Origin of the sequence: Paenibacillus sp. FSL L8-0644 (assembly GCF_038008165.1) — a bacterium.
Lineage (GTDB): Bacteria > Bacillota > Bacilli > Paenibacillales > Paenibacillaceae > Paenibacillus > Paenibacillus polymyxa_D.
In genome coordinates this window covers 5,432,875-5,547,474 of record NZ_JBBOYN010000001.1, presented here as the reverse complement: position 1 = coordinate 5,547,474, position 114,600 = coordinate 5,432,875, and the positions used below count along the sequence as shown (strand labels likewise).

Sequence of the window (114,600 nt, the reverse complement as noted above, 5' to 3'; positions counted from 1 at the left end):
AGACGTCACTCCTTTTAAATCCTGACATTTTACCGAATTAAGCTGCAGAGAGCTGCTCTCGGCGCTTCGGCAAAACGCCTAAAATCACAAAAATGTTGTTGAAGGCCATAAAAAGACATACCGCCGCCTAAAACATGCGGCAGTGTGGTGAGAGAACGCAGCACAAAATGACCCTGAAAAATAGCTAATGGAAATTCCGCTGCTGACCAGCAGAAGAAAGGCGATATTTCTCAGGAGGGAATGTGCGGCACGATCCGTTCTCTTGATCCCGCAGGCCAAAACGGGACTGCAATATGTCGAAATCAAATGAAAAATGTAGAATATATCCCCAGAATCCCGAATCCGCACAAAAATAAAAAGATGGATAAATTGAACTTGTTCACAACTTTATCCACAGGGTGTTGATAATATGGAGGGTAAAACAACATATTCACATTCAAAAGTAATATCATCATAGCAAAAGAAGCCTTGTATTTCAATGACTCGTGGTTATTTATCCACAAATTCAATCTGTTGTGTACAATTTTTATTCACAACACAAGATATTGTTTATAATTTGTTCAGTTTTCGACAATAACTCTTTTTCGCTCTAAAATGTTATGCACAGGTTATGACCATTTAAATCACAATTCAGTTCTTTTTGTGAATCTGTGTATAATTGCTGTTGCCTTTTGGTCACAGAGGCTTATTTTTCTGTTGAAAATTTCCGGTAACGTTTCCGACAATATTTTTGAACGAACCTGATAACGTCGATCTGAAAATAGGATGGATTCAAGTTACAGAATGAATAAATGTAAAAAGGACAGTTTTGGAGGAGTGAAAACTACAATAGAATGCTGATAATGGAGGAAAGACGAAAGGAATTTTATGAAATAAGGGAATAAAAGAGTGAAGTGAGTCAGCGGGGTAAAGAGGAGGAGGCTTCCTGAAGGGGAAAAAGAGGAAGAGGGTTTATAAGTACATTGACTTTGACCGCTATTTGTGGTTAAATGTACAAAGGTGTTTTTTGTGGAGATTGCTATGTTAGGTATATTCCATATAAAACGTATTCCTTGTAAGGAGGTGCAGCACAATGAGACCGACTTTCAGACCGAATGTCAGCAAACGTAAAAAAGTTCACGGCTTCCGTAAAAGAATGAGCACGAAGAATGGCCGTAAAGTTTTGGCAGCTCGTCGCCAAAAAGGTAGAAAAGTATTGAGTGCGTAATGCGTGCATAAAGACCACTACGGTGGTCTTTTTTTTCATAATTGAGGTATTCAGGGATGCGATCCCTTCTTCTTTTGTTGTAAAAATGTAGTGAAAGAAGAGGGAGAAGCCCAGCATCCTGTCCTATATTAGATGAAGCTTTTGAAAACGGATATAAAATAAGCGAGATTACCATGTTGGAATGTTGTCCATACTTCTTACTATATAAAAGGTAAAGGTTAGCTTACCGACATGTGTAAAAGAGATGAGCAAGGAGAAGCGCCGTGCAAAAAAAATTGCGTCTACGAAACCGGGCGGACTTTGGGCGCGTATACCGCCATGGCAAATCTTTTGCCAACCATCAGTTTGTGGTGTACTGGTTCCGCCGCAGAGAGGTAGAGCAGTTCCGCGTCGGAATTTCGGCCAGCAAGAAGATCGGCAATGCAGTAGTTCGCAACCGGATGCGCAGAATCGTTAAGGAAATTGTGCGCCATCATGAGCATGAATTGGTGGAGCAGATTGATCTGATTTTTATCGTTCGTAAGGGTGCAGTTACTAAGTCGTATCAAGAGCTGGAGAAAAGCGTGCTGCACGTTCTACGCAAAGCCTCGCTGCTCAAGTCTTCACGCCGATAGTCAGTATCTTTGTCCTACAGGATATGGTATGATTTACGTTGGAATGGATTGGTTAAGAAAGGGGTTATGAAGTGTCGCGTTTGAAGACTCAACGGGGAAAATGGTTCCTCCTGATTGCCTTATTGGCACTTGTTGCTGTGCTGTCCGGATGTGCCCAGACGGCCCACAATTCTTACACGACGGCAGACTTGGCCAATGGATCAGTTTGGCAAAGATATGTCGTTTACTGGTTTTCGTATGCGCTAGATACATTTGCCCAATGGTTCTCTGGAGAGTATGGCCTGGCCGTACTGGTTCTGGTGATTATCGTGCGAACCATTATTTTGCCGCTTACACTCAAGCAAGTACGTAGTTCCAAAGCTATGCAGGCCATTCAGCCGCAATTAAAAGAAATTCAAGCGAAGTACAAGGATACGCCTGAGAAAGTCCAGCAAGAGACGATGAAGTTGTTCCAGGAAAACAAGGTCAACCCGATGGCTGGCTGTCTTCCTTTGGTAGTACAGATGCCCATTTTCATCGCGCTTTATAATGCCATTTATTATAACTCGGCATTGCGGGATCATGACTTCTTGTGGCTCCAGTTAGGTAAACCGGATCACTTGTTTATCTTGCCGATTTTGGCGGCGATTACGACATTTGTCCAAACTTGGATGATGATGAAAATGAATCCGACGCCGCAGCAAGGACCGATGCAATTTTTGCTGTACGTCTATCCGGTGCTGATTCTGTTCATGTCGTACAACTTCCCATCCGCTTTGCCGTTATACTGGTTCTACAGTAATATTTACACGATCATTCAAAACTATTTCCTTTATCGGAATAAGGATAAAGAAGCAGCACTGGCAAATGTGAAAACAGCCAGTCTCGCGAAAACGGGTTCCTCCAATAGTAAGAAAAAAGGCGGCAAAAACACGAAGGGGGCTAAAAAGTCGAGATGACCAAAGTCGTGACATCAGGAAAAACCGTTGAAGATGCTGTAAGACAAGGACTCTCCCAACTGGGAGTAAGCCGTGAACGGGTAACCGTAAGCGTGTTGGAACAGCCGTCAAAAGGATTCCTGGGGTGGCTCGGGGTCAAGAAGGCGAAGGTGGAGCTTACGTTGCTCTCTGAGCCGTCTCCTGAAACCACACACGCGGCTGAATTTCATGTATCGGCTCAAGCACCTTCTAGCGTGGGACAGGCTTTATCAGAAGAAACTGGGCCTGTTGCACAGGAAGCACAGATGAACACAGAAGCACCTTCGGGACATGTAGATCCTTATGAAGAGGCGGTGCGTTTCATCCGTGAAACAGCAGCAGGAATGGGATTGGACGTTAAAGTTGATGTCCGCCACCGCAAGGATGAAAGTACACTGGATATCTCCGGTCCGTCGCTCGGTATGTTGATCGGCCGCAGAGGACAGACATTGGATGCATTGCAGTACCTGACGAATATCGTTGCCAACCGTCATTCTGACAAATTCATCCGAATTGTGCTGGATGCCGAGCAATTTCGTGCACGTCGGCAAAAAACGCTGGAGGATTTGGCAGATCGGTTGGCGAACCAGGCTATTCGTTATGGCAAGGAAGTGGTGCTGGAGCCAATGCCGTCACAGGAGCGGAAGCTGATTCACGCCAAGCTCCAACAGCATGCGCTGGTTAGAACATACAGCAAGGGGGACGAGCCCAATCGGCGCGTCGTCATTGCTAAAAAATAATCCGACGCAATGGCTCTCTGCAAGATGCAGAAGCCATTGCTTTTTTTCTTATATTTCTCGCTGAAACGGCTGCCGTCCTTGATGAAGGACGGCAATGTCGTTTCTACTTGATAGGAGGTAGAAACTTTATGCTGAGCGATACTATAGCTGCCATTGCAACGGCTGTCGGCGAGGGCGGTATTGCGGTTGTACGGGTCAGCGGGCCAGATGCGGTCACGGAAGTGGAGGCTTTGTTTCGTAGTAAAACGCCTCTAAGCAAAGCTCAAACTCACACGGTACATTATGGACATATTATAGATCCCCAAAGCCAGGAAAAGGTGGAGGAAGTTTTAGTTACAGTAATGCGGGCGCCACGCTCTTTTACGACAGAAGATGTCGTAGAAATCAGCACTCATGGCGGGGTCGTAGCCGTCAAACGGGTGATGGATTTACTATTGCTGCAAAATATACGTCTGGCTGAGCCAGGGGAATTTACGAAACGTGCTTTTCTGAATGGTCGTATTGACCTAAGTCAGGCGGAGGGTGTCATTGACTTAATTCGCTCCAAATCAGATAAAGCTTTTTCGGTGGCTTTGAAGCAGGTAGATGGACAGCTGTCCCAGAATATTCGTCGCTTGCGTCATGTTTTGGTGGAGACACTTGCTCATATTGAAGTGAACATTGATTATCCTGAGCATGATGTTGAATCTTTTACATCTGATTTAATCAAGGATAAAAGCAGTCAGGTCATGATGGAAATTGATCGGCTGCTGCATATGGCGGAGCAGGGAAAGATTTTGCGTGAAGGGTTGACCACAGCGATTGTTGGAAGACCAAATGTGGGGAAATCATCACTGCTGAACACATTGGCTCAGGGCGAGCGGGCCATTGTGACCGATATTCCGGGCACAACCCGTGACGTTATTGAGGAATATGTGACGATTAATAATATTCCACTCAAGTTGCTGGATACAGCTGGGATTCGTGAAACGATGGATGTTGTGGAACGGATTGGAGTAGAACGTTCGAGAACGGCGGTTAGTGAAGCAGATCTGCTACTCATCGTCATTAACGCCAACGAACCACTGCATGAGGATGAAATGGCATTAATGGAACAAATCCGCGGTAGACAAGCGATTGTCATTATGAATAAAATGGACTTACCGGCCCAGGTAGACCGGGATTTGTTGCTGCGTTATGTTCCTGAAGAGCTTATCGTACCGATGTCTGTGAAGGAAAATGAGGGAGCGGACCGACTGGAGCAGGCTATATCCAAGTTATTCTTTAGCGGCAAGCTGGAATCAGCGGATATGACATATGTCAGCAACGTACGGCATATTGCTTTGTTGAAGAAGGCGCGCCAATCGCTGGTAGATGCCTATGAAGCTGCTGATCAGTTTGTTCCGATCGACATGATCCAGATTGATGTAAGGCTGGCATGGGAGCATTTGGGTGAGATTGTAGGCGATACTGCGCATGATGCGCTAATAGACCAAATATTTTCACAATTTTGTCTAGGCAAATAGAACATTTAAGCATGGCTGATATAAGCCTGCTATCGTTATAGATATACAAGAGCATATTCGGCGTGAAGACCGAAATGTATAAGGAGGTAAGAAAGGTATGGGTTACCAAGGAGGCGACTATGACGTGATTGTCGTAGGCGCGGGCCATGCAGGTGTAGAATCGGCCTTGGCAGCAGCACGGATGGGCTGTCGCACGTTGATGATCACAATTAACCTGGATATGGTCGCGTTCATGCCCTGCAACCCGTCTATTGGCGGTCCTGCAAAAGGGCATGTGGTGCGAGAAATTGATGCACTGGGCGGCGAAATGGGTCGGAATATAGACAAGACATTTATCCAAATGAGAATGTTAAATACTGGTAAAGGTCCGGCGGTTCATGCATTGCGTGCACAAGCAGACAAGTTCTCTTATCAGCATGCGATGAAGGAAACGATGGAAAAGGAACCAAATTTGACCTTACGCCAAGGTATGGTTGAAGAACTGATTATGGAAGATGGTCATTGCGTAGGTGTAATCACGAAGACGGGCACAGAGTATCGAAGTAAAGCAGTTGTCCTGACCACAGGCACTTATCTGCGCGGGAAAATCATTATGGGCGAGCTAATGTATGAGAGTGGTCCGAACAATCAACAGCCTTCGTTGAGATTGTCTGAGCATTTGAGAGAGCTGGGTTTTGATCTGGTTCGATTTAAGACAGGAACGCCACCACGTGTGCATAAGGACACGATTGATTTTAGCAAAACGGAAATACAACCGGGTGATGATCAACCGAAGTTCTTTTCCTATGAAACGAAGTCTTCGGATAATGAACAGCTTCCTTGCTGGCTGACATATACTTCAGTAGAAACACATCAGATTATTAATGATAATTTGCACCGTGCGCCTATGTTCTCTGGTCTGATTGAAGGAACGGGACCACGATATTGCCCATCTATTGAAGATAAAGTGGTACGCTTCAGTGATAAGCCTAAGCACCAAATCTTTTTGGAGCCTGAAGGTAAAAACACATCTGAATACTATGTTCAGGGCTTGTCGACCAGCTTGCCAGAGGATGTACAATTAGCTGTACTGCGTTCGATTCCGGGGATGGAAAAGGTAGAGATGATGCGTAACGGCTATGCTATTGAATATGATGCAATGGTACCTACGCAGTTATGGCCTACTTTGGAAACGAAGAAAGTCCCAGGCTTGTTCACAGCAGGTCAGATTAACGGTACTTCCGGTTACGAAGAAGCTGCGGGTCAAGGAATTATGGCAGGGATTAACGCAGCTCGTAAGGTGCAGGGCAAAGAGCCTGTCGTATTGGACCGTTCGCAAGGCTACATCGGGGTCCTGATTGACGATCTGGTGACGAAGGGGACGAATGAGCCATACCGCTTGCTGACGTCACGTGCAGAATATCGTCTGTTGTTGCGTCATGATAACGCTGATCTGCGATTGACTCCGATTGGGCATGATATTGGCCTAATTACGGATGAACGATACGAGCGCTTTTTGGATAAAAAGCAAAAGGTAGATCAAGAGATTGAACGCTTGCGCTTGGCGAAGGTTCGTCCAGTTGATATCAATGAGATGCTGGAGCAAGGCGGATCTGCACCGATACAGGATGGCAGTAATTTGTTAACGGTGCTACGTCGACCAGAGATCAGTTATGCGCAAGTAGCACAAATCTCACCTTCACCTATAGCTCTTACTGAGGAAGAACAGGAGCAGGTGGAAATCCAAATTAAGTATGCGGGCTACATTGAAAAGCAATTGATGCATGTGGAGCGTCTGCAAAAGATGGAGAAGAAGAAGCTTCCAGAGGATATTGTATACAATGAAGTTCAAGGACTGGCCATTGAAGCCAAGCAGAAACTTGAAAAGATCCGTCCGATGTCGATTGGTCAGGCATCCCGTATTTCGGGTGTAACCCCTGCGGATATTTCCATTTTGCTGGTTTATCTGGAGCATTATAACCGCGTAACAGCAGCAAGGGGATCATAATGGACGCGATACAACAGCAATTTAAGCAGCGGCTGGCAGAGCATAGTATTGTGATTAATGACAGTCAGTTAGAGCAGTTTGAAGCATATTACCGTGTGCTGGTTGAGTGGAATGAAAAAATGAACCTGACGGGTATTACTGAGCGCGATGCAGTGTACACCAAGCATTTTTATGATTCTCTTTCCCTGGCTTTTTATGTTCCGTTAAAAGATGTGGAAAGCCTGGCCGATATTGGGTCAGGTGCAGGTTTTCCAGGTATTCCTTTGAAAATATGCTTTCCGCAGATTCAGTTGACTATTGTAGATTCGTTGAACAAACGTATACAGTTCTTGGCCCATGTAGTAGAGCAGTTGGGTTTGGAAAATGTTGAACTGGTTCACAGCAGGGCAGAGGAATTGGGGCGTAAACCAGGATACCGTGATAGCTATGATCTAGTGACAGCCAGAGCGGTTGCTCGTCTCGCCGTATTGAATGAATTTTGTTTGCCGTTTGTCCGTGAAGGAGGACACTTTGCCGCGATGAAGGGCAATGATCCTACCGAGGAAATCAAGGAAGCTTCTTACAGTTTGAAAGAGCTAAAGGGAAAAATCAAACATGTTCAGGCCTTCCAGTTACCTGTTGAAGATGCAGCCAGACATATGATTATTATTGAGAAAAGAGCGGCGACACCACGGAAATATCCGCGTAAGCCGGGTACTCCTTTGAAGGCGCCGTTAGTGTAAATGTTTGAAAGAAAGTGAATGTTTCACGTGAAACATTCACTTTTTTTATGGCTGATAGACTCTTTACATAAAAGCCTCTTTGCTAACATGCGTTCTTGTTTACATTTGGGGATCAAAGAGGATGCATAATTTATTCTCTGATCCTTCCGAAAAGCTGGTAGAGACGATAGGATTATGGCTGGAAAAGTGATAGAATAGAGATAATCGTTTTAATGTAAGTTGACTGCTCCTATACCCATGAATTCAGATATACATATAGGGGAGTGGGACAACAAATGTCGGGTGAGTACGTGGAGTGTACCCGCTTACGGCGCTGTTTCATATAGAAGGGTCTACGATCCGCGTAAGGAACTGTTTTTCACGAAGCGCTGTTAGTATGGTGCTATTATGAAATTAGGTGGTATTATACGGAATGAAAGAACAATTTTCCAAGCTATTTGGTTTGACGGAGCGATCTACTGGGGACGAAATAAAACAAATTCCAGTTCGGGATATTGTCAGCAGTCCTTATCAGCCCCGTACCATATTTGACGACGAGAAGATTGATGAGCTATGCCAGACCATTAAGACGCATGGTGTAATTCAACCGATTGTCGTTCGTTTCCGTAATGGGCAATATGAGATTATAGCAGGGGAACGTCGTTGGAGAGCTGTCACCAAGCTGGGTATGGAATCTATTCCAGCTATTGTTCGTGAGTTTAATGATTCACAAGCTGCATCCATCGCGTTGATTGAAAATCTTCAACGGGAAGGGTTAACTGCGATTGAAGAGGCTGTAGCTTACCAAAAGCTGATTGATCTACATCAGCTCACCCAGGAAAGCCTCGCTCAACGACTTGGCAAAAGCCAATCCACTATTGCTAACAAGATACGGCTGCTTCATCTACCGGAGAGAGTGAAAGAGGCTCTAATGGAACGGAAGGTATCCGAGCGTCATGCTCGTGCATTATTGTCATTAGAGACTGAAGAACTACAGTACAAGGTTTTAGATGAAGTCATTGCCAAGGAACTCAATGTGAAGCAGACAGAGGCACGAGTTGCCTTTTATAAACAAGTATCCACTAATAAGAAATCGAAGCGGATTTCCTTTACCAAGGATGTCCGGCTTGCGCTGAATACAATTCGTCAATCCATTGATATGGTGTCTGGCTCAGGCTTGGATATCAAGACCAAGGAATCTGATCATGAGGATCACTATGAGATTGTCATTCAAATTCCCAAACGTAAGTAAGGGATGAAGCGTACAGGCGGCAGCAATTGCCGCTTTTTCTGTCTAACGCCGAATAAAACCGCAGCATACTCAATTCTATTCTGAAATTGCCGTTATCCCTAAGATAAGGACTAAGTAACGTCTCCATAGAGCGTTTTGCAGGTATGGAGTGTAGCAGGATTCCGATTAAATTATGAGGTGAATGAAGTGTCAAAAATAATAGCCGTAGCCAATCAAAAGGGCGGAGTAGGCAAAACAACTACTTCCGTTAATTTGGGCGCCGGACTTGCTTCCCTCGGCAAAAGGGTATTGCTCGTGGATATCGACCCGCAAGGTAATACAACCAGCGGTGTGGGTATCAATAAGGCGGATGTGGCAAATTGTATTTATGATGTACTCATTAACGAGGTTGATCCTAGCGAAGCTATTGTCAGTACACAGGTTGAGGGATTAGATATAATTCCGGCAACCATTCAGTTAGCAGGCGCGGAAATTGAACTGGTGCCGACTATTTCTCGTGAGTTGAGATTAAAAAGATCGCTTCAACTCGTTAAGCATAATTATGATTATATACTAATTGATTGCCCACCATCGCTGGGTATTTTGACGCTCAATTCATTGACGGCTTCCGATTCAGTCATTATCCCAATCCAGTGTGAATATTACGCATTGGAAGGATTAAGTCAATTGTTGAATACCGTGCGATTAGTGCAAAAACATCTGAACACCTCATTGCAAATTGAAGGTGTGTTGTTAACCATGTTTGATGCTCGCACGAACTTGGGTATACAGGTGATTGAAGAAGTGAAAAAATATTTTCAAAGCAAGGTTTATCAGACGATTATTCCACGCAATGTGAGACTCAGCGAAGCACCTTCACATGGCCAGTCCATTATTACGTATGATCCCCGTTCCCGTGGGGCAGAGGTATATATTGAGTTGGCAAAGGAAGTGGTATCTTATGAGTAAACGGTTGGGAAAAGGACTTGATGCACTCATTCCCTCCCTTACGGTCAATGAAGAGGATAAGGTTGTTGACATTCCGCTGAGCCAGTTGCGTGCGAACCCGTACCAGCCTCGCAAAACGTTTGATGAAGAGTCCATTAAGGAATTAGCCGAGTCCATTCGTCAGCACGGTGTTATCCAACCTATTATTGCACGTAGTGTATTGCGAGGATATGAAATCATAGCCGGGGAAAGACGATTTCGGGCATCTCAATTTTGTGGGAATCCGACGATACCTGTGGTTGTTCGTAATTTTACGGATCAGCAGGTGATGGAGATTGCTCTGATTGAGAATTTGCAGCGTGAGAATTTGAATGCTATGGAAGTAGCAGTAGCTTATCAGGGATTAATGGATCAGTTTTCTTTAACTCAGGAAGAGTTGTCCATGAAAGTGGGGAAATCACGCTCTCATATTGCCAATTTCCTTCGCTTGCTCGCATTACCTGAAGAAGTTAAAGATCATGTTTCACGTGGAACATTGTCTATGGGACATGCTAGAGCTATTGTTGGCCTCAAAGATCCAGACATGGTGAAACAGTTAGCACAACAATGTATTGAACAGCAGTGGAGTGTTCGCGAGCTGGAGGAAGCCGTACAGCAGTTGGATCATAAGCCTGGTGAGGCGAAAGCCAAAGCAAAGGTACGAAAAAAGGACCCCTATATTGACCATATGGAAGAGTCCTTGCGTGAACGCTTTAAAACAACTGTGAAGATCAAGCACAATAAAGATAAAGGCAAAATTGAATTGAATTATTACAGTCAGCAGGATTTGGAAAGATTACTGGAGCTATTACAGTAGTTTGTTGAAATATGGACATGTCTCCTTGAGCAAAATGGAAAGTGAGATATGTCTTTGCTTTGTCTGGAATTGCAGGAATTAGAATGGTTTTGATGGATAAACTAATAGCCTTGTGTTATTTGTTTCGCTGTTCTCAAACGTATAAAATATAAGTATGCAGTAATATGATTTTTGGGGTAGAGGAGTAGAAGCAAGCATATGGCTGAATTGAATGGACTAATCATGGAACAGCTTGCCGGAATCGTTGCAGGGATCGTGCTTATTTTGCTCATCCTGTTGATTGTTATTATTGTGCAGGGTGCAAAGCTAAAGAAGATGCGGCGAAAGTATGAAACCATGATGGCAGGCAGTGGTGTCGAGAATTTGGAAACACTGTTGATTGATTTGAAGGTACAGATGGATACGATTGAGGATGAGCAGGAAACCCATCGTGCAAGTATGAAATCACTACGTAGTAAACTGACAGGCTTGAAGGGACATATAGGCATCAAACGCTATAATGCCTTTGGTGAGAGAGGAAGCGATTTAAGCTTCTCTCTGGCTATTGTAGACGACAATCAGGATGGTATGGTATTAACCGGCATTTATAACCGAGATGGCTCATATGTGTATGCCAAGCCTCTAGAAGCGGGACAATCCACCTATTCCTTATCACCTGAAGAAAAAGAAGCCGTCACTCTTGCGCAGCAAGCAGGACAGAACGGTAGTGCCACTCCTTAATCGCGGAGTATAGGCTGCCAGCAATGATATCTGATAATTTCATTACCAAATTTAGTCTTGTATTTTGCAGCACGAAGTATTCCATGAAACCGCCGACGTTAACGATACCAGTCAAATGGATATCGCCGACCGGCGGTAATTCTTTATTTACACCTGCTCCAGGCTTGAGAGGACCATCTGAAACCTGAATGCATCCAACGCTGGAGGTTTGTCCAAGACATGCATCTATACCAATGATATAAGGCTGTTCATATCGGGCTTGTATGCCGTTCAGTGTCGTTTGCAGGTTCATGGCATGTACAGGCTCTTCTAATGTACCGTATAGGTTAAACAGAGGGCTTTTGTAGCGTGATAAATGCGTACCTACGAGCGGACCCAGACAATCTCCAGTAGAACGGTCAGTGCCGATGCAAATAATGACGATATTTTGCAGACTCGGTGCCTGATGGAGATGGAACAGTAGACGATGGATGATGGCTGATTGGATCCCGGGATCTGTGTGTGGTATTTTTAAACTTAGGGGTTCTTGCCCCGGAATGAAGTCAGATGGATGAGTCATGGAATCTTCCTTTCGCTCTGTAGTGGAGTGTGAAGGTTGCGCTCGCAGTACCTTGAGATAACAATTAGCCTGCGGGTAACATTTATGCTCAAGATAGTAGCTAGTATATGGATAAACTTATGCTTTTATACTCACAGGAAGTAGAATATTCATAGCCATATGTTTGAAGTCGGTAGATAAGCTTATATAGTGAGGATTTTGCAAAATAGAATTCGGGAAGCAGGAAGAGTAGTTCCCTTGTTTAAGGAGGAGTACAGCATGACTTTTATACATTGGTTAGCCGGTAATGTAGGTACGGATGACGTAGTGAAAGATGCGATTCACTGGAAGGATGCTGTATGGAAATGGCTTACCGATAGTACGATGTGGTCGACCCTTTTGTTTGTGATTTTGAAAATCGCGATTATTTTTATCATCACACGTATCTTTATTCGAGTTATTAATAAAATTATAGATAAGTCGATGCAACAAAAAGGAGACAACGGCAGGTTTCGATTGAACACAAGGCGGTTAACCACTGTTGGGGAATTGCTGAAAAACGTAACCAATATTGTATTTAATTTCATTTTAATTATGCTGGTACTATCGCAAATGGGCATTAATCTCGGCCCTCTGATTGCTGGAGCTGGAGTGCTTGGATTGGCTGTTGGTTTTGGGGCACAGAGTTTGGTTAAGGATGTAATTACCGGATTTTTCATTATTTTTGAGGATCAATTTGCCGTAGGAGACGTCATTCAGACAGGTACTTTCAAGGGTACAGTGGAAATGATCGGGCTGCGTACAACCAGACTGGTGAGCTGGAAAGGTGAGGTGTATATTTTACCGAATGGCTCAATTACAACGGTAACAAACTTCTCCATGTCCAACGCGTTGGCGGTAGTGGATGTGCCAATGAAGGCCGAGCGTAGCCTGGAGGAAGCAGTTGGCTTGGTAAAACAGGCAATCCAAGGCATTGAAGAATCCAATGTACAGATACTTAATATACCGGATGTGTTAGGGGTTCAGTCCATGACCACCTCAGAGTATATTGTGCGTGTTGTGGCAGAATGTATGCCGAATACAGGGGCAGTGGTAGAGCGTGATATTCAGAATAACATCAAGAAGGCTCTGGAGGATGAGGAACATCGTCAGGCAGCATTGGAGACGGCGGTAACCCTAGAAAAAGAAGACGAACAAGGAAGAAAAGGGGGAGAGAAGGGTGGAGCGTAAGTCATTTGAACTAGGGGACATTGTACAGATGAAGAAGCCCCATCCGTGTGGAACGAATGAAATGGAAATTATCCGCATGGGGATGGATATTCGAATCAAATGTGTCGGTTGCCAGCATAGTGTGCTGATTCCGCGTGCCAAGTTCGAAAAAAACATGAAGAAAGTGCTGCGATCAAAGGCTAACGCCGACGAGCAAAACACAGAAGCAAATTGAGCCAAGAAAGATGAATGGCGATGAACCAGAATCAGCTTGCGTCACAGTTGCAATGATGATATAATTATCCTTGCTGCGGAAAGGTACCCAAGAGGTCTAAGGGGGCTGACTCGAAATCAGTTAGGCGTCGCAAGGCGTGCGTGGGTTCGACTCCCACTCTTTCCGCCACTAACTTCATTAAATAAACCAATCTCTTACGTCTGTGACGTAGGGGATTTTTTGTTTGTGGAATAAAAGGTCAACAGATTGTGATAAAGTGAAAAGCACTAAGATAAACCATGAGGGTAAAGGAAGAAACGATTACAAATCTATTGGGATGAATAAGGCGTTATAACAAAAAAATGCTCCTGACAGCGGAGAAATTATTGCCGTTAGGAGCACTCTTTTGTTATAGCTGGTTAGGCGGGTAATGATAACGTTTTGTTTTTTTTGAGCCAGAGATCATCAGAAGGATCGCCGCAATCAAATGGAGAGCCCAGCCCACAAAGGGTATCCAGGCCAGCAAAGAAGTGAGTACTCCCCATACAGAGCCGTAGATCGCCTCCTGATTGCGTAACGATAGGATAAGTGTTACTGCATGCAGGATAAGCATAAATCCCAGAGCCGAGTAGCCGGTCCCCATGACAATAGCTCCCCCCACAATTGGTACGGCAAGCACCAATTCGAATATACCTGATATCCACTTTAATATTCGAGAATAGCTCATCTTTAAACCTCCGTAGATAGTAGGTCTTTGTACTTGGATATATTCTAGCAGAAGGAGCTCAATTAATCTGCATTTTACCAGGATATGCAAAAAGTCCGATAATGCAACAAAGGAGGACCACAAAGGTCCTCCATCGTAGGCGATACATTTTTAACAGGATACGATCTGTCCAATCACATCATGAAACTCGGTGTACTGACCAGCAATACCGTGTCGAAAAGACAGTGTCCTTTTACACAAACCTAACGCTTCTAATGCCCGGAATGGATCTCCTAACAGTTTGTCCGGCTACGTCGTCCAACGGAACCACACCTCTCTGTTGTATCGCCTAATCATAATATGGCCAGAACTCCTAAGAAATATACATTAGTGGACACGAGCTTTCGTTTTTTTCTTCCATTTGCGATTATGGTTGGTGGTCTCCGGAAAAGAGTCGCCTCTTTCCAGCGTTACTTGTTGCGGGTTTTGAATTTCAGTATGGAAGCTTTTTTCTCCGACCTCCATATATACGCCGTCGTTTGGGACGTTATCCCCTGGTTCGAACTCAGTCTTTTCACCCATATGGTGGCACCTCCTTAGATAAATGAATTTGGACTGCAACGGTTATTGTGCGCTGTCTTGAACAGAAACATGCGAAACCGGGTATACAGATAGTGAGTGAATCAAATGATTTCCTTTATATATGCGAAATTTTTGATGTTATATAAAATTGTATAAAGCTAATGATATGCAGTATATTTAGCTGTTTTAGGCTTATGTTTCGAATTTGTAGGTTGCATTCAGTTGTTGGATTTGGTAAACTGTTTTAGTGCGAGTTTAGGCTCGTTCCTTGCTCTCAACTGAGATTGAGGGCCTTATGTCCATAAGGAGGTGTAAAGAATGCGCAAATATGAAGCGATGTATATTATTCGTCCTGACATTGAACAAGAAGCTGTTCAAGCGACAGTCGATAAATTCCAAGGTATCATCTCTAACGGCGGTGGCGAAATTACGAGTCACGATGTAACTAAACGCCGTCTTGCGTATGAGATCAAGAAATTCCGTGATGGTTCTTTCGTTCTGGTAAACTTCACAGCAGAACCTGCTGTTGTTACTGAGCTTGAGCGTATCATGAAAATTTCTGACGAAGTAATTCGTTATCTCATTACGAACGACGTAGCTTAATTATTGTACGTGATTATGTAATGAACAACGCTCAAAGGAGGGGATTGGATTGTTGAACCGTGTCATTCTGATCGGTCGTTTGACCAAAGATCCAGAGCTGCGCTATACACCGTCTGGTGTAGCAGTAACCCAGTTCACCCTGGCTGTAGACCGTCCGTTTACGAGTCAAGGCGGCGAACGGGAAGCGGATTTCTTGCCGATCGTAACCTGGCGTCAGCTTGCTGAAACATGCGCTAACTATCTTCGCAAAGGTCGTTTAACGGCTGTTGAAGGCCGTGTTCAGGTGCGTAATTATGAGAACAATGAAGGAAAACGTGTATACGTGACTGAAATTGTAGCTGATAATGTGCGTTTCTTGGAATCTAACCGCGATGGCGGTAACGGTGGCGGCAATAGCGGTGGAGCTGCGCGTGAGGAGTCTCCTTTCGGAGGCGGTAACAGCAATAGTGGACGCGGGAATAATAACTCGCGAAACAATCAGGATCCTTTTTCCGATGACGGAAAACCGATCGATATTTCGGATGATGATTTACCATTTTAACTGGGAAAGGACTGACAAAGAATGGGCTTCAGACAAAGAGAAGGCGGAGACGATAACAAAAGACCAGCTCGTCGTGGTGGTCGCAACAAACGTCGTAAAGTATGTTTCTTCACTGTGAACAAAATTACTCACATTGACTATAAAGATACAGACCTGCTTAAAAAATTCATCAGCGAACGTGGAAAAATTCTTCCTCGTCGTGTGACTGGAACAAGTGCGAAATATCAACGTATGTTGACAATCGCTGTTAAACGTTCCCGTCAAATCGCATTGCTTCCTTACACTACTGAATAGTAGTGGGTGGAAAAAAAGACGTTCCCGATCCCGGGAGCGTCTTTTTTCGTGATTTTTTATATTGACAACAAGTCCCATCTATTGTAACTTACTAATAATACAATCCATGTTTACCCATAAACGATAGTATACCTTTTAATGGCTTGTGAAATTGCAAGCTCCCCAACTCGCCAGAGTAAATATTTCGGCATTCTGAAATGTTATTTTATATTACATAGAGTCCTGTTTTTTGTCATTTTCCACAAGTAAAATTCATAAACTTTACATAAATAGATGTTTTGCATTTGTATATTACATAAAAAAAGATATTGACGTGATATTATTTTACACTTAAGATAAACCTTAATAAAAATGTAATGGTTGTTAGTACACAAAATTGACCAGAGGTCTAAAACACGCGTTTACGTTATTAGGACAGTAAGGAGGATGTGCAACTTCATTTTCAAACCTCAAGCTTTAACGAATCACCGCAGGAATGAGACAGGCTGTTAAATAAAGAACCGACTAAGGGGGATTAACAGGATGATGCAGACGAAGAAATGGGTTTCTTTGCTTATGATGCTTACGATCGTTGGTGTTCTGTTTGCAGGATGTAGCGGAGGTGCCAATGAGGCACAGCCACAGGAAGGCAATGCGGGCAATAAAACAGAGGGAAATGAAGCAAGTGCACCTGTTACAGAGGGCGTTATTAAAGCAACTGATCTGTCGCAAAATCCTCCGGGAGCGACGAATCGGAAAGATAACATTGTAGTAGGTATGACATCACCTAAAGGGGTATTCAACCCGCTATTCTGGCAAACAACTTATGATTTATATGTGGTCAGAACAGTATTTGATTCCTTCTTACAGGTGAAGGCAGATGGTACATATGAAAATAGTTTGGCTGACAAGGTTGATGTATCGCCGGATGGTCTAAAATATACATTCCATCTGAAACCAGGTGTGAAGTATAGTGATGGCACGCCAGTAACCGTGAAGGATTATGCTTTTGTCCTCAAGGTACTGCATGATCCGAATTATGATGGAGAAACGGATGTTTTATCTTTTAAGATTAAAGGCGGTAAAGAATATCACGATGGCAAGGCGAATGATATCTCGGGTATCAAGGTCATTGATGATAACACGGTAGAGGTAACGGTTACAGAAGCAACAGCGTATACAAAGGATTTTCTGGGTGAGCAATACTTTATGCCAGAAGCTTATTATGGAAAAGGATTCAAAAAGGGTAACCTGGACAGCATCAAGGCGCTTAATAATAAACCAATCGGTTCCGGGCAGTATGTGCTGAAAAGCTTCTCTCCGGGTCAGCAAGTCGTTCTTGAAGCGAATCCAAACTACTTCAAGGGCGCACCAAAGGTGAAATCAGTTATTTTTAAAACAACAACAGAAGAAACGAACCTGTCTATGCTGCAAACGGGCGAAACGGACATGGACAACATCACAGTTACGGAAGACAATGTAGAGGAATTAAAGGCTCTAGGCTTCTTGGACGTGAATATTATGCCGACAAATGGCTATGGATATATAGCGTTTAATCACAAGGAAAAGAAATTTCAGGACCCTAAAGTACGTCAAGCTCTAACGATTGGTTTGAACCGCAAAGAGATTGTGCAGGGTGTGTATGGTCCATATGCGAATGTTATTAACATTCCACAATCTACAGAATCTTGGTCTTATACGGATGAAGGTATCAACAAATATGAATTTGATACAGCTAAGGCGAAGGCTTTGCTGGATGAGGCAGGCTGGAAGGTTGGTGCTGACGGAATTCGCGAAAAGGGCGGAGAAAAGCTGACCATTAACTTCTCTGCGACTGCTGATAATCCAGTTGTAGAGGCCTTGCTACCGATAATGTCCAATAACTATAAGGAGCTAGGCATCAAGCTGACTTCCGAAACTTTAGATTTTAACGCCATTATGGATAAGAAGGATACGGGCAAGTTCGATATGTTCTTCGCGGCTTGGGGCTTAACTCCAGACCCGGATACAACAACTTTTATTACGAATGGTGCACAAAATGATATCGGCTATTCCAATAAGAAGGTCGATGAACTAACGCTTGCTGGTAAGCATGAGCTGGATCAAGAGAAACGGAAACAGATTTACAAACAGCTCTATCAAGAATTGAACAAAGATTTGCCAACTATTTTTATGTACCAACGCAGAGATATGTGGCCAGTTAATGGACGTGTATCTGGCTTAGAAATTACGCCATACAAAGATTTTGAGTTCACTCTGCATAACGCTCAGATCGCTCAATAAGGGTTGCCAAACGTATGCTCAGCTCTCACGAGCTGGGCATATCACTTTATTCGTCTGGAGGAATGAATATGAAGCAGTACATTATTCGAAGACTGCTGCAACTCATCCCCACACTTATTGGCATATCTATTATCGTATTTGCGATTTCAGCCATGGTGCCGGGTGATTATATTACAGCCAAGCAGAACCCAAATATGACCGCCGAAAAGGCGCAGCAGCTACGACATATCTACGGGCTGGATAAACCGGAATACCAACGCTATTTTATATGGGCCGGTAATATGTTAAAGGGGAATATGGGGGATTCATTACAGCATAAGCAGCCGGTAACGAAGGTCATTGGCAATTATGTATGGAACTCATTTATTATCGCTTTTTTTAGTCTTATTTTTAGCTGGTTGATTGCGGTTATTGCAGGGGTATTTTCAGCCAAGTTCCAATATTCGTTATTCGATAAGTTTGTCACATTATTCATTTTCTTGTGTATGTCGCTGCCTTCATTTTTTATTGGTCTATTGGTCATCAAAATATTTGCCCTGGAGTGGGGAATTCTCCCGGTTGGGGGCATGACCACAGCAGGGATGGAGCCAGGCTCATGGGCTTATATGGTGGATGTTCTCAAGCATATGTTCCTGCCGACACTCGTACTTACGATGCTGAGCACAGGAAGCCTGACCCGGTATTTCCGTACAGGCATGTTGGAGGTCATTCGTCAGGATTATATTCGTACCGCACGCGCCAAAGGCTTGAAGGAACGGACAGTTATTTTCAAGCACGCACTGCGCAATGCACTGATTCCAGCCATCACACTACTCGGCTTCGAGCTTCCGGCCTTATTTGGTGGAGCGATGATTCTGGAGAAGGTATTTGTGTGGCCGGGTGTGGGTCAGGTTTATCTGGAGTCGATTAGTATGCGGGATTATCCGTTTATGTTGGGCTTCACGATTTTCTTAGCGTTACTTACGCTTATCGGTAATTTGCTCTCTGATGTATTGTATGGCATGGCAGATCCAAGAATTCGCTTGAAGTAGGAGGGATACTATTGTCCGCAGAAACAGTCACGATTGAAACGAATCAAAAGGCGGCGATCCGTCCTGAAGCGTCTCCATGGAGAATCGCCGTTCGCCGTTTTAACCAAAACCGTCTGGCTTTGGCTGGTCTCGTTATATTAATTCTGATGGTTGTCATTTGTAGTTTTGGACCGATGATTTCACCTTATCATTTAGATGATTACAGGCTAGCTGACAAAAACTTATCGCCTAATGCTAAGTACTGGCTCGGTACGGATAAGTTTGGTAGAGATATTTTGCTGCGAACAATGCTGGCTGGCCGTATTTCCTTGACGGTAGGGCTGGTCGCCACGTTTATTTCGGTCATGATCGGCGCAACGCTGGGTGCGCTGGCAGGGTTTTATCGTAAAGGCGTGGATACGGTTATTATGCGGATTGCCGATATTTTCATGGCACTCCCTACATTACCGCTGCTTATTATTTTAGGTGCTGTTCTGTCGGATTTGAAGGTCGATCCGTCGAATCGCATTTATTTTCTGATGCTCATTATCGGGGTCCTGAGCTGGACTAGCTTGTCCCGTCTGGTCAGAGGGCAGATTCTTACGCTGCGTGAACAGGAGTTCATGCAGGCGACGGAAGCGCTAGGCTTGAGAGACCGTCGCAAAATATTCCGGCATTTGCTGCCGAACACGATTCCTACCATTATTGTTACGGCTACGCTTGGAGTAGCGGGTGCGATTATTACAGAATCTGCGCTCAGCTACTTGGGAATCGGTGTTGTGCCGCCCACACCTTCGTGGGGGAATATGATATCGGCTGCGAATAACCTAATTGACTTCCGCAAACGGCCTTGGATATGGGTTCCACCGGGAATGTGTATTCTCATTACAGTTGTAGCGATTAACCTGATTGGCGACGGTTTGCGTGACGCACTGGACCCTAAAATGAAGAAGTAGGAGACGAACGTTTATGAAAAATGCTTTGATTGAATTTCGTAACCTGAAAACCCACTTTCATACCTCTAGCGGAACTGTCAAAGCGGTCAATGACGTCAGTTTTAAAATTCGTGAGGGTGAAACGCTCTGTGTGGTAGGGGAATCTGGCTGCGGTAAGAGTGTAACAGCGATGACGATGATGCGGTTGATTGATTCTCCCCACACCTCAGACGGACAAATCTGGTTTGAGGGCAAGGACCTCCTAAAACTCAATAAAGGTCAAATGCAGCAGATTCGCGGTAATGACATCTCGATTATTTTTCAGGAGCCCATGTCTTCTCTGAATCCCGTACTTACGATTGGGGAACAGATCACGGAGCCGTTGCTGATGCATACATTAATGAGTAAAAAAGAAGCACATGCTCGGGCAATTGAGCTGATTAACCTGGTGGGGATTTCACGTTCGAAGGAAATATTTCATTCCTATCCTCATGAGTTGAGTGGCGGTATGCGCCAGCGGATCATGATTGCCATCGCATTAAGCTGTAATCCGAAGCTATTGATTGCCGATGAACCGACAACGGCACTGGATGTTACGATTCAGGCTCAGATTCTGGATTTAATGCGGGATTTGAAGGATAAGCTTAAAACGTCCATTATGCTCATCACGCACGACTTGGGCGTCGTGGCAGAAATGGCTGATTATGTGGTTGTTATGTATGCTGGAAACGTTATTGAAGAGGCTCCTGTTATTGAGCTATTTAAAAATCCACAACATCCATATACTCAAGGCTTATTAAAAGCGAAGCCCGTCATTAATCAGAAAATGGATCGACTGTATTCCATTCCAGGACAGGTTCCAAACCCGATTGAGCTGGGAGAAAATTGTCATTTTCATGATCGGTGCTCCCATTGTATGCAAATTTGCAAGGATCAGGCTCCTCCTTTGAATGAAAAGGAGAATGGTCATAAGGTTGCCTGCTGGCTATATGAGAAAGAAGGAGGGCAACGGATATGAGCGAGCCTTTGATTCAAGTGGAAGGGCTGAAAAAGTATTTCCCGATCACAGGCGGGATTTTTCAGCGTACTGTCGGACATGTGAAAGCGGTCGATGATGTATCCTTTAACATTCATAAGGGTGAATCCTTCGGTCTGGTAGGAGAATCGGGTTGCGGCAAAAGTACGATTGGACGAACAATTCTCAGATTGATGGATAAGACAGAGGGATCGGTACGATATAAAGGCGAAGACTTGCATGCGTTAAACAAAGAGCAGATTCGTGTACTTCGTCCGAAGCTGCAAATCGTCTTTCAGGACCCTTTTAGCTCACTGAATCCGAGAATTAAGGTCGGTGAAGCCATTGGAGAGGCGTTGCTGGATCACGGGTTGATTGATCGTAGTGAGCTGCGGAAGAAGGTCAATGAAACGCTGAACATTTGCGGGCTGTCCTCGTATCACTATGATCGGTATCCGCATGAGTTCTCTGGCGGTCAGCGTCAGCGGATCGGGATTGCACGGGCTTTGATTTTGAATCCTGATTTTATTGTGGCTGACGAGCCGGTATCTGCTCTGGATGTGTCTATTCAGGCCCAGATCATTAACTTGTTAAGTGATTTGCAGCAGGAACGCCAATTGACCTATCTGTTCATCTCGCATGATCTAAGTGTAGTCGAGCATCTGTGTAGCCGGATTGGTGTGATGTATCTGGGTTCAATGGTAGAGCTTTCCTCCAAGGAGGAACTGTTCAGTAATCCGCTGCATCCGTACACGAAGGCACTGCTATCGGCAGTACCAATTCCTGATCCCACAATTAAGAGACAACGGATTGTGTTGAAAGGAGACATCCCATCTCCGGCCAATCCGCCTTCAGGATGCAAGTTTCATACACGTTGTCCTATGGCAGAAGCGCGTTGTAAAACAGAGACTCCAGTATATCGAGATGCGGGCGATCACCATTTCGTAGCCTGTCACTTTGCCTAAAATATATAATTAGGAGGCAAAATATCCGTCATCCTGAAAGCAGGATTGACGGATATTTTGGCGTGGAATAAAAAAGGTAAAAAAATTGTATCTTTTTTTCGAAAAATTGCAGACAAAATGGATTTTTCATCGTCTAATAGAGTATGGAGGTTATTACGATGATGAAAAAACACTGGATACGTTGGGCTATTGTCGTCCCGTTACTTATTATATTGATTTTTATTACGCTTGGACCCCGCCTGTTGATCGGAAAGCCGAATGTGGATGCAGAGGCCGCGGTGCTGATGGACATGCATACTGGGGAATTACTGATGGATGTGAACGGTGATACGCCTATGCCTTCCGCAAATATGTCCAAGCTCATGACTGAGCTATTGGTGCTGGAGGATATTCGGGCCGGACGGTTAGGCTGGAATGATGAAGTGCGAATTAGCCGTTACGCGAGTACGGTGGGCGGTGTGAATTTGTCCCTCCGGTATGGTGAAAGGATGACCGTATCCGAATTGTTCCAGAGTATGGTTGTGTATTCAGCGAATGATGCCGCTGTCGCGTTAGCGGAGCGTTCAGCAGGGAATGAATCAGCTTTTGTGAAGCGTATGAATGGAAAAGCTGCTCAAATTGGGTTGTCATCCGATAGTCGCTTCAGCAATGCCTCTGGTGCAGGTCAGAGTGAATTGGGGCCGAATCACCCTGAGGATATTCAGGGAGAGACGAAAATGACAGCAAGCGACACGGCGAAGTTGGCCTCCTATTTGATTACGTCACACCCGGAGATTTTGAGAACGTCCAGTCGTACGCAGATGGAGTTGAAGGATAAAGGCATCTACATTAGTAATACGAACTGGATGCTGCCTTCCTTGGCTGGACCGTACTCTTATGCAGGAACGGACGGACTGAAAGCAGGGTACACAAGCGATGCTGGATACTGCTTCACGGGTACCGCTGAGCAGCATGGAAGACGGCTAGTTGCTGTGGTGCTGGGTGCACCGAGCAAGGAAGAGCGTTTTGAGCAGACACGGAAGTTGTTCGATTATGGTTTTTCCCTGTCGACTTCTTTCCCGGTGAGACTGCAAAATTTAGTGAAACTGGCTCCACATTAAGGCAAAAAATGACTTTGAAAGCTACATAGGATACGGATATAAACATGAATTGGGGCTTTGACCGTGAGGTCGAAGCCTTTTTTGGTATGAATTCGAGGAGCTGACCACGCCATGACACTTTTGACAACAAGGTAGTAGACCTTTTATGCTTTGAGGGGAAGTTTCAGCTTCATGTGGGACCAATTTGGTTTAATGAAGAGATGGGATTTGTGACGGAAAGAAGGAAGGTACCGGTTATGGAGAGAAGACATAGGAGAAGGACCCGTGGAAAGACCAAAAAGAAAAAGAGGTTTACCGCTCTATATATTTCATGTATTGTTTTACTTTTGATTGCATTGGGAGGCTACCTGTTCCGCAAACAGCTGACACTGGTGGCTTTTGACTGGTTTGTATCACCGACGTTGGAAAGCAAGCTGGAGAAATCCTATCAGCCCCGACAATCCGGGGAACAGCAGCAGCAAGAGACAGTAGCTTACCGTAAGGAACCTTTTTCGGTGCTGTTATTGGGTACGGATCAAAGGCCCAATGAAAAGGCGCGTGGTCGCTCGGATACGGTTATGTATGCGGTAGTACGGCCCGCGGAATCGCGTGTGCTTTTGGTTTCCATTCCAAGGGATACGTACGTACAGATTGCCGGACATGATTCGAATCGCGATGGCGAGGATGATTTTGATAAGTTGGGGCATGCTTATGCGTTCGGAGGCGAAGATATGTCCATGGCTACAGTAGAGAAGTTGATGGAGCATAAGGCCGATTATTATGCTACGATTAATTTCCAGGGTATTCAGGATGCGGTGAATGCAGTGGGTGGAGTTGTGCTTCCAATCGACAAGCCCATTGAGAATAAGAATCCGCTGCATATCAAGTTCCGTATTGAGGCGGGCAAGCCGCTTTATAATGGTGAGGAAGCCATGTATTATGTTAGATATCGGGAAGATAGCGACTTCAACCGTACCAAACGGCAGCAAATTTTCCTGAACGCTATGGCGGATAAGCTGCTGAATATCAACGGAATTACCAAGATTCCAGAGTTGCTCGATATTATGGGAGCCAATTTCAAAACCGACATGGAACCTACTTTTATTACTGGGCTTGGCAAGCAGGCTATTTCACAGGGGAATCCGCAAATTTCAAGTTTTACGATTACGGGGGAAGGGTTCAAGAAGAAGGGCCTGTATTATGACCGGGCTAATGAACAGGAACTTGAATATGCCAGACTCATAATTGCCAACTGGCTAGATTCCGATACAACCCCGCAGACGCTGAGGCTTCCCGACAAGCAGGACATTCAGTGAATAATCAATTGATTTATATTTGATTTTGAGGGGGATTCGTTTCTCATGAATATCGCTTTTTTCTTGCTTCCCAAACAGGAAGTTGCTTGTGTAACGGCGGATGCTACTTTACGGCAAACGTTGGAACGGATGGAATATCACCGTTTTACAGCGGTTCCTATTTTAGATAAGGAAGGTAGATATACAGGTACGGTTACAGAAGGTGATCTGTTGTGGCATATGAAAGAGTCCGAGGGAAAAATCACCTTTGAAAACGCTTCTAAGTTTATGCTTAAGGACGTTCCGTTGCGGGTTACGATGAAGCCCGTGTCCATTGATGCTAACATGGAGGATTTAATCAATTTGGCTAAGGTACAGAACTTTGTGCCCGTTGTAGATGATATGGAACGGTTTATTGGCATTGTACGTCGGAGCCAGATTATTGAGTATTGTGAAAAATTTGTATCCAGGGAATCGCTTAATACTTCAAGCTAAAATAAGCAACAAAGCTGCTCCGAAAATAACAATTTACCCTACAGTTATTTTCAGAATAGGATATGCTATAATGGAGAATAAAGCTTTTTCAGAGGGGTGTGACTCTTCATCATATGCCTAAAGAAATGGATGTAGTTAAACGAGCCAAGGTTATTGAATGGCTTAAAACAGAGGTGCTGGACCAAGTCTCCCGTTTGTTTAAGGCAATGTGGGAAGGCAGTACAGCCCGCATTGGTGATTGCTTGGCGAGCTTAGTGATGAGCAGTTATATTTTGGGGAGGCGCCTTGGAGTGTCTTACCGTGAATTGGATGATCTACTCATCGACAAGCTAAGAAAGCACAGAAAAGAAGGACACCAGCTGGAGGATTGGTATCAGGACATTTCCGCACTGGAAGAACATATGCGTAAGAGGTGAAAACGTTGAAATTCCGCTTGGCAACTGTAGCATGGAGCGTCATTTATTTGCTTCTGCTGCTGACTCTATTGACACCATTAAGAATCATTACCGTATTTTTGCTGATTGTGCCTGGCGCTGTATTGTTTTCATCGCTGCCTTTCAAAGGATTTCTGGTCCACGTCATACCGGTGCTGCTCATTATAGCGCTACTCGATGTGTATTCGCTGCTCCCTGCGATTTATTTTCTGATTCCTTCAATCATGATGGGACGGATATATAAAAAGGGAGGACCTGCTTTTCAGGCGTTGATGACCGGAATGGGCATTATTTTAGCCGAGTTGTTGGTTGTTCTGTTTATCGCCACGTATTCCTTTGGGTTTGATCTTGCACAGTATCTTCGTGATCAGGCTGCGATATCGGCAAGTATTGTACAGCAGGTTTTGAGTGCTAATCCGATGTTTTCAAACATGAATTGGACGGCAGAGGATACGCAGAAACTCGGCACAATGCTGATTGGAAAAATTCCGTATGTGCTGATCGTGACCTCGTTCATATTGGCAGTGATTACGCATGCTTTGGCACGTCCGGCATTGAGCAGTCTCGATGTACCAGTACGCAAAATGAAGCCTGCCCGCGAGTGGAGGCTACCGCGCGCGCTGATCTGGTATTATCTGCTGGCAATTGTAATTGAATGGATAGCAGGGTCTTCCGATAGCGGCTGGATTCAAATGGTCTCCATTAGTATGCTGCCGCTGATTCATGCATGTTTTATTATCCAGACAATTGGTTTTGTATACTTCTGGACGCATAGCCGTAAAATGAGCCCGGTGATTGCGTTGCTGCTGTCGCTCGTCGTTCTGGTGTTCCAGCCGCTCCGCATTATAGGTATTATTGATTTGGCCTTTCCGCTGCGTGAAGCTATTACAAGATCAAAGAAATAGGGTGAACAGTCATGCCTAAATTTCTACAAAAACGCTGGCACGGCTATCAGACGGTCTGGGCGTTTTTGCTGCTGCTGGTCCTTGTCATATGTATTTCCATGTACAACTGGGAACTGGGTGTGATAGGACTGTTGCTGTCATTCTTGCTCGGCGGGCTGATGCTGAAGACGGAATTGGATTTTCGTCGGGAACTGAATCAATATATCAGCGGTCTTTCCTTCCGGATCAAGCGGGTGGAAGGGGAAGCGATTAGCACATTGCCGTTCGGCATCATTTTATACAGTGAAAATCGAACGGTAGAATGGCACAATCGGTTTGCCGGGGAGATGTTTGAGGAGCAATCGCTGATTGGTGAGTCTCTTCATGATTTGTTTCCTCAACTCGCAGGTGCCCTAAGCACCAAAAAGGAAACAAAGGAGCCTGCTCGTGAGCTGAAGGTGGAGCTACAGCATGATGAGCGTCATTATCAGTTTCTGATCGTGCCCGATGAGCGTCTGATATATTTGTATGAAGTAACGGATTTGGCGGTGCTACGCAAGCAGTATGAAAACGAGCGATTGGCGCTCGGTATCGTCATGCTCGATAATATGGACGAGGCTGCTCAGGGGATGGACGATCAGCAACGCACAGCGCTTATTGCGAAGGTGTCAAGTGAGATTACATCCTGGGCTAATCAGTACAATATTTATTTGCGTCGATTATCTTCTGAGCGTTATCTCATTATGCTAAACCATAAAGCACTTCAGGAGCTGGAGCAGAGTCGATTCGTCATTCTGGATACCGTAAGGGAAATGACGGCGGATTTGAAAGTACCGATGACACTGAGTATTGGCTTGTCCTTCGGTGCAGAGAGCATCAAGGAGCTAGGCGAGCTGGCCCAATCCAGTCTGGATATGGCGCTTGGACGTGGGGGCGATCAGGCAGCAGTGAAGGCGGGACAACGCCTGTCCTTTTACGGAGGCAAGTCCAATGCTGTCGAGAAGCGTACCAGAGTACGTGCCCGAGTGATTGCACATGCGTTGCGTGATCTGATGCAGGAGAGCGACCGCGTGCTGATCATGGGACACAAAATACCGGACATGGATGCGGTGGGAGCTGCCATCGGTGTGTGGAAGGCTGCGGCACTTTACAATGTAGAGGCACATATCGTACTCGATAAATCCAATCCGTCTATCGACCGAATGATGGAGCAGGTAAACAAGGATGAGAATCTATCGCAAGCGCTCATGACACCAGAGCAGTCGCTCCAGCTGATGACTGAGCACAGTCTGCTGGTCGTGGTGGACACGCACAAGGCCTCCATGACGATTGAGCCGCGTCTGGTGCAGACAGCTAGTCGGGTGGTTGTTGTTGACCATCATCGTCGGGGCGAGGAATTTATTAACGATTCGGTTCTGATCTACTTGGAGCCCTATGCGTCATCGGCCTGTGAGCTGGTGACCGAGCTGCTGCAATATATTCATGAGAAGGTCCAACTGACACCGCTGGAGGCAACATCACTGCTGGCAGGGATTACGGTGGATACCAAGCATTTTTCCCTGCATACAGGCTCGCGTACATTCGAGGCAGCCGGCTTTTTACGGCGTAGCGGAGCAGATACAGTTATGATCCAGCGCATGTTAAAAGAGGACTTGGATGAATATATTGCTAAGGCGGAAATTATTAAGCATGCTAAAATGATATATGGGCATATCGCAATTGCGGTAACTGAGCCCGGACAGAAAATACCGCAGCTCCTGATTGCTCAGGTGGCGGATTCATTACTCAATATGACGGATGTACTGGCCTCCTTTGTGGTCAGTGAACGTCCTGACGGCCTGGTGGGGATCAGCGCCCGTTCACTCGGACGCATGAACGTACAGGTCGTCATGGAACGGCTAGGCGGCGGAGGACATCTGACGAATGCGGCGGTTCAGCTGGATTGCCCGCTGGAGGAAGCTAAGCGCAGAGTGGTCGACGTGCTGGCCGAAATTGATGGGGAAGAGGGGTTATTTGAATGAAAGTGATATTCATTAAAGATATGAAGGGCCAAGGCAAGAAGGGGCAAATTAAGGAAGTGTCGGACGGTTATGCAGCGAATTTCCTGTTGCCGCGTGGTGTTGCCCGTCCAGCGACAGAAGGAAATATGAAGACGCTGGAAAACCAGAATGCTGCTGAGGAAAAGCGCAAGCAAGAGGAAAAGGAAGAGGCGCAAGCGCTCGGCAAAAAGCTGGAAGAGACAACGGTTCAGCTCAAGGCGAAGGCTGGTGAAGGTGGACGACTGTTCGGCGCGATTACAAGCAAGCAAATCGCGGAGGCAGTAGCTAAAACTGGTATCAAGCTGGACAAACGCAAAATTGAGCTGGAAGAACCGATTCGTACGTTGGGCGTGACTCAAATGACCGTTAAGCTTCATCCTGAGGTCAAAGCTACGCTGAAAGTACAGGTGACTGAAGAATAATTATGGGCGGCGAATTTTTTGATCGGATTCCTCCGCAAAATCTGGAGGCTGAACAGGCGGTTATCGGGTCTATTTTGCTCCAGTCTGAAGCACTGATTACCGCAATGGAGCGGGTGCAGACCGAGGACTTTTATGATAAGGCTCATCAGATGATTTACGAAGCAATGATTGAGCTGGGTGAATCCGGACAGCCGATTGACTTGGTTACGCTGACCTCGAAAATTCAGGACAAGGGACAGCTAGAGGATATCGGTGGTGTCAGTTATCTGGCGAAGCTGGCTCACGGGGTGCCAACAGCGGCTAACGTAGATTACTATGCCCAGATCATTGAAGAAAAAGCGATGCTTCGTCGCTTGATTCGTGCAGCTACGCAGATTGTGAGCGAAGGCTATAGCAGTGGCGAGGATGTCGCTGGTATGCTGAGCGATGCTGAGCGCAAGATTATGGAGATATCTAACGGGCGCTCAGGTAGTGGTTTTATTGCCATCCGCGATGTCGTGATGGAAGTGTTTGACCGCGTTGAATTGCTGCATCAGAACAAGGGCAATACGACTGGGATTCCGTCCGGGTTTGTTGATTTGGACAAGATGACGGCGGGGTTCCAGCGCAATGACTTGATCATTGTGGCCGCCCGTCCATCCGTAGGTAAAACAGCGTTTGCTCTGAATATTGCGCAAAATGTTGCGGTTCGGGCAAAGGAGACAGTAGCCATCTTCAGTCTGGAGATGTCGGCCGCTCAGCTCGTGCAGCGGATGATTTGTGCCGAGGCCAATCTGGACGCGAACGTCATGCGGACAGGTGAGTTTAAAGGCGACGACGATTGGGCGAAGCTGACGATGGGCATTGCAGCCTTGTCAGAGGCGGAAATCTATATCGATGATACACCCGGCATCACTGTGGCGGATATCCGTGCCAAATGCCGCCGTCTCAAGGCGGAAAAGGGACTGGGTATGATCGTAATCGACTACTTGCAGCTTATTCACGGACGAGGCAAAGCAGGCGAGAACCGGCAGCAGGAGGTATCTGAAATCTCACGGACATTGAAGCAAATCGCTCGTGAACTTGAAGTGCCTGTAATTGCCCTCTCCCAGCTGAGCCGGGGTGTGGAGCAGCGTCAAGACAAGCGGCCGATGATGAGTGACTTGCGGGAATCGGGTTCTATCGAGCAGGATGCTGATATCGTGGCGTTTCTGTACCGGGATGATTACTATAATCAGGAAACAGAAAAGAAGAATATTATTGAGATTATCATTGCCAAGCAGCGTAACGGCCCGGTCGGTACGGTAGAGTTGGTCTTTCTCAAAAATTATAATAAATTCGCTAATTACGAGCGTGCCCATTCGGATGCGTTCGCCGGATAACATATTAGTATCATTAAAAAAGGCTCTTTCGACGCGGATTTCGCGATCTCGAAGGGGTCCTTTTTTATAGAATTCACATATTTTCATATAAGGAATGAAACTCTCAATTACGAACAATACTATTTTCATGTAATATAATGTTCGCTTTTTATTTGACTTTAAAAAATGGTGCTGTTACACTTATAGTGCTGCTTCAACGCAGTGGGGAGAACATTACGCCCGGGGCTTTCCGAACCTACGGAATGTCTGCGACGGACGTTTTTTCCTGCTGTCCGAGAGCGCTCCATATCTGCTCGCTCAGGCGGTTGAAGTCGGATATGCGTAGTGTGTCAGCTCAAAATCAGAGTGTCTGTGGGCACTCCACGGAGGAATGAAACATGTCAACTGTAGTCGTTGTGGGAACACAATGGGGAGACGAAGGCAAAGGTAAAATCACGGACTATCTGGCGGAAAGCGCTGAAGTAGTGGCCCGTTACCAAGGCGGAAACAATGCTGGTCATACGATTCTCATTGACGGTAAAAAGTACAAGCTGAGCCTGATTCCATCCGGCGTTTTTTATGAAGATAAAAAGTGTGTTATTGGCAACGGCATGGTCGTAAATCCAGCCGCTCTTATTGAAGAAATTACTTACATTCATGATAATGGCTTTTCCACAAAAAATCTGGTCATTAGTGACCGCGCACATGTGATTATGCCGTACCATATGACGCTGGATGTGCTGGAAGAAGACCGCAAAGGTCCTAACAAAATTGGTACTACCCGTAAAGGGATCGGCCCTGCTTATATGGATAAAGCTGCACGTAACGGTATTCGTATTGCTGATTTGCTGGATGCAGAGGAATTCGAAAAGAAGCTGCGCCATCAAACGAAAGAAAAAAATCAAGTGATTGAACAAGTATATGGCGGCGAGCCATTGGATGTAGAAGCAATACTAAAACAGTATCTGGAATATGCTGAATTTATCCGTCCTTATGTAGGAGATACATCTGTCGTGTTGAATGATGCAATTGACGCAAATCAAAAGGTACTGTTTGAAGGTGCGCAAGGCGTTATGCTTGATATCGACCAAGGTACGTATCCTTACGTTACGTCCTCCAACCCGTCGGCTGGCGGCGTATGTATTGGTTCCGGTGTGGGACCATCCAAGATTCAACAAGTCATCGGTGTAGCTAAATCGTATACAACTCGTGTTGGCGATGGACCCTTCCCAACTGAGCTGAACGATGAAGTCGGCGATTACATTCGTGAAACAGGTCATGAGTACGGTACGGTTACAGGTCGTGCTCGTCGTGTAGGCTGGTTTGACAGCGTCGTTGTGCGCCATGCCCGTCGTGTCAGTGGATTAACGGGTCTTTCCCTGAACTCGCTGGACGTATTGACTGGCCTGAAAACGGTGAAAATTTGCACAGGTTACAAGTACCGCGGTGAGGTGATTACGCATTATCCGGCTAGCCTGAAAATGCTGGCGGAGTGCGAAGCGGTATATGAAGAAATGCCAGGTTGGAGCGAAGACATCACTGGCGTGAAAACGCTGGAGGAACTGCCTGAGACTACACGCAATTACGTACAACGCGTGTCTGATCTGACAGGTATCCCAATTGCTATTTTCTCGGTTGGGCGTAATCGTGATCAAACGAATCAGGTGCTTCCGATTTATTTGTAGGACAAGAATGATATAGCTATTAATACATGTTCAAAGAGAGAGGCTGTTAGCAGCCTCTCTCTTTTTTTATTCTGTGAAGTGTTAAATGGTATCTTTCCCTTTACATAATCTTATCTTCCTTGTCGATTTGTGATAACAAACCCTCTCTATAATCCAAATAGAAAAGAGATTTGGACGTCTAGACGTCTTGAGAGGGATGAATTATGAACTGGTATCTTCGCTCACTCGGCACACGCAAAATTGTTGAATTCATCGTGCTTGTCATTTTCGTCATCTTTTTCCTGGGACCTCTGACCAATCTCCTCCTCTTGGCGGTTTCGGGAAAATGGCAGTATCCTGCGCCGCTCCCGCAGAGCTTGTCACTGGAATGGTGGAAGTTCGTACTTACCCAGGATGATGTAGTCAGCTCGATTTCCCTATCCTTCCTGATTGCGATTACCGTTACGGTCTGCTCCATTATCGTATGTATTCCTGCTGCTTATGCCTTTGCACGAATTTCTTTCCCGCTCAGTAAGTGGTTCCTTTTCTCATTCCTGCTTACGCATGCTTTTCCGAAAATGGGTTTGTATGTGTCCATTGCCGTGCTATTCTACCAATTCGGTTTGATGAACACTTTTGCAGGCATTGTGCTCATCCATATGGTAAACACACTCATGTATATGACCTGGATTCCATCCTCTGCCTTCCGCAGCGTACATCGCGCACAGGAGGAGTCGGCGCGGGATGCTGGAGCCGGACCCTTTCGGGTGTTTTGGAAAATCACCTTTCCTATGGCGCTGCCCGGCATTGTGGTCGCCTCCATCTTTACTTTTCTTGCTTCACTGGATGAAGCACAAGGGACACTCCTTGTCGGAACGCCGGACTATAAAACAATGCCAGTCATCATGTATTCCATCATTGCTGATTATCCGAGCACAACAGGTGCTGTTTTCTCAGTCATTCTAACCCTGCCAACGATCATTCTGCTATTGGCAGCCAAGCGTTTTGTAAGTGCCGATGTACTGGCAGGCGGATTTCAGGTGAAATAACGTAATTGGTCAAAAGAGGAGTTTGCAAAATCCTGAAAAAGGAGCCTAAGCTAATGCCCATTCAATTATCCATTCAAGAGTTAACCAAGCGCTTCAAGACAGGAGACGGAGTCAAAGGCATTTCACTTGACGTGATGAAGGGAGAGCTGGTGACACTGCTGGGACCTTCCGGCTGTGGTAAAACAACCGTGCTTCGCTCCATTGGCGGTTTTTTGGACCCGGACAGTGGCGACATTCAGATTCAGGGTAAAAGCGTACTCAAGCTGCCGCCCGAAAAACGTCCGACGGCTATGGTGTTCCAAAGCTATAATTTGTGGCCGCATATGACCGTGTATGACAACCTGGCTTTCGGGTTGAAGATTCGAAAGGTGAAGAAGACAGAAATTGACCGTCAGGTGAAGGAAGCGCTAGCGCTGGTTCGGCTAGAGAGCGCAGAGCGTAAAACGCCGGGACAGCTCTCGGGAGGTCAGCAGCAGCGGGTAGCACTCGCTCGGGCTTTGCTGCTAAAGCCTGATGTATTGCTGCTGGACGAGCCTTTTTCCGCGCTTGATGCCAAATTGCGCATGGAGATGAGAGAGGAGCTGCGTGATATTCAGACCCAGACAGGAATGACGATGGTGTTCGTCACCCATGATCAGGAGGAGGCGCTGTCCATTTCCGACCGAATCGTCGTTATGAATGCGGGCCGGATTGAGCAACTTTCTTCGCCGCAGGAGATTTATGACAAGCCACAGTCCCTTTTTGTAGCGGGTTTTATTGGCCGTATCAATTTATTAAAGGGGGTGAGCACAGGTCGCAGTGTCTCTGTGAGCGGAATACCGTTTGCACAAGAGCATGAATACACAGGTGAATCCATGGTTGGTGTAAGACCAGAGGATATTGTTCTGACGACGGAAGAAAATGGTTCTCTAGCCGGAACAATCAGACAAGTGATGATTCTAGGGCATTATGCGGAAGTTTCGCTGGATAGCGGTACCCATCATCTGAAAATGTTTGTGCCGCGTGAACGAGCGGCCGAGCTGCGCAGTGGAGAGCACATCAGATTCAGCTTCAGTAAAATAGTTACTTTTCCAGCAGCACAGTGAAGATTCACGATCAACCTCTATATCGCATCAATGTCCGTCACGAACGCATCATCTGATGATGCTGCGAACTTGTGCAACTATCTAAAGGAGGCAACAACGTGTTTGGGAAAAAGAATATGGGTCTGGTTTTGGCAGGGGTACTTAGTTTATCGTTGTTGGCTGGTTGTGGTAACGGCGGTAATGCCGCCACGGCTACAGGGGAAGCCAAGTCTACAAAAGCGGGGGCCGCTACGGGAACGACGGAAATTTCCTTGTACACTGGAGGGTCTCTGAACGTCAAAGAGCTGTGGGAAACGTTAATCAAGGACTTTGAAGCTAAAAATGATCACGTTAAGGTCAAACTGGTGTATTTGCCAGCAGGGACCGGAGGCGCATCTACACTGGATCGCCTGATTGCAGCCAAGAAAAGCGGGCAAACCGATACAGATATCGACCTGTACGAAGGCAGTCTGGATGACATCACCAAGGGGGTAGGCGAGAAACTGTGGGAAACGGTTGACGCTGCCAAGGTTCCAAATTTAAAGAATGTTGATGAAACATATCTCAAGCAAGTCAACAATCAGGCCATTCCATATCGTGCCTCTTCGGTTGTCCTTGCCTATAACAGTGCAAAAGTAGCGACGCCTCCGAAAACAGCCGACGAGCTGTACACGTGGATTCGCCAGCATCCAGGCAAGTTTGCTTATAACGATCCGTCTACGGGTGGGTCAGGCAGCTCGTTTGTGAACACGGTGATCTATAATTTCCTTCCGCCAGAGGCGATGAACAGTGATGATCCGGCAAATATGAAGAAATGGGATCAAGGCTTCTCACTGCTTAAGGAGCTGGGCCCTTCAATGTACCAAAAAGGAGTCTATCCTAAGAAGAACCAAGGCACGCTTGATATTTTGGCGAGTGGAGAGGTTGATATGGTTCCAGCCTGGTCTGATATGGCACTCGAGCAGCTGGCTAAAGGGCTGCTTCCGGACACGGTGAAGCTGACACAGATCGATCCTGCTTTTACAGGGGGACCCTCTTATCTGATGGTTCCTTCGCTCTCCTCCAAAAAAGAAGCCACTCAGGAATTCTTGAATTATATACTGACGCCTGAAGCGCAAACGGTGGTTATTAATAAAATGTACGGCTACCCGGGGATTAAGTGGAATCTGATGCCAACGGAGCTGCAGGAGAAATTCAACAGTGTATCTTCTGGATACCGCAGCTTTAACAGCGGAGAGCTTCAGCAGGAAATCTACAAACGCTGGCAAAGTGAAGTAGCGGGCGGTTGATCATGAGTTCATTGTCAAGAAGGGGGATGCTGGGGCTTGCCCTGGTCATCCCGTCTTTTCTCATTTTGCTGGTCGTCGTTATTATTCCGATTCTCTATGCCGTGAAGGAAAGTTTGATTGATCAGTATGGAACGGGCTACGGGTTGGCCAATTATATTCGGCTGTTCACGGAACCTGCCATGCGTAGAAATATCATGTATACGATTAATGTCACGTTAGTCTCGACGGCCCTTACTCTGGTCATCAGCTATGCTTTGGCGATTTATCTAAGATTCGGCAAAGGGGTTGTCGTGAAGTGGATAGGCCGGTTGTATTTTATTCCGATGTTTGTTCCCGGTGTAATTGCAACGTATGCGATCATTACCATGTATGGTAATCACGGTTGGGCTGCACGTCTTTTGCTGCCGCTCGGCATTGAAACGATTCCGAGGATTATTTATGACTACAAAGGGCTAGTGCTGGCTAATTTGTGGTTCAATATTCCGTTCGCAACCATGCTGCTCAGCTCGGCACTTGCCAGCATTCCAAACGCTGTCGTCGAAAGTGCCAGAGATGCTGGGGCCAGCACGATGCAGCTGTTTGGTCGCTTTATTTTACCCCTTTCCTACAAAACGATGTGGGTTGCGGTGACCTTCATTTTTATGGGAATCATGGGCAGCTTTACGGCTCCTTTCCTGATCGGTGCCAACTCGCCACAAGTGCTGGGTGTTGCGATGCAGCAGGTGTTTTCCAGCTATCAGGAGACGCATACGGCCAGCGCAATGGCAGTGTTTATGTTTTTACTGTGTTCCTTTATGGGCTACTTTTATATTCGAACAATGGTGAAGGATGCGGATGCCAGCTAGACCGTCGTTATACACTAAGGAGGTTACAGGGATGAACAGCCAAGCAGAGGTGCAAATTACCGGGTTTAGTGGGCGAGTGTGGGAAAAGGATTTGCTGGATTGCGGTTATCGAATCGCCTTACACAAGGCTGAGGTTGAACTCAGTCCGGGAAACGGATTCCGGTTTAGATTCTCCATGCCAGAAGACGGATACGCGGAGCTTGATCTGTTCGCCAGATCAGACAGTGACTGGGCTGCGGCAGATCGAGAATCTGCCTTCGTACGTCTCTATCTGAATGAAGCCTATAATCAAGATGTCATTTTGTACTATGGCAGCAGTCAGGGAGTGTATACCCGTTTGTTGGGATATCTAAAAGAAGGCGATTATGAGGTCTATGCCGAATTTCGCGAACTGGAATCGGCTCCGTTTGTATCTCGAGCATGGATTGATGGGGTTGAAATGCGCTGCGTGGCTGATTCCTCTCCAAGAGCGCTGATTTATCGCCATACCCCGCTTTTATATGGCCGCAATCTGTCACATCCCTATGAGAATCGCTTTACGGATACACCACTTGTTTTGTTCTATTCCATAGAAGTGAACGAGGGGAAGACGGTCATCGAATACCAGATGATGTTCAGCCATGAAGATGAGGGAACGCCCGCGCCGCTGCTTATGAGCAAATGGGGAAGAACCACTGATATCGAATGGATGTACCGCGTCGAGCTAGATGCAGGGGGCAATGTTCTGGAAGCTGTTTTCCAGGGGGCACATCATATTACGACTGCGTTTCATGGCAGTTATGATCTGGGTGGCCATCCTGTTCTCCAATCCGCAACAACCAATGGAAACTTTAAGGATGACATTTCATCGGACTATCGTTTTATGCTGCCGCCTGCTTTCCAGTGGAAACCAGAGGAAGAGCCGCGTGAGGCGGTCATGAGCCGTTTTCCTTTTGCCTATCAGGTCACGGGGTGGGAGATGGAACGTCAGCAGGAGCTGGAAATGCCGTCACAAGCGTCTTCCATTGCACTTGCACACCAGCGTAGCTATGTGTTTATCCAGACTTCCAAACGTCCCTTACGGGATTCAGGCAGAGAATCGTCTCCAGGATTCAGACCTGGCTTCAATCGGCGTGAGGAAGATGCCTGTGTCGATGTCCAGCTTCGCCTTCACGGCTCGGAACAGTGGTATTCATCGTGCCATCATGATCTGAGACTCGGGGAGTTTAGAGCCGCTTATGAGGGGGCAGAGTCACATTTTTCTACCACGGTCAAGCTATCTGGAGAGGCTGTGCTTGAGGATATAGCTGAAATTAGAGCCGTATTGCTGGAAGGCGGTGCGGACAGCATGGAAGTGGCTGGACTGTGTGCCTTTACGTTAAACGAGGATAATCTCCCGCAGTTTCCAGGTATTCATACAGACCGGGTGATTGAGCTGACGCGGCTTCAACCCGTAGGTGTTTTATGGACAGCCGACAAAGACGTGTCGGGTGATGAAGGACATCCTGTGAATGATATGGTGAAGCAAGTTGTGGATGAACCGTCCAGCCAGGATGGGCAGTCATGAGCAGGCTGCTGTATGTGGAGGGAACGGTCGATAGAACCTGCACCCAGAGCCATATTACGTACTCCTTCCATATTCCGCAGCCGACTGAAACGATTCGTATTCACTTCTCTTACACGCCCAAGTTATTGGAGGATCAAGAGCAAGCACGAGGAATCATTGAGGAAAGCATGTGCAAATACGGATACGACGAGCCGGGGCATTCATCCGATCTATGGAAGAAGTATATACCGCTGCAAAATTTATTAACGCTGTCTGTCGATGATCCTGTCCGTCACCGGGGAAATGCGCACCGTCCCGAGATGCAGCAGGAGCATTGGCTCGGTTCGTCTGCGGCTTCGCCGGGGTTCCTTGCAGGAGATCATCCGGCGGGCATGTGGCGGATTACGGTCAGTCTGCATGCCGTTGTGACCGAGACGCTTGCCTACCAAATTCATGTATTGGGGGAGGAAGCAGCATATGCTTAAATGGATTCCAGCTGAGCTTCACACCCATACGCTTCACAGCGACGGCAAGCACACGCTGGAGGAGCTTGTTCAAAGCGCAGTGGATCTGAGACTTGAATGCATCGCTATGACGGATCACAACACGCAATCGGCACTTGCGGATCAGGAAGGGGTTCAGCGGCAGTTCGGTCTCCCGATCATTTCAGGGATGGAGTGGACGACCTTTTACGGGCATATGCTGACGCTTGGGGTTGACCGCTTTATCGACTGGCGTGTGCTGGGGCCAGATGACATTCATGAGGGGATTCGGCAGGTGCATGAGCAGGGAGGCATTGCAGGGATTGCCCATCCGTTCAGGATCGGAAGTCCGATCTGTACGGGGTGCTTTTGGGAGTACACGATTCAGGATTGGCACGAGGTGGATTATATAGAGGTCTGGTCAACGCTGATGCCATCTATTAAGCGGGATAGCCAGCGGGCGTTTGCCATGTGGACCGATTTGTTGAATCAGGGGTATCGCATCACTGCCGTAAGCGGTCGGGACTGGCATGTATCTAAACCGGATGATTCACTTCCGGCTGTTACATATCTGGGGGTTCATGATGAAGCAGAAGAGCGAGAAGGTTTAGAAGGCCGGGCAGTTGAGGCGATTCGCCACGGTTCAGTGTCAGTTACGATGGGACCGCTACTGACGATGTGGGCGCAGATTAAGGGCAGAGAACATCGTTATCACATCGGCGAATGTATAGAGCTGACTGTAGAGGATCCACTATCTGTGACGGTTCAATTGGATGTAGAAGCAAGAGCAGCCCATTATAATCTCAAGCCTCAGAATCTTCGTCTTCTGCTGACAAGTAGTCAAGGCATATGCTCGGAGATTCAGATCCCTGCCCAAACAGGAGAATATACGCTGTCATTGCAAGACCCGCTAGGAAAGGGCTGGATACGAGCGGAGCTTTACGGCTGCATGGAAGACTGCGTGATGATGATTGCTTTTACGAATCCGATTTATATGGCTTAACACAATAGAAAGGCTGGGCTTCGGACGGTGTCAACAAAACAAGAGAACATAAAGCGGCGTATAGAAGAATATATGAAGGTTAATCAAATGGGTCCGGGGGATCGGCTGCCGTCGGAAACTGCACTTTCCCAATCGTTTCGTGTCTCGCGTACGACGCTACGGGGAGCTATTCGCCAACTGGAATCGGAAGGTAAGTTACTAGTAAAACACGGGAGTGGCACGTTTGCGACTTGCCCGCTACCGAGTATTCCAAGCTCGCTGGACCGCCTGTACAGCATCGGGGACATGATTCGTTCGGCAGGGCTACGGGAAGACGAGCAGCTGGAATCCATTCAGAGAATTTCGGTTTGTCCTCCTGATATTGCCGAACAGATGAGATTTTCCGAGCATGAGCCCATGATTGCTCTAGAGCGTACACGTACTGCCAACGGAGAGGCTGTAGCCCACTCTATAAACTGGATGCCAGAGAAATTAGCCGCTCCCATTTTGGAAGATGACTCTTTTTCAGGCTCGCTTTTTCAGAGTCTTGAGTTCAAGGCGGGGGTACGAATTGTTGGAGCCTATTCCGAGCTTACCGTTCCAAACTATGACGACGCACATATGACACGTCTGCTGAAGCATCCGCAGGCTACGGTATTACTATTGAAGCAGCTTCACTATGATGAAATGAACAGGCAGGTGCTGTATTCCCTCGATTATGTCCGCAGTGACATTTTTCGTTTCTGGGTGCGTCGTACACGCTAATTCAATTAGAATGTGGCATCTCCTATTGAATGGTGCTAGTTTTACATATTTCATGGGTTAAAAATCGTCATATCTCGTCAATACTGATCTATATGCACTTCATGATGATACACACATGGCAGGATGCGTATAAGGAGGTAACGGGATATGAGGTGGCTTGGATGGCTGCTCAAAAAAGGAATGACGGTCGTGTTGGTTAGCGCACTAACGCTGGCAGTGACAGGTGTAGTCGTTAATGCTTATGTTCAATCGCTGCTACGGCAGTTTAACATTCAGCTTGATCAACAGCCCATATGGGGATTGGGTTGGCTAAAAGGCAGCGCGGGCACTGACCCAAGCACAGACACGGGGAAGAACAAGACGACAGGAAGTGGCTCGGGAAGTGTAACACCGCCTGATGATGCGTTGCCTGTCATGGGACAGGGCTTAGAAGAAAGCGGAAGTGAGGCAGGTGGCGCAGCCAATGGCAAGGTATCTCAGAAGGGGGCTGTGTCGGCCGGAACATCAGGCAACGAGTCACGGAAGCAGGCAGAAGGTACAACTACACCCGAAACGAGTATTGAAGGCCATGATTTAGTGATTACGCCCGACCATTTGACAGAGAAGAAGAACAACTTACCGGCTGCACAGAAACAGGAAATTTTTGCAATTCTGATGAATAAGCTGCCGCCGGAGGAGATGCAGAAAATATCAGCCGCGATGGAAGGCGGTCTCACTGAGCAGGAGCTTCAGGATATTCAGCAGGTGCTTGCGAAGTATTTGACCAAAGAGGAATATAACAAGCTGATGGCTTTGCTTAAATAAGTATTTTACAAAAATCCAATAAGCGACTTCCAATGAACAAGATATAGAGCGAAATGGGTTAGTTTGTCTAGATGAATTCATGGGCAATGCTTATGCTCAAAATAGGACTGTAGAATCCGCGCCATGCGCGGATTTTTTTGCGTGTCAGGAAGTAATTGGGGTGTAGTTGAATTCTTTGTAAAGGCTATGTTAAAGTAAACAGTGTTGTGAAAAGGTTAAATTTTTGAAACCTTTTACGCAACTATGCAATGGTAGATAGCGACTAATATCATAGATGCTTGTGAATACAGGCTAGATTCATAGTGTGAAAGACCAATAATGAACGCATTTATATAGAGATAAGATATGCTGAAAAGGAGAGAGTCATGAAGGTTTTGAAGGAGCAGGATTCACCAGACAGCAGGAATGCAGCTTCCAACGTTGCAGACAAGTCTGCTGTAGAAACGGGGAAATTAGCAAAGTGGTGGAACGGTCGAAGAAAATGGCTGAGCTGGACGGCAGGCGGTGTGGTGATTGCAGGCAGTCTTATTTTTGCAAGTAATCAGTATGTCGGGGCTAACACAGTTCCTTATTATAAAGTGTATGTAAAGGGCGTCGAGGTCGGAAATATCTTGAATGAGCAACAACTTAAACAGCTATACGCAACGAAGAGCAAACAGTATAAGGATAAGTATCCCGGCGTGGATATGGTGCTCAATACGAACGCGGTAACGACAGATATTGAGAAGGCATATAAAGCAGATATTGACAGCGCAGCTACGCTGAAGAAGCTGGATGGTATGCTGACAGCGTATGCCAAAGGGGTAGAAGTGAAGGTCAACGGACAGACGGTTGGCATTGTAAAGGACAAGGCGACTGCACAGGCGGCTTTAAAGCAAGTGCAGAAGAAGTACACACCTGTGGGTGAGGGTACATCTTCAGGCATCAAGGGGCTGGTTCGCAAAACATCCGTGGGCAGCAGCCATGCGAGTGCTAGTACTAAAACCCCCAAAGCATGGCTGGAGTCTGCCAGTATCCGTGAGAAAATCGCGTACGAGCCTGTGAAAGCAGACCCGAACAAGGTGCTGACGGAGGCAGAAGCAGTCAAAGTGTTGACTGAGGGGCGTGAGGCTCCTATCACGTATACAGTGCAAGAAGGCGATTCTCTGTCGTCGATTGCAACTAAATTTAATATGACCGCTTGGGAGATTAAGCAGAACAATCCCGGCTTGCGTGAGCTGTATTTGCAAATTGGGGACGAATTGAAGCTTACTGCTCCGAAGGTTCCGGTTACGGTGCGAACAGTAGAGAAGGTCGTCGAACAGATTGCCATCGAGCCTGAGGTTGAGATTCGTCAGAGCGATGAACTGAAGGCAGGAGTTACCAAAGTGGTCAGACCGGGACAAGCAGGTCTTAAAGAGATGGACTATCGTTTGACCAAGGAGAACGGTGAGGTCGTGCAAGAGGAATGGCTCGGTCAAAAGGTGCTGCAGCCGTCTATTACTGAGGTGGTTCTTAGAGGAACGAAGGTTGTAGGAGAAGGCTCAGGACAGTTTGCTTGGCCGGTGTCCGGCGCATCGATGTCGAGTAGCTTTGGCGCACGTTGGGGACGTATGCATGAGGGTGTCGACTTGGTCGGTAGTGCTGACATTCACGCATCAGATGAAGGCGTGGTATCATTTGCAGGTCAGCAGAATGGATACGGCAATGTCATTATGATCGATCATGGCAACGGCTACCAAACCGTGTACGGGCATTTGAGCAGCATTGGCGTTCATGTAGGACAGGTGGTTCAGCAAGGCGAGTCGATCGGGGTCATGGGGAACACAGGACGCTCGACCGGAACGCATCTGCATTTTGAAATTCGTAAAGATAATACGCCACGCAACCCAATGACGTATTTAAGATAGGTTGGATGTTTATAACGAGAGTTACATGATTTATGAGGATCAATGAGAAAGGCCATGTTTTTCTGCATGCTTAACAGTAGGTGCAGGCATGGTTTTTTTCTGCGTAAAGAAAAGGGTCTGAAGAAGTAATGGAATGGCGCACGGGTATGATAGAATAGAATAAGCATCTTATAGGTACTGACAAACGAAAGTTATTATAGATTATGATCCGTGAAAAGAGGTGAACGCTGTATGCAAGGAACGATTCTGGTAGTGGATGATGAACAGCCCATCGCTGATATTTTGAAATTTAATTTAGAAAAAGAGGGCTACCAGGTGATTTGCGCCTTCGATGGAATCAGCGCGGTGGATATTGCAGTCAAGCAGCAGCCTGACCTGATCCTGCTGGACCTGATGTTGCCGGGCATGGACGGCATGGACGTATGCCGCGAGGTGCGCGGGCATCAGCTCCAGACGCCGATTATTATGCTGACCGCTAAGGACGGCGAAATCGACAAAGTGCTGGGGCTGGAGCTGGGCGCGGACGATTATGTAACAAAGCCGTTCAGCACGCGGGAATTGCTGGCACGAGTGAAGGCACAGATGCGCAGACAGCAACGCGGCGGGGCAGGCGCGTCGGAAAGCCGACCGCAGGAAGATAAGCAGGGGCTGCGTGTGGGCGACCTCTTTTTTGATACGGATATGTATACAGCTTACAAAAACGGAACACCGCTTGACCTGACGCACCGCGAATATGAGCTATTGCACTATATGGCGAAGAATGCTGGAAAGGTCATGACGCGAGAGCATTTACTCCAGGCGGTGTGGGGCTTCGAATACTACGGGGATGTGCGGACAGTGGATGTGACCATTCGGAGGTTGCGCGAGAAGATTGAGGAGAATCCGAGCAAGCCGGAGACCATCCTGACACGCCGTGGCCTTGGATATATCGTGAGCGGGGGCAAAGGTGGCCTGCGGGCATGAAATGGCTGTCTTTCTTTCGTACCATTCATGCAAAGCTGATTATTATTTATGTGCTACTTATTTTGGTGGCTATGCAGCTGATAGGGGTTTATTTTGTCAGCTCGATGAAGAACTCCCTCACGAGTAATTTTACGCAGGATTTGCAAGCACGGGCGGAGATGCTGTCCGTGCTGGCGGAGCAGGATCTGAGTGGCAGCGACGGCAAAATGGAAGAGGACAGCGTGGAAAGTCTACGTGCACGCGTGAATAATTTATTCGATTTCAGCGGCGCGGAAATTCAGGTGCTGGATGCCAGCGGGAAAGTATTAATTACTTCCCAAGGTTCACACGCCGATTATGTCGGACGCAAAAATACGCAGACAGTAGTCAGCCGCGCACTCCAAGGAATCCGAGATAACGAGGAATACATGGTGGACGAAGATAATGTCCGCAAGAAGGTCGTCGCCAAGCCCGTTATCAGCCAAGGCAAGATTGTCGGCGCGGTATACATCGCCGCTTCAATGACCGAGCTCTACGATACGATGAAACGCATTAACAATGTGTTTCTCTCAGGTATGCTCATTGCGCTCGCGTTGACGGCTGTGCTGGGCGTGGTATTGGCCCATACGATTACGCACCCGATCAAGGTAATGACACGCCATGCAACGGAGGTTGCCGAGGGCAAATTCGACCAGCAGATGCCTGTATTTGGTGAAGATGAGATCGGTAGGCTCAGCGTGGCCTTTAACTATATGACAGGCCGTCTGCGTGAGGCACTGTCCCAAAATGAAGAGGAGAAGGAGAAGCTCTCCTCCATCTTGACCAATATGAGCGACGGTGTGGTCGCTACTGATGACAATGGCCGGGTCATTCTGGTCAACCGTCGGGCCAGCGCCATGCTGGGCATGAACGAGAACGAAATGACCGGCAGGCATATCGCGGTACTGCTGGGGATCGACCCGGAGGAAACCGAGGCCCTGTATAGCGGTTCTTCGGCCTCCACGCTCTTGCAGCTGGAGCCAGCTGGTCAGGATGAACCCATCGTCATCCGTGTGACATTCACGCCGATTCATCGGCGGGAAATTGGCATTACGGGGACGATTGCCGTGCTCCAGGACGTGACGGAGCAGGAGGAGATGGAGACGACACGGCGGGAATTCGTAGCGAATGTATCCCATGAGCTGCGCACTCCGTTGACGACCATCCGCAGCTACGCTGAAGCGCTGGATGACGGCGCGATGGCTGAACCGCAGCTCGCAGAGCGTTTTGTGGGCGTGATCCGCAACGAGACAGAGCGTATGATCCGGTTGGTTACGGATTTGCTGCATCTGTCACGGCTTGATTCCAATGAGGCGCCATTGCGGATGCAACCAGCGGATGTGATGGAGATGCTGGACGAAGTCGCAGATCGGTTTTCTTTTCAAATGAAGCAAAAACACATTCGCTCAGGGATGTTCGTAGAGCAGGGAATCGGTAAAGTCGTGATCGACCGGGACCAAATTGAGCAGGTGCTGGACAACCTGATGTCCAATGCGCTGAAATATACGCCAGATGGCGGAAGTATTCGGATCGAAGCTCGCCGCAACAGTGAGGGAATGCTGTCCATTTCGGTACAAGACACCGGAATTGGTATTCCCAAAAAAGACTTGGACCGGATTTTTGAACGGTTTTATCGTGTAGACAAGGCGAGATCGCGCAATATGGGCGGCACGGGACTGGGATTGTCGATTGCCCGGGAAATTGTAAAGGCACATGGGGGCCAGATTTTTCTGGAGTCGGAATACGGTCAGGGAACCTGCACGACCTTTACGCTACCCATGTCGAGTGAAGGGAGGGAAGCACAGTGAAGGAACGTTTGAAGTCCTGGACGCTTATTTTGCTGGTTGCTTCCAGCCTGGTACAGACTTATTTTTTGATTTACCGCCTTCCAGGCAGTGATTCTGTACTCACTTCAGAAACGAACTATGTCAAAACCGAAAGCATGGGGCAGGAGGAAAAGATTGAGAACCTCGTGTTTCCTGATAAGATGCTAATTCACCAAGGTGAGAAGAAGCATACCGTTTTTTATCCGGGTGTTACTTTTTACGATTTAATTTATACACGGCTAGAAAGCCGAAGCTTTAACAACTTTCAACGTCGAAGTATTCAATCGGCGGACTGGGCACAGATTCGCAGCGAAAATGAAGGCATCGAATTATCCTTTTCAGGCGGAGTCCCGGTTTCATTACTGGAGCGGGTTATGCGTCTGACGCCGGATTCGGTGTTTCAGGGAGAGACGATTAACCGCATTTGGATCTATATAGACGAAAAGAATGCCAAGCCACATGCGCTCTTTTTCAGTGCCAGAGGCGATGTGGTGTATGAGGCGAACCAGTTCGATATGACGGTAGAGGACATCCGCCAGCATGTGAATTTCGGTAAAAATGCCCCGTTGTACGAGTTGGTGAATAATCAGTACTACATTCCCGTGGATGATCTGGAAACTACGCAGCCTGTAGTGTATGCTGGATTGTTTACGACAGAGCAAATGCAGCGGAATTTGTTTTTCGATCCGGGGATTACGCGTAATATTCAGGAGAAGGACGGCTCCCAAATTTATACGGATAGCAAACGTAGTCTGCAAATCAAGCAGGAGCAACGTTGGATGAGCTATACCGATCCGAGTGCGCCAGGAGCGGGTGGAAGCAGCCCGATTAGGGATGTGCTGGCCGCAGTTGATTTCGTGAATCAGCATGGCGGTTGGGATGCTTCGTATCAGCTGAAATTGAGAAGCAGTGATGAAAATCGTACATCTGTGATGTTTCAGCAGTATTATGGTGCTTATCCAGTGCTCGACACACCATCGTTCCGCTTTGGTACGATTTCGCTGCAAATCCAGCAGGAAACGGCTTCTGTCTATGAACGTTCGTTGCTGTATCTCAAGGGAGGAGAGCAATCCTCGAAGAAGGTTATGCTGCCGGGCGGCGAGCCTTTGAAGAAGCAACTGGAGACTGTAGGCAAAGGGAAGACGATTCGAGATCTGACTCCCGTATATCAACCGGAGCTGACCAATGATGGATTGAAGCTTGCTCCTGAATGGCGCGTTACGTTCGGTGACGGTTCTGTTGCAGAAATTCTTGCTGTTCCTGTAACGACAGCATCCAACACAACACAAACGAAGCCAGACCGGGAGACAAAGAGGTGACAGGAAGGGGGAACGGGAATGGATTGGAGCCGCGCCAAAAACGTATTGATCTGTACATTTTTGCTGCTCAATGTGGTATTGGGTTACCAATTGTGGCATGATGCGCAGGAAACGGCAGGGCCGAGTCTGGATTTTACTTCATTGGATGAAAATACGCAGCGTTTAATGGAAGAGAAAAGCATTCAGGTGCTGGCTCCGATTCCCGGCGATACCCCGCAGCTGCCTAAACTCTCTTACACATACGTTCATAGTGGAGAAAAGGATGATCGTGTGCAGCTGGTGAAGCCAGTGGATAGCAAACTGGTATTCACCCATGATGCGCTAGTGGAGGCATTGGAGCCACAAATCAAGGATATCGATAACTTTCAGTACGATCCGCTGGATGTTCAGGAGGAATTGGCATCCGGACAAGCAGATGCTTTTGTACTTCATCCGCTGGTTCAGGGCAAATGGCCGCTATTTAATGTGAAGCTGGCTCTGTTTTACAGCAATCAAAAGATTACAGGGTATCGCAAAATTAAGGTCGAGCTCCAGCCTTCGGATGAGGCAAAGAAAATGCTGCCTGCGTCCAAAGCACTGGCAAGGCTGATCGACGGCTATTTGCCGCGTGATACGATTGTGAAGGATATCCGGCTCGGTTATTACGGACAGACCTTTAACTCCGATAGCCAGGTGGCTGCCCCCGTGTGGCGGTTTATGCTGGATAACGGGAAAGGTGTGTATTATGTGCAGATGAACGGAGATGTCATTAGTCCAAAGACAGAACATACAGAAGGGTCTTGAACAGATATGGGGATTTCATTTACCGTGCTGTCGAGCGGTTCGACCGGCAACGCTACCGTAGTGCGGAACGAAGACACGACATTGCTCATCGACGCAGGTCTCAGCGCGAAGCGTATTGACGAATTGCTGAAAGAACGCGAGCTGAGTGGAGAAGAGTTGGATGGTATTTTGGTCACGCATGAGCATTCCGATCATGTTAAAGGACTAGGCGCCATGGCGCGTAAATATAATTTACCTATATATGCTAACGAGAAGACATGGTTTGCCATCAGCAATGCTGTTGGGCAAATTGCAGATGATAACCGTAGAATATTGGAGACAGGCGCAACGCGGGAATTTGAATCATTACGCGTGGAGTCTTTTGGTATATCCCATGATGCGGCCGAGCCTGTAGGATATAGCTTTTATGATGGGGCGGAGAAGCTGAGTGTAGCGACCGATCTTGGCTATGTCAGCGACAAAGTGAAACAGGCGATATCAGATGCGGATGTATTGGTGCTGGAGTCTAATCATGATGTGGAAATGCTGCGTATGGGTCGTTATCCGTGGAACATCAAGCGCCGTATTCTCAGCGATATCGGTCATTTATCTAATGAGATGGCGGGCGCGATTCTTAGCGAGCTGCTGACAGGACGGACGAAGCGAACGTATTTGGCACATTTGAGCCGCGACCACAATATGATGGAACTTGCGAAGCTGACTGTGCGTGGGGCGATGGAAGACCGCGGCTGTTTTTACAAGGATAGTGAGTTTCGATTATGTGATACGTACTATGATCGTCCTACACCTTGGGATAAGGTAAGTGAGCCATAAAGCTGTCCAGCTCGGCGGCTTTGCGTTCTACCTCTTCACGGGTCACTACGCCTTTGTCCACCAGTAGTTCAATCAATGTACTTAGCGCCAGTGTATTGCGGTAATGCTCGTCTTTCAAATCCGCCAGCTTGGCAGCCATGCGAACTTCATCCATAGCCGAACGATGTGAATTCATCATATATTCCTCCTAAAAAATATTTTAGAAATGGCGTGCAATGAGCTTGGTTCTGCCTGTGGTTTTGCTAAGTGCTGTGATACAATAAAGCTAACAACGGAAAGCTTTCTGAAGGAAGGCTCTCATCGAAAGTATAGGCAGCTTTAAGCGGACGGGAACAGGCCAGAACGTCTCTATGAGACGATCATTTTGTAATAGAATAGAAGACTTGTTACTATTGTAGTCCATTGGTTTGGAAATCATTCCTCTTTTTTCCTCTATTCGGAGTCAGATTCGGCGTGTATGCTAATTTATGAGATTCGGTTGCTTAGGAAGGCACCATTTGTGGTGATTAATAAGTAGGCCAGAACGATTGGTTGCTGGATTCCGATGATAAGGGATATTCAATCCATTTGAGATGTTCAACGGAGCAGGTTCTCTGTAGCATAGGTTGGCGCAAGCCCGAATAGCCCTAATTTTTTAGTGAGTGTCGGTGCATGACAACGAAGGGGAGAGGATTAGCATGGGCTTGTTTGAGGACGATTTTTATTCAACGAAGGTATCCACACGTGCGGCTAAAAAAATGGCATTTAAGGCACGCCGTGGAGGACGGGGACGTTGGCCACACAGGAAGCGTGGAGTAAGTCCGGTGCAAGCTGCTGTCATTAGCGGTGCAGTCAGTGCAGTGATTGCCGTGCTTCTGTTCAGTTTTATTACAGGTCTGCCCTCCACTACAGCGGTAAGCGGAGCCAGTCACTATCCCTTGCGGCAAGCAGCGGGTGACCCGTATGACCGGATTGTGCAGGCGGCAGCCAAGGTGCGCCCAGCCGTCGTTAGCATCGTGAATCTGAAAGATGAAGAGGGTAAAAGTACGGAACAATCCGCGCTTGGATCGGGTGTCATTTTCCGAGTGAGTTCGGGCAAAGCCTTCATTATGACGAATAACCATGTGGTCGAAGGATCAGATGATCTGGATATTGTAACGGTAGACGGTGTCAGAAAAGAGGCAAAGCTGATCGGGAAGGATCGCATTAGTGATATCGCGGTACTGGCAGTTGACGATAAAGGCATTAGCACAGTAGCGGATATCGGCGACTCCAGCAAACTTCGTCTGGGTGAAACGGTCATTGCTATTGGCAACCCGCTTGGCTTGGGAGATACGCTTACCTCCGGTATAGTAAGCTATACGAATCGCATCATTCCGATTTCCATTAATCAGGATGGGGTATATGACTGGGAGCAGCATGTCATCCAGACCGATGCGGCGATTAATGAGGGAAACAGCGGCGGCGCGCTGGTCGATCTGGACGGACGTGTGATTGGCATCAATACGATGAAAATCGCTGATACTGGTGTTGAGGGACTTGGTTTCGCTATTCCCGCCAATGAGGTAATGAAAACGGTGAATGAACTGGTTGAGGACGGCAAGATCACCCGCCCTTATCTGGGGGTATACACGGTCGATCTCAATAATGAATATGCACCGCTGGATGAAACTCAGCGCAAGGAGCTCAAGCTGCCGGACAGCGTGAAGAATGGAGCAGTCGTTCTGGAAGCCCACGGTCCTGCCAAAGAGGCTGGCTTGAAGCTGAACGATGTCATTACAGCGTTTGATAGCGAACCGATTAACTCTACGCTTGATTTGCGTCGCTACTTGTACGATAACAAGAAAATTGGCGATGAGCTGAAAGTTACTTTTTACCGGGCAGGCAAGGAAGAAACGATGACGTTAAAATTAACAGATAAGCCGGAAGGCTAAGGTATGATTATAGGCTTAACTATAAAAAGGCGTTCACCGGCTTAGTTCCGGGAACGCCTTTTTCGATCTTCTGCTGCGCCTTAGATTAAGATGTCGTTCCCGTTACACGGGTTCCGCTCTTAGTGATCTTGTATGTCACCACATCGCCGCTCCAGAAGTGGAACTTCAGCGTGACTTCACCATCTTTTACACTATTAAAAAATTCAGGCAATAGCTTGATCCCATTGGCATCATAGGCAGGGGAAAAGGTATTGCCAAATTCTTTATAAGGTGTCCAATCCTGTGGACCGGCATTACCACCATTCGTATACACGGCTTCCATCGTGGCAAGCTGGCTACCACGGAAGTCTGTTGGAATGGTAAAGGCTTGAGTAGTCCCTTCGACAGCACTTAATTTTGGGGTATCATACACGACGACTCTAAAATTCCAGTCTGCCCCCTTGTTAAACTTAGCGGTAATGGCGGCATTCTCCCCATATTTACCGGAAGTGGTCAGGCTGGTGAGCAAGCTGGCTTTGAAGGTTAATATGTCTCCGCTCAGCGTATAGTCGGTGCCCTGTGTTAGTTGCTTGCTGTTAGCACTGAGTGTGTTCAGCTGATTGCCGTTCAGGTTTAAGGTGACCTTGGTGTCCTGAGCAGAGGTGCCTTTCTTCAAGTGAATGAGGTCACAGTCTGCATTGGAGGAGCGTCCTTTTAGGCTGGACTTAATGACATTAAAGAGTTCAGGGTCAGACCATTTGTACGTTGTGCGATTAAAATGCTGGCCGTTATCCCAGAGTATGCCTGTTATTTTCTTCTCCTTCATATAATAGGTCAAAAACTCGAAGAATTTTAGCTTTTCGCCCTGTTCAATCACGCCTGTATGTTTATCGAAGCCGAGCAGGCCATATTCACCGACAATGACCGGAATCCCCTTGGCTACAAAGGTGTTATAGACGTTATCAAAGGTTTGGATGATATCGTTTTTAGTATCTTTATCAAAAGTAGTATGGCCCGCAATATTTACACTGAAGGGCCAATAACCATAATAGTGGACGGTGGCAATCAGATTGGGATCGTTCAGCTTGGTTATCGTGTTGTACAGCTCGTTGATTTTGGCCTGGGCAGGTGCGGTGTCCAAGCCAGGCAGAACAAGGGGACGAGTGGCATTTTTACCGCCAGAAGCACGGACAATTTTGTGGAAGGATATATTCAGTTCCTGGAGCATCTGGTTCATTTTCGCTTCATCCGTAGTCCCTCCTTCGGAGAAACGGGGTTCGTTAATACTTTCGAACATCAGCTTGTTAGGCTGGTCTTTAAAGCGCGGGGCAATTTGTGTCCATAATGCGTTATAGCGAGCTAGCACCTCATCATGTTTGGGCTCCATACTGCTTACCCACGTCCATGAATCATGATGGACATTGATCATGACGTACAGATTGGCATCTAGTGCCCAGCGAACAACCTCTTCCACACGGTTCATGTAGGCAGACTCAACGGTATAGTTCGGTGCTGCTCCAATGTGTTTATCCCAGGTGACCGGGATGCGTATGCTTTTGTACCCTTGGGCAGCAATTTGCTGAATCAACGCCTGGGTAATGCGCGGATTGCCCCAGGCTGTCTCATCCGCGCCGACAGCATCCAGAGAATTTCCTAAATTCCATCCAGGCTGCATGGCTTCTACATACGATTGCATGCTGCTCGCAGCCGCAGCTTGTGGTGCTTGTTCGTCAGATTCGGCAGCAGCGGCGACGGATGCGAACGTAGATAACAATAGAGTGATGGCAAGCGTCAACGACAGCAATGAAACGGGTCTTCGTTTTAACATAACAGGCCCCTTTACAAAGTTATTTTTGAAAGCGCTTTCTAATAAAACACTACCATACTATTTGAATATGGAATACCTGTATAATTCATGTAAAAATCATGTGTTTATTAGATATTTTAAATTTGTAAGCGTTATTATTGAAAAAATACAGAAATGAGTGTAGAATCTATGACCCTACAAAATCCTCAAATACAAAAGAAAGAAGGAGATGAATATGAATAAGTGGGACACGGAAGAGGCCATTCGACGCTGGGATATGCATGCAGAAAACTTTACGGCCAAGTACACTGAGGAAGGGGATCGATCTCGCGAAGTCCTGCTGAATCCGGCATTGCAAGCCTGTATGGGGCCCCTTGAGGGCAAAAAAGTGCTGGATGCCGGCTGTGGCGAAGGTTATCTAAGCCGGAAAATGGCCAAGGCGGGTGCTTTGGTAGAGGCTGTCGATTACTCGACAGAGATGCTGAGGCTAGCCAAAGAGCGAACGCCGTCAACGTTGGGAATTACATATCACCATGGCAATCTGGAAAAGCTGGAGATGTTCGGGGACCAGAGTTTTGATCTGATCGTGTCCAATATGGTCATACAGGACTTGGCTCAATATGAACAGGCGATTGCCGAAATGCAGCGGTTATTAGTTCCAGGAGGTAGCTTTATTTTTTCTATTCTGCATCCGTGCTTTCTGACGCCGCAGAGTGGATGGGTGAAGGATGAGACAGGAAAAAAGCTGTATTGGAAAGTGGATCAATATTTCAATGAAGGCCCATTGGAGCAAGCGATTCCTTATGATCAGGAGGAAAAGCTTTTGTATTTTCACCGTACGCTGAGCAGCTATGTACAGACCATTGTTGAGGCGGGTTTGTTGTTGGATGGGATGATCGAACCGAAGCCGTCTGCTGACATGCTGGAGAAATATCCCCATTTCCGTGAAGACCTGAACCTCAGTAATTTTCTCATTTTTAAGACCAAACGTCAGGGATAGTGGGCAAGCCCTTTCCTTTCCGCGTCAAGTGTGGTAGAACAAAAGAAGGCAGTTTTGACACACTTACAACAGGAAGAGCTTCAAACGGAAAGGGATGCAACTGGAATGTACGTGGTATGTAAAGAGCATGTGGAACTGGCAATTGATATGTTCGTCGATGAATACGAGGATGCACCGGATGTCGTCGATCTCAAGGAAACGAAATTTTCGGATTGGGACCCTCCAGTGAAGTGCAAGGAATGTGAGAAGAAAGCCGAGTTTTTGGTCGTCTAAAAAAACAAGCACGGGCGTTTCGGGCAGAAACGTCCTTTTTGTATACCAGGATTTATTGCAAAAACACCCCATACATAGAGCTATATTTATTCCCACCACGTGCTGAGACAGGAGTGAACGATGGATGGACCCTTTGCTGCATTCACTATTTCGTCCCCTTCAAGTCAATGGAAGTGATCTGTCCACGTATTATATCGAACAAAAGCCGTCTGCTGCGCTGAGAGCTTATGTAGCTTGCTATTGGGAGTCTGGTCCGACTGCTAGAGAAGTTTCTGAAGGGGATATGGCATTATCGGGTAGAGACGCAGCTTCATTAGGCTGGCTGGAGGAAGAAGAGGAAGTGGATCGGGTATTACCTGATGGTTGTACGGATATTCTATTAGAATACGATCCGGTGAATAAGCGTCAGGAACTCTCGTACTGTGGGACATTTACGCAACCATTTGTATCTGCCAGACAAGCAGGGTCCGAGACACGTATTTTTGCGGTGCGATTTTTTCCGGGCGGGGCACATTATTTTCACGGGATGCCGACTCACTTGTTTACAGGCGGTAATTATCGCTTGGAAGATCTCTGGCCCGAAAGCATCACCATCATAGGTGAGCGCATTATGGAAGCACAGAATTTCAATGAACGGGTGCGCATAATGGATGAGTATCTTAACCAGCTTCTGCTGCGCCAACGCACGAACGGTTGTGACCTGATGAAAAATCTGCTGCATCGCATCTTTGTGAGCGGTGGGAGTGTGGGGGTTAAGGAGCTCGCGGAGCGCGAGGCGATCAGTGAAAGGCAGCTTAACCGTAAGTTTGGACAATGGATCGGAATCAGCCCCAAAAAGTTCAGTGAAGTCGTCCGCTTCCAGAGCGTTCTGCACAGCATCCAAAGCGGCGGGGGTCTGGATTGGACGGAGCTGGCATTGAAGCACAGCTTTTTCGACCAGGCGCATTTAATTCGCGATTTTCGCAGGTTTTATGGAGATTCTCCGCTTACCGCGGCTAAGGATTTACGGAAGTTGTCCGATTTTTACAATACACGCCCAGAGGCTTCGGCTATACTCAAAATATGAACAAGAATGCAAAGGAGAGATGAAAATATGAGTGGAACGCTGCAAGTTCGAGATCATTTGCTGAATGAGCTGGAAACCGGAGTACGGACGGGGGAAGCCTTGATCCGTAAAATACGCCCAGAGGATTGGAACTTTCGTCCACAGGAAAATTTCCGCTCGCTGCTGGAGTTAGTACATCACTTTGTACTTATCCCAGCTTCGGATCTTGCGATCATGCAGGAGAAGTCTGAGGGTGAAGTGGGAAGCATTGAAAGCAGCCTGTCCGGGGTGGAAGATCCCGAGCGCTTGGCTGTGACTTTCAGGCAGAATTTTGAGGCTTATAAGGCTTACATTCTTTCACTCAGCGAAGACGATTATCTGAACCGTTCGACGAAAGCTTTCTATATGGAGCATGGACATTTGCAGGTTCAATGGCAGATTGAGATCTTGACCCACGTATTCCATCATCGTTCGCAGATTTATAATTATCTGAAGCAACTGGGACATGAAGTGAGCTTTTTTATGTTGTATGCTTGAGTATCTTTTATAAAACGTTTGGAGGGCACCTGTGCGGTGCTCTTTTTTTGTATTATTTAAGGCCTTTATAGGATGGCATGACTTACTTGAACGCACGTGAAACTTCTTTACTAACTCGTCTGAGAATGCCGATTTGCTCCTCATTCAATCTGCTGGTCAACGCGACAAACTCATCTATTGCCTCTTGCCGAATCGTTTCGTCTTTAGTCATATGTTCTTTGGAAAACATTAATTCACTGATAGACACGTTTAAGGCAGTTAACACTTTCTCCAAGGTATCAATCGAAAAGTTCCTTTCGCCACGCTCTACCGATCCGATATATGCATCATCTAATCCTGAAAGTTCCGCAAGTTGTTGCTGTGTTAATCCCTTAGCTTTCCGAATCGTTCTAATTCTTTCCCCAACCGAATTCCGTAATTTTGTCATATTAGCCACCTCTCCTAAAGGTTAGGAGAGTATCGATGTAATTAGCAGAGACATAAAGGCGGTAAAATTTATTGAAAAAACTGCGATTAAGTACTATAGTTAATTTATTGTACTACTTATTTGGAGTTTCACAAAGGAATATATTAAGAGCGAGTGCTTTTTATCCTAGTCATTTTAAAGGAGGAACCCTCTTTGCGAACTTCTATCCTGAAATCACTCAAACCGGACATCATTGTTGAAATGTTAGAGATGGCTGTGGCTTTTGAAAACTGGAAAAAGGTGATGGAGACGGCGGATATTTTGTACCAATGTGTACAGCGTATCTATGAAGAACGGCAGTATCATAAAGCAATGAAATTACCCATCCCGCATGTCCATTTAGAACGTCCGTTGGTATATTATTTCGGGCTCAGTCACCTGATGTGTGGAATGGCTCACCAGAACCAGGGTACATATGAGCAGGCAAGGGAGTGTATCTATAAGTATGCTGAGCTGGGGTGGATGGAGGATCTAAAGGAAGAAGACATTCAGGTTGTCGAGGAGTTCAGGTTTTTAGCCAAAACTAATTTATATGCAGTAGATATTTTGTCTGGAAATATAGAGCTGATCGAGGAATACGTAGCCTTTTTGCAGGATAATCTAGAGGAAATATTACCGGGACTGAATACCATTTTACAGGCAGCGCTTATGTATCATTTGGATGTAGGGGATATTTTACATACGTTTGCAGAGCAGATTGATGAATTCGGGAGTTATGAAGACGCAGAGAACGTATCTTACTATTATAGCTACTGCTATCATTTGGCTTTGTACTATCGAAAGTGTGGCAGATTACAGGATGCAGTGATACTTACTGTGCGAGCGATGCAACTAGCTGATCAGTCGGGTAATGATCGTAATTTCAAGAAATGCACAGCATTGTTTGAAACATTACGGGAGTCAGCGACAGCAGAACAAATCAGCCAATATCGACAGATGCTAATGCAGTGTCTTGATGATACGAAACGGATAGGCATTTCATTGTGAAGAGCGTAAATGAATGATCCGGTATAACCTGAACAGGGGATGGGCTTGTAATGGAGAGGAAATAGATAGGTAAGAGACGTTTCAGATGCTAAAATAACTATATTAAAGGCATCTTTTCATGTTAGGGAACGTAAATACGATTTTACATTATTATTCGACATAGATAGGGGTATGGAATTTGTTTATTCAGCTTATAGGTGTTGGCAAGTTAAAAGAGAAGTATTTGGTCATGGGAATTCAGGAATACGCTAAACGGCTGGGCCCGTACATTAAGTTTCAAATGATCGAAGTAGCCGATGAAAAGGCTCCTGACACACTGAGCGAAGCGGAAGTCCGACAGGTCAAGGAGCGGGAAGGAGAGCGTATCCTTGCTCATGTGAAAAGCGAAGCACACGTCATTGTACTCGCCATCGACGGCAAACTGTGGAGCTCGGAAGAACTCGCAGAGGAACTGGACAAGCTTGGAACCTACGGTACAAGCCATGTTGTCTTCGTCATTGGCGGTAGCCACGGTCTTTCTGACGAAGTACTCCGTCGTGCCCAGCAGAAGCTGAGCTTCGGAAGAATGACTTTGCCACATCAGCTGATGCGATTGGTGCTGGTGGAGCAGATTTATCGGGCGGTGAAGATTAATCGCGGTGAACCGTATCATAAGTAGGGCGAAAATTGCAAAGTGACAGAAATAGAAATTTGATTTGTCAATAATTCTCTTGAGTGCATTACAAGTGAATGTAACGATTTCTTAGAATATTCTATGATATAGTTGATTGGGGAGTTTAAAGTTTAATTTGGTGTATTTTAATGTCGTGTCTGGACTGAGGTTGGTGCGTTCAATCAGAGATTCCGATAGCTGCCTTTTTATTTTTAAGTCAGAATTTTCTGTAAGTAGATCCAAGCATTATATGACAAAATATATAAAACTTTGATTGTAAGATGTATTTTGTGATTCAAATTATTCAAGTTTCATACTATATGTATGTAGCTAAAAGGAACTATCCCTTACTACTATGCAGGAAAACAATATAATTCAAGACTTCCATCGCTGACTATTGGTGTAAATAGGAAAGTGATGAAGAAAATCATAGGAGGAGTCACCCAATGGCGACTAAACTTGTAATCGATGCGATGTGGGATGATGCACCCATAGATGTATCCGCAGAAGTGAATTTTATATGGTCTATCGCAAACAAACTGCGCGGACCCTATCAAAGTGATAAATATAAAGATGTCATCATCCCGATGACGATTATTCGCCGTTTTGAGTGCGCTCTTGAACCGACCAAAAATGCGGTTGTTGCCCAGCATAAAGCAAACCCGAACTATCCGGCTAAGGCTATGTACCGTGTATCCGGCTTTCAGTTTTACAACACGAGCGAATATGACCTTGCAGAACTCATTAACGATTCCGAGAATCTTGCCGCTAACTTCAAAAGCTACATTCAAGGTTTCTCGGCAAACGTGCAGGAGATTATCCTCTCCAACGACAAAGGCTTAGATTTTAAGACTCAAATAGATAAGATGGATAAGAGTAACCGGCTCTTGTCCGTCATAAAAGCGTTCTCTGAACTCGACTTGAATCCACAGACCATAGACAATGTGAAGATGGGGTATATATTCGAGGAACTAATAAAAAAGTTCTCAGAAAATGCCGAGGCAGGCGACCACTACACAGGTAGGGACATTGTTAAGACGATGGTAAACATTCTGCTTGCGGAAGGCTGCGAAGACATCTTCGATGACGGTAAAATCATCACTATATTAGACCAAGCCTGTGGAACGGGTGGCATGCTCACGACTGGACTAAACTTCATTAAGCGTTATAATCCGACCGCCGATGTGCGGCTGTTCGGGCAAGAAGTAAACCCTGAATCATATGCAATGTGCCTAGCGGAAATGCTTATCAAAGGGCAAAACGCCGAAAATATTCGCTACCGTAACACGATGGAGGAAGATTGCTTCCGAGACACTAAAATGCGGTTTGTACTTGAAAATCCTCCGTTCGGAACGCCGTGGGGCGGCAAAGATGCGCCGGAGGGCATGGAAGATGCTGTTAGGAAAGAAAGCTTAAAAGGCTTTGACGGACGTTGGGGAGCGGGATTGCCCAGCTCCGCTGATGCACAAATGCTGTTCGTACAGTCTGCTGTAAATAAGCTGGATGATAAACTTGGACGATGTGCTATTATCCAAAACGGCAGTCCGCTGTTTTCCGGCGGCACGTCATCGGGTGAGAGTCAAATCCGCCGTTGGCTTATTGAGGAAGACTTAATAGAGGCGATTATCGCTCTGCCGACCGACCTTTTCTACAACACAGGCATTGCCACCTACGTGTGGGTGCTTTCAAAAAATAAACGCAAAGAGCGCCAAGGCAAGATTCAGCTTATAAACGCCACGGGCATTTACCATAAACTTCGCAAATCCCTCGGCGATAAGAAGAATGAAATCAGTCCCGAAGACCGCTCTGTCATCACAAAGCTTTACGCGGATTTTGAGGAAAACGAACTTTGCAAAATATTCAAGAATGAAGAGTTTCTCTATCGTGAATATACGGTAATGCAGCCGTTGCAGCGCAGCTACGCCATAACCGCAGAGCGGATAACCGCTATGCTTTCCAAGGGTGCACTCTCATCTCTCTATGACGAGGCGAAAGTCGCCGAACTGGAAAGCGCTGAGGAACTGGGCGGTAAAGACCAAAAGAAACTTGAAGGTTACCAAGAGAAAAAGCCTTTGTATGACAGCATTGTCGCTGCGCTTGAAGCGGCTATATCTGACAAAGTGTATCTCTCGCCGAAGGCGTTTGAGCCTGTATTGGCAGACATGTTGTTGCTTCACACCGCCGACAAGAAGCTACTGAACAAAATAGCCGACGGGCTTTCCGTGATGGACAAAACCGCAGAGAGTCAGCGCGACAAAAAAGGCGAGATTATATACGACAAGGAAACCAAGGATACCGAAATCGTCAAGTACGAAGAGGATATCGAAACCTATATGGCGCGAGAGGTCTATCCGCATATTCCGGATGCAAAGGCGTTCTTTGAGGAAGACCTATCCAAGAAGAAGCCCGTAATCAAGACCGGCGCGCAGATACCGTTTACCCGCTACTTCTATGAATACCAACAACCGACGCCAAGCGAGGAGCTGGAAGCCAGATTCTTGGAATTGGAGTCTGCCGTTTCTGCGCGAATTAAGAAGCTGTTTAGCGGGGTGAAATGATGAGAGAGATGAAAGACAGCGGGATTGAATGGTTGGGTTCGATCCCCAAAGATTGGCACTTAGAGAGATTGCAATGGCATTTGAATGAAGTGAATATTTCCAATAACCCCATAAAGACTGAACAGATTCTTTCTCTTACAAATAAACTCGGTGTAATACCTTATGAAGAGAAAGGCAATCAGGGCAATAAGTCAAAGGAAAACTATTCAGAGTATAAATTGGCTTACCCCAACACAATAGTTGCAAATAGCATGAATGTAATTATTGGTTCGGTTGGAATTTCTAACTATTTTGGCTGTGTTAGCCCTGTTTATTACGTTTTTAAACCTCTAGCAAAAGAAAGCATTGAGTTTATTAACTATGTTTTTCAAACCGTGGGGTTTCAGAAAGAATTAAGAAAATATGCAAATGGAATTCTTGAAATTCGCCTACGTGTTTCGGCAGATGGGATACTTAAAAGACCTATACCATATCCGTCGTTAGAAGAACAAGAACGCATCTCGAATTATCTTGCGGAAAAATGTTCGGAAATTGATTCAGTAACCTTTGAAATTCAATCTCAAATTGATTTGCTTGAACAGTATAAGCAATCATTAATTACCGAATCCATATCTAAGGGAATCGATGGACACCCTATGACAGTTTCGCATGAGGTTCCTTGGATTTCTGGTATACCTCGTGGTTGGCGAATGAGCAAAATAAAATACGAAATTATACCACTAAATAGAAATGTCGAAAATGATGACGAAGTCATTACGTGCTTTAGAGATGGACAAGTCACACTAAGAAAAAACAGACGAGAAGACGGTTTTACGGTATCGTATACTGAAAATGGATATCAAGGTGTTAATGAGGGGGACTTGGTCATTCATGGAATGGATACTTTTGCCGGGGCTATTGGATGCTCTGACAGTCGAGGAAAATGTTCCCCTGTTGTCCATGTCTGTAAAACAAGTGGAAACAATAGATATTTTATGTACTGTTTGCGAAGCATGGCAAAAAATGATGTACTTTGGTTCTATGCTAACGGGGTTCGGGTAAGGTCAAGTGATTTTCGCAATTTCAGCAGTCTGGGGAGATTTACTATTTTAGTACCACCCCAAAAGGAACAGGATGCTATTGTGGAGTTTTTAGATAATAAATGTGAAGACATAGATGCTGTTGTTGCATTCAAAAAATCTCAAATAAGCATTCTTGACGAGTGCAAGAAGTCCCTCATATACGAATATGTTACAGGCAAAAAGGAGGTCACAGTATGAATATGATACTGAGCGAAAAAGAATACCAAGCATTTATAATGGAGCGGTTGCATAAAGACAACGGCTATCTTGAGCCGCGCAAAGCCACTAATTTTGACCGCCTCTTTGGCCTTGATCGTGAACTGCTTTTTCAGTTTCTTAACGATACGCAAAAGGAGATGATGGATGCTATTGCCAATATTTACAAAGATAACTTAGAAGAAACCATCATCAACTTCATAAACACCGAAACCACAAAGAGCGGCGGCAGCTTACTTAATGTCTTAAAGAACGGCATTGAAATCTCAAATATGCCGTTGAAACTGATGTACAACAAACCCGCCACTGACTTTAATAAAGAGTTACTGGCTAACTATGAGAAAAATATCTTCTCTGTTATGGAAGAAGTCTGGGCAAGCGACTCCGAGCGCATCGACCTTGTTATCTTCCTAAATGGTCTCGCTATTATGAGTTTTGAACTCAAATGCAATATGGCAGGGCAATCCTATGGAGATGCAATCTATCAGTATCGTGCCGAACGTAACCCCAAGACGAGACTGTTCCGCTTTAAGGCGGGGGTTCTCGTCAATTTTGCTATGGACTTGGAAGAAGTCTATATGACCACAAAGCTGTCCGGCAGCGATACGTTCTTTTTGCCGTTTAATACTGGTAACGGTACAGGCGTGAATGCCGGCAAGGGTAACCCGCCACGCAGAGACGAAAACAGCGACTATAGCGTGTCGTATATGTGGAATGATATTCTAAAAAAGGATACCATCATCAACCTTATCACGAAGTTTATCTTTATCGAGACGAAAGAAAAGGAAGATGAACTCACTGGTAAGAAGAAGAAGAGCGAGAATGTTATCTTCCCTCGCTACCATCAGCTTGATGTTATCCGCAAGATTCTCGGTGATGTTTACGAAAACTTAACCTCTCAGAATTATCTGATTCAGCATAGTGCAGGTTCCGGCAAAACCAATTCTATCGCTTGGCTTGCTCATAGGCTGACCTCACTCCACGATGCAGATAACAGAATCATCTTTGATAACATCATTATTGTCACCGACCGTGTTATTGTTGACCGTCAATTACAAGCGGCGGTTATGGGGCTTGAGCATAAAAGCGGACTTATTAAGGTTATGGACGATAAGTGCAACTCCGCCGACCTTGCTAAAGCCCTTGCAAGCAATACTAAAATTATAGCTACGACAATTCAAAAGTTCCCTTACATAGTGGATTCTGTTAAGGGACTGAAAGATAAGCATTTCGCCGTGATTATTGACGAAGCGCATTCCTCAACAGCCGGCAAAGATATGGCGGCGGTTACAAAATCGCTCGGTGCGGGTGAGCAAGAATACGATGACATTCAGGACGAGATTGTTGACGAAATCGCTCGCAACGGCAAACAGGAAAATGTGTCTATATTTGCCTTTACCGCTACTCCTAAGCCGACTACTCTACAACTGTTCGGTAAGCTGAACTACAAAGGACAGCGTGAGGCATTCCATATTTATTCGATGAAACAGGCAATCGAAGAAGGCTTTATTCTCGATGTACTTCAAAACTATACGACGTACAACACGTTCTACCAGATTAACAAAGAAGTCGAGGATGACCCTCGTTGCAAAACAAACGATGCTAAAAGGCAAATCGCCCGCTTTGTCGAGCTACACGAAACGAACATCGGGCAACGCATTGAGGTTATAGTCGAGCATTTTCGCACAAGCGTAATGTCAGAACTCGGCGGTATGGCAAAGTCTATGGTGGTAACCGCCTCCCGTGAAGCAGCTGTAAAATATCGCAAGGCTCTGGAAGATTACATCACCAAGAAAGGCTATACCGACATTCACGCTCTAGTGGCTTTTTCCGGCAAGGTTAAAGTTAAAATCAAAGATGAAAACGGCAATAAAGAAGAAAAAGAGTATTCCGAAGCGGGTATGAATGGGTTTTCGGAAGATAAACTTGCAAAGCAGTTTGATAAAGATGATTACAATGTACTGCTTGTGGCGAATAAGTACCAGACGGGTTTTGACCAACCCAAACTCTGCGCTATGTATGTTCTGAAAACACTGAAAGGTGTGACTGCGGTTCAAACACTCTCAAGGCTTAACCGTATCTGCCCGCCGTTTGAAAAGAAATCTTTTATACTGGACTTTTCCAACAGCTACGAGGATATAAAGGCGGCGTTTGCTCCGTACTTTACGACCACGTTGCTTTCCAATTCTGTAACTCCTACGGCCATCTATGATTTGGAAGCACAGATTGATGCTTATTATGTACTTGACCCCTCCGACATTGATGCTGCCAATGATCTGCTTTACAAAAGCATCATTGATGCCAGGGATAAGAAAAAGCTGACTTTCTATTTCTCGAAAGCAAAGAAACAAATTGAAAACTACGATCTTATGGAGCAAACTCAGATAGTTTCACTTATGCGGAATTTCAATCGGTTTTATGAATTCTTAATTCAAGTGTCCTCTTTCGAAGATGTGGACTTACATAAGAAGTATAACTTCATCACTTACTTGCTGTCGTATATCAATATTAAACACCCCGGCGGCGGTTTTGACCTTGACGGTAAGATTAAAGCGACTAACTTCGTACAGAAAAAAGCGGAGGAACACCAGACCCCTAACCTCGTGGCGCAGCCTATAGTAAAACTGCCTGTGGCAGATAAGTTCGGCTTGACCGAAGCCAAGGAGGAGCGGCTTTCGCAGATTATCGCCGAAATTAACTCACGCACAGGCAAAAACTACGATAACGATGTAGCCGTGAAAGCAATGTTACAGATTAGGGATATTTTGCTGAAATCCTCTAAACTGAAAACAACCGCAAAAAACAACACGATTAAAGACTTCGAGTTTTCTTATTTAGACAGCATTGACGATGCGCTTATTGAGGGGCTTGAGCAAAACAAGGACTTCTTCTCGTTGTTGCTGGATAACGATGAAATCAAGAAACAAATGCTTGGTATATTCACTGATGAAATATATATGAGTCTGCGTGAAGTAGGGGAGTAAATCTTTATAGACGCAGTATTACTTGCAATAGGCATAGTTATAGTCGTTCTGTTAGTGGGCGTGATTATTCGCCAAATCATCGGACGAAGAAGCAGGTCACTTAGCTACTGTGACCTGCTTTTTTTGAAATTACCAGAAAAATTCGCCGATAGACCCGATACGGTGAACCGTATCATAAGTAGGGCGAAATTTTTATAGCGTATGCTTATAGAAATATAAAGTTCCTGAATAACGTTAGGTTTAGAGGAAATATGATTTGTAGCTTCAGAGGCAAAATTGGCCGTCACAGTGATTTGCTGAAGCTAACTCTACAATCTGTTATTGTCTTAATGGATTTGTATCTAAATGTAGCATTCATGTTGAATAAGTTTATAAAGGGGCATGCGCTATGTCTTTAAATAATCAAGAGCTTCACAAGGAATTGATTAAGTACCTCACAACTGCGCCGATTCGCGAAAATGATCCTAGGTTTATGAGCGCATTAGATGATGTAGTCTATGAGTTTTTAACAAAAGAAGAGGCAGACTTAATAGAAATCTTGTATTTTAAATCTAGGAATGCCGCATGGCGAAGTAAAATTCTGAGAGGTCTCATCCAATGCAAGGAATTAGAGTTGAAAGATTTTTCTCAGAAAGCTTATAAAAAAGAACGATACTTAGATATGAAACTACTCACGATCCATGGACTGGCCCAATATGCTACCGAACAAGAGATCGACAAGGTCATCAATCATTTCTTAAAGCTCTTAATAAAAAGAGCAGAGACAACTCCTTATAACTACTATGAATATGAGTTTCTAAGGTCTGCTTTCGGGTTTCCTCTTCTAATTAAAAAATACGGGTATTCCTGTTTTGAAAAGGTATATCAACAAGTCCAGAAACAATATCAGGATATGCCAGAAGCATTTAAGGGGCATTTGATCTTTGATGAAGATGGAAAGCAAGTTTCGTTGAGAACTCCGATGAAAATAAAGCAAATGATAGATCGTTTTTATGAATCACGAAATCTTCGATAAGCTGAGTCCAAGAAGTTGAAAAGCAGCGACGACTATAACAATGATGAGGTTTGTTGAAAGGAGAATAGAGATGACCGTAAAGTTTACTTTGAATTATACGGATGGAGATTTCATCGAAACCATAGAAGTTCCAATTTATAAAGCGTATCGTGAGGGTACTTCTTTTCAGCTGTATCATTTAAATCGCAACCCTGCTCGTATTGAACACAAGGAATTGTTGGTTATCGATGAATCGGGGATTGCCCCAGAGTGTATGTTTAAAAGTGTTACAGAATTTTGTGAAAAAATTATCCCCTATTTATTGAACAGGAAAAATGAGTCATTGTTTTTATTCGGGGAGTATTATGATGCAGAGAAGGATAAGATGATGGACATTGATGATATTGAGATCCCCTGTTTAATAGGCGGGGCAGCCACCTTACAAGAAGAAGAGAAAAAGTAGTCGGATTTGATTCGGTTTCAGAGAAACAAACCGGAAGAATCGCTCCAAAACAGGAGGTTACATATGAGTTCTATTCTAAAAGTTATAGAAAAGCTAAAGTTGAACGTCTTGAATATTGAAGATGTCCCAGAGTCATTAACAAGGATAAACTATTCCGTGAATTTCAGATACTCGAAACATTGAAGGGTATAATACCTGTTCCTAGGGTATTGGACATTTGGTACGGGGATGAAAGTACTACTGGAGCATTGCTTCTTTCAGCAATTCAAGGTATGCCTTGTACAGGAGACATTGATGAGAAACTCTCTTTTCAAATTGGCGTGTATCATGCTATGCTCCACGAGGTTAAAACCGCTGGATATGGTTACCATGTAACTGATGGTTTTAAGTTAGTATGAAAGATGTATTCTTCACTTTGATGGAGTTTTCTCTGCTTTACCGGATCCTGACGGACCATGCATTGTTCACATGGATTTTAGACCAGGTAATATATTGGTGAATGGTAACGAGGTTGCTGGCATTATTGATTTCGAGAGTGCCCGTGGAGGATCGTCGGAAATAGATTTTACAACCAATCTGTAGGGTATGAATAAGATAAAATGAGACGAGTCCTGCGGATGCGGGGCTTTTTGGTGTGAGTGAAGAAGAAGATTGGTCAGCGACTTATCACATATTAGGGAATAAGTGGGCGTGTTATACTTGACATTAACTTTGCTTAACATAGTACCGGAAGAGGTGGAAACATGTAAGTCTTAGCCGCAGAATACAATATTCGAATTATCCCAATAAAATATAACGCAGCTTGCTATACGTTCGATATGGCCGGTTGCCGGGATACGTATAGCATCGCTTGTGTTTACGATAAGGAGATTAACGGCGATGAACTTAACATGGGACTTGAAGAGCCTGTATTCCTCATTCCAGTCGGAGAAATATCAAAAGGATTATAAACATGCAGCAGAGCTTGCAGATGAACTTGGTGCGATGGCAAAGCTTCATTTACACACTCAAGAGAAGGCTAAGATTCTAACGGAAGATTTTCTTAGGCAATATAATGCATTCAGGAGCGTGTATCTGTGCTTATTCAGCTATGCAGAACTGGTATTCAGCATTGACAACGGGAATACAGAAGCAGCAAATCAGATGGATGTATTGGAAGAAATGGCCGCGGGTTCCGAAGAAGCTCTAGCAAGTTTCAGCAAATGGCTGGCAAGCATGAGTGGGGAAGAGCTTGATACTATTATTGGCTCGGGTGAGTATGTGGGTCGGCATGCTTTTTATTTGCGTCAGCTGCAGCAGCAGTCAAGGTATTTGCTCAGTGAAGAAGCCGAGGCAGTCATTGCCCGGATGCAGCTTACCGGCGCCAAAGCGTGGGAGAGGCTGTACATGAAGATACAGTCTACCTTGCGTGTAGAGGTGGAGATGAAAGGGGCAGCGCATCAGCTGTCTTTGACGGAGCTGCGCAATCTGGTGTACGACCATGATTCTCAGGTTAGGCAGGCGGCATATGAAGCGGAAGCCAAGGCTTGCCGCAGTGTTGCCGAACAGAGTGCAGCTTGTCTTAATGCGGTGTGTGGAGAGGCGATAGGAATCTATGAGCTAAGAGGGTACAAATCGCCGCTGCATAAAGTACTGGAGACCTCACGTATGGATCAGGAGACGCTGGAAGCAATGCTGCAAGCGATTAAGGAGAGCCTGCCTGCCTTTCATCAGTATTATCTTCACAAAGCAAAGCTTCTGGGCCACGCAGGACCGCTCCCTTTCCATGATATCTTTGCTCCGGTTGGCGAGGATTCTTCCGTCAAAATTAGCTACCCGGAGGCACAAGAGCTTATTGTTGCCGGGTTTAACTCGTTCAGTACAGAACTGGGTGCGTTCGCCCGCAAGGTGTTCATCTCCAGATGGATCGATGCGGAGTCACGGGCAGGAAAAGGGAACTTTGGCATGTGCATTGATATCGCACCAATCCAAGAGAGCCGGATTATAACCAGCTTCACCGGGAGCTATATGGATGTTGGTATACTGGCGCATGAGATTGGTCATGCCTACCATAGCAGCTGTCTTGCCGGAAAGACTATGGTCAATATAGATTATCCGATTCCGATTGCCGAGACGGCGTCGATCTTTTGTGAGGGTCTGATTAATCAAGAGTTACTGCTGAGTGCATCGGAAGGAGAAGTCTTGCCGATCCTGGAGCGGAGCCTCTCGGATGCCGGTTATTATATCATTGATTTCTATGCCCGTTATCTGTTTGAAAGCCAGCTTTATGAGCATAGGAAATCAGGCTCGCTAACGGTGGAAGAACTGAACAGCCTGATGCAGGATGCCATGTCTGCGGCCTATGGAAGCAGTATTGACCCCGATTCTATTCATTCTTACCAGTGGGTTAGCAAGGCTGGTTATTATATGACAGGCAATGAGTTTCTGAATTTCCCGTATTCGTTCGGGCTGTTGTTCTCTAAAGGGCTATTCGCGCAGTATAAGAAACGTGAAGGCGGATTCGCCGAGCAATTTCAAGCCTTCCTGGCCGCCAGCAGCACCACCATGGTTGCAGATGCCGGGCAGTTAATGGGTATCGATGTGCGTTCACCAGAGTTCTGGAGAGATGCGCTGGCCTTGATTGGGGAAGATATTCAGCGCTTCGTTGGGCGTTCTGAAAAATAATAACAACAGGAAATGACAAGCATTTAGTAAACCTGCACATGCACAATGTCATTAAGATTAACTCAAAGACAGAGCTGGAATAAGAGTGGAATACAATACACTGTTAAAAGCAGTGAAATCTTATATAATTGAATGGTACATTGATAAGCTCTCTAAGTTGGGGAGCTTTTCTTTTTGTCTTTAGATGACAGGGTGAGAGCTTTATAATAGTAATTACAGATGATAATGGGGGGAGACTCATGAATAAACGGCAAGATATCTTAAATGCTTGGATTACGATCGAGCAGTTATCCGAAGGTTCTATTAATAAAAAAGACAAATCGCTAAAGCTCATACATACAATGGAAGAGGATTGGAATCAGTTTTTTTCAGACTTTTTAATGAAGCAAAAAAAACAACAAGATGTATCAGATAAGTTCTTTAAGAAATCGGGCTTAGCATTATATTTCGATATTTTCGATTTTCAAGAAGTTGTTGAACTATTGAGGGAGAAATACAAGATTGCTAAAACCTACGAGGAAGTTAGTAAATCTGACAAATTCACCTTCTCTATCTATTTTGATAACGAATTGAATTTTCTAGCAGACAAATTGTTTTATACAATGAGTGGTTATATCCGCCAACATGGTGAATTACCGAAAGATTTTTTGAAAGTTGAAAACATATTTAGAGAAGATTTGAACAGCAAATTTGAAGAAGGTTTTCATACCACCATCTCTGAGCTTTTTCATAAATATCAAATTTCCGCAGAAAATTTCCGCTATGCATTTGTGAAAAACCTGGATAACGGAGATGTAAATCTACATTCGTTCTTTATTGAAGATCTGAACAAAGCAAAGACAATCACTAATAAAAATTTGGATCGATATTTTAATGGCTTTCCGGGACATAGGCACAATCTGGATGGCAATAAAGAGTCCGTTCATTTTAACCCCCGAATTTTCGAGACAACTATTTTACAACCTAAGTTCTATCCGCTCGGGCGGTTCCCAAGTAATCCCGGTTTCGCGCTTTCCTTTATGCAGCAGGTTGCGGTGAATCTAGCTTTAAATGATAAAAATGATATTCGTAGTGTCAATGGCCCGCCAGGAACAGGGAAAACAACACTGTTAAAAGATATTTTTGCTGATTTAGTCGTACAACAGACAGCGGAAATTGTGCAGCTTTCTGATAAAAGGATTAAAGGGAGTCTGGTTTATTGGAAAGATTTTAAGCTTGGTGTTTTACCACATTCCATTTCAGATAAAAACATTGTTGTTGCAAGTTCAAACAATGGGGCGGTCCAAAATATTGTTAGGGAGTTACCAAAGAAAGAAACGATTGCGGGCGATTTTCAAAAGCTACTAGATGAAGCAGATTATTTTAAAGAGGTTTCCAATTCTAAATTAACCGGTGAAGGTTTTGGACAGAATCGCGAGATTAAAAGTGAGTTTTTACATGAGGAAAATTGGGGTGTGTTCTCGTTAGAGGGCGGCGCGTCAACAAACATGAACAAGTTACTTTTAACTATTGAAGCAATCGAAAAAGATTTAGAGGATCATGATCAAGCGAATACAGGTGAAAGTGTATATCAAGAATTCTCCCGTCTGTATGCTGAATTAAAAATCGAAAGAGATAAAATGCAAGACTATAGCGAGAATATGTATGCTCTTCGAAAATTAAAAACCAAGCATAAAGAGCAAATGTTTGCATTTGAACAAGAAGAAAAAAAGAAACGAACAGATTTAATCTCACAGGAAGAAGAAGCGAGACGTGAACTAGAAAGACTGGGACAAGAAATTGAAAATCTCCAAGAGGATTGGTCAAATGCTTCTGTTGAAATAGAAAACCTAATTGATCTACAAGCTCAAGCTAAAAGGAATTATGACGTAGTTACTTCTCAAAAGCCAAGTTTTTTGTGGCTTCAGAAAATATTTAATAAGGCAAAAGTTGAGCAGTACTTCAAAGATCTGAATAATGTGAACGATCATTTAAATGATCTATCTAAACAAAAAACGAAATGGTTAAATGACCGTAGGCGACTCGAAAATAGGTTAAGGGAAAATGTTGCGAAAAGTGAGTATGTCCAAAAACAAACTCAGGACACAAGAGCTAACTTCGATCGATGGATGGTCAAACAACAAAATGGTTTTAAAAAAGTGGAACAAGAAATTGTATTGTTAGAAAAACTCAAGTATCAAAGTGGCATTAAGGAACCAGATTTTTCACAATCGTATGATGAGCTGCAAAAGTCTAATCCATGGTTTACAGTGAAATTCCGTAAATTACAATCAGAGCTATTTATTCTAGCCTTAAAAGTTAGAAAGCAATTCCTGTATGAAAACAAAAGCAATTTAAAAGCCGCGATAAATATTTGGAATAAGCAGTCTGAATACTTGAGAAAAGAGAATGGACAGCAGCTAATTTCAGAATCATGGAGTTGGTTGAATTTCGCGATCCCCGTTGTCAGCACTACTTTTGCTAGTTTTGGTCGAATGTTTAAAAATCTTAATGAAGATTCAATAGGTAATCTGTTTATAGACGAGGCGGGCCAAGCACTGCCACAAGCTAGTGTTGGTGCCATTTTTAGAAGTAAAAAGGTTATGGTCGTTGGGGATCCATCACAAATAAAACCCGTAATGACGCTAGGTTCAAATGTTTTAACCTTAATTGGAAGACACTATGAAGTCGATGAGAAATTTGTTTCTGCTGATGCTTCTACTCAAACCATTGTGGATGCCACAAGTCAGTATGGTTTCCAAAAAAATGAGGATGAATGGATTGGCATACCCCTTTGGGTACACAGACGCTCGAACTATCCGATGTTTACGATTTCAAATGAAATTTCGTATGAGGGGTTGATGGTACAAGGTAAATCAGCAGATGAGGCACGAGGGAAATCACAATGGTATGATTCAACCGGTAAAGCAAATGACAAATTTGTTAAGGAACAAGCTGACTTATTGAAAAGAATGATTGATAAACGTTTGCAGGAAGATCCGGATTTAGCGGATGAAATCTATGTGATCACCCCATTTAGAAATGTGGCTTATAAGCTTGCCCAGGTTTTAGATGAAATTAAATTCACAAAACGAGAAAACGGGAAGACAACGAATATTGGTACAGTTCATACTTTTCAAGGGAAAGAAGCCAAAGTCGTCTACTTTGTTCTTGGAGCGGACTCTGATAGCAGTGGGGCAGCAAGATGGGCTGTCTCTGATCCCAATATGATGAATGTTGCAGCGACGCGAGCTAAAGAAGAATTTTATGTGATTGGCGATAAGAAATTGTATGCCTCACTCGGTAGTGAAGTGGCAAGTAAAACGATGTCAATTATTGACGACTATAACAATAATGAGGTCGGGAATGATGGTTAGGCGAAGTTCTCCAAGTTGGAGTAGATTCGAAGGGGAGATTTAATAGTATATTAATTATATTTTAATCTGGAGAAATCACTCAATATAAATGTAACTCGTTAAATTTATCCTCTGTTTATAAAAAAGACCCTCACTCAAAACCAACTCCTACCCACTCTCCCGATTTCTATGCTTTAATAAAATGAGCAGTATTAACAAGAAGCGTTGAAAGTGGGATTCTATGAAGCGACTAACGATTGGCCTGTTCGCCCATGTGGATGCAGGTAAGACAACTTTTGCGGAACAGCTGCTGTACCATACGAACAGTATCCGGTCGCGGGGGCGGGTGGATCATCAGGATGCGTTTCTGGACAGCCACGACATCGAGCGGGCAAGGGGCATTACGGTGTTCGCAGATCAGGCGGTAATAGAATATAAGGGAGATAGCTATTACATAATAGACACGCCCGGACACGTCGATTTCTCCCCGGAGATGGAGCGGGCGATTCAGGTCATTGATTATGCCATCCTGATTGTAAGCGCAGTTGAAGGTGTCCAGGGCCATACGGAAACGGTCTGGCAGCTGCTGCGTAAGCATCGGATTCCGACGTTCTTCTTTATCAACAAGACGGATCGGATCGGTGCGGATGCAGGCAGAACCGAGGCGGATATCCGTCAGCAGTTGACGGGGGAAGTATGCTGCATTACACAGAGCTTCGCTGACGGCATAGTTGGCGAGCCGCTGCGGGAGTGCATGGCGGAGCGGGACGAAGCCTTGCTGGAAGCGTTCCTAGAGGGGAGAGAGGATTCCGGCTTCTGGCTGGAGGCCCTGCAGAGGATGATAGCGGCGGGTCTTCTCTTCCCCTGTGCTTACGGCTCTGCGCTTCAGGATACAGGCGTCATTGAATTTCTGAATCAGCTGCATCTGCTGACGACAACCACTTATGACGAGAATGCTTCGTTCCAGGGGCGGGTTTATAAAATTCGGCACGATGCAGGCGGAGCGAGACTCACGTTCATTAAGGCGTTGGGTGGTCGGCTGAAGGTGAGAGAACAGCTTAGTTACGAGAGCGGCGGGGTTCAATATGACGAAAAAGTTACGCGGCTCTTCTTGTTTAACGGCCTTAAATCGCAGCCGGTGGAACAAGTGGAAGCTGGCGATTTGTTTGCGGTTGCCGGCTTGTCCGCCGCCGAGGCCGGACAAGGCCTGGGGTCGATATCAGACAAGTTAGCTTACGATTCGGAGCCGACGTTACAATCGAGGGTAGTATTCGACAATTCGATACATGTACAAAAAGTGCTCGGTGCTTTTCGCACGCTGGAGGCGGAGGAGCCGTCTCTGAACGTCGTTTGGGATGAGAAATTGCAGGAGATTTCTATCCGCGTCATGGGATTGATTCAGCTGGAAGTGCTGGAGCAGCTTGTTAGAGAGCGCTTTGGCTTTGCTATCTCTTTTGGACAACCGGAAATCTTGTATAAGGAAACGATTCAATCGGCTGTGAAAGGGTACGGCCACTTCGAACCGCTCAGGCATTATGCAGAAGTGCATTTGCTGATTGAACCGGGAGCAAGGGGCAACGGCATCATGTTCGATAGCAGATGTCATGCCGATGATCTGAATGTCAGCTATCAGAATTTGATTCGGAATCACCTCTATGAACGGGAGCATCACGGACTGCTGACCGGCATGCCGGTCACCGACGTGAACATTACGCTGCTGAGGGGCCGCGCGCACAAAGAACATACCCATGGCGGCGATTTTCGTGAGGCTGCCTTTCGAGCACTACGGCAGGGTCTGGAGAAGGCGGACAACGTGCTGCTGGAGCCCTTTTACGATTTTAAAATCAAGGTCGCTATCGATGAAATGGGCAGGGTGCTGTCCGATATTCAGCGTGCTTCAGGTACTTTTAATCCGCCGCAGACAACCGGAACGCAAGCGGTGGTCACGGGCAGGGTGCCTGTATCGACTTTCATGAACTACAGTGCCGAATTCGCATCCTTTACGCATGGACGAGGCAGTATCCGCTGCGTGTTCAGCGGCTACGACCGCTGCCATAATACGGAGGAAGTCATAGAGCGGATGGGCTACCGCAAAGAGGCAGACCCACTGTATACATCCTCCTCTATCTTTTGCGCCAAAGGGGCGGGTTACTCGGTGCCATGGGATGAGGCGGAAGCCAAGATGCACCTTGAATTAGAACCCTAATCGCACATATTTCCAGGATTCAGGTGAATAGTAGGAAGATTTAGGACGAACAATCCTTGTAATGGAAACAAGATGTATATTTTATAGGGCTAAGGGGCGATTGTCGTGAAACTGACGCAAGGAATAGAGGCGCTGGCGGCAGAAATTGCCGATGTGGCTAGGACATCCTTTCGCACTCTTTTTGAAAACGGCGAACGTTACTATTACTGCGCGCTATTTACTACTGGAGAGGGACATGCGCCAAGCATTTCCGCCTGGTCATGGGAGGCCTTGGAGAGGGAAGCGGCCAGGCAAGGAGACGAAAGCGACACGCCGGGATCAACGATTGCGGAACTCATCAAATGGTCCTATGCCGATTCACCCTATTGTTGTTTCAGGGATGAGGAGTTCGATGATGTTAAACAATTGTTTATGGAGCGTCCTTCCATTGCGGAGCTTGAAGCTGACGAATGGAATTGTGAATTTGATTCGAGGCTGAAGGCCATGGAGCTGGCGATGAAAATGCTCGATGATGAAGGCGTGTTTGCCTTGAATCAACCGCGAGAGGCTGTATGCGTCCTTGTCGAGGTCATGCCGCCGGATGAGATCAATACCGAAATCGCCCTGCGTTTGAACCGGGCGGAGTCTCCGGCTATGCAAGCATGGCTGGCGGAGGCAGCGGAGTAAGAGTATTCGCGTTTCTTGAGGGAGAGTTGTAAAATGCCTAATGAAAATCAAATGAATATTTTAGTTGAGAGAGCAAATTGTATTCTTTATTATGCCGAATCTGACCTATCGAAAGAGCATAGTGCAGGCTGGATCGGCGGGAATGCACCTAAATTCTTTGATGATCAATCAGACCTCATCCACAAAGGTAACCCAAAATATGTTTTTTACTTGAGCCTCGTCCATCCCTTTAAACCGGAGTGCATGATTTCGATCTTCATCCCTGAAAACTGTGAGGAGTATTTGGAAAACAACATTTATCCTAATTGCTCGATTAAGGTGATGGAGCATCCCATCTCGACTGAAAGCGTCAAAGATATGTTTACTAACCCGAGTCTTATAAAGCATGCAATCTCAGACGGAAAACTAAGCCGTGACGAAAAGTCGATGGATCAACCTTTTTTGATCAAAGTAGGCGGAAACCCGAGACTTATTCAAAATGAAGACTATTATTTTACGAAGCTGAAAGAGGAGTCATTCTCTTTTTTATTTCAGGTAGATGAAGATGGTTATCCCGAAACGTTGCTGCAAGAGGATTACAATTATCCTTTTGGTTTTGGGTCACTATATATTTTCGCCAAAATAGGGACGACTGAGATACAACATCCAGCAGCAGGTTTTTGGCAATTCTCTTGATTTAGCGTGGGAATCTTGGGCGGACTTGAACGGCGGTGAGCCCGCCAAACGATTTTTGGCGTGCGTATGTCCTATTCGCACAAGCAGGCAGCCCGCCCCTGGCGTAAACTGAATTATAATCAGTGAGCGAGGTGAACTTCCATGGCACAATCGAAGGAGATGCGTGCACGGGCTAAGAAATTTCAAGGCCGTCCGGTCTGTGTCACCCTGCACAGCGGAGAGACCTACGTCGGCTACATCACCGACGTTAATCGCGGCGGGTTGATACTTGCCAGTGCTGGGGCTCCTCCACGCGCTTCTTCCGGGAGGCAAAATTCCCAATCTCTCAAACGCAGAGCCAGTTCGCATGCCCCGGGCGTCCGTCTCGGCAACCGGAAAAGCGGCGCACGTAAACCGTCTGGCCGTTCGCGCTCCCGCAAGCCGGACGCCAAGGTGTCGGCATTCCTGCCGATGATGGGCTCGCTGTTAGGCGGCCTTGGCGGCTCCACTGCAGGCGCAGGAGGACTTGGCGGTATGCTCGGCGGCGGCTTGCGGCTGTTCGGCATGATCCAGAAATTTCTCCCGGTCGTGAAGATGGGCTACGGCATGATCAAGTCCATTCGCCCGTTTCTCGGCGCCGTTAAAGGCTTGATGCCCCCGGCCAGTCCGGCTACGCCGGATAACGAATAATCGTATATCTGTGAACTTTAAGCTCCCTTTGAGTGGTCAAAGGGGGCTAGTCCACAAACCATTATCACTACCACTGTCTAATCCAAATCGGTTTTAACTCGGAATAGCCCATTTCCTTTAGTAAATCCCAGGCATGATCCAGAACGTGAGGCTTCCCCTGGACCCAAAGTTCTTGTCGTTTTGCCATCAAGTAAGAGATGATTTCAGCAATATGTTTGGGTTTACCTAGATGGATGACAGTTTCTATTTCATTATTTTGGGCTGAAATGTCATAAAAGGACCAAAAAGTATGAGGCTCTTCTTCAGGAGGATTCGCCTGAAAGATGAGCGTGATTTTGATGTTTTTATTCTCTTTCGGAGATAGGTTTAGGATGAAGCGAGACCCGCCTGAGTACCAATAAACGAAGGCATAACCGTCGACCGTAATATTTCTTAATTGGCTTTTCATTACTTTCTCCCTCACGATATGTTGTTTAAAATGAGCTGCGTTTGATGAGTCTCTAGATACATAACACTTTAAAGAGGTACGTCCCATAGAAAAAATAATAAAATTGCTGGATAAGCAAACAAAGGAAACCTGGCTATGGTCAACAGGAGGGTTCAAATATGTGGTTTGGCAAGAAAGAAACGCAACTGGATCGAATAAAAAACAAACTGAGCCAAGCTATGCGCAAAGACGCGGGTTTCTCAGTGTTTGGATCATCCTCACATCAATATAGGGTTAAAGAGAAGCTTACAGCAAAAGAGCTGGCGGACTGGCAAGCCCACAATCAGGTCACACTTCCTGAGCCTTATGCGCTGTTTTTAACGAACATCGGCAATGGAGGCGCCGGACCCTATTATGGAATATATTCAATTGAAAAGGCAACTTCCTACACCGAGCGCCAAGCGCTCCTTGCAAAATCCGTTCTGTACCCCGGGATGACCAAAGAGGAATGGAACCGTCTAATTGAGCCCCTGACCAAGGACGAGGACATTCCCGATGAGGAATACGACGACACCTGTAATAAGGTGTTGGGCGGCATGTTGTGCATAGGCACCCAAGGCTGCGAATACGACATGTATCTCGTACTTGAGGGGAAATATAGGGGGAGAATTGTGTACACCTCCGATTTTCATCCTGATCATCCTTTTTTCTTTGTCTATGAAGACAGCTTTCTGGACTGGTACGAGCGCTGGCTGGATGAAATTATTCTGGATTATGATATCGGGTGGTTTGGCAGTCGAATGCCGGGTGATGAGAATGCGCTGATCCAGATTTATCAGAGCGCTCCAAACGAAGAAATCCAAGCCAAAGCGCTTGATGGAATGTTCAAGTTTAAGAAAGTCTCTCAGCTAACCCTTGCTTTTTTGAAAAAAATTGCGGAGCAAAGCCCCAAAAATCGGACCACAGCCATTTGGCTCATCTGCCAAACTTCTTTTGACACGGGTAGAAAATATCTTCTGGGGCTGTTGCAATCGGATGAACACGGGGATTTTCTGCAAGCTTTACAGATTCTGCACGCTACCAGTAAAACTGAGGATTTAACGGAGTTTATTCCAGTGATCTTGCAAAGGCTTGACCGGATTCACGACCCGGAAACGTTGCGTTATGCAGGGTATATCTTGGAAGAGTACGGTGCGATTACGCTCCAGAACTTTGCACCTTTCTTGTGTCACGCCGACCCGAAAATGCATACCACTGCCATCTATGCCGCGCGCAGTTGCGAAAACAAGCTGGGAAGCTGGCAGATCATTGAACAGATGTTGATGGGGGGCGGCCCGCAGGTTCTGAATAACTTGATTTTATACTGGGGCATTATTCCACATGAGAAGCTGCTGTCTTACTATAAGGAGGTATGGCCGAAATACAAAAGCAATCCGAATTTCAGAGAAAAATTTATCGGTTGTTTGCGAGAACTGCATTTGCCAGATGATTATTTCGACAAAGACGAATCGTAATGAAGGCGTACATGAATTATCCATAAAATACGAACCAATAAGGTTCAGAGTATCATCCTCCAGATGATGGGCACCTGTGGGCTTACCTTGGATTTAATTATGACGTGGCGGAGCCTGAGTATTCCAAAATCGGATTTACGAGGAAGCCGAAAAAATGCTAAAACGCTACTGACATCCCGTTGTCAGTAGCGTTTTTGTATATTAAGTGTATGCGAATATCGCAGTGCTTTGAGAGGGGGCGACCTTTCTCAAAATCTTATTATAGAGGTGGAATTTATTTATGAAAGATATCAATTGGGAAGTGGATCCGGACCACAGCTCCGTCGAGTTTTCGGTGACGCATTTAATGATTAGTAGAATTAAAGGAGTATTCGAGCATTTCCAAGCGATCTTGAGTTTTGACCCCAACAATTTAAAAACCATGGGTATTCAGGCTTCCATAGATGCAAATAGTATTACAACTCGCCAATCGCAACGAGATGAACACCTGAAGAGTGACGACTTCCTTCATGCAGCCAAGTATCCAACCATTACGTTTCAAAGCACCAGCTGCGTCCTTGCTGGCGAAAGGCAATATGAACTTACGGGCAATCTAACTCTGCATGGAGTAACCAAACCCATCACTTTTCATACCTTTTTTGAAGGACTAAACAAAGACCCTCGCGGCCGGGAACGTGTAGGATTTCATTCAACAGCCAGTATTGACCGCAATGAATTTGGCTTGACATTCAACTCGCCTCTGGAAAAAGGCGGGGTTATCGTCGGAAATGAAGTGAGAATCGAGCTTTATATCGAGGCAATTAGAATAGAATAGCAGTCCTAAAGGCCATCCTTTTAGCGGGGTGGTCTTTAAACTTGCCGTTACAGGTAGGGTGGTGAACCGTATCACAAATAAGGGCGGAAATTTTGAAGCATAATTGTACAGAAACGGACCAAGACTAAGAGCTTACTAATAAGAATGTGGACTAAATGCTAATGCTTCGATAGAATATCATTCTATATTGTTGTGTTTTTTATTAAGGCGGATTGGGGAGGTAATCATGGGAAATACGGATAAGTTTGAAATGATAGCTAATATATATGACACTTCTGAAAGAATTCAAATTGCAAAGGCATCATCTGATGCCATTCGTGAGTATGTAGTTGACGCTAATAGTAAGAATGCTATTGATTTTGGGTGTGGAACAGGTCTTGTCGGAATGAGCTTGTTAAATGATTTTAATTCTATGCTTTTTCTGGATACTTCACAAAACATGATTAATCAAATAAAGCAAAAAATTACTGATCTTCACATTCAGAATGCAGATACATTATGTTTTGACTTTGAAAAGGAAGGTCTAACGGATTTACATGCGGACTATATTTTTATGGCTCAGGTTCTACTCCATATTCATGATGTTGAAATCGTTTTATCAAGGCTATTTGATGTTCTAAATGAAGGAGGACATTTACTAATCGTAGATTTTAATAAAAATGAAAAAGTAGTTTCAGATATAGTTCATAACGGATTTCATCAAGAAGAGCTGACTGACATTATGACTAAAATAGGATATAGAGATATTCAGTCCAAAACTTTTTATAATGCAAGTAAAATATTCATGGGACAAGATGCATCTATGTTTATTCTTGATTCTCGAAAATAAACTTTTAGGCAGAAATCAAGCTCTCCTTATAGTTAGCGGTTCTAAGGTACAACGAAATAAAAGGCCGCCCCTTATGAGACAGCCCATGCTTCTTGTACGGTTTTAAACTTATGATTCAATCTGTGCCTAGTAATGAATTAATTATGTTCAGGTGGCTTTTTATAAACCAACCCAGCGCCAGAATAAGTATTGCCAGAATAAATTCAATCCAAAAAACCGTTTGTAGACCGGAAACCATGCTTTGTGTCTTCTCATGCATCGCAGTGGGATTGAGCGAATGGTGAAGATAACGATTGGCTCCAGACGACATGATGCCGACGAACAATGCGATGCCAATTCCCCCTGCAATCTGTTGGAGCGTATTATATATGGCTGTACCATGAGGAACCAGGTGACGTGGAAGTTGATTCAATCCTGTCGTCTGAGCCGGCATGACGACGAATGACATGCCTAAGAATAACAGGATATGATTGAACAGAACGGAGCCTTGTGTTGTATCACTGTCGATGCCGGTAAACAGCCACAACGATATGGCGAACGATCAGGAATAGCCCGGGCACAATGACGAGTCTCGGCCCGAATTTACCGAGTAATTTCCCCGATACCGGCATCAGCATTCCGTTCAAAATGCTACCCGGCATTAGAAGTAAGCCTGTCGCGAATGCTGTCAACTTCATCACATCCTGCATATAGAACGGCAGCAAAGTTGTTGTGGCGAATAGAACCATCGTCAGAATTACAATCAATACCGCAACCAGAGAAAAAGTGGAATGCCGGAATACGGAAAGATTGATCAACGGCTCTTTGATCTTAAGCTGGCGCCATACAAGCAAGAGCAAGAAAAGGCTACCTATTGCAATCGATCCGTAACCTTCTGGCTCAAGAGAGACACTTGTTTGGCTGAAGCCATAGGTGACGCAGCCGAAACCGACGGTTGACATCACAATGGATACAAGATCGACCCTTGGCTTGGTCAGTTCTGTCACGTTCTTTAAGTACACGAATGCATAAATCATCGAAAACAGTGCGACAGGAATCACCATGTAGAACAGCCATCGCCATTGAAAGGTATCGATAATTAAGCCAGACAAAGCCGGCCCGATGACAGGGGCGACCATGATGACCAGCCCCATGAGACCCATGGCGGCACCCCGACGTTCTGGAGGATAGAGAGCGAGAATCGTATTCATCATCGACGGGATCAATAATCCTGTCCCGCAAGCCTGAACAACCCTGCCCATCAGCAAGATTCCGAATCCCGGGGATACTGCACACAAGCAGGTACCGGCCAAAAATAACGCCATCGCAGACATAAACATCTGGCGAGTCGTGAACCATTGCTGTAGTAATGCGGTCACCGGCACCAGTACGCCGATCACGAGCATATATCCCGTCGATAACCATTGTATGGTCGAAGCAGCAACGCTAAATTCTCTCATCAACGCAGGAAACGCATTGGTAAGTAAATTTTCGTTAAGAAACGCGACAAATGTACCGATGAGTAGAGCGGTTAATATTGCCCCTCTCTTCATTCCTCTTGCATCTTGATCCTGATTGTCCATCTTCTACCTCCCGATTGTTCATTACGTTCCGTCCATTGTTTGTATATCGCTTAACCCGCAACGCCTTGAAGATCATTTTACGTGAAGTGGGATGAATTGGAAAAAGTGAAATTGCCCATCATACTCGGAAATTCATTCATATTTCGAAAGCATAAGGGGGGCTCCACCACGGTGTCGCTCATTCGCGCATTATTTCTTGACAAGATGAGGTTAGGGGATTATGATAACGTGCCGGTCAACTCTATAAGGCAAATAAAATCAAAAAGGCTGACTTTTCGTAGTGCCTTGGCACTGGAATCGTCAGCCTATCGTGCAGATTATCCTACACCATCACTTTCTAACAAAGAATAAAAATTATCACGGTCTTGGTCATCAAATTTGCCAAGTGTCCTTACCCTAACAAATTCATGTCCGCCATACATGTCTATTTCCTCACCGTACCTATTGTAGAGCGCGATCATATTGCCATCCTGATTCAACTCCAAGTACCCATAAATTTTGCTTCAGGAACTTCACCGTAAAAGAGCGTAAATTTGATTTTGATCACTCTGTGCGTGCAGATCCTCCCTTCCTGTCTTTCGTATTGGCTTTGAATATATATAGTATTCTCCATAAAATGTCAAGAGATAAGGTTTCTACGTATCTCTAAATGTTATTCAATTTATAATGACAAGCTCAATATATGGATAGTGTAAATTTCAAGCTTCTAAGTTTTTGGTGGGCAGTTTTTGTTTAGCCGTGCGATCGAAAATTGCCGTACACACAGTAACTACTGTTGTTTTTCCCCATTAGGTTCGCAGACCGCTTTCGCTTTGTGTCATATGACATTATGGCACTGGCGGATTTGACATCAAGAGCCGTAGGATACGATGACTACTTGTAAAGGATGTGGGCTCTTTGATGACAAGAACCGTCGTCAGCTTTATTCAAAATGGCTATTTCCTACTGCTTACTTTCGCTACCGGATTGTTTTACTTTTGCTTTTATCTGGTCGCTCTTACATTAGGCTTGAGTCTTTCGTTTACCGTCGCGGGCGTTCCTCTGATTACTCGCATTTTGCGAACTACAAACACCTTCCTGCAATTTGAACGCACACAGACCAAGATCTATACGGATATTACCACAGAGCTTTACGTTAAACCAATAAACACCGATGCCTCTATCTGGCTTCAAGCAAGGAAGGAGCTGCTAAATCGGCGCAACTGGATCGCTATCGGCTGGCTGATGCTGAAGCTTCCGGTGGGGATTTTAAGCCTCATTAGTGCAGCCTTGCTTTATATAACTCCACTCGCAATGATTGCGACCCCGCTCCTCTTTCCGCTATTTAATTATTATTTTATGGGTGTACCTATAGATACTGTGATAAAATCCGTACTGGTTTCGGCCTCAGGAGTCATATTCACTATGGTGAGCTACAGGCTTGCGAACAGCTTCACGCGCATGCTAGGAGGCTACACCCGTCGTATGATCAAGAGTGTGAACCGGTAGCCGGAATGTCCCGGTCTGGATTTAAAAGTATTGTTGGATAATGATCTGCTCTATAATAGTTACGTAATGTCATACTGATAGTTCTTAGGGGTTGATGGTTTTGTTCGATATGGTAAAGCAGTGGTTCTGGTACGACTGGTTCATGCTTATGATCCGCCTGATTTGCAGTACTTCTCTCCTGCTCACTATCATAGAGCGGCAAGCTCATTTCACGCTGCCGCTTTGGGTTCTTGTGTTTTGGCAGCTTATTGCTTTTTCCGTTCCCTGGCTGTGCTTGCAGCTCAATTATAGATACTACCTGCTTACCGAGATTGTGATCCCGGGCGGGCTCTGCCTGTATTTAGTTTTGTTCTTTCCAGAAGCCTACCTCACATTCCTGGTATATGCATTTTTGATTGCCTCTAATAGCAAACAAAGAACATATCTTTGGTCAGGTCCTTTATCGATATTGCTCCTACCCGCTATAATTAAGCTGCTTGCAGAGCAGATTGATTTTTGGATTATGACCATTCAATTCGGGACGGCTTATGCATTCGGATTTTCCTTCCATTTATTGATGGTCAATCATCGTCAAAGTGAAATTATACGCGAGCAAAATGCGGTGCTGGAGCAGTACTTGTCCCAAATCGAGCGCATCACGCTGGCCGAAGAGCGGAATCGGCTCTCCAAAGAGCTCCATGATACCGTCGGTCATGCGTACACTTCCCTCATTATGGGGTTGGAAACCTTGCGCCCTGAGCTAGAGACGGATACAGGAACGAAACGGCTCGATTCCCTATTGAACCTGGCCCGGGAAAATATGGATGAAGTGAGAGGCTATGTGCATCAAATCGAATCGCCGCATGAAGAACTCCCACTGCTTCAGTCTTTGCGGAAGCTGGCAGAGGAGTTTCAGGAGCATGCTAAGGTGTCGGTTCGTTTCCAGGCCTTCGGGGAGGAATACCCTGTAACGAAGCAAGCGAAGATAGCGCTGTATCGCTGCTTGCAAGAATCATTGACGAATGCCGTGCGTCATGGACACTCGACGGAGATTACGGTTTCAGTGCAATTCGAGCCTCAGCAGACGAGGCTGGAAATTCAAGATAACGGCCGTGGGATGGAACATGGACGGGATGGTTTCGGCTTGAACGCCATGAAAGAGCGAGCGATGAATTTGCAAGGTCATGTTGGCGTCTATACCCAACCGGGCGAAGGCACCCTCGTTACCTGCACCCTGCCACGACAAACGGAGCTTAAGGATGATGTCATCCGTCTGTTGGTCGTCGATGACCAGCCTTTTATCCGTGAAAGTCTACGGATTCTTCTCGAGGAGCAGCAAGATTTGCAAGTCGTAGGGGTGGCAGAAGATGGCGAGCAAGCCATCGAACTGTGCAGACAGGTTCAGCCTCAGCTGGTGCTCATGGATTTGGACATGCCGAACCTGGACGGAATCTCCGCATCCCGTACCATAAAACAAACGTGGCCCCACATCCGCATCTTGATTCTCACCACGTTCGAAGATACTGGACAGGCTCTGGAAGCACTGCGAAGCGGAGCGGACGGATACCTATTGAAGTCGATGAAGCCGGTAGAGCTTGCCGAAACAATACGTACGGTCTATCGCGGAGGCACGCTGATCGATCAGGAGATGTCGCACAAATTGTTTGCTCAGCTGGAAGCCGCCAAGAGCGGAGACGTTCCGTCGACAACCAAAGTGGCTGCGACCTATGATTTAACTTCACGGGAGCTTGAAATTTTACAGTTCGTGTCGAAAGGACTGCGATATAAAACCATTGCTTCCAAATTGTATTTATCCGATGGTACGGTTAGAAACTATGCGTCATCGGTCTATCTGAAGCTGGGGGTTCGCAACCGAGAGGAAGCAGTGCAAAAGGCCCGGGAGGCAGGGCTTATGGAATAACTTTCGGTACGCCTCCTTAGGTGCCTGCTAGTACCGTGCCCTTATCGGTTGGCTTTTGCTTGCCCATAACATCCTCGAATGGGCGAGATGAGCCAAAAAGCGCGAGTCATGGGGAAATCCCCCCTGCACTCGCGCTTTTTTTCGTTAATCCCGAAGTAAGCACTGTCCTTTACGGTAGAAAATTTACTTAATCCTTTTGAATTAGTGACTGATTGGCAACGTATAGTAATTAAATGCTTGATCCAACAAGGCACTGGCTTCTTGACGCTTCAAAAGCTGTTTGGAGCGGAAGTCTATGGAGCCGTCTAAATTGATCTTGGTATTCGGGTCCATGATACCTTGGGAAACAAGAGCTGTGATGGCTTTAACTGCCCAAGCATCCGTTTCGCCACCCAATTTAACCTTAATTCCAGGCTCAACCTGTTTCAGGTTCTGGATCATTACCGCCGCCATTTGTCTAGTGATAGGAGAATTAGGCTGATAATTACGTAGTCCGGCCATCATCTGTTTTGTATTCGGTTCAATCATGAAAGGTTGTTTATACCACCCGTGGGCGCGCAGCAGCACTTCTGAGAATTCTCTCTGAGTCATCGTTCCTTTCGGATCGAAGAGGTGGGCTGATTTTCCGCTCATGACTTTCAAAGCATTAAGGTTGTTTATATATGGAATATATTTACTATCCGCAGGTACATCAGAAAATGGTGAATCAATGTTTATTTTTTGCGCATAAGCAACGAGGTCTGGGAGTTGCATGTAATACAAATATGCAATATGGCCTGCTTGATTTTTATTAAACGTCAATTTATTACCTGATTCATCTTCAAATAATAAAGGGTGGATCATTTTTAGTGTATGTTTGCCTGATGTTCCTGTCTCCATTATTAATTTCCCGTCCGAATACGAAACCTTCGTCCTTAAGGCAGCGATACGCGTGTTTTGGTATAATCCCACGTAGTCTTGGGCCTGCTGCTCACTTATTGTCGCGTAGGTTGACTTTGGAAGTTCTGATTTTCTCGGATAATAATGATTCATAAATTCTTCATACACGTCAAGACTCATCATGGAGTCGTTATTGTAGGACATGTACATTGCTGTATTCTTCTCAGGCAGAATAACAATCAAGGAAGAATGCCCTGTAACATTTCCTCCCTTTAGAATCACATGCTGATTATTCATCTTCTCTTTGAAGTAGCCTTCGAATCCAATTGTTGTGACCGGGAACTCCTTATCAGGGAATAATTGGTATGTGTGCATTTGCTCTATGCTCTTTGGACTCACTACTTCTTTACCTTTGTACTTGCCTTTGTTCAGGTGCATAATAAGGTACTTCGCCATGTCATCTGCTGTTGAGACGATACCGCCTTCAGGTTTTTCCGTTGGTTTAAACCCGTCCAAGGGTATCAGTTCGCCTGTTGGTCCATAGTGAGCAGCCATTCTGCTTAACAATTGGGGGGTAAACCGCACATTCGTCGAATTCATGCCTAACGGTTTGAAAATATTCTTTTCCATATATTTGGAATATGACATACCCGTTACGTTTGCTACAGCATATCCCGCTAGCATGAAACCAAAATTGTCATAAGTGTACGCTTCTCCTGGAGTCCTGACAACAGTTGGCATATTTGATGCAATGAACTTCTTCATCGGAAAATATTTGTCCGCGTATTCTGGATGCATTTCCATGGAAATGTCTGGTTCATCAAATCCACTTGAATATGTAAGTAGATCAAACATCGTCAGTTTTTTTCCTGTTTTATTCGGAACCTTTATTCCTCCTAAATACTCTTGGATATCGCGTTTTAAATCCATTTTCCCCTTATCGACCAACTGCATAGCTGCCAATGCAGTGAATGACTTTGTAACAGAGCCGATTTGGAAAACGGTATTTTTATCAACAGGAATTTTTTTGCCCTTGTCGGCATACCCGTAACCTTTGCTTAGCATCACTTTCCCACCTGCAACGACCACAAAATTAGAACCAACTGTATTATACTTCTTCATCTTGTCCGCAAAAACGCCATCTGCAAAAGCTTCTAGTTCCTTAGCATCTCGCGGTCCCTCCAAGCTAGCCTTCTCAGATGCAACTGGTACGTTAACGGGTGCGGCAACTGATGCGCCGTTGGGTGCCATACACGCGGTAGTTACCGTAGCAGATAATAGTAGAACCGCGAGACTGGTGTGAATCATTTTTTTCATGAATGATTTCTCCTTGAAATGTATTTTTGCCTTATAGCGTCCGGCAAAACCAAGTATGGCAAAGGACTTGTCATACCAACAAGTTACATTTCGCCACCCACCATACCAAGTCACTCCAAAGTGTCATATGACAATTAGGCACTAGGTTTAAAGGGCGATGGTTCATTCAGAAAAAACGGAAATTCACCACAGTTACATATCCTTTTTCACTTCAGTTTCTTCTTAACCGTCTCTCCTTCAATTAACACAGGCTGATAATAGGTGTGGTTACGTAGATCCTTTTTCCCTTGAAGTTTCTTAATAACCCAATCGGCGGCATCACGTCCCATTTGTTCCTGGGGGTGCGTTAATGTCGTTAGTTTGATGTTTGCATTCTTGGAAATATAGGAATTATCTTGACCAATAATGGATAAGTCTTCGGGCACCAATATCCCAAGTTGTCTGCATACATGTACAACTTCTAATCCTACCTCGTCGTTATAGCAGACAATTGCGCTTAACTCGTCTCTTTGTTCGGTCAGAAATTTCCTCAAATTGGTGGACAAATCCTGCTTCGTTTCAGTATAGAATGAGAGCACTTGCTCGGGGTGAAACCGTAATTTGGCTTCTCCAAGCGCTTTGATATAGCCTTTCATTCGATACTTTCCTTGTAAATCGTCCATTTTGGCAATGATACCAATCTGTGTGTGTCCGTTAGCGATCAATTCTTTGGTTGCCAGATAGCTGGATTGTACGTCATCGAGGCAGAAGTAAGGAACTTCCAACTCTTCATAATAGGCATTAATCATGATGAAGGGAACATCCTGTTCCTTGAACGTCAGATAATAAGCGATATTGGGATTATATAGATTGCTCTTCGTAGGCTCAATGATCAAACCATCCACACCAAAGGACAGCATCATCTCCAAGGCTTTCTTTTCCTGGGCGACATCATTATTGGTACTCGCTAATAGTAATGAATAATTATCTTCATTTAATCTGGCTTCAATCCCGCGAATTATCGAGGGGAAGATGTAATCAGAGATGTAGGTCGTGATGACTCCGATGGTTTTATTACTGGAGTTCCCACCAGTCTTTGAGCGGAATTGGTTACTGACATAGGTGCCAGATCCTTTTTCACTTCTTAAGAAACCTTCGTTGGATAGTTCCAAAATAGCCTTCCGAACCGTCTGACGACTAACTTTATACTTATCCTGCAAAGCGAATTCCGTTGGAATTTGTTCTCCTACGCTGTATGCCCCTGAAAGAATATTGCTTTTTATATCCTCAAGGATGACCTGATACTTTGGTTTCACTTTATTCCTTCTTTCCAAGTTGTTCTAATACTAATTAATGCATCTATAATATTTGTATGTACATATTTTAGCATAATTATGAGTTTATTATAATCTATTGTCCTATCTGTATAAATACTAAAGTTAAAACTAGAAAAACACTCGGTTTGTCAAATTATTTGTAAGTATAACTACGGTTTTGTGTTGACAAATGTACGCACAAAAAATATACTAAGGCTGTAAACAAAAGAAAGCGCCTTCTTTCAATTAATGCGATTATAACAGTTGTTCAGAGAGAGGAGTAACGTGAGCATGGATCAAGACATTAAACAAGCGATTACTAAGGGAGAAACCTCACTTGGTATCGAATTTGGATCCACACGTATCAAGGCAGTGCTGATTGATCATCGTTTTGAAACCATCGCATCTGGAAGCTATGAGTGGGAAAACCTCCTGGTAGATGGATATTGGACGTACAACTTAGAGAGTATTATTATGGGCCTGCAAGAGGCTTATCGTGAAATGAAGCAAGAGGTTGAGCAAAAATATGGAGTCACCCTTCGTACGGTTGGTTCTATAGGATTCTCTGCAATGATGCACGGCTATATGGCTTTTGACAGCAAGGGTGAGTTGCTTGTTCCGTTCCGGACTTGGCGGAATGCGACAACCGGGGTTGCAGCAAAAGCTTTAACTGATAAATTTCAATTCAACATTCCTGAGCGATGGAGTATTGCTCACTTGTATCAAGCGATATTGAACGAAGAGCAACATGTCCCTCATATTGATTTTATGACGACGTTGGCTGGATATATCCACTGGCTGCTGACTGGCGATAAGGCAATTGGTATCGGAGACGCGTCGGGGATTTTCCCAATTGATGAGACTACACATGATTATAACGAGTCGATGGTTAAGCAGTTTGATGAACTCATTGCAGCCAAAGGCTACGATTGGAAGTTACAAGATATTATTCCTAAAGTTCATATCTCAGGCGAGCAGGCAGGTGTACTAACCGCAGCGGGAGCGAAAATCTTAGATAAATCCGGAGATTTACAACCTGGTATTTCGCTTTGTCCTCCAGAAGGTGATGCGGGAACAGGGATGGTCGCTACGAATAGTGTGAGAAAACGTACTGGCAACGTGTCTGTGGGAACCTCGGTTTTTGCCATGATTGTATTAGAGAAAGACCTTTCAGCGGTATATCCGGAAATTGATCTGGTGACCACACCGAATGGTAATCCGGTCGGCATGGTTCATGCCAACAACTGTTCAAGTGATCTCAATGCTTGGCTGGGCTTGTTCCGTGAATTCTATGAGGCCATGGGGCACAAGGCGGATCCGAATCAATTGTTCAGTGTGTTGCTGAATAAGGCTTTGGAAGCGGATCCAGATGGCGGTGGTTTACTCAGCTATGGCTATTTGTCAGGGGAGAATATCACCGGAATAGAGAAAGGCAGACCGTTGTTTGTCCGCTCTCCTGAGAGCCGTTTCAATTTGGCCAATTTCATGCGGACTCATCTGTTCACTGCATTTGCTGCTTTGAAAATCGGAATGGATATTTTGACGAAGAAAGAATACGTCGCAATTGACAGCATTCTGGCTCACGGTGGTTTATTTAAAACCCCTATCGTCGGACAAAAAATTGTTGCGGCTGCTATGAATGTCCCGGTATCCGTGATGTCAACAGCTGGAGAAGGCGGAGCGTGGGGTATGGCTATTCTGGCTTCTTACATGATGAACAAGGATCAACAAGAAAGTCTGGAAGACTTCCTCGACCAAAAAGTATTTAGAGATGTTGAGGGACAAGAAATTCATCCTGACGGTTCCGATGTTAAGGGGTTCGAAACATTCTTAGAACGCTACACACAAGGCCTGGCGATTGAGCAGGCTGCTGTAGATAATCTAGTGGAAAACTGGAGGAATTGACGTGTTAGAGCAGCTGAAAGAAGAAGTATTTCAAGCCAATCTCGATTTGCCTAAACATGGACTCGTGAAATACACCTGGGGTAACGTAAGCGCTGTTGATCGTGAACGTGGCTTATTCGTTATCAAACCGAGTGGTGTTAGTTATGACACGATGAAACCTAGTGATATGGTGGTTGTTGATTTTGACGGCAATGTTGTTGAAGGAGAGATGAGACCTTCATCGGATACACCGACTCATGCCGTACTTTACAAGCACTACGCAGAGATCGGCGGTATTGTGCATACGCATTCGACTTGGGCGACGATTTGGGCTCAAGCAGGCCTGGATGTACCTGTAATGGGGACTACTCATGCAGACACCTTCTATGGTTCTGTTCCCTGTGCTCGTTTCCTGACACAAGAGGAGATCGACCGTGGTTACGAAGCGGAAACCGGCCGTGTCATCATCGAAACTTTTGAGCAGCGCGGGCTGGATATTTTAGCAGTGCCAGGTGTCCTGCTTAAGGGTCACGCTCCCTTTACTTGGGGGAAAGATGCGAAATCCGCAGTTATGAATAGCGTCGTGTTGGAAGAAGTTTCGAAAATGAATTTATTCGCACGGGAATTGAATCATTTTGCCGAAGAATTGCCGCAGCGGATTCTAGATAAACACTATTTGCGCAAACATGGGAAAGACGCCTACTACGGGCAAAAGTAAGACCAACTAAACTAAAAACGAAGAAAAGAGGATGAATGTTATGTCAACAGTAGGTACAAAACAGTTCTGGTTTGTCGTAGGTTCACAACATCTGTATGGAGAAGAAGCATTAGCAGAAGTCAAAGCACACGCACAAGAAATGACCGATGCCCTAAATAAGAGCGGCGTTCTGCCTTATCCGCTTGTATTGCAAGATCTGGCGGTTAGTGCAGACAAAATCACCAGCCTTATGAAAGAAGTCAACTATCGTGATGAGGTTGCTGGTGTCATCACTTGGATGCATACTTTCTCACCTGCAAAAATGTGGATTCGCGGTACTAAATTGCTGCAAAAGCCGCTACTTCATTTGGCCACACAGTACAATGAAAGCATTCCTTGGGCTACAATTGACATGGACTTCATGAACCTCAATCAGGCAGCTCATGGTGACCGTGAATATGGGTTTATCAACGCCCGCTTGAAGAAACAGAATAAAGTGGTTGTAGGTTACTGGGAACGTGCAGAAGTGCAAAAACAAATCGCAGAGTGGATGGATGTAGCGGTTGCTTATAACGAAAGCTTCAATATCAAAGTCGCCCGCTTTGGCGACAATATGCGTAATGTTGGCGTTACGGAAGGTGATAAGGTCGAAGCCCAAATTCAATTTGGATGGACTGTTGACTACTTCGGAATTGGCGACCTCGTTCAGTACGTCAATGCTGTGAAAGAAGAAGAGATTGATGCTTTGTTTGCGGAATACTCTGAACTTTATGAATTCGATTATGGTACTTATAGCAAGGAAGCTTGGGAAGCCAGTGTAAGAGTGCAAGCAAGCTATGAAATTGCTATTAAACGATTCCTGGATCATGGCGGCTATACTGCCTTCACTACGAACTTCGAAGACCTCTATGGTATGAAACAGCTCCCTGGTCTTGCCGTTCAACGTTTGATGGCACAAGGATACGGATTTGCTGGTGAAGGAGACTGGAAGACTGCAGCGCTCGATCGCCTGCTTAAAGTCATGAGCCATAACCAATCCACTGGCTTTATGGAAGACTACACCTATGAATTAGCGGCTGGTCAGGAATCGATCCTTCAATCCCATATGCTTGAAGTTGACCCAACATTGGCGAGCAACAAGCCTAAAGTCATCGTTTCTCCGTTAGGTATCGGCGATCGTGAAGATCCAGCCCGTCTGGTATTTGACGGCAAGGCAGGAGACGGTGTGGTTGTTTCTATGGCTGACTTTGGCACTCATTATAAACTGCTGATCAATGAGGTTACGGCATTTGAACCGACAGTTCCTGCTCCAAATCTTCCGGTAGCCCGTGTACTGTGGAACGTGAAGCCTAACTTCCAGGATGGAGTTAAGGCATGGATTGAGAACGGTGGCGGTCACCATACTGTGGTTTCCTTGAATCTAACCACAGACCAAATTGTGACTTATGCAAAACTGGTTAACCTGGAATACGTAATTATTAAATAACTAGAAGATAGCCATCTATAAAAGCATTGGGTCAGTCCTTAGGATCCAATGCTTTTTATTGGTTTTCTAAGGATGTCGAGATAAAGGAAAGGTTCCTAAGCTATCTGGCGATATAACGAGATAATTGGATTCTCCTTAAGGTAATCATTTAATTCATAAGGATGTGATACTATGGCGAATGTACCAGCTACGAAAACGAAATTGGTTATCGTCGAAGGCATACCTGGCTCTGGCAAATCCACATTATCTAGATACATACATGACATGTTAAATACACATCAAATAGAATCGGAACTATTTTTAGAAGGAAATTTACGGCATCCCGCTGATTATGAATCGGTTGCATGTATGCCGAACGAAGAACTTGATCGGCTCCGATCAATCTATTCCGAGGTGTTTCATTACATTGATCCGTTCGTATCTTTGAATGGCAACGACTCTTTAATCGCATATGCGCTTGCGCAGCAATCAGCCCAAAATAAAATTCCTTCTAGTTTGTATGAGGAAATCCAGCGTTATGAAATCTACGATGGAGTACCCGTGGAAAAGTACTGCGAATTGATGATCCAACGTTGGAAGTCTTTTGTTAAAGATCAGCGAGAAAAGGAAAAGCTAATCATACTCGAATGCTGTTTTTTACAGAACCCAGGGTGTGCATTACTCGCCCGGCATGATGCTGGAAATGATCGATTTGTTCGGCATGTATTACAGATTGCGGAGCAAATTCAGGAGTTAAATCCAATTTTGTTCTATTTGAAGCAACCTGATGTGCGTGAGACGATTGAGCGAGTAAAAACGATGAGATCTCAAGAATGGTTAGATTTCACGATTTGGTACCATACAGAGCAAGATTATGGAAAGAAGAAGGGGCTTCATGGGTACGAGGGATATATTCAGTTCCTTGAATATCGACGAGAGCTAGAATTACAAATTATTGAGCAACTTCCTTTTCAATCGTTTGTTATGGATAACTCCGATTATGATTGGGTGAATCAACAACAGACTGTTTCGAATATCATGATGAAGTATTTATAAACCATGAAGCTCATTCGAGGAAACGTTAGTGCAATTAGAAAGGGCCTGTCCCGTAAAGATTGGCCCAAAAACTTGCCGTTACAGGCAGCCCTGTGACTCTCATGTTTTAAAAGTTCAGTAGAGAGAAGGTTATAAGCTATGAGTGATTATGGTCCAGATCTATTTAAAGGTACCGCTTGGTACTACTCTAGGTATCGACCTCCTTATCCTTCGTCGCTTATTCGGTTTTTAGTTAACAAGTTTTCTCTGAATGGGGAAGGTCGCTTGCTTGACTTAGGATGTGGAACGGGTCAGCTAGCTCTAAGATTTAGTGATTGGTTTGAAGAAATAGTAGGTGTAGATACTGAATCAGAAATGCTAGATGAAGCAAACCGTTTGTCCAGTGATAAAAGGTTGGACAATGTTAAATGGGTACAAGGAAGGGCGGAAGAGCGCGTATGTGACTGGGGTGTCTTTCGCCTCGTTATAATTGCGAAAGCATTTCATTGGATGGATAGAGAGTCCATTCTTGACATTCTGTATAACAGTTCTGATACTAATGGTGGCGTAGCTATTATTGATAATACTGGGAAGCAGGAACCCTTACTTTGGCAACTCAAGGTCAACGAAGTAGTGAGACGTTGGCTAGGAGACGCAAGAAGAGCTGGTAATAGCACTTACACTCCCCCAAAGGAGAGGTATGAGGATATTGTAAGAAAATCTGGATTCAAAAATGTCCAAAGACATATTTTACCGAGTTATTCATATACATGGACTGTTGATTCGATCATTGGAAATCTGTACTCTACATCATTTGCTTCAAGACGCCTTTTTGGTGATAATTTAGTACGATTTGAAAATGATTTAACATCTGTTCTACTAGATATGGACTCCACGGGTGTGTTTACCGAAGAATTGTCAGTGTCTGTTATTACTGCTAGTAAGTGAAGCCCCAATAATACAGCGTGTTGAGATCCATTCTTATTATTTTGCAAAGAAAATTCTCACTTTTTAGCAGAAATGATTTATAATTATCAGATAATAGACAATATAATTTTTAAAAGATTATATTTTAGTTATAATAGAGACAGAAAAGATATGTTCCTGAGTGGAGCCTTGCTTCTTGTATCACCTAAGCAGGAGGGCCTGCTCTTTTTTGCAAATATAAGAGATAAGGAAGGTTTTTATGAATAGCATTCAGAAAAATACAGACGTTATCTTAATTGGTGCCGGAGTCATGAGCGCGACTCTGGGATCATTGCTAAAAGAGTTAGCACCAGAATGGGAAATTAAAGTGTTTGAGAAACTCGCAAACGCAGGAGAAGAAAGCTCTAACGAATGGAATAATGCAGGTACAGGCCATGCTGCACTGTGCGAACTGAACTATACATCCGAAAAAGCTGATGGGTCTATAGATATTCGTAAAGCTGTAGACATTAATGAGCAGTTTCAGCTTTCAAGACAGTTTTGGTCTTTTCTTGTAAACAGCCATTTGATTCGTAATCCTCAGGACTTTATCAAGCCAATACCTCATATGAGTTTGGTAACAGGAGAGAAAAATGTATCTTTTTTGAAAAAAAGGTTTAAAGCGCTTTCAACTATTTCTCTATTTCAAGGCATGGAATTTTCCGACGACCCTGAAAAGCTGAAGGAATGGATTCCGCTAATTATGGAAGGCCGTACATTGAATGAACCAATCGCGGCAACCAAAATCGACTCTGGAACAGATGTCAACTTTGGTGCTTTAACACGCATGTTGTTTGAGCATTTAAAAAGTAAAAACGTTGAGATCAATTACAAGCATAGTGTAAAGGATATTAAACGTGCGAGCGACGGCTCGTGGAAAGTCAAAGTCCATAATCTGGATAACGGTAAAATCGAATACCATACTGCCAAATTTGTCTTTATCGGTGGTGGGGGTGGAAGTCTACCTTTGCTACAAAGAACCGGTATTCCTGAGTCCAAATATATCGGGGGATTCCCGGTAAGTGGACTATTTATGGTATGTAACAATCCTAAGGTTGTCGCCCAGCATCATGCGAAAGTATACGGTAAAGCTAAGGTTGGTGCTCCTCCCATGTCTGTTCCGCATCTGGATACAAGATATATCGGTAACCAAAAAGCACTGCTATTTGGACCGTTTGCCGGCTTCTCACCGAAGTTCTTGAAAACGGGCTCAAATTTGGATTTGATCGGATCTGTAAAACCCAATAATCTCATCACGATGTTGGCGGCAGGCGCAAAAGAGATGGCATTGACCAAATACCTGATTCAGCAAGTGATGTTATCGAATGAAAAGCGTCTGGAAGAATTACGCGAGTTTATTCCGAACGCCAAAATCGAGGACTGGGGGATCGTGGTAGCGGGTCAACGTGTGCAGGTGATCAAAGATACGGAGGGCGGTAAAGGAACACTTCAATTTGGTACAGAAGTGGTTAGTGCCGCTGATGGTTCGATAGCTGCACTGCTCGGCGCTTCTCCGGGTGCTTCTACTGCTGTTCACGTTATGCTGGAAGTATTGGAAAAATGCTTCCCACAACATATGGAAGAGTGGGAACCAAAAATAAAAGAAATGATTCCTTCTTATGGGGTGTCACTAGCGGAAAACCCAGAGCTTTACCAAGAAATTTATGACTCCACAACGGAGGTGCTCGGTCTGGGCGAAAGGGAACCGCTTCATCGTTAATTTTTACATGGCTAGTAACTCGATCATCCAAATATTTTTAATAAAAAGCACAGTAATCTTACGATATATTTTAGAGTCCAATAAGCAACAACACCAAGCGGTGGGAAGAAAATCCCCACCGCTAAAAATGTTTGTTTAACAAAACAAAGTTTTGCAATCCTTCTGCATTTTCGATGTCACATGGATGAACAGCTTCCATGGTAAAGCTTTATGTATGAATAGATAGGGGCGCACTCACAAGAGGAGGTGCCCCTATCTATTTATGTTATATTTGTGCGGTTGGACGGATCACGATTTCGTTCACATCAATGTCAGCCGGTTGTTCAATTGCGAATCCAATTGCGCGGGCTACCGCGTCTGGTGTCATGGCTAGTTTATCCCGGATGACGGCGAGTTGATCTCTTATAGCCGGGTCTGTTAAACTTTCGGTGAAATTTGTCTGCACAATACCTGGCGAAATGATGGTTACGCGCAGTTTATCACCAGCCTCCTGGCGCAACCCCTCTGAGATGGCGCGTACGGCGAACTTCGTACCAGAGTAGACCGACTGGTTCGGAACGGTCTTGTGTCCTGCTGTAGAAGCAGTGTTCACGAAATGTCCGAAACCCTGTTTGCGAAAGACAGGCAACGCTGCAGCAATGCCATACAAAACGCCTTTAATGTTGACGTCAATCATGTGCTCCCAATCTTCCACGCGCAGATCATCGAGAGGGGATATAGGCATAACGCCAGCGTTGCTGACGAGAACATCCAGCTTCCCGTATCGTTCGCAAGCCAAAGTAACGAGGTTGCACAGATCCTCGCGCCGTCTAACGTCAGTGCGTGCATAGACAGCTTCGCCACCCCTATTCGTAATACGTGTCGCCAGTGCTTCAAGGCGGTCCACCCCGCGCGCCCCAAGCACGACTTTTGCTCCACGCTCGGCAAGCAACAGTGCTGTTGCTTCTCCAATTCCGCTGCTTGCACCTGTAATCACGACGACTTTGTTCTCTATTCTTCCTTCCAAACTCATAGCCCCATCCTTCTTTCTTTGATCTATTTGCCTTAGGCCCTTTGTTGGCCTTGCAAGTAAATTTTAAGTAGAATTCAGTTGAGACAGGTAGACCGATCAAGTCCAATTCTTGCCTAATCCTATTCGGCGTGCATATAATTAGCACATCAATATTAGCGTTCAACGGAAAGGAAGGTGAAGCATGAATGGTTTCGTCTCCTCCCCCCTCTGATATTTCTACGAATCTACAAGAACTGATTCGTCTGATTGATCAACGCGCGTCTTCGGACGGTACGTTTGTTTCGTCTGTGCCAGGACTTTATTTCAGACGTGCAAGCCATGTGTCCGAGCTGAATCATACGGTCCATATGCCCTCCCTGTACGTGGTTGCGCAAGGCTCAAAGACAGCAATGCTGGCTGGAGAAAACTATGTGTACGATCCAACAACCTACATGGTCACATCAGTTCAACTTCCCGTAACTGGTAAAATAACTCAAGCCTCGTCGGAGCTTCCTTATCTCAGTCTTCAATTATCCATTAGTCCAGACGCCATCCTGGACATTATCAAGAAGAGTCCTCCTCCATGTAACGTTAAGACTGGACGCGGCATACTGGTGAGCCAATTTGACCCTCTGCTGCTTGATGCGCTGCTTCGGCTTGTCAGACTTTCGGATACGCCTGCGGATATTCAGTTTCTTGCGCCGCTTATCACGCACGAGATCCTTTATCGTGTATTACAAGGTGAGCAGGGAGCTTTAATCAGGCAATTTGCCGTAGTTGGCAGCTATGCACATAGCATCTCCAAAGCGATCCATCTGATTACCCGCGATTACTCTAAGCCTCTTGTGATCGAGGAATTGGCGAAGGAAGTAAACATGAGCCCTTCTTCCTTACACAAGCACTTTAAAAAGGTAACGGCTATAAGTCCTCTGCAGTATCAGAAGGCCATTCGACTGCAGGCTGCACGCCGCTTACTGCTCTCGGAGGGATTGGAGGCCGCCACTGTAGGCTTTCGCGTTGGCTATGAGAGTCCTTCGCAGTTCAGCCGAGAATATGGACGCATGTTTGGACGGCCACCGATGAGTGATGTTAAACATTTGCGTAATTCTCTTAGTGTCTCAGTTGATTGAGAAGTTTATCGGGTGATCCGTGGAGGTTAATATGAAAACTTTCATTTACATGGTGAGACATGGCGAATCACCAAAGACGGAAGGAAATGAAAGAACAAGAGGTTTGACTGATAAAGGTAAGTCAGATGCTTTTCAAATAACTGAGTTATTGAGAGGAGAGGGGATCGAGGTTTTCGTTTCAAGTCCATATCAACGGGCAATCCTAACCATTCAAGAATTAGCTCAATGCTCAGGACAAGAAGTTTTAATACTCGAGGATCTTAAAGAAAGAATTTTTTTGAATGAAGACAACCGAATGCCTGATGATGAATTATTCCCTTTGTTAGATAAGTCATTTTCTGATCCCAACTTTGCTTTAACGGGAGGAGAGTCTAATGCAGTTTGTCAGAATCGAAGTATAACAGTCTTAAAGGAATTGCTAAAAATCTACCGAGGACGGAAAGTCGCATTAGGCACTCATGGAGCTGTAATGACTTTAATGATGGGGTATTATGACAAGCAGTACGATTTGGATTTTTTACTACACACATCCAAGCCAGACGTATACAGAATGGAATTCAATGATCAAGAATTAGTTGAGGTGAAAAGATTGTGGAACATGCCGTAATAGTTTGTGAGGAAAAGGTATAAGGACTATTCTCCAAAAAGAGACCACCCCTAAAAAAGGATGGTCTCTCTTCAAAGCTTTTCTTTTATAGCTATTGCGGTGAACCGTTAAGCAAATCCTCGGCTATTTTTACCAGGTCTTCCTTGGTCAGTGGACTGTCCTGGTTATCAGATATGTTGAAGTGTAACCGTCTTTTTTCATCAAGCCAGCCCAGTCGGTTTTTTCCGGCCTCCAAGGGATTGCTTGTTTTGCTTGCCCTGATGTAATAGGCCTTGGTTCCTTTAATTGTCAGTTGCTCAGCCGAATCCTGTTCATTTTGCATGATGGTTGTCTTTGTGACTTCAGGAGTGTATTTGGTGACGGTAATGTTTACATAGTCGTTTCCTCTCGCATACCGGGCAAAGGAGGTGTCTGACTTGTCCCAGCTCAGCTTTTGAATAAACAGATGTTCACCCTCCGGTGCAGCTTTGGCCTGTTGCATCAGTTTATCGGTTAAAGCTCGATATTCCTTTTTATCCATCATCCTAGGATATGCAGCGCTTGGATAGACGTATCCGAATTCAAACTGATAGCCATCTGGTAGATGAGTGGGGTTGCTGAATAATGGAGCCTCAGTTCGCTTGATTTCATCTTGTAAGCTGTTGAAACTTGAAAGTTCAGCTGGCTTGTACGCAAACAGGGCCGGATTAGATAGGTTGTTCTGATTCATAGAATCGTCCTTGACGTAATAGGCAGCATACTCTCCGGGCTGCAAGCGATCTTTCACTTTTTCGTTCCACTGTGCGTAGGTGGAGGTATACGTTTTCGAGGCGTCCGTTTCGGCAGGTGTTTTGGCGGTATTTAATACAACGTCGCCCTTACTGTTGCGGAATTCAAGATATTGCGAAGCGGCGTATCCGGTCACAGAAGCCCCTAACACAAAAAGTAAGATCATAATGGGAGCGGTAATGCGCGGTTGAAGACGCATTTTTACAATGAACCCCTTTTTGGGCGTCACCTTTTGGTAGACCTGTTCCATCACTTTGTCAGAAACGTCAAAAGCTTGGATTTTTAGGACACTTTCTGGTTCTGTCAGCTTGTCCATGTTTTTTAAGTCTTTGTCTTTTGGATCGGTGTATTTCAGATTTTGTTCCTGATTTCTGCCTTGTAATTCACGCATTTCGGGTCCTCCTTTATGGGTTCCATCATTTTTTTGAGCTTTGTTTTTGTTCTGCCGTATTTTTTCTTGATAGCTTCCTCGCTCTTGTTCATAATTTCCCCGATTTCTCCAAACGTTTTTTCTTCAAAAATGCGCAGCACCAATAGGTTTCGTTCTTCTGCATTCAGTTGGTCTAATGCCCGGCTCAGCGGTTCACTGAAAAGCTGACGTTCCAAAACCTGCGCAGCACTGTCTGAAGTCATATTAGTTGAGGTGAACAGGGTAATCTTAAATTTGCGCTGTAGATTCTTCCTGCGAATCAAGTTCAGGCAGTGATGATAGGCCATTTTATACAGCCAGGAGGAGAAGCCCATTGTCAGTTTGTACATGTTAATTTTTTCAAAAGCTTTGACCAAAATATCCTGTACGGCTTCTTCTGCCTCATGCTCACTTCCTAATAGCCGCCAGCAATACACAAATATCTGACGCTGATACTCCTTCACAATGTAGGCGTAATCCTGGATTTCGCCAGCCTGAACTCGTTTGATTTTGTATTCGATTTCCTCATTCAAAAATTTAGGCACCTCCTCTGATCAAAAAGAAAATTATATCTGTATAACAAATGAAGATGACCGAAAGGGACACCTTTTCTAAATTTTTTTAGTATTAAATCTACTCTCTAAGAGAGTACGATAAAGCAGAACAATTATCACCAACGGTGTTGATTTCATAGGGCTTGGATTTTTATTGTGGAAATAAATAGAATGATGAAGTATACCTATCAAAAATTTGAAAAGAGATTGTAAAAATATAAAAAGGAGATAAGAAATGAGGGTTTATGATAATAGGGGAGTCCAGATGGTGGTTGCACTTTTATATCCTGTTATAGCATTTGTTATATTAAGTAATAGTCATAGGATAGGTTCATGGACTATCCCGGCCATTATTGCAATTTTGTTTTGTCTGTTATGGAAAAATACTCTTTATGTAATCATCTCTAATGCCTTGATGTGGATTGTATCAGTACCTATGTGGTGGCTGCTAGTTGAACGTGTGAAAACAGACCAGGGCGCTGAAATTTTCATTTCGTCATTACCATTCATTATATTGTTATACATATTTGCTGTATTGCTACCCGAAATTTCAATTGTTCTATTTAGACATTACATTTTTAATAAGTTTAGACGTCGTAATAGTAAGTAATCTCTGAAACGATTCAGGAGTGCTTTTCCAAAACAACCTATGGATTAGGTAAAGTGGAAGGAATGAGAGATAAAATAAAATTAAGTTAAGTTAAGTCATTGATAAGGTGAAGATGACTATTGGTTTTATCCAAGAGAGCACACAATTTTCTTGCAAATTCAAAATGGAAAGATGAATTAAACGATCAAGAGGTAAACTCGGCAATCCCGCCCGTTAGCTAACGAAAACTATCGGCTGTACGGGCGGGGTTGCCTCACCTTCTTTTATGCAGCATACATCTACTTATTATTCCCTTTGCGTACCTTTAACAGCTTACCCTTTACGGTTGTATTCTTCATAATCTCAAGCACCAATGGACCCTTGCCATTCAGAATCTCGACATCTGTCACATTATCTAGAATCGTAATGATCCCGATATCATCTGCGTTGACTCCGTCAAGCTTAGCGATGGTCCCCACGAAGTCGACAGCTCTAAGTTTTTTCTTCTTACCGCCGTTAAAGTTCAGCTTCATAATCTGTTGGTTTAATTGCTCGCGCTTATCTTTTTTGAGTGCGGTTTTTACATGCAGTTTTTGCTCAAAATCTTCTCTACGGAGGTCAACAGCCTCTTCTGAGGGAGCCTTTACCTGCGGAATCGCGAATCCAATATATGCTTCGATATCAGCTAATCTTCGGCCATCCTTAGGAGTGATGAGGGAAATGGCCTTCCCCGTTTTGCCAGCACGTCCCGTACGTCCTGTGCGGTGAACATAGCTTTCCTTCTCAAGGGGAATATCGTAGTTAATGACATGGGTGATATTCGTGATATCAATTCCTCGTGCGGCAACATCTGTTGCAATCAAGTAACGAAATTGACCCCTTCTGAATGCATTCATTACCTCAAATCGCTCGTCTTGCTCCATGCCACCATGAATGCGATCACATGGATATTCAAGATCAGCCAATGCCCTGAATAATGTATCTACATTCTCCTGCGTACGACAGAAAATAATGCAGCTGTCAGGATTCTCAACAATGAGCAGATCTTGCAGTAGTGCCAGCTTGTCTGACTCCTTCACCTGAATAAGAGAGTGATCAATTGTAGCGGTCGTTATACCAGTCGCTTTAATCTCAATTCTAACAGGATCTTTCATATATTTACGTGACAGTGTGGCTACGTCCTCAGGGAAGGTAGCGGAGAATAACATGGTAACCCGATCACTAGGCAGCGCTTGAATAATCGACTGAACTTGCTCGATAAAGCCCATATTCAGCATCTCATCAGCTTCATCAATCACGAGATAGGCAATCCGATCTAACGGTAACGTCCCTCGTTCAATATGATCCAGTACACGTCCTGGCGTACCTACAGCCACATGCGTCCTTTGTTTTAACTCAGCCTTTTGGATATGAAAAGGATGTTTCCCATAAAGGGGTGTTGCTTTGATCCGCTTAAAGCGTCCAATATTCGTGATGTCTTCGGTGACCTGTAACGCGAGTTCACGGGTTGGCGTCAGGATTAAAGCTTGGGGCTTATTCTCATTCCAATCTACTAGCTCACAGATTGGAATGCCGTAGGCCGCTGTTTTGCCGCTACCTGTTTGCGATTTGGCGACAAGATCCTTCTTTTCAAGCGCCACTGGAATGACTTCCGTCTGAATCTCTGTTGGCGTCTCATAGCCCAAGCTATTCAGCGCTCTTACAATTTCTTCACTTAATGCGTAATCTGTAAAATGCTTCTGACTCATTTTCAACCTCTTCTGTGCTGTATTTAAGTACCATTACATATATCATGTCATCGTGTACCGAACTTATACTCATCTAGTATACTCTATATCCAGACAGCAAAGGGAGGCCATGAAGGCACGGGTATCAGCATGTTTCCATATCCGCATGCGTGAAAACATGTGTTACGAACAAAGGGCACCCAATCGGGTGCCCTTTGAACTGCCGTTAGCGCGGAAAATCGTATCAAAAGTATTGTTACGATGAAAAGTGAACCCAATCTCTCCCTTGGACAGCATCCATCTTTTTAAAGAAAATTTGAGCGCGTTTATTCTCGGTAGAAGTTATCCAGGCCATATGAGCATAGCCTTGATTTCGTGAGTATTTTTGACATTCTAAAAAAAGCTGTGTTTCTACTTCTGTATCTCTAAATGGTTCCAATACAAATAGATCGTTCATAACAGTGACTTTGTCTGCTTTCATCGTGCTAAAGGTAAAGAATAATGTAGCAAAGCCGATTAATTCTCCATTTTGTTCCGCCACAAATTGTATACCGCTTTGCTGCTCAAAAAGGGTGTGTATCAAATTATGGATTTTTTCGATAGGTGGCCTAGGGTTTTGATAAAAACCAACGATGTATTCATACATTAACTCGGTTAAACTGTTTAAATCATCAGGCTTAGCGTTCCTTATTAAAAATGACATTAGATGCACTCCCTTTTTTATTAGTTTTGAATTATTATACATAATAAAGAATATATATTCAAAACTGAATTCATTCCGAATTACTTAAGAAGTGTAAGTGTCACCTCTATCGTGTTATCAATAAATGATCGTTCTGGACGAGACTTTATCATTACGGTCAGTCCAATTAACGATACGACTAGCGCCTGTGATACAGCCTTCGCATTGAGCCCGATCTCAAGCTCACCTGATTGTATACCTCTTTCAATGGTTTCTTGAAATATAACCGCTAGGTACATTTGATGCTCCCTTGTAAGAATTTCAAACTTCTCATCATGGGGCGCAAGTTCAACCATTGTATTAATGCAAAAGCATCCTTTTCTAGGATTTTCCGCATATTCCTCATCGACCACACTTTCAAAGAAAGTCCGAAATGCTTCTTTTACAGATGGATTGCTTTGAAGTTTGGTTCGGATCAGAGAAGCACGGGACATCATGTATTTGCGCAGCGCAGCTTCGAACAATTCTTTTTTGCCTCCAAAAGTGGAATATATACTGGGTCGTTGAATTTCCATTCTGGAAGTTAAATCACTCAATGAGGTAGCTTCATATCCCTTCTCCCAAAATATTTGCATAGCTGCATCTAATACTTTATCTTCGTCAAATTCGCGGATTCGTCCCATAATCAATACCTCTCATTGTTCGTAATTTTATTCTTAATTCCATGACTCTGATCATAATTGTTAGGGGTCTTTATTTGCGTACCAGTTAGTATGTTATTATCTTATAATTAGCCCGTTATATTGTCAAATGCAGATTGGTTTATCGCACCAAGGAGATATCAGTATGAGGATAAATCAAAGATTTTTACTATATTTATTGACAGTACTCTTTTTAATGAGTTATATTTACTGGGAAAAATATTTTACCGATCGGTATGATATTTTACCGATATTTAATTAACATACAAAGAAAGCTATTAGAATAGGAGAGATGGACGATGGAGATAGGTATTACTTCGTTTGTAGAAACAAAGCCCGACGTTCAGACAGGTGAAGTGATAAGTCACGCACAGCGATTGCGCGAAGTTGTCGAGGAAATTATCCTTGCTGATCAAGTGGGGCTTGATGTGTTTGGTGTAGGTGAGCATCATCGGAAGGATTATTCTGCATCTTCACCAGCAGTTGTGCTGTCAGCGGCTGCAGCGCAGACGAAACGGATTCGGCTGACCAGTGCAGTGACAGTGCTTTCTTCAGCTGATCCCGTTCGCGTTTTTCAGGATTTTGCTACGCTGGATGGTATTTCGAATGGACGTGCGGAGATTATGGCGGGTCGAGGTTCCTTTATTGAATCTTTTCCACTGTTCGGCTATGACTTGGAAGACTATGATGAGCTGTTTGAACAACATTTGGAATTGCTCCTTAAAATACGGGAGTCCGAAAAAGTAACCTGGAAAGGCGGACATCGGCCAGCAATTAACAATTTGGGTGTGTATCCACGGCCGGTTCAGAATCCTTTACCCATATGGGTTGGCAGCGGGGGCAGGCAGGATTCTGCTATCCGGGCAGGTCTGTTAGGACTGCCCTTGATACTGGCGATCATTGGCGGGAATCCGGTAAATTTTGCACCACTTGTCCAGCTTTATAAGAAGGCAGCAGCGCACGCCGGTCATGATGAATCAAAGCTTAGGGTTGGGTCGCACTCGATAGGATTTGTCGGAGAGAATAATGAGCAAGCTGCAGATACATATTTCCCTTCTACGATGGCAGGTATGAATAGATTGGGCAGGGAGCGGGGCTGGGCACATTATGATCGTTCTAGCTACGATGCCGCGCGCAGCTTTGAAGGTGCGCTGTATGTCGGCGATCCAGAGACTGTTGCCCAGAAGATCATTCACCTTCGCAAACATGTAGGTGTTACTCGCTTTATGCTGTATGTTCCGTTAAGCACGATGCCGCATGCCGAAGTGATGAGAGCCATTGAGCTGCTAGGAACAGAGGTAGCACCCCGAGTTCGGAAGGAAATAGCCAAGTGGGAAGCGGAGACGGAGAAAAGATTGTAAAAACCAAACATAGGAGTGACTTGCATGGATTTTGAAAATCGTTTATTACCAGAATTAAGGTCAGTAATCGCACAATTTCCTGGTTTTCAACTGGAAGAGAATTTAGAGCTGAGCAGAAGCTATTTGTCTAGTCCTCCTATTGAGCAGTCGGAGCACGTACGCACGACAAGCCGGATGATTCCGAGTGTAGCAGGCGAGATATTAGTCAAAATCTACGAACCTGCTCAGCGAACTGACGTTAGGCTACCGGCCATGCTGTGGATTCACGGGGGAGGCTATGTGATGGGGCATCCTGATATGGACGATGCTTTGTGCGAACGCTTCGTGCAGGCGGCCAAATGCGTCGTCGTATCGGTCGATTACCGACTTGCTCCTGAGCATCCCTACCCGGCTGCCATCGATGACTGTTATGCCGCTTTGACGTGGATGACCGACGAAGCGGAGCTGCTGGGCATTGACTTAGATCGGGTCGCCATTGCAGGAGCAAGTGGGGGCGGCGGGCTGACCGCAGCACTTGCTTTAATGGCTCGTGACAAAGGTGGGCCAGCCCTCATTTTCCAAATGCCGCTGTATCCGATGATCGATGACCGCAGTATTACGGCGTCAAGTCATGAAATTACGGCCGATAACGCACCATGGAACCGGAAGAACAACTTGGCGGCCTGGAACATGTACTTAGGCAATCGTACCGAAGATAGCGAGGTGTCCCCATATGCGGTGCCGTCGAGAGCAGAAAGCTTGGCTGGGCTGCCGCCGGCTTATACGTGCGTAGGCCAGCTCGATCTATTCCGAGATGAGACGATCGAATATGTGGGACGCCTTGCCCAAGCGGGGGTGGACGTCGAATTCCATCTGTATCCCGGCACATTCCACAATTTTGAGGGAATAGTTCCACAAGCAGAAGTAAGCCAACGTGCTAGCCAAAGTTATGTAGACGCAATTGCAAGAGCCCTTAATCCTTAAACTATTAAATAGGCAGTCTCCAAAGTGATATGTTCCCAAAAGAGTAGGCAGGTTAAAACTTGCTACTGTAAGGGGAGCATATCACTTTTTGCATCAACCTTTTTTTGTCATTTCGGAGTTGTTTGGGATAAAGGAGCACCAGGTTTTCAGTCGCCCCGCAATGATGTAAAGTTTTTCGGATAAAATCTTTACTTTTACATGTAGCAGATAATAACCTTACATTCTTATAATTGGAAATGTAAGCGATTTATTTAAGAGTAGGAATATTAAAAAACTATACGTATGAGGAGGAGATTGTATGTCGAAATTTAAAGTGGGCAAGTTGGTAAGCGGCTTGGCGTTGGCGGGTGTGTTGTTATCATCAGTTCTGATAAACCCGGCTAGTGCCAGTATGGCGAACGGTGGCAAATTCCTGGGGAATGTCATTGCGGGCAGTGTCCCTCCTAGTTACGGGACATACTGGAATCAAGTGACGCCGGAAAACTCGACTAAGTGGGAATCGGTTGAAGGCAACCGTAACAACATGAACTGGTCACAGGCCGATACCGCCTACAATTATGCCCGTAGCAATGGCTTCCCGTTCAAGTTCCATACGTTGGTATGGGGTGCCCAGGAGCCAGGTTGGGTTAGGGGGCTGTCGGCTGCTGATCAGAAAGCGGAAGTGACTCAGTGGATTAAAGCAGCAGGTCAACGCTATCCGAATGCGGAGTTTGTAGATGTGGTGAATGAGCCGCTGCATCAGAAGCCGTCCTATCGCAATGCCATTGGTGGTGACGGGTCGACCGGATGGGATTGGGTCATATGGTCGTTCCAACAGGCCAGACAAGCCTTCCCCAATGCTAAGCTGCTGATCAATGAATATGGAATTATCAATGATCCTTCGTTAACCGACCAATATGTCAATATTATTAATCAGCTCAAGAGCAGAGGCCTGATTGACGGAATTGGTATCCAATGCCACCAGTTTAGCATGGACACTGTTTCAGTTAATACGATGAACACTGTACTGAACAAGCTGGCGGCAACAGGATTGCCAATCTATGTGTCGGAGCTGGATATAACTGGCGACGACAACACCCAGCTTGCCAGATACAAGGAGAAATTTCCGGTATTATGGAAGCATTCTGCGGTGAAGGGAGTTACGCTCTGGGGGTATATCCAGGGACAAACTTGGAAGCCGAACACACATCTGCTGAACTCTAACGGCACGGAACGTCCCGCGCTCCAATGGCTGAGACAATATCTGCAAAGATAAGCTATGGGTGGCACTTAAACCCCAACAGATGCAAACTTTTGCCAAATGTCTGGGCTGGGTAGATGTTTATTTGAAGAAGTCTTGGCTGAAATGTTATACGCCCAAGGCTTCTTTTTATTTAGCTTAAACGAGGAGTGCCCTAATGAAGGGAAGGAACCACTTCATTAGGGCACTGGAGATTTACTACCACTATCGATCACTGCCAGTTTGTATGAAAGGACCCTGCTGCATCACTTCGTTCATAAGTATGGGCACCAAAATAATCCCTTTGTGCTTGCAAAAGGTTAGCATTTGAAATGCCTGTCCGGTAACTATCGAAATAAGTAAGTGAAGCACTTAAACATGGAAACGAAATACCAGAATTAATACCCTCACAGACTACTTTTCGCAATCCCAATTGATACTCTTTAACCTTTTCAGCAAAATACGGGGCGATTAAGAGATTAGCCAAATTCGGCTGTTCTTGATATGTTTCGCTTATTACATTTAAGAATTTGGCACGAATGATGCAACCACCACGGAAAATAAGGGCAATATCCTGTAAAGGTAAATTCCATCCGTAAAGCTCAGAAGTCATTTTATATTGTATAAATCCTTGCGCGTAGGCACAAATTTTACCCATATAAAAAGCTTGTCTAATGTACTCAATCCACACATTTTTATCTAAACTTCGCTGATCAATCTCTGGGCCTGTCAGGATATTTTCTGCATAAACTCGTTCTTCTTTTAAAGAGGAGATGTAACGGGCAAACAATGACTCTGTAATAATGGATGATGGGATTCCATGATCAATTGCTTGAATACTTGTCCATTTACCTGTGCCCTTTTGCCCTGTTTTATCCAGAATCACATCGATCAGAGGTAAGCCTGTTATTTCATCTTTTTTTCGTAAAATCTCTGCGGTAATTTCGATTAAATAACTTTTCAGTTCCCCTTGATTCCATGTTTCAAAGATGTCGGCAATTTCATTAACAGATAAACATAGCCTCTTTCTTAAAAATGTATAGACTTCTGCGATTAATTGCATATCTGCGTACTCAATTCCGTTATGTACCATTTTTACAAAGTGACCGGATCCTTTTGGACCCATATAAACACAGCAAGGGTCTCCGTCTACTTGGGCTGCTATTTTTGTTAGAATAGGAGATGCTTTTTCATATACGTCTTTATCTCCACCAGGCATGATCGAAGGTCCATGTAAAGCCCCAACTTCGCCGCCGGAAATACCGATTCCTAAATAACCGATTCCTTTTGACTTCAATTCATCATATCTACGTTCCGTATCTTTGTAATGGGAGTTACCACCGTCCATGATCACATCGCCTGCTTCAAGGAAGGGTACTAATGTACCTATTACCGAATCAACCGGTTTGCCCGCTGTTACCATAAGGAAAATTTTCCTTGGAGTTTTTAAGGAGCAGACAAAATCTTGAATTTCGTAGTAGGGATGGATGGAGTGACCTTCACTTTTTTTGACAAGATCGTCCGTTAAATCCCTCGTATAATTATAGACAGCGACTTGCTCGCCTTTACCAGCCATGTTTAAGGCGATATTACGGCCCATTACCCCTAAACCAATGACACCCATTGTGTTGGACATTTTTTCTGCTCCTTTTGTTTGAAATGAATAGGCCGTAGATCCTCACTTATAAACTTAGAAGATTCTAAGAAAAATAAGTGGGGGATCTACCGCCCGGGAATCGTGGTTTATACGAATAAACTTAGTACTAAAATAAATCCTAATCCGGCTACCGAAATGATGGTCTCAAGCAATGTCCATGTTGCAAATGTTTCTTTCATGCTTAAACCAAAATACTCTTTAAACATCCAGAAACCAGCATCGTTAACATGTGAAGCTATTAAACTACCCGCTCCCGTGGCGAGCACAACTAAAGCAAGATTAACGTCGGATTGTCCTAACATCGGTATAACTAAACCAGCGGTTGTTAAAGCTGCAACAGTTGCAGAACCTAAGGAAATACGTAAGATTGCAGCGATGATCCAGGCAAGTAAAATGGGTGATAATGTAGTTCCATTGAATAATTCAGCTACATAGTCGCCTACGCCGCCATTAATCAGTACTTGTTTGAAGGCTCCGCCGCCCCCAATGATTAAGAGCATCATCCCAATATGAGTAATAGCCGTTGTACAAGATGCCATTACATTTTTGATTGGGATTTTTCTTGCTATTCCCATGGTGTAGACAGCTACCAGTAAGGAAATTAACATGGAAGTTGATGCATCACCAATAAAACGGATCGCTGCTAGTAAACTATTATCTTCAAATCCCATTGTTTTTTGAAGCAAAGTTATAATCGTAGCAATAGACATTAAAATGACAGGAAGCATTGCAGTAAATACACTGATTCCAAATCCAGGAGTTTCCTCGGACTTAAATACTTTTTGTTCACCTAAAGAGGCAATATTACCAGTTTTCGTAAATGATGCAGGTACGAGTTTTTTGGCAAGCTTCGTAAATACAGGTCCAGCTAAGATAACGGTTGGAATGGCAATAATGAAACCGTAAAGTAAAACCTCACCAAGGTTCGCGCCATATTCACGGGCAATAACTGTCGGCCCTGGGTGTGGAGGTAAGAAACCGTGTGTTACGGATAAAGCTGCAATCATCGGAATACCGAGATGTAAGATAGAAACCTTTAATTGTTTTGAAATGGCAAATACGATTGGAATTAACAATACTAATCCTACCTCAAAAAATAGCGCCACACCGATAATGAATGAAGCAGCTACGACCGCCCATTGAATATTTTTTTCACCAAATTTGTCTACGAGGGTCATGGCAATTCGTTGAGCACCACCAGAATCAGCGATCAACTTACCTAACATCGCTCCAAGTCCAAAGATTAACGCTAAGTGACCAAGGGTTCCGCCTAATCCGGCTTCGATGGTTTTAACAATTTCTTCTAAAGGCATTCCAAGTGCTAAAGCGACGCCGAACGATACAATGATTAATGAAATAAAGGTGTTCAATTTGAAGCCCATGATTAAAACGAGTAATGCTAAAATTCCAATCGCTACGATAACTAATGGCATTGTAATTACCCCCTGCTTTTTATCTTTTTAGTGTTTAATTAAGCTTCTTTGATAATTGGAAATCCGTGTATAATCGTCTTCTAATACTCTGGATAGGTTAATGAAAATCGGCAGCAATTTCCTGTATTCCTTGGTTGCTTCTTCTTTTGGTGTATGTTTGTTGGTACTGCCAACCATTTCAGAGACGACTTCAAAGGACTGGATTTTTCCGGTGGCATACAAGCCTAAAATACAAGCTCCTAGACAAGAACTTTCGTAGCTTTCTGGAACGACGACTTCAGATGCGAATATATCGGACATCATTTGCCGCCAAACATCTGACCTCGCGAAGCCTCCAGTAGCTTGAATTCGGGTCACGGGACCGTCCATGCATTCAGTTAATGCCAAAAATACGGTGTACAAATTGTAAATGACTCCTTCTAGGGCTGCGCGAATCATATGTTCTTTCTTGTGTGACATCGTCAAACCGAAGAATGAGCCACGTACATCTGGATTCCATAATGGCGCACGTTCACCAGCCAGGTATGGATGGAATAACAATCCGTCAGATCCTGGTCTTACACGTTCAGCAATCTTGGTTAGTACATCATATGGATCAATTCCTAGTCTTTTCGCTGTTTCTACTTCTGATGAGGCAAGTTCGTCACGGATCCAGCGAAGGACCATCCCGCCATTGTTCACCGGCCCCCCAATAACCCAGTGCTTTTCTGTTAAGGCATAACAAAATATTCTTCCCTTTTCGTCTGTTTGAGGCTTGTCTATAATGGTTCGAATGGCACCGCTTGTCCCAATTGTGACGGCAACCTCGCCTTTTCGTATCGCATTTACACCTAGATTAGAAAGGACTCCATCGCTAGCTCCAATAACAAACGATGTTTGTGGATCGATCCCCATCTTTTTTGCTAAATCTGAATCACAGTTGGTAAATATCTGGGTTGTTGGCACGAGCTCAGATAATTGAGAAGGGGTTATACCCGCAATTTTTAATGCTTCTTCATCCCAATCTAATTTTTCTAGATTCATCATGCCCATGGCAGAAGCTAGGGAATAATCCACTACATATTGATCAAAGAACTTTTTGAAAATATATTCTTTAATTCCGATATACTTTTTAACCTTGACAGCGGTTTCAGAAAGATCATTCACAATCCAAGCTATTTTTGTTAAGGGTGACATGGGGTGAATGGGTGTTCCTGTTCGTTTATAGACTTCATGGCCATTCAGCTCATCTTTTATTTTATGTGCCCATGCTTCACTTCGATTATCTGCCCAAGTGATACAAGACGTAAGTGGGAGGTCATGTTCATCCATCGCAATGACACTATGCATGGCACTGCTAAATGAAACAAACGATAGCTTTTTTTGTGAGTGATGTTTCATGATATTCGAAATGGCCTGTAGGACAGCCTGAAATATCTCTTCTGGATTTTGTTCAGCTGTCGCTATGTCCGGTGTATAAAGCGGGTATCCAATATTCTCTTGTTGGATGACTTCGCCCTTTTCGCTAAATAGAACGGCTTTCGTACTTGTGGTCCCGATATCTACACCCAACATATAGTTAGTCATTTGGTTGCACGACTCCTTTAGATAGCATTTGTTGTGACATCCATAGGTCTTCTACTTTACCTTGAACATCATCAAAGTTTTCATGTAAAGACTTGATCATGAGGTCTCTATCTTTTGCTTTGATTGCTTCAATATAAAGTTCGTGATTGTTTATAATCCGTGTAAAATCTTCATACTTTTCTTTGAAACGCATACGCATCGACAAAAGAATGAGACTTTCCATAACAGGCTTTAGATTATTCCAAATCATCAGAATATGAGAATGATTGACTGCACGAATAATCGTTTCATGGAATAAGACATCTTGATATGAAAACTCATCAGCATCACCATATTTAATGGCGACTTTCATCATTTCGAGTATTTTACTAAGTTCCTTCGCCAAATCATCAGTGTCCATCTTTACAAGACGTTCAAATACGAAGGATTCTATGAGCAGACGGACATCATAAATTTCTTCTATTTCTTTTTCTGATAAACCAATAACAACGGCTCCCATTCTTTCTAATCGAATGATATTTTCGGATGCCAGTATTTTTAACGCTTCACGAATGGGTGAGCGACTTACAGTGAAATCAGCAGCTAGTTTATTTTCAGATAATATGGTACCGCTTTCAATCCCGCCAGAAATAATGCGCATTCTAAGCTCGGAAGTTACGCGATCACCAGCTGAGGCTTTTAAAAGCCATTTGGAGGGATATAGGAATTCTGATTCGACCATCATTTCACCTTCTCAATTAATCAAGTATACTTGTATACAGGTATTATAATCTTAAATTTTAAATTTGCAAGCGTATTCATTAAATTTGTTTTGTAAGCCTGTTCGGACTTTTTTGTGCAAATGCACAATCAATTTCGTCTGTTCTTCAATATTTTTCACATACAGCAATCGATATAATGAAAGCGTAATCAAAAATTGCCCGGGGGGTTAGACAGATGGAAGGATTGACGATCAGTTGGATAGGGGCTCTGGCAGGGCTGGCTATTGCAATTATTCTGATATTAAGAAAGCTGAATCCGGTTTATGCTTTATTTTTGGGAGCTATTGTAGGCGCTTTATTGGGCGGAGCCAATCTGGAGCAGACGATCAGCGTGTTAATAAGCGGTACGCAAAGTGTGATGGGGACGGTCATTCGTGTGCTTGCCGCAGGTGTATTGGCAGGCGTAATGATGGAATCCGGGGCGGCGGAGACGATTGCGCAGGCTATTGTAAAGAAATTTGGCGGTAGTAAAGCGATACTCGCACTAGCCTTAGCGACGATGATTATTACGGCGGTAGGTGTATTTATTCCCGTTGCCGTGCTGATTGTGGCACCTATTGCATTGTCGGTCGGTAACAAAATGGGGATTTCCAAGCTGGCGCTCCTGTTGGCTTTGTCTGGAGGCGGAAAAGCGGGGAACATCATCTCTCCCAATCCTAATACGATTGCGGCGGCGCGCGGATTTAATCTGGATTTAAGCCACGTGATGTTGGCGGGCGTGGTTCCTGCGATATGCGGTTTAATCATGACTGTATTGGTGGCATCTATGTTGAAAACCAAAGGTGTGAAGGTGTCCGACCAGGATATTATGGACAGTGATGTCGATACATCGAAATATCCAGCGTTGGGACGGGCGATTGTAGCCCCGCTGGTAGCTGTTATTTTGCTGATGATTAACCCGATTGGTTCCATCTCCGGCATTGAAGCACTTTCGAGTTTCAAGGTGGATGCGATGTACATTTTGCCGATCGCCGGGATTGTGGGTATGCTGGCCATGGGACAAGGGCGCAATATCCTGAAGTATTCGGCCTCCGGTTTAAATAAAATGACAGCGACTGTGCTGATTTTGATCGGTGCAGGCGGGATTGCCGGTCTGATCTCTGCCTCCAACTTGTCTGCACAGGTGGTTGGCCTGATTGAAGCTTCGGGAGTTTCCGGTACATTTTTGGCACCGCTTGCAGGTATTCTGATGGCAGCCGCCACGGCGTCCACCTCGACGGGAGTTATTTTGGCGACAGGCTCGTTTGGGGAAGCCATTCTGAACATGGGAACGGCCCCGCTCGCCGCAGCTGTGATGGTGCATACAGGAGCTACAGTCATTGATTCCTTGCCGCAGGGCAACTATTTTCACGTCACGGCAGACAGCATGAAAATGAGCATTAAACAACGGATGGGATTGATTCCTTACGAAGCTATTGTGGGTGGGACGATGGCAATTGTAGCGACACTCATGTATGGATTTTTACTTTAATATTTACAATGGGGTGAGAAGATGAGAGAGAAAACATTTGTGCTGGCACCAGATTCTTTTAAAGAAAGCATGACGGCTAAAGAAGTGTGTATCGCGATGGAGAAAGGACTGCGCAAGGTCTATCCAGCAGCGAATTACGTCCACGTACCGATGGCGGACGGCGGTGAAGGAACGGTGCAGTCACTGGTGGATGCGACAGGCGGACAGGTTCGTTATATTGAGGTGACAGGACCACTTGGAGAACCTGTAACTGCTGCATACGGCTTGCTGGGAGACGGCACCACGGCGGCAATCGAGATGGCATCCGCCAGTGGAATCCATCTGGTTAACAAGGATAACAAGAACCCGTTAAAGACAACCACCTACGGTACAGGGGAGTTAATCCGTGAATGTCTGAACCAGGGAATTCGAAGAATTATCATCGGCATTGGCGGAAGCGCGACGAATGATGGCGGTACAGGCATGGCGGAAGCACTGGGCGCCAGATTTCTGGATGCAACAGGCAATACTCTTCCGCGCGGTGGCGGTAGTCTGGGCGAGCTGGCCAGTGTCGATATTTCATCACTGGATGGCCGGTTGCAGCAGGTACAACTGATTGTAGCCTGTGATGTGACAAATCCGCTGTGCGGAGAGCATGGGGCCTCTCAAGTATTCGGGCCACA

At 45.0% G+C, this 114,600-nt stretch carries 103 protein-coding genes, 1 tRNA gene and 1 pseudogene (1 of these 105 only partly in view); 83 read left to right on the top strand and 22 right to left on the bottom strand.

Going from position 1 to position 114,600, the window contains the following annotated elements; all coding sequences use genetic code 11:
- Positions 1 to 1,072 precede the first annotated feature (1,072 nt).
- The 11 genes from rpmH (at position 1,073) to NSS94_RS25100 (ending at position 11,465) form a co-directional block, all read left to right on the top strand.
- Complete coding sequence (rpmH, locus tag NSS94_RS25150; RefSeq protein ID WP_007433250.1) at positions 1,073 to 1,207, top strand: 50S ribosomal protein L34; 135 nt, start codon at positions 1,073 to 1,075, stop codon at positions 1,205 to 1,207.
- Positions 1,208 to 1,470: 263 nt separating this feature from the next.
- A complete protein-coding gene (gene rnpA, locus NSS94_RS25145) occupies positions 1,471 to 1,821 on the top strand; it encodes a ribonuclease P protein component (protein WP_029518974.1) in 351 nt (116 codons plus the stop codon).
- 71 nt (positions 1,822 to 1,892) lie between these two features.
- A complete protein-coding gene (locus NSS94_RS25140) occupies positions 1,893 to 2,759 on the top strand; it encodes a YidC/Oxa1 family membrane protein insertase (RefSeq protein ID WP_029518972.1) in 867 nt (288 codons plus the stop codon).
- Positions 2,756 to 3,517 (top strand): RNA-binding cell elongation regulator Jag/EloR, encoded by a 762-nt coding sequence (gene jag, locus NSS94_RS25135; protein WP_069012579.1) that lies wholly within the window; start codon positions 2,756 to 2,758, stop codon positions 3,515 to 3,517. Before NSS94_RS25140 ends, jag begins: the two co-directional genes overlap by 4 nt.
- 128 nt (positions 3,518 to 3,645) lie before the next feature.
- Positions 3,646 to 5,022: a tRNA uridine-5-carboxymethylaminomethyl(34) synthesis GTPase MnmE gene (gene mnmE / locus NSS94_RS25130; protein WP_165145428.1), complete on the top strand. Its 1,377-nt coding sequence runs from the start codon at positions 3,646 to 3,648 to the stop codon at positions 5,020 to 5,022.
- 97 nt (positions 5,023 to 5,119) lie between these two features.
- A complete protein-coding gene (gene mnmG, locus NSS94_RS25125) occupies positions 5,120 to 7,009 on the top strand; it encodes a tRNA uridine-5-carboxymethylaminomethyl(34) synthesis enzyme MnmG (protein ID WP_029518968.1) in 1,890 nt (629 codons plus the stop codon).
- Positions 7,009 to 7,731, top strand: a complete 723-nt coding sequence (gene rsmG / locus NSS94_RS25120; RefSeq protein ID WP_029518967.1) for a 16S rRNA (guanine(527)-N(7))-methyltransferase RsmG — start codon at positions 7,009 to 7,011, stop codon at positions 7,729 to 7,731. The genes mnmG and rsmG overlap by 1 nt, the downstream gene beginning before the upstream one ends.
- Positions 7,732 to 8,143: 412 nt before the next feature.
- The gene (noc, locus tag NSS94_RS25115; protein ID WP_029518966.1) at positions 8,144 to 8,962 is read left to right on the top strand and encodes a nucleoid occlusion protein; all 819 of its coding nucleotides are present in this window, start codon (positions 8,144 to 8,146) and stop codon (positions 8,960 to 8,962) included.
- Positions 8,963 to 9,148: 186 nt separating this feature from the next.
- Positions 9,149 to 9,910, top strand: a complete 762-nt coding sequence (locus tag NSS94_RS25110; RefSeq protein WP_023991152.1) for a ParA family protein — start codon at positions 9,149 to 9,151, stop codon at positions 9,908 to 9,910.
- Positions 9,903 to 10,745, top strand: a complete 843-nt coding sequence (locus tag NSS94_RS25105; protein WP_029518964.1) for a ParB/RepB/Spo0J family partition protein — start codon at positions 9,903 to 9,905, stop codon at positions 10,743 to 10,745. The genes NSS94_RS25110 and NSS94_RS25105 overlap by 8 nt, the downstream gene beginning before the upstream one ends.
- Positions 10,746 to 10,943: 198 nt before the next feature.
- Complete coding sequence (locus NSS94_RS25100; protein WP_165145430.1) at positions 10,944 to 11,465, top strand: DUF4446 family protein; 522 nt, start codon at positions 10,944 to 10,946, stop codon at positions 11,463 to 11,465.
- Here NSS94_RS25100 and yyaC read toward each other — a convergent pair.
- Positions 11,419 to 12,024: a spore protease YyaC gene (yyaC, locus tag NSS94_RS25095; protein ID WP_165145432.1), complete on the bottom strand. Its 606-nt coding sequence runs from the start codon at positions 12,022 to 12,024 to the stop codon at positions 11,419 to 11,421. The genes NSS94_RS25100 and yyaC overlap by 47 nt on opposite strands.
- A gap of 258 nt (positions 12,025 to 12,282) precedes the next feature.
- Between yyaC and NSS94_RS25090 the strand changes: the two genes are divergently transcribed.
- The 3 genes from NSS94_RS25090 (at position 12,283) to NSS94_RS25080 (ending at position 13,615) form a co-directional block, all read left to right on the top strand.
- Entirely contained in the window at positions 12,283 to 13,233 is a 951-nt protein-coding gene (locus tag NSS94_RS25090; protein WP_340933823.1) for a mechanosensitive ion channel family protein, read from the top strand.
- Complete coding sequence (locus NSS94_RS25085; RefSeq protein ID WP_025723137.1) at positions 13,223 to 13,447, top strand: DUF951 domain-containing protein; 225 nt, start codon at positions 13,223 to 13,225, stop codon at positions 13,445 to 13,447. The genes NSS94_RS25090 and NSS94_RS25085 overlap by 11 nt, the downstream gene beginning before the upstream one ends.
- A 77-nt stretch (positions 13,448 to 13,524) precedes the next feature.
- A tRNA-Ser gene (locus tag NSS94_RS25080) sits at positions 13,525 to 13,615 on the top strand.
- A 220-nt stretch (positions 13,616 to 13,835) separates the two neighbouring features.
- Here NSS94_RS25080 and NSS94_RS25075 read toward each other — a convergent pair.
- Both NSS94_RS25075 and NSS94_RS25070 read right to left on the bottom strand, forming a co-directional pair.
- Entirely contained in the window at positions 13,836 to 14,153 is a 318-nt protein-coding gene (locus tag NSS94_RS25075; protein ID WP_029518959.1) for a hypothetical protein, read from the bottom strand.
- A gap of 366 nt (positions 14,154 to 14,519) precedes the next feature.
- Complete coding sequence (locus NSS94_RS25070) at positions 14,520 to 14,714, bottom strand: YjzC family protein (protein ID WP_029518958.1); 195 nt, start codon at positions 14,712 to 14,714, stop codon at positions 14,520 to 14,522.
- 318 nt (positions 14,715 to 15,032) lie between these two features.
- Between NSS94_RS25070 and rpsF the strand changes: the two genes are divergently transcribed.
- The 32 genes from rpsF (at position 15,033) to NSS94_RS24910 (ending at position 48,407) form a co-directional block, all read left to right on the top strand.
- Entirely contained in the window at positions 15,033 to 15,317 is a 285-nt protein-coding gene (rpsF, locus tag NSS94_RS25065; protein WP_013312802.1) for a 30S ribosomal protein S6, read from the top strand.
- Between the two features lie 49 nt (positions 15,318 to 15,366).
- The gene (gene ssb, locus NSS94_RS25060) at positions 15,367 to 15,858 is read left to right on the top strand and encodes a single-stranded DNA-binding protein (RefSeq protein WP_013312801.1); all 492 of its coding nucleotides are present in this window, start codon (positions 15,367 to 15,369) and stop codon (positions 15,856 to 15,858) included.
- A 21-nt stretch (positions 15,859 to 15,879) separates the two neighbouring features.
- Entirely contained in the window at positions 15,880 to 16,152 is a 273-nt protein-coding gene (rpsR, locus tag NSS94_RS25055) for a 30S ribosomal protein S18 (RefSeq protein WP_013312800.1), read from the top strand.
- A 522-nt stretch (positions 16,153 to 16,674) separates the two neighbouring features.
- Complete coding sequence (locus tag NSS94_RS25050) at positions 16,675 to 18,414, top strand: ABC transporter substrate-binding protein (protein WP_340933817.1); 1,740 nt, start codon at positions 16,675 to 16,677, stop codon at positions 18,412 to 18,414.
- Positions 18,415 to 18,482: 68 nt separating this feature from the next.
- Positions 18,483 to 19,445: an ABC transporter permease gene (locus NSS94_RS25045; protein WP_023991143.1), complete on the top strand. Its 963-nt coding sequence runs from the start codon at positions 18,483 to 18,485 to the stop codon at positions 19,443 to 19,445.
- An 11-nt stretch (positions 19,446 to 19,456) separates the two neighbouring features.
- Positions 19,457 to 20,380: an oligopeptide ABC transporter permease gene (gene opp4C / locus NSS94_RS25040; protein ID WP_029518954.1), complete on the top strand. Its 924-nt coding sequence runs from the start codon at positions 19,457 to 19,459 to the stop codon at positions 20,378 to 20,380.
- Positions 20,381 to 20,393: 13 nt separating this feature from the next.
- Positions 20,394 to 21,377: an ABC transporter ATP-binding protein gene (locus NSS94_RS25035; RefSeq protein WP_341040369.1), complete on the top strand. Its 984-nt coding sequence runs from the start codon at positions 20,394 to 20,396 to the stop codon at positions 21,375 to 21,377.
- The gene (locus tag NSS94_RS25030; RefSeq protein ID WP_340933810.1) at positions 21,374 to 22,339 is read left to right on the top strand and encodes an ABC transporter ATP-binding protein; all 966 of its coding nucleotides are present in this window, start codon (positions 21,374 to 21,376) and stop codon (positions 22,337 to 22,339) included. The genes NSS94_RS25035 and NSS94_RS25030 overlap by 4 nt, the downstream gene beginning before the upstream one ends.
- Before the next feature lie 158 nt (positions 22,340 to 22,497).
- On the top strand, positions 22,498 to 23,439 hold the full coding sequence (locus NSS94_RS25025) for a D-alanyl-D-alanine carboxypeptidase family protein (protein WP_341040368.1): 942 nt from the start codon (positions 22,498 to 22,500) through the stop codon (positions 23,437 to 23,439).
- Positions 23,440 to 23,675: 236 nt separating this feature from the next.
- Positions 23,676 to 24,734 (top strand): LCP family protein, encoded by a 1,059-nt coding sequence (locus NSS94_RS25020; RefSeq protein WP_029518949.1) that lies wholly within the window; start codon positions 23,676 to 23,678, stop codon positions 24,732 to 24,734.
- A gap of 45 nt (positions 24,735 to 24,779) precedes the next feature.
- Complete coding sequence (locus tag NSS94_RS25015; RefSeq protein WP_013312792.1) at positions 24,780 to 25,208, top strand: CBS domain-containing protein; 429 nt, start codon at positions 24,780 to 24,782, stop codon at positions 25,206 to 25,208.
- A gap of 113 nt (positions 25,209 to 25,321) precedes the next feature.
- Entirely contained in the window at positions 25,322 to 25,624 is a 303-nt protein-coding gene (locus NSS94_RS25010; RefSeq protein WP_013312791.1) for a MazG-like family protein, read from the top strand.
- A 5-nt stretch (positions 25,625 to 25,629) separates the two neighbouring features.
- Complete coding sequence (locus tag NSS94_RS25005; protein ID WP_209950128.1) at positions 25,630 to 26,547, top strand: DUF2232 domain-containing protein; 918 nt, start codon at positions 25,630 to 25,632, stop codon at positions 26,545 to 26,547.
- An 11-nt stretch (positions 26,548 to 26,558) separates the two neighbouring features.
- A complete protein-coding gene (locus NSS94_RS25000) occupies positions 26,559 to 28,547 on the top strand; it encodes a DHH family phosphoesterase (protein WP_069012455.1) in 1,989 nt (662 codons plus the stop codon).
- Positions 28,544 to 28,987, top strand: a complete 444-nt coding sequence (gene rplI / locus NSS94_RS24995; RefSeq protein WP_013312788.1) for a 50S ribosomal protein L9 — start codon at positions 28,544 to 28,546, stop codon at positions 28,985 to 28,987. The genes NSS94_RS25000 and rplI overlap by 4 nt, the downstream gene beginning before the upstream one ends.
- A 2-nt stretch (positions 28,988 to 28,989) precedes the next feature.
- Positions 28,990 to 30,348, top strand: a complete 1,359-nt coding sequence (gene dnaB / locus NSS94_RS24990) for a replicative DNA helicase (protein ID WP_013373892.1) — start codon at positions 28,990 to 28,992, stop codon at positions 30,346 to 30,348.
- 377 nt (positions 30,349 to 30,725) lie between these two features.
- A complete protein-coding gene (locus NSS94_RS24985; RefSeq protein ID WP_029518946.1) occupies positions 30,726 to 32,012 on the top strand; it encodes an adenylosuccinate synthase in 1,287 nt (428 codons plus the stop codon).
- Positions 32,013 to 32,215: 203 nt separating this feature from the next.
- The gene (locus NSS94_RS24980) at positions 32,216 to 33,040 is read left to right on the top strand and encodes an ABC transporter permease (protein WP_029518945.1); all 825 of its coding nucleotides are present in this window, start codon (positions 32,216 to 32,218) and stop codon (positions 33,038 to 33,040) included.
- A 53-nt stretch (positions 33,041 to 33,093) separates the two neighbouring features.
- Positions 33,094 to 34,125, top strand: a complete 1,032-nt coding sequence (locus tag NSS94_RS24975) for an ABC transporter ATP-binding protein (RefSeq protein ID WP_029518944.1) — start codon at positions 33,094 to 33,096, stop codon at positions 34,123 to 34,125.
- Between the two features lie 98 nt (positions 34,126 to 34,223).
- Positions 34,224 to 35,393, top strand: coding sequence for an extracellular solute-binding protein (locus NSS94_RS24970; protein ID WP_025723151.1), 1,170 nt, complete (start codon positions 34,224 to 34,226; stop codon positions 35,391 to 35,393).
- Between the two features lie 2 nt (positions 35,394 to 35,395).
- On the top strand, positions 35,396 to 36,238 hold the full coding sequence (locus NSS94_RS24965) for an ABC transporter permease (protein ID WP_318627809.1): 843 nt from the start codon (positions 35,396 to 35,398) through the stop codon (positions 36,236 to 36,238).
- Between the two features lie 31 nt (positions 36,239 to 36,269).
- Entirely contained in the window at positions 36,270 to 37,784 is a 1,515-nt protein-coding gene (locus tag NSS94_RS24960) for a hypothetical protein (RefSeq protein ID WP_341040367.1), read from the top strand.
- Entirely contained in the window at positions 37,781 to 38,248 is a 468-nt protein-coding gene (locus tag NSS94_RS24955; protein ID WP_029518940.1) for a hypothetical protein, read from the top strand. Before NSS94_RS24960 ends, NSS94_RS24955 begins: the two co-directional genes overlap by 4 nt.
- Positions 38,241 to 39,248, top strand: a complete 1,008-nt coding sequence (locus NSS94_RS24950) for a CehA/McbA family metallohydrolase (protein ID WP_341040366.1) — start codon at positions 38,241 to 38,243, stop codon at positions 39,246 to 39,248. Before NSS94_RS24955 ends, NSS94_RS24950 begins: the two co-directional genes overlap by 8 nt.
- Before the next feature lie 27 nt (positions 39,249 to 39,275).
- Entirely contained in the window at positions 39,276 to 39,992 is a 717-nt protein-coding gene (locus NSS94_RS24945) for a GntR family transcriptional regulator (RefSeq protein WP_029518938.1), read from the top strand.
- A gap of 147 nt (positions 39,993 to 40,139) precedes the next feature.
- Positions 40,140 to 40,796 (top strand): hypothetical protein, encoded by a 657-nt coding sequence (locus NSS94_RS24940; protein WP_029518936.1) that lies wholly within the window; start codon positions 40,140 to 40,142, stop codon positions 40,794 to 40,796.
- Positions 40,797 to 41,161: 365 nt separating this feature from the next.
- Entirely contained in the window at positions 41,162 to 42,685 is a 1,524-nt protein-coding gene (locus NSS94_RS24935; RefSeq protein WP_318627806.1) for a M23 family metallopeptidase, read from the top strand.
- A gap of 231 nt (positions 42,686 to 42,916) precedes the next feature.
- Positions 42,917 to 43,648: a response regulator YycF gene (yycF, locus tag NSS94_RS24930; RefSeq protein WP_025723159.1), complete on the top strand. Its 732-nt coding sequence runs from the start codon at positions 42,917 to 42,919 to the stop codon at positions 43,646 to 43,648.
- Complete coding sequence (walK, locus tag NSS94_RS24925; RefSeq protein WP_341040365.1) at positions 43,645 to 45,474, top strand: cell wall metabolism sensor histidine kinase WalK; 1,830 nt, start codon at positions 43,645 to 43,647, stop codon at positions 45,472 to 45,474. The genes yycF and walK overlap by 4 nt, the downstream gene beginning before the upstream one ends.
- Positions 45,471 to 46,811, top strand: a complete 1,341-nt coding sequence (locus tag NSS94_RS24920) for a YycH family regulatory protein (RefSeq protein ID WP_341040364.1) — start codon at positions 45,471 to 45,473, stop codon at positions 46,809 to 46,811. Before walK ends, NSS94_RS24920 begins: the two co-directional genes overlap by 4 nt.
- 18 nt (positions 46,812 to 46,829) lie before the next feature.
- On the top strand, positions 46,830 to 47,594 hold the full coding sequence (gene yycI / locus NSS94_RS24915) for a two-component system regulatory protein YycI (protein ID WP_029518929.1): 765 nt from the start codon (positions 46,830 to 46,832) through the stop codon (positions 47,592 to 47,594).
- A 6-nt stretch (positions 47,595 to 47,600) separates the two neighbouring features.
- A complete protein-coding gene (locus NSS94_RS24910) occupies positions 47,601 to 48,407 on the top strand; it encodes an MBL fold metallo-hydrolase (protein ID WP_029518927.1) in 807 nt (268 codons plus the stop codon).
- Here NSS94_RS24910 and NSS94_RS24905 read toward each other — a convergent pair.
- A complete protein-coding gene (locus tag NSS94_RS24905) occupies positions 48,376 to 48,582 on the bottom strand; it encodes a hypothetical protein (RefSeq protein ID WP_025723164.1) in 207 nt (68 codons plus the stop codon). The two genes, NSS94_RS24910 and NSS94_RS24905, sit on opposite strands and share 32 nt — an antisense overlap.
- A 502-nt stretch (positions 48,583 to 49,084) precedes the next feature.
- Here NSS94_RS24905 and NSS94_RS24900 point away from each other — a divergent pair.
- Positions 49,085 to 50,320 carry a S1C family serine protease gene (locus NSS94_RS24900; RefSeq protein ID WP_029518925.1) on the top strand — a complete coding sequence of 412 codons (1,236 nt, stop codon included), beginning with the start codon at positions 49,085 to 49,087 and terminating at the stop codon, positions 50,318 to 50,320.
- A gap of 85 nt (positions 50,321 to 50,405) precedes the next feature.
- On the opposite strand, the gene NSS94_RS24895 is transcribed toward NSS94_RS24900, so the two are convergent.
- Positions 50,406 to 52,127, bottom strand: a complete 1,722-nt coding sequence (locus NSS94_RS24895) for a cellulase family glycosylhydrolase (RefSeq protein WP_341040363.1) — start codon at positions 52,125 to 52,127, stop codon at positions 50,406 to 50,408.
- 214 nt (positions 52,128 to 52,341) lie between these two features.
- Between NSS94_RS24895 and NSS94_RS24890 the strand changes: the two genes are divergently transcribed.
- The 4 genes from NSS94_RS24890 to NSS94_RS24875 all read left to right on the top strand — a co-directional run bounded on the left by NSS94_RS24890 (position 52,342) and on the right by NSS94_RS24875 (position 54,961).
- On the top strand, positions 52,342 to 53,106 hold the full coding sequence (locus NSS94_RS24890) for a class I SAM-dependent methyltransferase (protein ID WP_341040361.1): 765 nt from the start codon (positions 52,342 to 52,344) through the stop codon (positions 53,104 to 53,106).
- Between the two features lie 105 nt (positions 53,107 to 53,211).
- Positions 53,212 to 53,379, top strand: coding sequence for a CxxH/CxxC protein (locus NSS94_RS24885; protein ID WP_013373879.1), 168 nt, complete (start codon positions 53,212 to 53,214; stop codon positions 53,377 to 53,379).
- Between the two features lie 124 nt (positions 53,380 to 53,503).
- Positions 53,504 to 54,445 (top strand): AraC family transcriptional regulator, encoded by a 942-nt coding sequence (locus NSS94_RS24880; RefSeq protein WP_341040360.1) that lies wholly within the window; start codon positions 53,504 to 53,506, stop codon positions 54,443 to 54,445.
- Positions 54,446 to 54,472: 27 nt separating this feature from the next.
- A complete protein-coding gene (locus NSS94_RS24875) occupies positions 54,473 to 54,961 on the top strand; it encodes a DinB family protein (protein WP_341040359.1) in 489 nt (162 codons plus the stop codon).
- A gap of 82 nt (positions 54,962 to 55,043) precedes the next feature.
- Here NSS94_RS24875 and NSS94_RS24870 read toward each other — a convergent pair whose 3' ends face one another.
- Positions 55,044 to 55,388, bottom strand: coding sequence for a helix-turn-helix domain-containing protein (locus tag NSS94_RS24870; protein ID WP_165145465.1), 345 nt, complete (start codon positions 55,386 to 55,388; stop codon positions 55,044 to 55,046).
- Between the two features lie 192 nt (positions 55,389 to 55,580).
- Here NSS94_RS24870 and NSS94_RS24865 point away from each other — a divergent pair, with 192 nt between their 5' ends.
- The 14 genes from NSS94_RS24865 to NSS94_RS24800 all read left to right on the top strand — a co-directional run bounded on the left by NSS94_RS24865 (position 55,581) and on the right by NSS94_RS24800 (position 75,557).
- Positions 55,581 to 56,414 carry a DNA-binding protein gene (locus tag NSS94_RS24865; protein WP_341040358.1) on the top strand — a complete coding sequence of 278 codons (834 nt, stop codon included), beginning with the start codon at positions 55,581 to 55,583 and terminating at the stop codon, positions 56,412 to 56,414.
- A gap of 178 nt (positions 56,415 to 56,592) precedes the next feature.
- Complete coding sequence (gene rlmH, locus NSS94_RS24860) at positions 56,593 to 57,072, top strand: 23S rRNA (pseudouridine(1915)-N(3))-methyltransferase RlmH (RefSeq protein ID WP_013312768.1); 480 nt, start codon at positions 56,593 to 56,595, stop codon at positions 57,070 to 57,072.
- Between the two features lie 440 nt (positions 57,073 to 57,512).
- Positions 57,513 to 59,624, top strand: a complete 2,112-nt coding sequence (locus NSS94_RS24855) for a type I restriction-modification system subunit M (protein WP_341040357.1) — start codon at positions 57,513 to 57,515, stop codon at positions 59,622 to 59,624.
- 8 nt (positions 59,625 to 59,632) lie between these two features.
- Positions 59,633 to 60,883, top strand: a complete 1,251-nt coding sequence (locus NSS94_RS24850; protein ID WP_341040355.1) for a restriction endonuclease subunit S — start codon at positions 59,633 to 59,635, stop codon at positions 60,881 to 60,883.
- On the top strand, positions 60,880 to 63,885 hold the full coding sequence (locus NSS94_RS24845; RefSeq protein WP_341040354.1) for a type I restriction endonuclease subunit R: 3,006 nt from the start codon (positions 60,880 to 60,882) through the stop codon (positions 63,883 to 63,885). The genes NSS94_RS24850 and NSS94_RS24845 overlap by 4 nt, the downstream gene beginning before the upstream one ends.
- A gap of 388 nt (positions 63,886 to 64,273) precedes the next feature.
- Positions 64,274 to 64,900, top strand: a complete 627-nt coding sequence (locus NSS94_RS24840) for a hypothetical protein (RefSeq protein ID WP_341040353.1) — start codon at positions 64,274 to 64,276, stop codon at positions 64,898 to 64,900.
- 70 nt (positions 64,901 to 64,970) lie between these two features.
- Positions 64,971 to 65,342, top strand: coding sequence for a hypothetical protein (locus tag NSS94_RS24835; protein ID WP_318627795.1), 372 nt, complete (start codon positions 64,971 to 64,973; stop codon positions 65,340 to 65,342).
- A gap of 405 nt (positions 65,343 to 65,747) precedes the next feature.
- Complete coding sequence (locus NSS94_RS24830) at positions 65,748 to 65,924, top strand: phosphotransferase family protein (protein ID WP_318627826.1); 177 nt, start codon at positions 65,748 to 65,750, stop codon at positions 65,922 to 65,924.
- Positions 65,925 to 66,221: 297 nt separating this feature from the next.
- Positions 66,222 to 68,006: a M3 family oligoendopeptidase gene (locus tag NSS94_RS24825; protein WP_341040351.1), complete on the top strand. Its 1,785-nt coding sequence runs from the start codon at positions 66,222 to 66,224 to the stop codon at positions 68,004 to 68,006.
- Between the two features lie 239 nt (positions 68,007 to 68,245).
- Positions 68,246 to 71,362, top strand: a complete 3,117-nt coding sequence (locus NSS94_RS24820) for a DEAD/DEAH box helicase (protein WP_340957489.1) — start codon at positions 68,246 to 68,248, stop codon at positions 71,360 to 71,362.
- A 220-nt stretch (positions 71,363 to 71,582) separates the two neighbouring features.
- Positions 71,583 to 73,547 carry a translation factor GTPase family protein gene (locus tag NSS94_RS24815; protein ID WP_340957487.1) on the top strand — a complete coding sequence of 655 codons (1,965 nt, stop codon included), beginning with the start codon at positions 71,583 to 71,585 and terminating at the stop codon, positions 73,545 to 73,547.
- Positions 73,548 to 73,652: 105 nt separating this feature from the next.
- Positions 73,653 to 74,213: a DUF4303 domain-containing protein gene (locus NSS94_RS24810; RefSeq protein WP_340933765.1), complete on the top strand. Its 561-nt coding sequence runs from the start codon at positions 73,653 to 73,655 to the stop codon at positions 74,211 to 74,213.
- Between the two features lie 33 nt (positions 74,214 to 74,246).
- Positions 74,247 to 74,888: a hypothetical protein gene (locus NSS94_RS24805; RefSeq protein WP_318627790.1), complete on the top strand. Its 642-nt coding sequence runs from the start codon at positions 74,247 to 74,249 to the stop codon at positions 74,886 to 74,888.
- Between the two features lie 141 nt (positions 74,889 to 75,029).
- Positions 75,030 to 75,557: a hypothetical protein gene (locus tag NSS94_RS24800; RefSeq protein ID WP_069012336.1), complete on the top strand. Its 528-nt coding sequence runs from the start codon at positions 75,030 to 75,032 to the stop codon at positions 75,555 to 75,557.
- A 67-nt stretch (positions 75,558 to 75,624) separates the two neighbouring features.
- Here NSS94_RS24800 and NSS94_RS24795 read toward each other — a convergent pair whose 3' ends face one another.
- The gene (locus NSS94_RS24795) at positions 75,625 to 76,005 is read right to left on the bottom strand and encodes a hypothetical protein (protein ID WP_069012335.1); all 381 of its coding nucleotides are present in this window, start codon (positions 76,003 to 76,005) and stop codon (positions 75,625 to 75,627) included.
- Between the two features lie 158 nt (positions 76,006 to 76,163).
- Here NSS94_RS24795 and NSS94_RS24790 point away from each other — a divergent pair, with 158 nt between their 5' ends.
- The 3 genes from NSS94_RS24790 to NSS94_RS24780 all read left to right on the top strand — a co-directional run bounded on the left by NSS94_RS24790 (position 76,164) and on the right by NSS94_RS24780 (position 79,141).
- The gene (locus NSS94_RS24790) at positions 76,164 to 77,498 is read left to right on the top strand and encodes an SMI1/KNR4 family protein (protein ID WP_318627788.1); all 1,335 of its coding nucleotides are present in this window, start codon (positions 76,164 to 76,166) and stop codon (positions 77,496 to 77,498) included.
- A gap of 280 nt (positions 77,499 to 77,778) precedes the next feature.
- On the top strand, positions 77,779 to 78,312 hold the full coding sequence (locus NSS94_RS24785) for a YceI family protein (protein WP_029518903.1): 534 nt from the start codon (positions 77,779 to 77,781) through the stop codon (positions 78,310 to 78,312).
- 226 nt (positions 78,313 to 78,538) lie between these two features.
- Entirely contained in the window at positions 78,539 to 79,141 is a 603-nt protein-coding gene (locus NSS94_RS24780) for a class I SAM-dependent methyltransferase (RefSeq protein ID WP_318627787.1), read from the top strand.
- Positions 79,142 to 79,256: 115 nt separating this feature from the next.
- Here NSS94_RS24780 and NSS94_RS26300 read toward each other — a convergent pair whose 3' ends face one another.
- From NSS94_RS26300 to NSS94_RS24770, 3 genes and pseudogenes are all read right to left on the bottom strand, one after another.
- On the bottom strand, positions 79,257 to 79,589 hold the full coding sequence (locus tag NSS94_RS26300; RefSeq protein ID WP_445671538.1) for a hypothetical protein: 333 nt from the start codon (positions 79,587 to 79,589) through the stop codon (positions 79,257 to 79,259).
- Between the two features lie 49 nt (positions 79,590 to 79,638).
- A complete protein-coding gene (locus NSS94_RS24775; protein ID WP_445671537.1) occupies positions 79,639 to 80,703 on the bottom strand; it encodes a DHA2 family efflux MFS transporter permease subunit in 1,065 nt (354 codons plus the stop codon).
- Positions 80,704 to 81,020: 317 nt separating this feature from the next.
- Positions 81,021 to 81,316 (bottom strand): annotated as a pseudogene (locus NSS94_RS24770) (hypothetical protein).
- A gap of 287 nt (positions 81,317 to 81,603) precedes the next feature.
- Here NSS94_RS24770 and NSS94_RS24765 point away from each other — a divergent pair.
- Together NSS94_RS24765 and NSS94_RS24760 are read left to right on the top strand one after the other, a co-directional pair.
- A complete protein-coding gene (locus NSS94_RS24765) occupies positions 81,604 to 82,191 on the top strand; it encodes a sensor domain-containing protein (protein ID WP_341040436.1) in 588 nt (195 codons plus the stop codon).
- A gap of 100 nt (positions 82,192 to 82,291) precedes the next feature.
- Positions 82,292 to 84,091, top strand: coding sequence for a hybrid sensor histidine kinase/response regulator transcription factor (locus tag NSS94_RS24760; RefSeq protein WP_341040350.1), 1,800 nt, complete (start codon positions 82,292 to 82,294; stop codon positions 84,089 to 84,091).
- Positions 84,092 to 84,292: 201 nt separating this feature from the next.
- On the opposite strand, the gene NSS94_RS24755 is transcribed toward NSS94_RS24760, so the two are convergent.
- Entirely contained in the window at positions 84,293 to 86,287 is a 1,995-nt protein-coding gene (locus NSS94_RS24755) for a serine hydrolase (protein ID WP_029518897.1), read from the bottom strand.
- A 206-nt stretch (positions 86,288 to 86,493) separates the two neighbouring features.
- Positions 86,494 to 87,582 carry a GntR family transcriptional regulator gene (locus NSS94_RS24750; RefSeq protein WP_029518896.1) on the bottom strand — a complete coding sequence of 363 codons (1,089 nt, stop codon included), beginning with the start codon at positions 87,580 to 87,582 and terminating at the stop codon, positions 86,494 to 86,496.
- Between the two features lie 291 nt (positions 87,583 to 87,873).
- Between NSS94_RS24750 and NSS94_RS24745 the strand changes: the two genes are divergently transcribed.
- From NSS94_RS24745 to NSS94_RS24720, 6 genes are all read left to right on the top strand, one after another.
- The gene (locus NSS94_RS24745) at positions 87,874 to 89,487 is read left to right on the top strand and encodes a xylulokinase (RefSeq protein WP_069012329.1); all 1,614 of its coding nucleotides are present in this window, start codon (positions 87,874 to 87,876) and stop codon (positions 89,485 to 89,487) included.
- A 1-nt stretch (position 89,488) separates the two neighbouring features.
- Positions 89,489 to 90,184, top strand: coding sequence for an L-ribulose-5-phosphate 4-epimerase (locus NSS94_RS24740; RefSeq protein WP_013373853.1), 696 nt, complete (start codon positions 89,489 to 89,491; stop codon positions 90,182 to 90,184).
- 40 nt (positions 90,185 to 90,224) lie between these two features.
- Positions 90,225 to 91,649 carry an L-arabinose isomerase gene (araA, locus tag NSS94_RS24735; protein WP_029518894.1) on the top strand — a complete coding sequence of 475 codons (1,425 nt, stop codon included), beginning with the start codon at positions 90,225 to 90,227 and terminating at the stop codon, positions 91,647 to 91,649.
- Between the two features lie 171 nt (positions 91,650 to 91,820).
- Positions 91,821 to 92,684, top strand: coding sequence for a hypothetical protein (locus tag NSS94_RS24730; protein ID WP_340957474.1), 864 nt, complete (start codon positions 91,821 to 91,823; stop codon positions 92,682 to 92,684).
- 138 nt (positions 92,685 to 92,822) lie between these two features.
- Complete coding sequence (locus NSS94_RS24725) at positions 92,823 to 93,611, top strand: class I SAM-dependent methyltransferase (RefSeq protein ID WP_029518892.1); 789 nt, start codon at positions 92,823 to 92,825, stop codon at positions 93,609 to 93,611.
- 238 nt (positions 93,612 to 93,849) lie between these two features.
- Positions 93,850 to 95,349, top strand: a complete 1,500-nt coding sequence (locus NSS94_RS24720) for a malate:quinone oxidoreductase (protein ID WP_029518891.1) — start codon at positions 93,850 to 93,852, stop codon at positions 95,347 to 95,349.
- Positions 95,350 to 95,614: 265 nt separating this feature from the next.
- Here NSS94_RS24720 and NSS94_RS24715 read toward each other — a convergent pair whose 3' ends face one another.
- A complete protein-coding gene (locus tag NSS94_RS24715; protein ID WP_049817054.1) occupies positions 95,615 to 96,361 on the bottom strand; it encodes an SDR family oxidoreductase in 747 nt (248 codons plus the stop codon).
- Positions 96,362 to 96,546: 185 nt separating this feature from the next.
- Between NSS94_RS24715 and NSS94_RS24710 the strand changes: the two genes are divergently transcribed.
- A complete protein-coding gene (locus NSS94_RS24710) occupies positions 96,547 to 97,470 on the top strand; it encodes an AraC family transcriptional regulator (protein ID WP_029518889.1) in 924 nt (307 codons plus the stop codon).
- Positions 97,471 to 97,501: 31 nt separating this feature from the next.
- On the top strand, positions 97,502 to 98,077 hold the full coding sequence (locus tag NSS94_RS24705) for a histidine phosphatase family protein (RefSeq protein ID WP_165145525.1): 576 nt from the start codon (positions 97,502 to 97,504) through the stop codon (positions 98,075 to 98,077).
- Positions 98,078 to 98,168: 91 nt separating this feature from the next.
- Here NSS94_RS24705 and NSS94_RS24700 read toward each other — a convergent pair whose 3' ends face one another.
- The 5 genes from NSS94_RS24700 to NSS94_RS24680 all read right to left on the bottom strand — a co-directional run bounded on the left by NSS94_RS24700 (position 98,169) and on the right by NSS94_RS24680 (position 103,489).
- Positions 98,169 to 99,236 (bottom strand): DUF4367 domain-containing protein, encoded by a 1,068-nt coding sequence (locus tag NSS94_RS24700; protein ID WP_318627779.1) that lies wholly within the window; start codon positions 99,234 to 99,236, stop codon positions 98,169 to 98,171.
- Positions 99,197 to 99,787 carry an RNA polymerase sigma factor gene (locus NSS94_RS24695; RefSeq protein WP_340933745.1) on the bottom strand — a complete coding sequence of 197 codons (591 nt, stop codon included), beginning with the start codon at positions 99,785 to 99,787 and terminating at the stop codon, positions 99,197 to 99,199. The genes NSS94_RS24700 and NSS94_RS24695 overlap by 40 nt, the downstream gene beginning before the upstream one ends.
- 909 nt (positions 99,788 to 100,696) lie before the next feature.
- Positions 100,697 to 102,145 (bottom strand): DEAD/DEAH box helicase, encoded by a 1,449-nt coding sequence (locus NSS94_RS24690; protein WP_029518884.1) that lies wholly within the window; start codon positions 102,143 to 102,145, stop codon positions 100,697 to 100,699.
- 235 nt (positions 102,146 to 102,380) lie between these two features.
- A complete protein-coding gene (locus tag NSS94_RS24685; protein WP_029518883.1) occupies positions 102,381 to 102,827 on the bottom strand; it encodes a GNAT family N-acetyltransferase in 447 nt (148 codons plus the stop codon).
- A gap of 80 nt (positions 102,828 to 102,907) precedes the next feature.
- The gene (locus NSS94_RS24680) at positions 102,908 to 103,489 is read right to left on the bottom strand and encodes a TetR/AcrR family transcriptional regulator (protein ID WP_341040349.1); all 582 of its coding nucleotides are present in this window, start codon (positions 103,487 to 103,489) and stop codon (positions 102,908 to 102,910) included.
- Positions 103,490 to 103,806: 317 nt separating this feature from the next.
- Here NSS94_RS24680 and NSS94_RS24675 point away from each other — a divergent pair, with 317 nt between their 5' ends.
- From NSS94_RS24675 to NSS94_RS24665, 3 genes are all read left to right on the top strand, one after another.
- Complete coding sequence (locus NSS94_RS24675) at positions 103,807 to 104,868, top strand: LLM class flavin-dependent oxidoreductase (protein WP_025722808.1); 1,062 nt, start codon at positions 103,807 to 103,809, stop codon at positions 104,866 to 104,868.
- 24 nt (positions 104,869 to 104,892) lie between these two features.
- Positions 104,893 to 105,831, top strand: a complete 939-nt coding sequence (locus tag NSS94_RS24670) for an alpha/beta hydrolase (RefSeq protein ID WP_165146376.1) — start codon at positions 104,893 to 104,895, stop codon at positions 105,829 to 105,831.
- 298 nt (positions 105,832 to 106,129) lie between these two features.
- Positions 106,130 to 107,086 carry an endo-1,4-beta-xylanase gene (locus NSS94_RS24665; RefSeq protein WP_340957467.1) on the top strand — a complete coding sequence of 319 codons (957 nt, stop codon included), beginning with the start codon at positions 106,130 to 106,132 and terminating at the stop codon, positions 107,084 to 107,086.
- A 196-nt stretch (positions 107,087 to 107,282) separates the two neighbouring features.
- On the opposite strand, the gene gnd is transcribed toward NSS94_RS24665, so the two are convergent.
- The 4 genes from gnd to NSS94_RS24645 form a co-directional block, all read right to left on the bottom strand.
- Positions 107,283 to 108,686, bottom strand: a complete 1,404-nt coding sequence (gene gnd / locus NSS94_RS24660; RefSeq protein WP_340957464.1) for a decarboxylating NADP(+)-dependent phosphogluconate dehydrogenase — start codon at positions 108,684 to 108,686, stop codon at positions 107,283 to 107,285.
- A gap of 107 nt (positions 108,687 to 108,793) precedes the next feature.
- Positions 108,794 to 110,140, bottom strand: coding sequence for a GntP family permease (locus tag NSS94_RS24655; RefSeq protein ID WP_029518877.1), 1,347 nt, complete (start codon positions 110,138 to 110,140; stop codon positions 108,794 to 108,796).
- A gap of 27 nt (positions 110,141 to 110,167) precedes the next feature.
- Positions 110,168 to 111,706 carry a gluconokinase gene (gntK, locus tag NSS94_RS24650; protein WP_318627776.1) on the bottom strand — a complete coding sequence of 513 codons (1,539 nt, stop codon included), beginning with the start codon at positions 111,704 to 111,706 and terminating at the stop codon, positions 110,168 to 110,170.
- On the bottom strand, positions 111,699 to 112,430 hold the full coding sequence (locus NSS94_RS24645) for a GntR family transcriptional regulator (RefSeq protein ID WP_029518875.1): 732 nt from the start codon (positions 112,428 to 112,430) through the stop codon (positions 111,699 to 111,701). The genes gntK and NSS94_RS24645 overlap by 8 nt, the downstream gene beginning before the upstream one ends.
- Positions 112,431 to 112,642: 212 nt before the next feature.
- Here NSS94_RS24645 and NSS94_RS24640 point away from each other — a divergent pair, with 212 nt between their 5' ends.
- Complete coding sequence (locus tag NSS94_RS24640) at positions 112,643 to 113,938, top strand: GntP family permease (protein WP_025719225.1); 1,296 nt, start codon at positions 112,643 to 112,645, stop codon at positions 113,936 to 113,938.
- Positions 113,939 to 113,959: 21 nt separating this feature from the next.
- Positions 113,960 to 114,600, top strand: the 5' portion of a protein-coding gene (locus NSS94_RS24635) for a glycerate kinase family protein (protein ID WP_341040348.1). The gene runs 505 nt beyond the window's last position; 641 of the gene's 1,146 nt are visible here — the first part of the coding sequence; its start codon is at positions 113,960 to 113,962; its stop codon lies beyond the right edge, outside the window.

Coding starts and splice junctions, on each gene's coding strand:
- NSS94_RS25075 (WP_029518959.1), bottom strand. CDS start 14,153: ATGAGCTATTCTCGAATATTAAAGTGGATATCAGGTATATTCGAATTG.
- mnmG (WP_029518968.1), top strand. CDS start 5,120: ATGGGTTACCAAGGAGGCGACTATGACGTGATTGTCGTAGGCGCGGGC.
- NSS94_RS24875 (WP_341040359.1), top strand. CDS start 54,473: ATGAGTGGAACGCTGCAAGTTCGAGATCATTTGCTGAATGAGCTGGAA.
- NSS94_RS24775 (WP_445671537.1), bottom strand. CDS start 80,703: ATGGACAATCAGGATCAAGATGCAAGAGGAATGAAGAGAGGGGCAATA.
- yycF (WP_025723159.1), top strand. CDS start 42,917: ATGCAAGGAACGATTCTGGTAGTGGATGATGAACAGCCCATCGCTGAT.
- dnaB (WP_013373892.1), top strand. CDS start 28,990: ATGGGCGGCGAATTTTTTGATCGGATTCCTCCGCAAAATCTGGAGGCT.
- NSS94_RS24815 (WP_340957487.1), top strand. CDS start 71,583: ATGAAGCGACTAACGATTGGCCTGTTCGCCCATGTGGATGCAGGTAAG.
- NSS94_RS24795 (WP_069012335.1), bottom strand. CDS start 76,005: ATGAAAAGCCAATTAAGAAATATTACGGTCGACGGTTATGCCTTCGTT.
- NSS94_RS24835 (WP_318627795.1), top strand. CDS start 64,971: ATGACCGTAAAGTTTACTTTGAATTATACGGATGGAGATTTCATCGAA.
- NSS94_RS24885 (WP_013373879.1), top strand. CDS start 53,212: ATGTACGTGGTATGTAAAGAGCATGTGGAACTGGCAATTGATATGTTC.
- NSS94_RS24960 (WP_341040367.1), top strand. CDS start 36,270: ATGAACAGCCAAGCAGAGGTGCAAATTACCGGGTTTAGTGGGCGAGTG.
- NSS94_RS25045 (WP_023991143.1), top strand. CDS start 18,483: ATGAAGCAGTACATTATTCGAAGACTGCTGCAACTCATCCCCACACTT.
- NSS94_RS25035 (WP_341040369.1), top strand. CDS start 20,394: ATGAAAAATGCTTTGATTGAATTTCGTAACCTGAAAACCCACTTTCAT.
- rpsR (WP_013312800.1), top strand. CDS start 15,880: ATGGGCTTCAGACAAAGAGAAGGCGGAGACGATAACAAAAGACCAGCT.
- rplI (WP_013312788.1), top strand. CDS start 28,544: ATGAAAGTGATATTCATTAAAGATATGAAGGGCCAAGGCAAGAAGGGG.
- NSS94_RS25025 (WP_341040368.1), top strand. CDS start 22,498: ATGATGAAAAAACACTGGATACGTTGGGCTATTGTCGTCCCGTTACTT.
- NSS94_RS24975 (WP_029518944.1), top strand. CDS start 33,094: ATGCCCATTCAATTATCCATTCAAGAGTTAACCAAGCGCTTCAAGACA.
- NSS94_RS25105 (WP_029518964.1), top strand. CDS start 9,903: ATGAGTAAACGGTTGGGAAAAGGACTTGATGCACTCATTCCCTCCCTT.
- jag (WP_069012579.1), top strand. CDS start 2,756: ATGACCAAAGTCGTGACATCAGGAAAAACCGTTGAAGATGCTGTAAGA.
- NSS94_RS24680 (WP_341040349.1), bottom strand. CDS start 103,489: ATGGGACGAATCCGCGAATTTGACGAAGATAAAGTATTAGATGCAGCT.
- NSS94_RS24715 (WP_049817054.1), bottom strand. CDS start 96,361: ATGAGTTTGGAAGGAAGAATAGAGAACAAAGTCGTCGTGATTACAGGT.
- NSS94_RS24725 (WP_029518892.1), top strand. CDS start 92,823: ATGAGTGATTATGGTCCAGATCTATTTAAAGGTACCGCTTGGTACTAC.
- NSS94_RS24855 (WP_341040357.1), top strand. CDS start 57,513: ATGGCGACTAAACTTGTAATCGATGCGATGTGGGATGATGCACCCATA.
- NSS94_RS24800 (WP_069012336.1), top strand. CDS start 75,030: ATGGCACAATCGAAGGAGATGCGTGCACGGGCTAAGAAATTTCAAGGC.
- NSS94_RS25000 (WP_069012455.1), top strand. CDS start 26,559: ATGCCTAAATTTCTACAAAAACGCTGGCACGGCTATCAGACGGTCTGG.
- yycI (WP_029518929.1), top strand. CDS start 46,830: ATGGATTGGAGCCGCGCCAAAAACGTATTGATCTGTACATTTTTGCTG.
- NSS94_RS24965 (WP_318627809.1), top strand. CDS start 35,396: ATGAGTTCATTGTCAAGAAGGGGGATGCTGGGGCTTGCCCTGGTCATC.
- NSS94_RS24940 (WP_029518936.1), top strand. CDS start 40,140: ATGAGGTGGCTTGGATGGCTGCTCAAAAAAGGAATGACGGTCGTGTTG.
- NSS94_RS24985 (WP_029518946.1), top strand. CDS start 30,726: ATGTCAACTGTAGTCGTTGTGGGAACACAATGGGGAGACGAAGGCAAA.
- NSS94_RS25100 (WP_165145430.1), top strand. CDS start 10,944: ATGGCTGAATTGAATGGACTAATCATGGAACAGCTTGCCGGAATCGTT.
- NSS94_RS25020 (WP_029518949.1), top strand. CDS start 23,676: ATGGAGAGAAGACATAGGAGAAGGACCCGTGGAAAGACCAAAAAGAAA.
- NSS94_RS24700 (WP_318627779.1), bottom strand. CDS start 99,236: ATGCGTGAATTACAAGGCAGAAATCAGGAACAAAATCTGAAATACACC.
- NSS94_RS25010 (WP_013312791.1), top strand. CDS start 25,322: ATGCCTAAAGAAATGGATGTAGTTAAACGAGCCAAGGTTATTGAATGG.
- NSS94_RS24845 (WP_341040354.1), top strand. CDS start 60,880: ATGAATATGATACTGAGCGAAAAAGAATACCAAGCATTTATAATGGAG.
- NSS94_RS25070 (WP_029518958.1), bottom strand. CDS start 14,714: ATGGGTGAAAAGACTGAGTTCGAACCAGGGGATAACGTCCCAAACGAC.
- gntK (WP_318627776.1), bottom strand. CDS start 111,706: ATGACTAACTATATGTTGGGTGTAGATATCGGGACCACAAGTACGAAA.
- NSS94_RS24950 (WP_341040366.1), top strand. CDS start 38,241: ATGCTTAAATGGATTCCAGCTGAGCTTCACACCCATACGCTTCACAGC.
- NSS94_RS24765 (WP_341040436.1), top strand. CDS start 81,604: ATGACAAGAACCGTCGTCAGCTTTATTCAAAATGGCTATTTCCTACTG.
- araA (WP_029518894.1), top strand. CDS start 90,225: ATGTCAACAGTAGGTACAAAACAGTTCTGGTTTGTCGTAGGTTCACAA.
- NSS94_RS24685 (WP_029518883.1), bottom strand. CDS start 102,827: ATGTCATTTTTAATAAGGAACGCTAAGCCTGATGATTTAAACAGTTTA.
- rsmG (WP_029518967.1), top strand. CDS start 7,009: ATGGACGCGATACAACAGCAATTTAAGCAGCGGCTGGCAGAGCATAGT.
- NSS94_RS24790 (WP_318627788.1), top strand. CDS start 76,164: ATGTGGTTTGGCAAGAAAGAAACGCAACTGGATCGAATAAAAAACAAA.
- NSS94_RS24705 (WP_165145525.1), top strand. CDS start 97,502: ATGAAAACTTTCATTTACATGGTGAGACATGGCGAATCACCAAAGACG.
- NSS94_RS24890 (WP_341040361.1), top strand. CDS start 52,342: ATGAATAAGTGGGACACGGAAGAGGCCATTCGACGCTGGGATATGCAT.
- NSS94_RS24905 (WP_025723164.1), bottom strand. CDS start 48,582: ATGAATTCACATCGTTCGGCTATGGATGAAGTTCGCATGGCTGCCAAG.
- NSS94_RS24825 (WP_341040351.1), top strand. CDS start 66,222: ATGAACTTAACATGGGACTTGAAGAGCCTGTATTCCTCATTCCAGTCG.
- NSS94_RS24780 (WP_318627787.1), top strand. CDS start 78,539: ATGGGAAATACGGATAAGTTTGAAATGATAGCTAATATATATGACACT.
- NSS94_RS24675 (WP_025722808.1), top strand. CDS start 103,807: ATGGAGATAGGTATTACTTCGTTTGTAGAAACAAAGCCCGACGTTCAG.
- NSS94_RS24745 (WP_069012329.1), top strand. CDS start 87,874: ATGGATCAAGACATTAAACAAGCGATTACTAAGGGAGAAACCTCACTT.
- NSS94_RS24980 (WP_029518945.1), top strand. CDS start 32,216: ATGAACTGGTATCTTCGCTCACTCGGCACACGCAAAATTGTTGAATTC.
- NSS94_RS24805 (WP_318627790.1), top strand. CDS start 74,247: ATGCCTAATGAAAATCAAATGAATATTTTAGTTGAGAGAGCAAATTGT.
- noc (WP_029518966.1), top strand. CDS start 8,144: ATGAAAGAACAATTTTCCAAGCTATTTGGTTTGACGGAGCGATCTACT.
- NSS94_RS24820 (WP_340957489.1), top strand. CDS start 68,246: ATGAATAAACGGCAAGATATCTTAAATGCTTGGATTACGATCGAGCAG.
- NSS94_RS24935 (WP_318627806.1), top strand. CDS start 41,162: ATGAAGGTTTTGAAGGAGCAGGATTCACCAGACAGCAGGAATGCAGCT.
- rpmH (WP_007433250.1), top strand. CDS start 1,073: ATGAGACCGACTTTCAGACCGAATGTCAGCAAACGTAAAAAAGTTCAC.
- NSS94_RS24645 (WP_029518875.1), bottom strand. CDS start 112,430: ATGATGGTCGAATCAGAATTCCTATATCCCTCCAAATGGCTTTTAAAA.
- NSS94_RS24785 (WP_029518903.1), top strand. CDS start 77,779: ATGAAAGATATCAATTGGGAAGTGGATCCGGACCACAGCTCCGTCGAG.
- walK (WP_341040365.1), top strand. CDS start 43,645: ATGAAATGGCTGTCTTTCTTTCGTACCATTCATGCAAAGCTGATTATT.
- NSS94_RS24895 (WP_341040363.1), bottom strand. CDS start 52,127: ATGTTAAAACGAAGACCCGTTTCATTGCTGTCGTTGACGCTTGCCATC.
- NSS94_RS24880 (WP_341040360.1), top strand. CDS start 53,504: ATGGACCCTTTGCTGCATTCACTATTTCGTCCCCTTCAAGTCAATGGA.
- NSS94_RS24640 (WP_025719225.1), top strand. CDS start 112,643: ATGGAAGGATTGACGATCAGTTGGATAGGGGCTCTGGCAGGGCTGGCT.
- NSS94_RS24690 (WP_029518884.1), bottom strand. CDS start 102,145: ATGAGTCAGAAGCATTTTACAGATTACGCATTAAGTGAAGAAATTGTA.
- NSS94_RS24955 (WP_029518940.1), top strand. CDS start 37,781: ATGAGCAGGCTGCTGTATGTGGAGGGAACGGTCGATAGAACCTGCACC.
- NSS94_RS24730 (WP_340957474.1), top strand. CDS start 91,821: ATGGCGAATGTACCAGCTACGAAAACGAAATTGGTTATCGTCGAAGGC.
- NSS94_RS25050 (WP_340933817.1), top strand. CDS start 16,675: ATGATGCAGACGAAGAAATGGGTTTCTTTGCTTATGATGCTTACGATC.
- NSS94_RS26300 (WP_445671538.1), bottom strand. CDS start 79,589: ATGTCATTCGTCGTCATGCCGGCTCAGACGACAGGATTGAATCAACTT.
- NSS94_RS24900 (WP_029518925.1), top strand. CDS start 49,085: ATGGGCTTGTTTGAGGACGATTTTTATTCAACGAAGGTATCCACACGT.
- NSS94_RS24665 (WP_340957467.1), top strand. CDS start 106,130: ATGTCGAAATTTAAAGTGGGCAAGTTGGTAAGCGGCTTGGCGTTGGCG.
- gnd (WP_340957464.1), bottom strand. CDS start 108,686: ATGTCCAACACAATGGGTGTCATTGGTTTAGGGGTAATGGGCCGTAAT.
- NSS94_RS24850 (WP_341040355.1), top strand. CDS start 59,633: ATGAAAGACAGCGGGATTGAATGGTTGGGTTCGATCCCCAAAGATTGG.
- NSS94_RS25090 (WP_340933823.1), top strand. CDS start 12,283: ATGACTTTTATACATTGGTTAGCCGGTAATGTAGGTACGGATGACGTA.
- NSS94_RS25030 (WP_340933810.1), top strand. CDS start 21,374: ATGAGCGAGCCTTTGATTCAAGTGGAAGGGCTGAAAAAGTATTTCCCG.
- NSS94_RS24870 (WP_165145465.1), bottom strand. CDS start 55,388: ATGACAAAATTACGGAATTCGGTTGGGGAAAGAATTAGAACGATTCGG.
- NSS94_RS24670 (WP_165146376.1), top strand. CDS start 104,893: ATGGATTTTGAAAATCGTTTATTACCAGAATTAAGGTCAGTAATCGCA.
- yyaC (WP_165145432.1), bottom strand. CDS start 12,024: ATGACTCATCCATCTGACTTCATTCCGGGGCAAGAACCCCTAAGTTTA.
- NSS94_RS25015 (WP_013312792.1), top strand. CDS start 24,780: ATGAATATCGCTTTTTTCTTGCTTCCCAAACAGGAAGTTGCTTGTGTA.
- NSS94_RS24655 (WP_029518877.1), bottom strand. CDS start 110,140: ATGCCATTAGTTATCGTAGCGATTGGAATTTTAGCATTACTCGTTTTA.
- NSS94_RS24755 (WP_029518897.1), bottom strand. CDS start 86,287: ATGAAAAAAATGATTCACACCAGTCTCGCGGTTCTACTATTATCTGCT.
- mnmE (WP_165145428.1), top strand. CDS start 3,646: ATGCTGAGCGATACTATAGCTGCCATTGCAACGGCTGTCGGCGAGGGC.
- NSS94_RS24910 (WP_029518927.1), top strand. CDS start 47,601: ATGGGGATTTCATTTACCGTGCTGTCGAGCGGTTCGACCGGCAACGCT.
- NSS94_RS24710 (WP_029518889.1), top strand. CDS start 96,547: ATGGTTTCGTCTCCTCCCCCCTCTGATATTTCTACGAATCTACAAGAA.
- NSS94_RS24720 (WP_029518891.1), top strand. CDS start 93,850: ATGAATAGCATTCAGAAAAATACAGACGTTATCTTAATTGGTGCCGGA.
- rpsF (WP_013312802.1), top strand. CDS start 15,033: ATGCGCAAATATGAAGCGATGTATATTATTCGTCCTGACATTGAACAA.
- NSS94_RS24840 (WP_341040353.1), top strand. CDS start 64,274: ATGTCTTTAAATAATCAAGAGCTTCACAAGGAATTGATTAAGTACCTC.